We start from the raw sequence: 115,343 nt of genomic DNA, 5'->3' as shown, positions 1-115,343 counted from the left end.
CGCAAGAATCCAATCTTTCCCTGATGATTATTTCTTTGAATCTAACAGAACCGCTGCATTTAAACAAATCGGGAATGCTGTACCCGTTTTGATGGCAGAAGGAATTGCTAAGAAAATTAAAGAAATGATATAAAAAGTACTATGCCCCAATACAAACAATACAAAGCCGAAAACGCCAAGCCAAATCCAAAATCAACAATAAATTCATATCGTAGTTTTGGTTATAACCTTTCAACTGCAATAGCGGATATCATTGACAATAGTATTTCTGCTAATGCTGATAATATAGAAATTGATTTTTTGTGGAAAGGTAACGATTCTGTTATTTCAATTCTCGATAATGGTAAAGGGATGAATTTACCGGAGTTAATTATTGCTATGACTCCTGGCAGTAAAGATCCAGAAGACACTAGAGATGAAAAAGATTTGGGAAGATTTGGTATGGGGCTAAAAACAGCTTCATTCTCACAATGTAAAAGGCTTACAGTTATTACAAAAAAAGAAGGTTTTGCGACAATTAAACGTTGTTGGGACATTGATTTTATTAACAGCGAAGAAGAATGGACTTTATTAGATTATGTTTCTAATGAATCTTATTTAGATAAAGTTGATAAATTAAAAAGTGGAACTTTTATTGTTTGGGAATTATTAGATAGAATCGTAGGTAATTCTAAAGTTGAGAACGAGGCTGTTAAAAATGCTTTCTATCAAGAAATGACTACCGTAAATGATCATTTAAGTTTAGTTTTTCATCGTTTTATTGAAAGTAAAAAAATTAAACTTTTTACAAATACCCATGAAATAGAACCATGGAATCCTTTTCTGCTAAACCTTACTCCAAAGCCTGAAATGGGACAATTAGAAGTGTTAATCAACAATGTTGAAGTAACATATTTTATTTTGCCTCATATGTCAAAAATTAGTAATGAAGATTATAATAAATCAGGTGGACCATTAGGATGGTATCAACAACAAGGTTTTTATATATATCGAGGTGACAGATTACTTGTATCTGGAGATTGGTTAGGAATTGAAAAAAAGAGAGAGTATTCGAAACTAGCTAGGATTGCTATTAACTTCCCGAATGCAAATGATTTTGATTGGAACCTTGATATAAAGAAATCAACTGCAACACCGCCAATTGAAATACGAAAAGAATTAGCCAGAATTGCTAAAATGGCTGTAATGAAGTCTGCAAAAATATATAATTGGAGAGGTCCAAAAACAGGGACTTCAGAAAATAACAGTCAATCTTTTGAGAGTTTGTGGAAAGATGAAACAAACAGAGAAGGAATAAAGAAATACAAAATAAATAAAAAGCATCCCATCATAAAACAATTGCTTGATTCTGAAAAAGAAAACAAGCTTTTTTCAAAAGCTTTAAAGCTTATTGAAGAAAATGTTCCTTTAGAGTTAATTTTATATAATCAGAACGAAGACCCTTCTTTTCATGAGTTAGAAAGCATTCCTGAAATTCCTAGCGATGATTTAATCCATTTAGCAGTTGAATTATATAAAATTTATATAATTCAAGGAGTACCTGAAAATTTGGCTAAACAGCAAATAATGAATTCAACTCCTTTCAATTTATTTCCATTAATAAATGACTATTTAATATGAACAATATAAAAAACTCGGCTAGATTAATAGCGCATACACTTTTGTCCCATGCAAAACAAAAGGAAGAAATTACAGATGAAATAATTTTGAACATTATTGACAGAGTTGAAGCGACAATGTCATCGGTTGGGCAATCAATTGATAAAATAGAATTATTTGAAATATTAGTAGCAGATTTCAGCATAGGCAAAGGTTCAATTACAGAAATGAATGGTGATATAACACCTTGGCTTTATTCAAGAAAAGATGAAATTAATTGGGAATTGTGGAGTAGATATAAATCATACATGTATGAAAAAGATCCTTCTTTTCCTATTAATGATTTAGATGATTTTACAGATAAGATATTAGATAAGTGTTATAATCCAAAAGAAACAGGTTCTTGGGATAGACGAGGAATGGTTGTAGGTCATGTACAATCAGGCAAAACTTCAAATTATGTTGGTTTAATAAATAAAGCAACTGATGCAGGATATAAAGTTATTATAGTCATTGCAGGTACAATAAGCTCATTAAGAAGACAAACGCAAGAACGTATTGACGAGGGATTCATAGGCAGAAGTAGTTCAGCTTATATAAATAATAATGGTGAAAACAGAATCATTGGCGCAGGGAAGTACAAAGTTAATACAGATATCTATTCATTAACTTCCTCTTATTATCGAACTGGTGATGAAGGTGATTTTGACAGAAAAGTTGCTAATAGATTAAATATTCCGATTGGGAAAAATCCAATTGTTTTTGTAATTAAAAAAAATAAAAGCATTCTTGAAAATTTGATAGATTGGTTTTCTAAGGATTCTAATATTAGAATTGTGAATGGTCAACCAAAATTATTTGATGTTCCTGCATTGATTATTGATGATGAGGCTGATGCTGCTTCCGTTAATGCAACTAAAGACATAAATGACATCAAAGCCATAAATAAGTTAATTAGAACTTTATTAAATGTATTTGATCAAAACACATTTGTTGGATATACAGCAACTCCTTATGCTAACTTATTTATTCCACAAGATTTTAATGATGAATTAACTACAGTTGTAAAGGGTAAAACCTACTTTATAGGCGAAGATTTATTTCCTAAAGATTTTATTATAAATATTATAGCACCAAAAAATTATATTGGTGCAGCTAAAATATTTGGTTTAGAAAATCCGATAACTGGAGAAAGTCATGAACCGCTAAATGTATTCAGAGTTATTGACGATTATGATCCTCCATTTTTTAAGACAATAAATAAAAATAATAAGGATGATTTACCAGAATATTTACCTGAAAGTCTTGAAACAGCTTTAAAATCATTTATTCTTACTTGTGCTATTAGAAGATTAAGAGGACATAAAAAAAAACATAATTCTATGTTAGTTCATGTTGCTCTTTATGTTAAATGGATTGACAGAGTAGCATCTTTGGTCAATAAAAGAATGAAAGTTTTTAAAAATTACATAAGCGCTAATGATTCTCAATTTTTAAAGGAATTGGAAGAATTATTTTTAAATGATTTTTTACCAACAACCGAAAATGTAATTGAAAATATAGATTACAAAGACAGTAGAATTGAACTGCATGATTGGGAAGGTGTAAAAGCTGAATTAAAGAAAGCAGCTTCAAAAATTGATGTTCGAGCAGTTCATGGAACTCGTTCTACGACTAATTTAGAATACCATAATATTGATGAGATTGATTACTCTAGGTATGAAGAGGGTTTGTCTGTAATAGCTGTTGGAGGTGGCAGATTGGCTAGAGGAATAACTTTAGAAGGTTTATCAACTAGTTATTATTTGAGAACAACAAGAATGTATGATTCTTTGATGCAAATGGGTAGATGGTTTGGTTATAGACCTGGTTATGTTGATTTGTGTAGATTATACACAACAGAAACCATTTATGAATGGTTTAACCATATCACTATGGCAACTGAAGAAATGAGATATGATTTTGATGAAATGACTACTCGTAATTTAAAACCTAAAGATTTTACATTAAAAGTTAGAAATCATCATGGATTATTAGCTATAACAAGTGTTGCTAAACTTTTTTGGGCGCAAAATATTAAGATTTCGTTTTCTGGTCATAATCCACAAACATATTTGTTGTTTAAAGACCAAAAATCGATTCAAAACAATTTTAATAATCTCAAAAATTTATTTGAAAGATTAGGTTTCCCAAAAGATGAAAATATAATTACAAAAAGAAAAAAAGTTAGATACCTATTGTATAGAAATATTCAAATAGATGCGTTAACTGATTTTATTGAGAATTATAAAATAAATATTCCTTCAATAAATAATCAAATAATATCAGATTATATTAAAAATCAGAATACATGTAATAATATTAGAGAGTGGAATATTTGTATTGTATCTAATACAGGTGAAAAGGCATTATTATATGATGAAGGAGTAATTAAAAACCCTGAAAATAGAACAGAGTATGACACTCAAAAATATAAATTATCAGCTAATGGAAAAGAAATTGAATTAGTTTGTAGTGTCAGAAATCAAACTGAGCCGGGTGATTTATATAAAATAACAAAAAATCAAATTGATGATATTGTAGATCGTCAGGTAGATTTATTAGAAAATGGCACAGGAAGCATTAAAGAGAGAAGAGCCAATGAAAGCAAAGGTTTACTTCTAATTTATGCTTTAGACGAAAGAGGTACTACAAATGTTGAGAACGGAATTCCAATCATAGGTTATAGTTTGCATTTTCCTAAAATTGAAAATGAAGTTCAAGTTTCTTATTCTGCAACAATAAAAGAAGAACTAGACTTAGAGCCAATGGAAGATGATGATAATTCTGAAAACGAATAATTATGGTAAGTATTAAATCTATTTGGGAAAGTCATGTTCCAACTGATGAAATTATTATAAAAACACAACTTGAACATGTAAAACCGTTCAAATGTTTTGCGGCAACAAATCATATAACTGGTAATCATTTATACATATTTGAAACTTCAAAAAATGCTAAATTTCCTGAATTTAAAAATTTTAAGTTCAAGGGTTTATTCATTGAAATATTTGAATTTGAAGATGCAAAAGAGTTACATATTTATCTTTTAGACAACCAATTGAAAGACATCTTTAGTTTGTTTATTGAAAATATTGTAGAAGAAATTTCAAAAAGTGTTACTGAAAATGAAGCATTAGTTGATACATCAAATGTTGTTTTAAAATGGAAGAAATTATTTGACAAAATAAATTTTCAAGGGCTAACAATTGAAAAACAAAAAGGATTAATCGGAGAACTTTTATTGTTCAATTCATTATTAGATGAAGAATATTCAATTGATGCTTTATTAGAAAGTTGGACTGGTCCAGATTTTAATGATAAAGACTTCTGTTTTGGTTCATTTGGTATTGAAGTAAAGTTAACTTCATCAAAAGTTCCAAAAGTTAAGATTTCAAGTGAAAGACAGTTAGACAATGAAAATCTAACAAAATTATATTTAGTGTTATACGTGGTCGAAGAAGTTAAGGATAAAGGATTTTCATTAAATACTATTATCGAGCAAATCAGAACTAAAATTAACAATAATCAGAATGCTTTAAAATTTTTCAATGAAAGACTTTTATTAGTTGGCTATTTTGATGAAGATTTTGAAAATTACAACCGTCAATATGCTTTTAGAAAAAGAAATTTTTATAACGTTAGTAGTGATTTTCCAAGATTGGTAACTTCAGATTTACCTGTTGGTCTGTTTGACACAAAATACAACATTGAATTATCAGCAATAGAACAATTTTTAGTAAGTAATGAATCAATTCTTGAATTAATAAAATAATGGAGAGAGGATTAAAAAATTATATTGAAGCCATTCAGTCTGATATAGCTGCATTAGTATATTCAGATGGTGAAGGAGCAAGTTTTGAAGATAAATTTACGGAACATTGCATTGAAATATTGGACAATATTGGTAAATCAGAAGGCGCCAGAGTATTATCTTATATAAATCCTGATTCTCAAGGAAGAATTGATTGGAAAATAAATGGATATTGTCTAAAAGATGAATTCAAAGATGATTCTAACAAGGTTTACTTTGAAACATTAGATTTATTTATAACCTATTTCGATAAAACTTCCTACGATTATAACATTACTAAAGATGACTTTAATAAAAGTATAAATCAAATAAAGAAGTTTTTAAATGCTGCGCTAAAAGGGCATATTGATTATATTGATCCTGCTCAAACTGAGTTGAATCAGTTATTAAAAATCATTTTAAAGCAGAAAGCAAATTTTGACAGAATAAATATTTATTTTTTAATCAACGGTAATTCTAATCACGATTTAGAGAAAATCACCATAAAAGGATTTGATGATTTAGATATTTTTGTTCATGTTTGGGATATTCCTAGATTTTATAAGTTAAGTGAATCGTCAAGCAATAGAGAGCCGATTGAGATTGATTTTAAAGAGTTAATTTCAAATAATCAATATGGTATTCAATGTTTAAAAATGCCAAATATTAATGAGCTGTATGAATGTTATTTAGCAATTTTACCAGGTGAAGTATTATCAAAACTTTACAAAGAATATTCAAATGAATTATTAGAAAGTAATGTTAGGGCTTTTTTAGGTCAAACAGGTAAATTTAATAAAGGTATAAGAGATACGATAAGAGAAAAACCGCAAATGTTTCTACCGTATAATAATGGTATTACTGCAACCGCAGAAAACGTAGAAACTATTATTAATGATAATCAATTGTACTTAACAAAACTATTAGATTTTCAGATTGTAAATGGGGGGCAAACTACCGCCTCACTATTTCATACACAGAAAAAGTTTAAAGATGCAGATTTGAGCAATGTTTTTGTTCAGATGAAATTAACGGTAATTAAAGATGTTGAACAAAAAAACATTGAAGTTCCTAATATTGCTAGATATGCCAATAGTCAAAACAAAGTTTCTGAATTAGATTTATCTTCTAATAACCCATATTTCGTTCAAATTGAATCATTATCAAGAAAAAAATATGTTATTGATCCAGAAAATAGAAACATGTCTACCTTATGGTATTTTGAACGTGTTAATGGTCAATACAAAGAATCTTTAAATAAATTAACTACTCCAGCTCAACAAAGAAAATTCAAGGAACAAAATCCTACCAATCAGAAATTTGTTAAATCTGACGTTGCTAAGTACATAAATATTTGGGAATTAGAGCCCCACTATGTTTCACAAGGTGCTCAGAAGAATTTTATTCATTACACCAAAAAGATTAATGAATTAGTTAAGAAAAATAAATTTCCTGGCGAAAATTTTTATAAAAAATTAATCGCAAATGCTATTCTCTTTAAAGTAGTAGACAAACTTTTTGGTAGAAAAAACATTGATGCCATTGGTGACACAAATTTAAAATCATTTACGGTTGCTTATACACTTTCCTATTTTCATCATTTAACTGATAACAAAATTGATTTATGGAAAATTTATGAAGAACAACGTGTTGATGCAGTAATTGTAAACGAATTGCAAAAATTAATAGTTTTCGTTTACCATCAATTGGTTAAATCTTCAAATAATTCACTGATTTCAGAATATGCAAAAAGAGAATCAAGTTGGAAGTTATTAAAAGATGAAAATTATAAATTCAATTTCGATCAATATTCTGATTTCTTTATAACAAAAGAACAAGTCTTAGCTAGAGAGATAGAAACAGAAGAAATTGATAACAAATCAGAAAATAATTTGATGAGTATCAATAAAATTTTAGGTTTCGGAAATAAATTTTGGGATGGTGTTTCTAAATGGTCTATAGAGACTGAAGAATTAAAAGAGTTCTCCACTGATATTTGGGAAATTTCAAATAAAATAAAAAGAGCCAAAAATCTTAATAGTAGAGATATTGCCATTGGAAATAAATTACTTTCATATATCGAACAGAATAATTTAGATGCAAATAGTATTAAATCATTATCAAATGAAATCGAGGTGGAAGTTATTGATGTTAAAGCTATATATGACAGATTAAAGCTAATCTCTAAAAATGATTGGTCTAAAATATTTGATTTAGGGGAGCAAACTAAAATATTTGATAATCTTGAACTATCTAATTTAAAATCTGTTCAAAAGTCTATTTCAAAAAATGAGATAGTTAAAGAAGTAAATATAGAAAGAGCCTTGAAATCTATTAACAAATTGTCAAGATTCGGGATTAATCATTAGACTATTCAATGCTCAAACAAACCCATCCAAAACTGCCCATGCGCAACAAAGCCATAACTAGAGAATTCTATTGTAATCAAATGGGATTTGAAGTTTTTGGAGCCGACTTTGAGGGCTATTTGATGGTACAAAAAGACCAAATCCAATTGCATTTTTTTGAATTTTCAAACCTTAACCCGCTTGAAAATTACGGTCAAGTCTATATCAGAACCCAAGGAATAGAAGGTGTTTATAATGAGCTTTTAAAAAATAAAGTAGCCATTCACCCAGCTGGACATCTACAAACAAAACCCTGGGGACAAAAAGAATTTTCCATACTCGACCCAGATCATAATCTATTGATTTTTGGAGAAAGTGTTTTTTAGACTGAAGTGCATACCTACTCGTATGTTCTTCGATTGAGCGAGAAGTGACTTATTGTTGGAACTTATAAGACTTATATGTTTAAGAAAAAGACGAGTATAAACTTTGAAACTTTTTCCAAAAAATCCCAATTATTTATAAGAACTTTGCAGTCTTATTTTTCTAAAAGAAAGTAATCCAATAATGAAAAAGAAAATCGAAATACTAGCGCCTGCCAAAGATTTATTACACGGTATGGCTGCTATCAATAGTGGTGCCGATGCAGTGTATATTGGTGCTCCACAATTTGGCGCACGTTCCAATGCTCACAACTCTATGGAAGATGTGGCGGCTTTGGTACAATATGCACATTTGTATCACGCCCAAGTATTTGTAGTAATCAACACTATTTTATACGACAACGAACTCGAAACTTGTCGTCAAATGATTTGGGAATTGTACCATATTGGCGTTGATGCCTTGATTATTCAGGACATGGCGATTATGGAAATGGAGTTACCGCCTATCGTTTTGCACGCCAGTACACAAGCCAATAATCGTGATCCAAAAAATATTAAATTCCTTGCCGACGCAGGAATCAAGCGTGTGGTTTTAGCCCGCGAATTGAACTTACACCAAATCAATGAAATCAGAGAAGCGACCGATGTAGAATTGGAATTTTTTGTTACCGGTGCATTGTGCGTGGCTTTCAGCGGGAATTGTTATATGAGTGTGGCCAATGGCGAACGCTCAGCAAATCGTGGTTCTTGCGCTCAAAACTGTCGTTTACCGTACAATTTAATTGATGGTCATGGCGATACTTTAATCAAAAATAGTCACTTGCTTTCCATCAAAGATTTTGATGTAACGGATCAAATTCCAAACTTGATTGAAGCCGGAATTGTTTCTTTTAAAATCGAAGGTCGTTTAAAAGACATGGTGTATGTTAAAAATAATGTTTCGTTTCTTCGTAAAAAGTTAGATACCTTTTTAGAACAAAACCCCAATTACACCAAAGCATCTTCTGGAAAATGTACGTTTACTTTCGATTCGGAATTGAACCGCACTTTCAACCGAGGCTATACTGATTATTTCGTCAACGAAAGGCATCAAAGCATTGGTTCATGGGAAAGCCCAAAGTCCAAAGGACAATACATTGGTAAACTGATTAAAACCATTGGCAATTCATACCAAATTGAAAATGGCGAATTACTCAATAATGGTGACGGTTTGTGTTTCATTAACGAAAACAACGAAGCCGACGGAATTTATGTCAATCGTGCCGAAAACGGAATCATTTACCCAAATGTTCTCAAAGAAATCAAAGATGGCACTTTCATTTATCGCAACAACGATGCAGCTTTCATCAAAATTGTAGAACGCGAAGACAGTGCGGTTCGAAAAATCAGCACCACTTTGGTTTTAACCGAAAATGAAACTGGTTTTGAATTAATCGCCACTGACGAAGATGGTTATGTGAGTAAAGTTCATTTGGAACACGCCAAAGAGCCAACCAAAAACAATCTATCTATTGAAGACAACATCAAAACCCAATTAGCTAAAACCGGTTTTACACCTTATACGGCTGATGAAATTACAATTCAGTTTTCAGACAATTGGTTTTTACCAATTTCAAAAATTAACGAAATGCGTCGAACGGTTTACGAACAATTGACTGAAATTCGTTTGGCAAATTACAAGCGAGAGGAACATCAAATTGTTAAAACCGACCATCCATTTCCTGTAGATCAATTGGATTTTACCTACAATGTTGCTAATAAATTGGCACGAAAATTCTACGAGCGTCACGGCGTTACTGAAATTGAAAAAGCCTTCGAATTGCAATGGGATCCAGGAAAATCCCGAGTGATGACTACCAAATATTGCATCAAATACGAACTTGAAAAATGTCCAAAATACCACAAAGACACTTTAGGCGTTAAAGTCAAGGAACCATTGGTATTAAAACAAGGCGAATTGGAATACAAACTGAAATTCAATTGCAAGCCCTGCGAAATGGAAATCTGGGAAAAAGATGCCGAATTTGAAATTGAAGAGGAAGATTAATTTATTGTTTAAGTACTTATTTACGTTATTTTTTTATAATTTTGTATTCTAAATTTATGAAAAATGAAAGTCATCAATTACACTGATTTACGATTAAATCTAAAAAAATGGATGGATTCTGTCACAGATGATATGGAAGAAATAATTGTAAAGCGAAAAGATAACAAAGATCTTGTTTTGATTTCGCTAGAAGAATACAATGCCTTAAACGAAACCAACTATTTATTGTCTGGAAAAAACAGAGACATCTTACTTCAATCTGTAAAAGACGTTCAGGAAAACCAATCAATTATTCAAAATCAATTAATTGAAGAATGATAGTTTCTTGGCAAATTCAAGCTTGGGAAGATTATTTATATTGGCAAAAAACCGATAAATCCAAACTCAAACGAATCAACGAATTAATCAAATCATGTCTTCGCACTCCTTTTGAAGGTATTGGAAATCCAGAAGGATTGAAACATGATTTACAAGGATTTTGGTCAAGAAGAATCGACACAGAACATCGATTGGTTTACACCTTTAGAGAATCAAATTTAATCATTGTTTCGTGCAGATATCATTATTAAAATCACACTAATTCCATGAAAAAAATACTAACTTTTTTATTTGTTTTAAGTAGCGCCGTGATATTGGCACAAGCCAAAAAAGAAAATTCAAAAATTCAAATAGTAGAAGCTTCTTGTGGCCAATGCCAATTTAAAATGGAAGGTAAAAGTTGCGACTTGGCTGTTCGAATTGATGGGAAACCCTATTTTGCAGAAGGTACTTCTATTGATGCTCATGGCGATGCCCATGCCAAAGATGGTTTTTGCGCAAGTATTCGAAAAGCAGAAGTGATTGGGACCATCAAAAACAATAAATTTTTTGTAACTTACTTTAAATTACTTCCGCTTACTCAAAATTAAATCCAACTTACTATGAAAAATACCGTTTTACACAAAGCCAATTCAAGAGGTCATGCCGATCACGGTTGGTTGAATGCTTACCACAGTTTTAGTTTTGCTAGTTGGTACAATCCAGAACGCATTCAGTTTGGAATGTTACGTGTTTTGAATGATGATACTATTGCGGCTGGAATGGGTTTTGGAACGCATCCACACGACAATATGGAAATTATCACGATTCCACTAGAAGGAGATTTAGCCCACAAAGATAGCATGGGAAATTCTTCTACTATCAAACAAGGTGATGTACAAGTAATGAGTGCAGGAACTGGAATTCAACACAGCGAATTCAATCCGAATCCCGACCAAAGAACTAAACTATTCCAGATTTGGGTTTTCCCAAAATTTCGAAATGTCGAACCCCGTTACCAACAAATTTCATTACAGCCCGAAGACCGGATCAATACTTTACAACAAATTCTATCTCCTAATCCAGAAGATGAAGGAGTGTGGATTTATCAAGATGCTTGGTTTCATATTGGAAAATTTGAGCAATCAATGAACATAGAATATCCCATCAAGAAAGAAGGAAATGGAGTATACACTATGATAATTTCAGGAACTGCAACCATTAATGGGACAGCATTAGAAACACGAGATGCAATAGGAATTTGGGATGTAGAAAAATTAGATATTCAAGTCCACGAAGGAACTGAATTATTACTGATAGAAGTTCCAATGGAACAATAAAGAAAGCGCTATTTAGCGCTTTTTTTTATCAAATCAATTACTCCTTCAGGATAAACAATGAATTTCACCATATAAATTGGGGCATCAAATGTGGAGGTAAGCAACGATTGTTTATTAAATAAACTTCTATACCCTATACCTGCACCAACTCCAAAAACGGGACTAATTTTATAATTAACTTGTGTTGAAAGTTCGTTGATATAAAGATCTACATTTGTACTACTCAGCACCTCATCTCCTAATTCTCTGACGTAACGGGGTTTTCCAAAACCAACTTGTTCTGTAACAAAAACTTCAAAATGGTGGCGGTGATACAAAATCCAATCATTATAAATACTAAAATACCAAAAATCGACTTTATTAGTTACCACACGAGAAGTCTTTTTACTGATGTATTCAAACTCAACAGGCTTCAACATAAATGACGCTCCTATTCCTATTCGAGTCAATTTTTTATATTGGTATCCATACTTTGCCCCAATTAAGACGATTGAATTGTCTCTAATTGATGAGATTCGATTATCAAATTGAAAATTCAATTTCCATTTCGGAATACTATCCTGCGCTGATAATTGAAACGAAACAAGAAGAACAAATAGTAATGGACTTATTTTAAACATATCTTAGTTTGATTGCTCTCTTTTAGAATGCAAAAATGCAAAAAGGTTTAATAACAAATGTCCTTTATATAAAAAAGTTTATTTTTGCATCAAATTTACAAGATATGAAAGCATACGTATTTCCAGGCCAAGGAGCACAATTTACCGGAATGGGTAAAGAACTTTATGAGAATTCGCCTTTGGCAAAAGAACTTTTCGAAAAAGCGAATGCCATTTTGGGATTCCGCATTACAGATATTATGTTTGAAGGAACGGCCGAAGAATTAAAAGAAACTAAAGTAACGCAACCCGCAGTTTTTTTACATTCTGTTATTTTAGCAAAAACGCTTGCCGACTTTAAACCAGAAATGGTTGCTGGTCACTCTTTAGGAGAATTTTCTGCTTTAGTTGCCAATGGAGCGTTATCTTTTGAAGACGGATTAAAATTAGTTTCACAACGTGCATTAGCGATGCAAAAAGCCTGTGAGATTACTCCTTCAACCATGGCGGCAGTATTGAATTTAGAAGACAAAATTGTAGAAGATATTTGCGCATCAATTGATGGTGTCGTAGTAGCTGCTAATTACAATTGTCCTGGGCAATTAGTAATTTCTGGCGAATACAAAGCGGTAGAATTGGCTTGCGAAAAAATGAAAGAAGCAGGTGCAAAACGCGCATTAATCTTACCTGTTGGGGGTGCATTTCACTCGCCAATGATGGAACCTGCAAGAGAAGAACTAGCAGCAGCAATTGAGGCTACTACTTTCTCTACTCCAATATGTCCAGTATATCAAAATGTAACGGCAAGTGCTGTTTCTGATCCTGCTGAGATTAAGAAAAACCTAATCATTCAGTTGACAGCTCCTGTAAAATGGACACAATCCGTTCAACAAATGATTCAAGATGGAGCAACTAGCTTTACAGAGGTTGGACCTGGAAAAGTTTTAGCTGGTCTAATTGGTAAAATTGACAAAGAAGCAGTTACTGCTAATGCTTAATTAACAATTATAGATACAATTAATCCTCATAGAATATATTTTTATGAGGATTTTTTATTTTTGAAAATACGATAAAAGATATGACTGCACTAATCGAATTACTTACCCTTTGCAAAGCCTCAAAAGTGATAGCACCTAGTATCTCATATTCAGAATACATCCCTCTTGATTTATCTATTTCCAACCAAGAAATTAATCAACTAGAAACTGCAAAGGATTATGGGGCTTTCATTCAAAAGCATTTGGATAACAGCAAAGGAAAAATAGCTTTTGGAGGCTACCAAGAAATTCGAAATCTATACAAAAGAAGTACAGTTTTTAATGCTAAAAATTCCGAAGAACGTAACATTCATATTGGTTTGGATCTATGGATTAATGAATCGGCTAGCGTTCATGCAGCACTAGATGGCAGAATTCATAGTTTGCAAAACAACACAGCTTTGGGTGATTATGGTCCAACGATAATTATTGAACATACCATTCAAAACCAAACATTCCACACACTTTACGGTCATTTAAGCGAAGAAAGTTTAACCGGCAAACAAATTGGTGATACAGTATCTCAGGGTGAGCAAATTGGAAATTTGGGTTTACCACCAATCAATGGAGATTATGCTCCACATTTGCATTTTCAGATTATCATTGATATGGAAAATAAGTTTGGGGATTATCTAGGTGTTTGCAGTACAAAAACTCTTGATTATTACAGTAAAAATTGTCCCGATCCGAATATTATTTTAAAAATATCTAATTCACATTTTACAAATATCTAATTTTTTCAGAGTAATTATTTAAAATTCCTGTTATTAAATAAGTAGTATCTTTTTTCTCAAAGAATATATACCAAGTGGTTCTCTTATTTTGATTAAAAAAAATATAATTACTCCCTAAATAAAGTAATTTTTCTGGAGTTGGTTTATTGTTTAAATGAATATTGGAATTAATTACGTTATATATTGATATAACATATTCTTCCGCAGATGCAATAAAACCAAAATATTCTTTTTTATATAATTGATACACTAAAGTATCTAAATAATCAACAACGGCAGGACTTACAAATACTTTTATTTCTCCCACCATCCTCTAATCCTCTTGACAGACTCTTGTTTTGCAGTTTCAATAGATAATCCAGATTGAATTTCTTTTTCAAAATCAAAAGTTTTTGTACCAATTCCTTTTTGAGTTAAAGGCGAGATAGGATAAGAAACACTTGGTTCCTCTACTTTATTAATTTTAGACTTAGGCTGTTTGGAATCCATGGGTATATTTTTTTAGCTAATGTACAAAAAATCCCAAACTGCTCGTTTGGGATTTTTTATTTTAATTGAACTTGAAAATTAAAAGCCTATCTTCTAATTTTTTGTTCCCATTTCCAGGCGCTAGCCATCGCTTCTTCCAGAGTCGATTGGGCTTTCCATCCTAGAACATTATTCGCTTTATCTGTGTTGGCATAGGCTTCTGTAATATCTCCTTCTCTACGCGCTACAATTTTATAAGGTAATTTTTGTCCGCTTACTTTTTCAAAAGCTCGGATTACTTCTAAAACAGAGCTTCCTGTACCAGTCCCTAAATTAAAGGTTTCAACTTTAGCTTGATTTTTCTTATTCAACAAACGTTGCATCGCAATAACGTGAGCTTTTGCCAAATCAACCACATGAATATAATCGCGAATCGCAGTTCCATCTGGAGTAGGATAATCATCTCCATAGACCGATAATTCTTGACGTAAACCAATACCAGTTTGAGTGATAAAAGGAACCAAATTCTGCGGAACCCCTAACGGCAATTCACCTATTTCAGCTGAAGGATGCGATCCGATTGGGTTAAAATAACGCAACAAAATTGCGTTGATATTAGTTACTTTAGTCGTATCTGTTATAATTTCTTCTCCAATTTGTTTGGTATTACCATACGGCGACATGGCTGTTTGTACTGATGAATCTTCGGTAATTGGCATCTTTTCAGCCTGACCATATACGGTACAAGAAGAGCTGAAAATAAAATTGGCAGCAGGTTTTTGTTGCAGTTCTTGTAAAATATACACCAATGCATTGATGTTATTTTCATAATACAATAACGGATTCTCTACACTTTCACCTACCGCTTTTGAAGCCGCAAAATGAATTACTCCATCAATATCTTGATGTCTTCTAAAAAAGTCTTGTACTTTTTCTTTGTCACGTAAATCCAATTTTTCAAAAGCAGGAACTTTCCCTGTTATTGCTTGGATTCCATCCAAAACCGCTAATGAAGTATTGGATAAATTATCAATCACAACAACTTCAAAACCTTCGTTTTGTAGCTCTACAACTGTATGCGAACCTATAAAACCTAAACCTCCTGTTACTAATACTTTCATTTGATTCCCGTTTGTTAATTTAGAAATAACTATTTGTTTAAAAATTCTAAAACACTATCCGTGATGAATTTAATTTGCTCGTCATCTAATTCCGTATGCATAGGTAACGAAATCACTTCTTTCACCAATTGATTGGTTACAGGAAAATCTTCTTCTTTATATCGCACATCCGCATACGCTTTTTGACTGTGCAACGGAATTGGATAGTAAATTGCACAAGGAATTCCTTTATCCAATAAATGCTGCATTAATCCATTCCTGTCGGCATCAATAATTCGCAACGTATATTGGTGAAAAACATGACAATCGCATATATCGCAAATACTTGGTGCAATAATATTTTTATGCCCTTCAAGCGCTGCCGTATATTTTCTAGCTGCGTTTTGTCTGGCTGTATTGTATTGATCTAACAATGGTAATTTAGCATTCAGCACAGCGGCTTGAATACTGTCCAAACGAGAATTGACCCCTACGACATCATGGTGGTATCTTTCGTACATTCCATGATTGACAATACCACGAAGCGTATGTGCTAAGGCGTCATCATTGGTAAAAATTGCTCCTCCATCTCCATAACAACCTAAATTTTTAGAAGGAAAGAAAGAAGTCGCTCCCACATGACCTATTGTTCCTGCTTTCTTTTTGGTTCCATCCGAAAATTTACAATTAGCCCCAATAGCCTGAGCATTATCTTCAATTACATACAAATTATGTTCTTTGGCCAATGCCATAATCGCTTCCATATTAGCCGCACGCCCAAACAAATGTACGGGTACAATGGCTTTAGTTTTTGGAGTAATTGCTTTTTTGATTTTATCAATACTGATATTCATATTATGCATATCAACATCCACCAAAACAGGTGTCAATTGCAATAATGCAATGACCTCAACAGTAGCCGCAAAAGTAAAATCAGCAGTAATTACCTCATCACCTGGTTGCAAACCTAATCCCATCATCGCAATTTGCAATGCATCAGTACCATTAGCACATGGGATAACGTGTTTCACTCCTAAATAATCTTCCAACGATTTTTGAAACGAATGAACTTGAGGTCCGTTGATGTAAGCATTTGTATCTAATACTTCTTGGATAGAGGCATTAACCGTCTCTTTTATTGCATCGTATTGACCCTTCAAGTCAACCATTTGTATTTTTTTCATTTACTTTTTGTTTAATAATTGGAAGATTTTCAATTTAAAATTCCAATATAAAGTGAGTCCATTCGTAAAACGAAAAACAAAAATAGGTATTTAATGAGTTCTAACCAATCAAAATAATATAAAGAAACTGTATTTTAGCACCAAAATATCCAGTATGCTTTTTATTTATAGTATAATCGTTTCAATAGCAGGGCTGTTATTACAAATCATCGCTTTTTTTGTGCCAAAAATCAATCTTTTTGTTGCAGGAAGAAAAGAGGTGTTTCCAACATTAAAAACCAAAATCAAATCTACCGACAAAACGTTTTGGTTTCACGCAGCGTCTTTAGGAGAATACGAACAAGGATTACCTGTTATCGAAAGAATTAAAGAAAAATACCCCACCCACAAAATCATCGTTAGCTTTTTCTCTCCTTCTGGCTATGAAGTGCGTAAAAACAATACAATAGCAGACGCTACGGTTTATTTACCTTTAGACACTTTAAAAAACGCTAAAAAATTCATTCAACTAACTCATCCAGATGCTGTTTTCTTTATAAAATATGAATTTTGGCCCAATTATTTGAACGAACTTAAACGACAAAACATTCCTACCTATTTGATTTCAGGAATTTTCAGAGAAAACCAAGCCTTTTTTAAATGGTACGGAGGATTTTACAAAAAAGCGTTAGATGCATTCACTTATTTCTTTGTTCAAAACGAAAATGCACTCCATTTGCTTCATCAATTAGGGAAAGAAAATGCAATTGTCTCTGGAGATACCCGATTTGACAGAGTGGCAAGTATTTTAGAAAAAGACAATACTCTAGATTTTATTGAGACATTTAAGAACGGGAAAACAACTATCGTAGCCGGAAGTTCATGGCCTAAAGACGAAGAATTATTGGTCGATTTCATTAACGATACTACTACCGATACTAAATACATTATTGCGCCTCATAACATCAAACCTGATCAAATACAACAACTAAAAAATAGTTGTGCCAAAAAAGTGCTTCTCTATTCAGAAAAAGAGAACAAAGACCTGAAAGATTTTGATGTATTTATTATTGATACTATTGGGATACTAACCAAAATATACAGCTATGCTGATATTGCTTATGTAGGCGGAGGTTTTGGACATCCAGGGGTACATAACATTTTAGAACCCGCAACATTCGGCATTCCAATACTAATTGGCCCTCATTTTTCTCATTTTGCCGAAGCTACTGATTTAGTAGCCCTAAAAGGTTGTATTACAATACAAAACAAAGAAGAATTAAGTCGTAATTTCCTTGACTTAATTACCAATACAGAAAGCCGTATTGAAAAAGGAACCATCTGCCGTGATTTTGTTCAGAAAAACAAAGGAGCTGTAGACCGTATCATGGAAAAAGTCTAAAACTATAATGATTCCTTTTTTATTCATAAAAGGCGACTTATCTTGATGATTTTATGCTCTAAATTGGTTTTAGGGCAAAAAAATGAGTAATACGACGAATATTATTAAAAAAAAAAAATGAAAAAATATTTTACATATTAAAAAATTTATATCTTTGCCACGAATTAATAATTAACCTTTTATAATAAAGTAAGATGAAAAAAGTATTTTTAAGTTTAGCTGTTGTTGCTGTATTAACTGTTGTATCTTGTAAAAAAGCTGAAGCTCCTGCTGAAGAAGTAGCTGCTGATACTACTGCTGTAGCTGTTGATTCTGCTGCTGCTCCTGCTGATACTGCTGCTGTAGCTGTTGATTCTGCTGCTGCTCCTGCTGCTGAAGCTCCTGCTGCAAAGTAATTAGCTTACAACGCAAAAAAAATTAAGCCGTACACATAGTGTAACGGCTTTTTTATTTTATACCTATTTAAGTAATTGTTATCTTCTAATCTGAGAAAATAACATCGTTAGTAGAAAAATCCAATACATCTGATTGTACAGCATACTTTACAATCTCATCAATTCCTTTCTGAAGTCGTAATTCAGTATTGTACTTTCTACTAGTTGCAAAATGAACCCCATCTAATAGCAACTTAAAATAGAACTTCCCTTTAGTTGATTTGAATTTTAAAAAAGTAGCCAAATCAATATTGGCCTTAAATTTCTCAATATCTTCTTCTCCTTCAAATTTAAGTTCATAGCTCAAACTAGTAAAAATAGTTTTCCCTTTTCTAGAAGCAAATACAAACTTGTATTCGTCATTGAATCGTTTTGTAATTACAAAAGTTCCCATACTTTATCCTGATACTAAAAAAGTCTATTCATTATATATTCTATAAAACAAAAAAAAGCCTCTTCAATTGAAGAGGCTTTAGTACTCAGAGCGGGACTTGAACCCGCACGAACATTGCTGTTCACTGGATTTTAAGTCCAGCGTGTCTACCAATTTCACCATCCGAGCATTATGTGGTCTTGTTGGAGCGAAAAACGGGGCTCGAACCCGCGACCTCGACCTTGGCAAGGTCGCGCTCTACCAACTGAGCTATTTTCGCATTTTCAATTCTTATGAAAGAATCGCGATACTTGTTCTGTATTGCGGATGCAAATTTAATACATTAATTCAATTACACAAGCCTTTTCTGGAAAAAAATAGTCCTAAAATGGTAATCTTCTGATAACGTAAACTTTAAAATCAAAACTATTTTTTTGTCAGCATTCTTTTTATTTCATTCAGCTTCATCAAAGCTTCCATTGGGGTAATCGTATTAATATCTAAATTCAGGATTTCATCTTTAATTTCTTCTAATAGCGGATCGTCTAAATTGAAAAAACTCATTTGCATTTCTTCTTTAGCGTCTTTGATTCCGTTGAGCGCTTCGTTCGAATGATTCTTTTCTAATTTCTTCAACAGCTTTTGCGCTTTCAAAATTACAATCTGAGGCATTCCAGCCATTTTAGCAACATGGATACCAAAACTATGAGCACTACCTCCTTTAACCAATTTTCTAACGAAAAGAACCGTGTCTTTCAATTCTTTGACAGCCACATTATAATTCTGAATCCTTGGTAATGATTCACTCATCTCATTCAATTCGTGATAATGTGTGGCAAATAACGTTTTTGGCTGCGTTGGATGTTCGTGCAAAAACTCGGCAATAGCCCAAGCTATCGAAATCCCATCATACGTACTTGTTCCTCTTCCAATTTCATCCAAAAGCACCAAACTTCGGTCTGAAATATTATTCAAAATAGAAGCCGTTTCGTTCATTTCGACCATAAAAGTGGATTCTCCCATCGAAATATTGTCACTTGCTCCTACTCTAGTAAAAATTTTATCTACAATTCCCATTCTTACGCTTTCTGCGGGTACAAAACTTCCCATTTGAGCCAAGAGTACTATTAAAGCCGTTTGACGTAAAATAGCTGATTTTCCAGACATATTGGGTCCCGTAATCATAATCAGCTGTTGGGTTGTTCTATCTAAGAACACATCATTTGAAATATAAGGGGTGCCAACAGGCAATTGCTTTTCGATAACAGGGTGCCTGCCTTCTTTGATTTCTAATTCGAAACTATCATCAATTTCAGGGCAAACGTATTTATTTTCAATAGCTAATTGGGTAAACGAACACAAACAATCCAATTGTGCTATCAAATTAGCATTCATCTGAACGGGTTTGATGTACGTAGCAATCCAATGCACTAATTGCTCAAATAATTCAGATTCTATTTTATGTATTTTCTCTTCAGCACCTAAAATCTTAGTTTCGTATTCCTTTAACTCCTCAGTAATATAACGCTCTGCATTCACCAAAGTTTGTTTACGAATCCATTCTTCAGGGACTTTATCTTTGTGCGTATTCCTTACTTCGATATAATATCCAAAAACATTATTAAACGAAATTTTCAATGATGAAATTCCCGTTCTTTCTGATTCCCTTCTTTCAATTCCTTCCAAAAACTCTTTCCCTGAAGTAGAAATCGCGCGTAATTCATCTAACTCAGCATTCACACCTGTAGCAATCGCATTTCCTTTGGCAATTGCCACAGGCGCTTCTTGATTTAAGGTAGTTTTAATTTTTTCGCGCAATAAATCACAGCTATGCAAACTATCGCCAATCACTTTCATTGCTTCTTGTGGACTTTGTAAAGCCAACGATTTAATTGGCAATATGGCATCTAAAGACTCTTTTAAATAGACTACTTCGCGTGGAGATACTTTTCCGGTCGCAATTTTCGAAATCAAACGTTCCAAATCGGAAATCTGCTTGATTTGATGTTGTGTATTTTTTAAAATTTCTTGGTTTTCTTTCAAATAGGCCACCACCTGATGACGACTTTGTATTTTAGTAGCATCTTTTAAGGGCAAAGCCAACCAACGCTTAAGCAAGCGTCCTCCCATTGGAGACAACGTTCTATCAATAACATCTAAAAGGGTAACCGCATTAGGATTATAGCTATGATACAATTCTAGATTGCGAATAGTAAATCGGTCCATCCAAACGTAAGCATCTTCAGCAATACGCTGAATAGAGGTAATATGCTGCACTTTATTGTGTTGCGTCTCGGATAAATAATACAAAATGGCTCCAGCAGCGATAACCCCTTCTTTCAATTCTTCAATTCCAAAACCTTTCAAGGAAACCGTCTGAAAATGCTTCGTTAAAGTTTCAAAGGCATAATCTTCTTTGTACAACCAATCTTCCAAATAAAAGCTGTGATAATCTTCTCCAAAAGCAGCCTTAAAATCGTTTTTACTGTTCTTTGGAACCAAAACCTCACTCGGATTAAAATTCTGAAGCAGTTTGTCAATGTATTCTGCATTACCTTGAGCGGTTAAAAACTCACCCGTTGACACATCTAAAAACGAGATTCCTATATTTTTATTGGCAAAATAAATCGAGGCTAAAAAATTATTGACTTTAGATTGTAAAACTTCATCATTCATTGAGACCCCAGGTGTAACCAATTCCGTTACGCCACGTTTCACAATAGTCTTAGTCATTTTTGGATCTTCCAATTGATCACAAATAGCAACACGCAAACCTGCTTTAACTAGTTTAGGCAAATAGGTATTTAATGAATGGTGCGGAAAACCAGCCAAAGCTGTTTCTGTTTCAGATCCTGCACCTCTTTTAGTCAATACAATTCCTAAAATTTTAGAAGCTCTAATTGCGTCTTCTCCAAATGTTTCGTAAAAATCCCCTACACGAAACAACAAACAAGCATCAGGATATTTTGCCTTAATTTCGTTGTATTGTTTCATCAAAGGAGTTTCCTTTACTACTTTCTCTTTAGCTGCCAATTTGTTTTTTTTAATCGATTAAAATATGTGAGCGAATTTATAGATTTTATAGCGAATAAAGAACTGTTTTAAAATTTTATCTATTTTTAAGGGAAATTTAAGATTTAGTTTCTGTTTTTTTATATAGATTTGTGTTTCAAATTTTAATTTAAGTAAATCATGAAAAAAATAATTGTTTTAGCTTTATTAGTTTTAGGATCTGTAGCTTCTAACGCACAAGAAACTAAAAAAGCGACTTCAAAAGCTGCTAAAGTAGAAGGTGCAGGGATGGTATTTGTAACTGAAACTATCGATTACGGAACTATTGCGCACAATGCTGACGGAAAACGTGAATTTGTTTTTACTAATAATGGGAACGCACCATTAATCATCACTAACACACAAGGATCTTGTGGATGTACAGTGCCTACCACTCCAAAAGAGCCAATCGCTCCAGGTGCTAAAGGAATTATTGGTGTAAAATATGCTACTGACAGAGTAGGTCCTTTTACAAAAACTGTTACTGTTAGTTCAAATGCAGCAGGACAACCAACAAAAGTGTTGACTATCAAAGGAACTGTATTGGCTGATGCTCCTGCAAAAAGCTAATTATATTTCCAAATATATCATAAAAGCTTCCTAATAGTTACGGAAGCTTTTTTTTTACCTATTTACTTCAAACTAAAAAATGAGAAAACTCGAAAATAGCGAACTCGATAGAAAATCAATCGAAGATTTCAAACAATCTGAAAAAACACCTTTGATTTTGATTTTGGATGATATTCGTAGTTTACACAACATTGGATCTGTATTTAGAACGGCAGATGCGTTTTTAATTGAAAAAATCTATTTGTGTGGTATCACTGCCACACCTCCCAATAAAGAAATTCACAAAACAGCCCTAGGCGCTACTGAAACTGTAACTTGGGAACATGCAGAAAATGTTCTAGAAGTTATCAAAAAACTAAAAACCGAAAACATCCAAACTTTTGCCATCGAACAAGTGGAGAGTGCTATTTTTCTTCAAGATTTTGAAGTAGAAAATAATCAAAAATATGCACTAGTTTTTGGCAATGAAGTTTTTGGTGTAGCCCAAGAAGCCGTAGCGCTTTGTGATGGCGCTATTGAGATACCGCAATTAGGCACTAAACACTCTCTCAATATTTCTGTGAGTGCTGGTATCGTAGTTTGGGATTTGTTTAAAAAATTACATTTTGCAAAATAAATTCGGCTATTCAGCTGAAAAAACTATATTTATAGCATGAAGAAAAAATGTACCCCACTCTTCTTAATGCTTATCCTTTTATTTGGAACCCAATTGGGATTTTCAAAGCATATTCCTATTGATCCACCTACCCAAAAATCGATAGTTACTACAGCACCCTCAATTACAGCAACTGGAAATTTTTCGTATTGTCCGCTTTCACAAACCAAAATCGTTTCAACTGTAACTATTTCGCACGATCCTTCTGAATTAACTACTGATGCCGTTTATATTCAAATTGCTTCAGGATATGTTATTGGAGAAGACCAATTGCTATTATCTAATGTGACTTCCCATCCAACTTTAACTTCATCTTGGAACGCTGTAGAAGGAAAATTAACTCTTTCAAGTCCTACAGTGGGAGTTCAAGTCAATTATTCCGAATTTGAAGCAGCAATTAAAGATGTTGTTTTTTATAGTTCAAATCCCAACCCATCGGGTACACGAAATTTTTCCATTTCATTGGGTAATGGTCTTGCCAATTATCTGCCAAGCAATGGCCACTATTATGAATATGTTCCCAATTTAGGAATTACATGGACAAATGCGAAAGCGGCTGCAGCTTTAAAGACATTTTATGGTCTACAAGGGTATTTAGCCACCTTAACCGCATTAGATGAAGCGCAATTAGCGGGTAAACAAGCTCCCGGAACTGGATGGATTGGAGGGACAGATGAAGGAGTTGAAGGAGTATGGAAATGGGCAACTGGACCTGAAGCAGGGACAGTTTTTTGGAGAGGAACAGCAAATGGTTCTAGCCCTAATTTTGCGTTTTGGAATACAGGAGAACCGAATCAATCTGGAGATGAGGACTATGCACATATTACAGCCCCTGGAGTTGGGACTCCTGGATCTTGGAATGACTTATCCAACACAGGTGCTTCTAGTGGTTCCTACCAACCTAAGGGCTATATAGTAGAATATGGAGGCATGCCCGGAGACCCAACATTACAGCTTTCTGCGAGTACAACAATTTCAATTGGTGGACAAATAACAACGACTAATCCTGGTTCAAATTGCGGAGCAGGGTCTGTCACTCTGGGTGCTACAGCTTCATACGGCGCAATAGAATGGTATACTACTGCTACAGGAGGCACACCATTAGCAACGGGTAACAGCTTTACTACACCCAATCTGACTACAACTACCAATTATTATGTTAGTACAGGCTGCCCAACTAATAGAACCTTAGTTACAGCAACAATAAATCCATTACCTATAGTTCAGAACACATCAATTACACAATGTGATACTGATTTAATTTCTGATGGTAAAACTGTTTTTAATTTAACCGTGAACAATGATTTAATTTCGTCAAATTATGCAAACGAATCTTTTGCCTATTATACTACATTGGCTGGTGCAATTAATAACAATTCAGTAGCTGATGTAATTCCAAATCAATTTGCGTTTGAAAACACCACACCTACCTCAATGCCTATCGGGGTAAGAGTTTTTAATTCGGTTACAGGATGTAGTGCTGTTGCCCAAATAACATTAATTGTACCTACTACTAATTTTCATCCATCTTCAAACTTCGAATTTACAATTTGTGATGATTTTTTAGATACTAATGGCAATAGCACCGCCAATAACAACAATAGAGACGGTATTGCCACATTTGATTTTTCTTCCACTAGAGGAGTAATTTTAGCGCAATTACCAACAAATCAAACCTATACTATTAATTATTATAAAAACCAAACGGATGCATTATCGCAACTCAATCCCATAGCAGATAGTGCTAACTATAGAAATATTGGTTATCCTAATGCACAAGATATCTGGGTCCGTATAGAAACTAATATAGCAAATTCTTGTGTTGGCATTGGCCCTTACATCCGTCTAAATGTTGAAGCACTTCCTATTGCAAATCATGTAATTATACCAAGAGCATGCGACACTAATTACAATGGAATAGTAGCGTTTAACACCACAATACTAGAATCTACTCTTTTAAACGGGCAATCTAATGTTAGTGTGCGTTATGTAGATCAAAATAATAACCCCTTAAAAGACGCTAATGGAATATTAATTTCAAGCCCTTTCCCGGCCACTTTTTCTAGTACCGCACAAACCATAAAAGCAATTGTTACCAATACTTCTCCGCAACATTGTTTTGACGAAACTAGTATTTCATTTTATGTAGATGCCATCCCAACCGCAACTACAATTTCTACCAATCTAACCACTGTATGTGATGATGAAGTTGACCCCGCTAATCAAGATGGGAAATATGGATTTGATACCTCTGCATTTGAAACCACAATTCTTGCCGGACAAACTGGAATGGCTGTTAAATACTACGATCAAAATAATATTCTTTTACCAAGTCCGCTACCCAATCCATTTATAACAGCAACACAAAATGTAACTGTAGTAGTAGAAAACCCAATTAATACCAATTGTTCAGCAACTACAACAATCCCTTTTATTGTTCATCGAATTCCAAATATTGAGTTGAACTCAACCCAATTAATTTGTTCCAATATTCCTACTTTTTTTGTAACATTAGATGCAGGTTTTCTTGACAACTCTTCAGCGGCTAATTTCAATTACAACTGGAAGAAAGACGGAGCTATTCTAAATATAACAACTCCGACTTTAGGTGTCAATTCGGAAGGGAACTATACTGTGGGAGTAACCAATCAATCTGGGTGTAGTAGAACTCGTTCCATACAAGTTACTGCTTCCAATATTACTACTATTACTTCAATAGACATTGTAGATTTAGTGGATAGTAATACCGTTACAATCAATACCGCAGGACCCGGTGATTATGAATATAGCATGGACTATTTAAACGGACTTTGGCAAGATTCTAATTTCTTTTCTAATGTTCCAGGAGGAATTCACGAAATTTTTGTCAATGATAAAAATGGATGTGGTGTGGTTTCAAAAGAAATTACCGTCTTAAGTATTCCGAAATTTTTCACCCCAAATAACGATAGTTATAATGACTTCTGGACTGTAAAAGGGATGATTTCCTATCCTAATGCTGAACTGCGAATTTTTGATAGATACGGAAAATTACTAAAGGAATTAAGACCCACGAGTTTAGGTTGGGACGGTACTTTTAACGGACAAGAATTACCCGCTTCCGACTATTGGTATGTCTTTAAAATGGATGCCACTGCTCCCGAAAAAAGAGGACATTTCAGTTTAAAAAGATAATATTTAACTACTTTTATTTAAATTTAGATTGCAAAGTGTTTTATTGATATGAAAATCACCACTTTTACATTATGAAAAATGTAGTTTTTATAAAAATAACACTAATCGTCTTATTATTAAGCACTCACATTACATACGCAATAATTTCCTTATCACATCATAGAACATTGTTTTTTACAACAATAAATGATACAATTTTAGCCCCTTATACTTCCTTATTCAAAAAAAATACAATATCAACAACCGAAACACTTCCAACGATTAAAGCAACTGGAAGTCAAGTATATTGCACACATGCTTCTTTGCCTATTGTAACCGATATTACAATTACAGACCCATCAAAAACCGTTACAGATGCGATCTATATTCAAATTTCAACAGGATATGTTGACTCACAAGATATTTTAACTTTGAATGGTTCTCACCCTAAAATTAATTCGAATTGGGATAAAATTACTGGACGACTAACACTTACAAGTAAAAATGAAGGAGAACTCATTCCTTATACTGATTTCATAACTGCAATTAAATCTGTTTTTTACACCAATTCATCTAACAAACCAACGGGGAATAGAACTTTTTCAATTAGTACAGATAAATTAAGTTTTTTACCTTCCAACCAACATTTTTATGAATTTGTACCAACAATTGGAAAAGCACCTGATTTAGGTATCGATTGGGGAAAAGCAAATGACTTAGCAGACAAACGAACCTACCATGGTTTAAAGGGATATTTAGCCACCATATTAACAGCAGATGAAAATCAATTAGCCGCTACACAACAAACAGTAAAGGGTGGAGGATGGATTGGAGGATCTGATATTGGAGAAGAAGGTATTTGGAAATGGATGACGGGGCCAGAAAAAGGAACTATGTTTTTTTATAATTTACAGTCAACACCAGTCATGGGACTTTATATTTCAAATCCTAGAGCTATAGGACATTCAGACAATTATGCCAATTGGAACCGAAGTAGTTATAATTGGTACAATGGAATTCCCTTTTACGAACCCGACAATATCTATAATTTATTCAAGGAAGATGAAGATTACGCAATCATTATAGAAAATGATGGAAAAGGCACAATAGGTTCTTGGAATGATTTGAATTATAATGGCGAATCCATTAATGGCTCACAACAAGCCAATGGGTATATTGTAGAATATGGAGGTATGCCAGGAGACCCTGAAATTAACATTGCAACTAGCACGTCGATAATCATTCCTCAAATTACTACAATAACCGAATCAAATCGATGTGGCAGTGGAAACCTAATATTGCAAGCTACATCAAACTTAGGAACAATTAATTGGTTCGAAAACGAAACTGGAGGTAGTCCTATTGGAATGGGTACTTCCTTTACAACACCAACTATTAACAAAAGCACAACATACTATATAGACACTGAATACTCTTCTTGCCACGATTATTCTACTAGAACACCAATCAACGCTACCATTTATACTATTCCTGAAATAACAACTAACTATTCTCGATTCACCATGTGTGGAGCTGGATATGTATTTCTTGAAGCGAATACTTCTGAAGGTACAATATACTGGTATGACGATCCTGATGGGAATAATCTCGTTTCAATTGGAACATCTATTTATCGAGTAATTTCAGCTAATACAACTTATTATATAGAAGCGGTCAATCATAATTGTACCACCGGTTCAAAAGAACCCGTCGAAATAGTAGTCTATTCACCCCCGATTATACCTGATGAAAAAGTAGTAATCTGCACCTCAAAAAAATTAACTATTGATGCTAAAATTTCAGAAATTGGCATGAGTTATCTATGGTCAACTGGGGAAAGAAAACAAACCATTGAAATCAGCAAACCTGGAGTATACACAGTAGATATTACACGTGCTGCTCCCGAAAGTTGTACCGTCAGAAAAACGATAACAGTAGTTGAAAACCCCGCTCCAAAAATAGAATCAATCACAACAGACGATACAGCAGTAACTATTCGATTAGGAAATCCCTCCGCTTTGTATGAATATTCAATTGATAACATAAACTATCAATCATCGAATGTATTTGCAGACTCTCCTGCTGGAATACAAACTGCGTACGTAAGAGAAATAGGGAATTGCAATACCGTATCTGAAAATTATGTAGTAATCAAAACTCCTAAATTTTTTACGCCTAATAATGACAACTTTAATGACTTTTGGAATATAGAAGGGGTAGTAAACTATCCAGATGCAACAATTAGCATTTATGATCGATATGGCAAACTAGTCAAAGAATTAAGTCCAAACAGCATTGGTTGGGACGGTACTTTTAACGGACAAGAATTACCCGCTTCCGACTATTGGTATGTCTTTAAAATGGATGCCACTGCTCCCGAAAAAAGAGGACATTTTAGTTTGAAAAGATAAGTTATTACGAATTTATCTTATTTTGGATTTCACCTAAAATAAACAAATAATCTTCATGGTTTTTTACAAAATCGCGATCAGAAACATCAATAATTAAAATATTCAAATCCGTTTGTGATTTGATATAATCCAAGTAACCCGTATTGATTTTGTCTAAATATTCGGCTGGGATTTCTTGTTCGTAGCTTCTGCCACGTTTTTTAATATTGTGCAACAAACGCTCAGAATTTTGGTACAAATACACATACAAATCAGGCTTAGGCATTTCCTTGTAAATAATATGAAACAGATTGCTATACAAGCGGTATTCATCATCTGCCAAAGTAATTTTAGCAAAAATCAAGGATTTGAAAATATGATAATCGGCAACAATAAAGTCTTTAAACAAATCAAATTGAGACAAATCATCTGACAATTGTTTGTACCTATCGGCTAAAAATGACATTTCTAAAGGGAAAGCATACCGATTTTGATCTTTATAAAATTTAGGTAAAAATGGGTTGTCAGCAAAGCGTTCCAAAACAGATTTGGCATTAAAATCTTCGGCTATTTTAGTAGCCAAAGTAGTTTTTCCCGCCCCAATATTGCCTTCAAAAGCCACATAATTAAACTGTTCCAAAGCAATTTTACGCAACGGACTTTCTAAATTTTGAACTGCTACGCAATCACTTTCATCCTGACACGATTCGAGTAATTCCAGAACCGATTGGTTTAAAACAGGATGAATCCATTCCAAATTCAAATCCATCATTGGTTTTAAAACAAAAATCCGTTCTTGCATCAATGGATGAGGAATCTCCAATTGATCTGAGCTTATGATTTCAGTATCAAAAGTAATCACATCAATATCAATGCTACGCGATTGATACCCCAAGCCTTCGCTTCTTACACGACCCATCTGCTTTTCAATTCGCAATGCTTTTTCTAAAATAACATCAGCCGAATCAAAAGTATGTATCAAAATAGCCGCATTATAAAAAGCATCACTATCAAATCCCCAAGAAGGGGCCTCATACACTTTAGAAACTTTGATAACCGTAGCCACCTCTTGATGAATCAATTGCAAACATCTTTCGATATTTTCCAAACGATTCCCTTGATTAGTTCCTATAGATAAAACGACCTGATGTTGTGATTTCATATTAGCTGCAAATTAACTAAAAGAATGTTATATTTGTGTGAGGTGTTAATAACTAAATTTCAATTCAAATGAAATACGATGTAACATTTTAACACCACAAACTACTTATTTAGAAAAATAGATTATTATGAAATTTTTAGGAAATGTTTTGGCAACCATCGTGGGTATTTTTGTTTTCACTATGTTATTCTTTTTTGGAATAATTATCATCGGAGCTATTTTTGGTGGCGAAGAAGAAAGTATTGATGTGAAAGAAAATTCAATTATCGAATTGAATCTAGAAGAAATTCAAAACGATTACGCAGGTAAATATTCCGACCCATGGGTAACGGCTTTTTCAGATAAAAAACACATCGGCTTGACAGATGTCATTAGTGCGATTGAAGCCGCTAAAACTGACACCAACATCAAAGGAATTTCAATTTTAAACAATCATTCTTCTCTTGGAATGGCACAAAGCAAAGCAGTTAGAGATGCATTAGAAGATTTTAAATCATCTGGGAAATTTGTTTTGGCATACGCCAATACCTATTCGCAAAAAGAATACTACTTAAATTCGGTTGCCAATACCATTTATCTGAACCCAGTGGGAGATTTAGATTTCAAAGGATTGTCTTCAGACTTGCTTTTCTTCAAAGATTTTCAGGACAAAACAGGCATTAAAATGGAAGTCATTCGTCACGGAAAATACAAAAGTGCCGTAGAACCTTTCCTTGAAAATAAAATGAGTGATGCCAATAGAGAACAAACAACAGCTTTACTCAATTCGATTTGGAATTCAGTCGTTACTGACATTGCCAAAAGTAGAAATATATCCGTTCAAAAATTAAATGAAATTGCCAACGGTCTTTTGGCACGAACTCCAGAAATGGCTAAATCGCAAAAATTAGTAGATATAGTTGCCTATGAAGATGTGTACCACAACGCCATCAAAAAAATGCTAAAAGTCGATGCTAAAGACGATTATGAAAGCGTTTCTATTGCAGATTATGCTCGAAAAATCGCTACCACATCGATTCCTTCTGATACTAAAAACGAAATCGCCATCATTTATGCTCAAGGCGAAATCCAGAGCGGAGAAGGCGATGTCAATATCATCGGAGAAGGTGCAATGCGCCGTTCTATCAACGAAGCTAGAAATAACGATGATGTGAAAGCAATTGTACTTCGCATTGACAGTCCAGGGGGAAATGCCTTAACATCTGATTTAATTTGGAGAGAAATTGAACTGACTAAAAAAGTAAAACCTGTTGTAGTCTCTATGGGGAATTATGCCGCTTCAGGAGGATACTATATTGCTTGTAATGCGAGTAAAATTTTTGCAGAAAACAACACTATTACCGGATCTATAGGTGTTTTTGGTATACTGCCTAATTTTAGTGGATTGACTACTAAAATGGGTATTCACTCTGAACAAGTAAAAACACACGAAAACTCAGAAAATTACAATCCGTTTGCGCCAATAGACGAAAAATTCAAAGCGGTAACAACCGAAGGGGTAGAACAAATTTACAGGACATTTGTTGCTCATGTAGCTCAAGGACGAAAAATGACTTTTACCCAAGTCGATGCTATTGCGCAGGGTCGCGTTTGGACAGGTTCTGATGCTATCAAAATTGGATTGGTAGACAAAATTGGAGGATTAGATGACGCCATTAAAGAAGCAGCACGCTTGGCGAAAATTACAGCCTATAACACTCAAAACTATCCAGAATACAAGAAAAATTTTGATGATTTCTTAGAAAATTTGCCTTTTGCAAAAAGCAAAGAACGCCTAATCAAAGAAGAAATTGGAGAAGAAAACTATAGAGTGATGGAACAAATCAAACGAATTCAAAATTACAAAGGAATTCAGGCTAGAATGCCATTTGAGATTAGTATTCAATAAATAAAAAGCTTCCAATGGAAGCTTTTTTTTATATCTCAATTTTCACAACATAGCCTTCTGAACCTCGAATATTAAAAACTATCCCTCCTTCAAAAAGCAGGTATTGCCCTTTGATTCCTATAAGTTTCCCTTGAAAATTAGGGGTTTTGTCTAGGCTCAAACTAGATACCTTAGTTGGATAGTCTAAAACAGGATAGTGCATTTCGTATAAATCAATTTTCTGATTGTAAAAATACTCCTGAACCTCAGTTGGAATTAAATGTTCTACTTTCAATCGCTCTGCAATCAAATCAATAGGTTCAAAAGTATTGGTCAACATTTTTCGCCAATTCGTTTTATCAGCATAATGATTTTTCAAAGCGACCTCTGTAATCCCCGCCAAATAACGATTGGGTACCTCAACAATCGAAATTGCCTGACTCGCACCTTGATCAATCCATCGGGTTGGCATTTGTGTTTTTCGGGTAACCCCCACTTTTACTTCGCTTGACAAAGCCAAATACACAATATGTGGTTGTAATTGTACTTTTTCTTCGTAGGCCAAATCACGATCTGCAATTCCTAAATGGGCTGTACTCAACTCGGGTTTCATAATCCAATCCCCAACAGCAGGACTCGAATAAAAACAATCGTAACAAAAACCTTGTCGAAAAATTTTTTTCTTCTTCCCACAATTCAAACATTGAAAACCTACAAATTTGATTTCCATTGGTTTCCCCAATAATTGGTTTACATTCAAAAAACTATCCTCAAAAACAAGATAATACTGAATTGGATCTCCAAATTCAGTTTGCATTTTGGTTAATACCCCTTCGTATGTCATTTGGTTAAAAGTTTCAGGTTTGAAATTGAACAAAAATTGTTATTTTTGGTAAAGTTATCATTCACAATCCTAAATTCATAATTCGTAACTCACAAATATGCCCATACCCATCATTAATTCCATTGCTTCTTGGGTTTTAAAGCAACGGATTCATCAAATCGAATTGTTCTTAAAGTACCCCAACGAGGTACAAGAAGAGTTATTGATGAATTTGATTCGGCGAGCGGAAAATACGGTAGTGGGTACTCAATACGATTTTGCTTCTATCACTTCTTATGCTGCATTTTCTGAAAGAGTTCCGGTTTCTAGTTACGAAGATTTACAACCTTTAATTGAACGTACTCGTCAAGGAGAGCAGAACGTTTTTTGGGACACTCCTATCAAATGGTTTGCTAAATCCAGCGGGACTACCAATGCCAAAAGTAAATTCATACCTGTGAGTAATGATGCTTTAGAAGACTGTCATTACAAAGGAAGTAAGGATTTATTATGTTTGTATTTGAACAACAACGAAGCATCTGAAATGTTCTTGGGCAAAAGTCTTCGTTTGGGCGGAAGTTCCCAAATCTATGAAGATAAGGATACTTTTTTTGGCGATTTATCAGCCATCTTGATTGAAAATATGCCTATTTGGGCAGAATTCAGCAGTACGCCAAGTAGTAAAATTTCGTTGATGAGCGAATGGGAAACCAAGTTAACCGCTATAATAAACGAAACCAAAAATGAAAACGTAACCAGTTTTGCTGGAGTTCCTTCCTGGTTATTAGTGTTAATGAATCGATTATTAGAAGAGACGGGGAAAGGAAATTTATTAGAAATTTGGCCTAATTTAGAAGTGTATTTTCACGGTGGAGTCAGTTTTGAACCCTACCGAGAACAATACCAAAAGTTACTCCCAAAATCGGATTTTAAATACTACGAAATATACAATGCCTCTGAAGGATTCTTTGCCATCCAAGACCTAAATAATTCTAGCGATTTGTTACTAATGCTAGACTATGGCATTTTTTACGAATTCATTCCAATGGATACTTTTGGCACAACCGACCAAAAAGTAATTCGACTAGCTGATGTAGAATTATTTAAAAACTATGCCGTTGTCATCACTACAAATTCAGGATTATGGCGCTATCTTATTGGCGATACCGTTCGTTTTACGTCATTGAATCCGTATAGAATTCGCGTTTCGGGTAGAACCAAACACCATATCAATGTTTTTGGAGAAGAACTGATGGTTGAAAATACCGATCAGGCTATCGCCAAAGCCTGCCAATTGACCCAAACAGAAATCATTGATTATACGGTTGCTCCTATTTTTATGGACGGACAAGAAAAAGGCGCTCACGAATGGATGATTGAATTCAAACAAAATCCAACTGATCTAGTTCATTTCCAAAAAATATTAGATGACACCATTCAAAGCCTAAACTCTGATTATGAAGCAAAACGCTACAACAATATGACCCTAAATCCTTTGGTGATCAATTTGGCACGAAAAAATTTATTTTATGATTGGCTAAAAGAACGAAATAAACTGGGCGGCCAACACAAAATACCAAGATTGTCCAACCAAAGAGAGTATTTAGAGCAATTGAAAAATTTACAATAAAAAATGCGCAACAAATAATTTTGATGCGCATTTTAATTTTATATAAAATATAGCTTATTCCTCCATCATATCGATATGTCTGTCGTGGTAGCCTAACAGGTATAAAACGCCATCCAAACCTAAACTAGAAATAGACGTAGCAGCATTTTCTTTTACTGTTGGTTTGGCGTGGAAAGCAATTCCTAAACCAGCTAAGTTCAACATCGGTAAATCGTTTGCTCCGTCACCTACCGCAATAGTTTGATTAATGTGTATGCCTTCTTTTTCGGCTATGGCTTGCAGGTATTCGGCTTTCTTTTGACCATCCACAATTTCGCCAATATAGTTACCCGTTAATTTCCCGTCTTTGATTTCCAATTGGTTGGCATGAACATAATCAATACCCAACTCTTTTTGTAAATAATCCCCAAAATAGGTAAACCCTCCCGATAAAATAGCGGTTTTGTAACCGTAATATTTCAAAGCTCTCATCAAACGATGCGCTCCTTTGGTTATCGGTAAATTGATGGCTACATTGTGTAGGACTTCTTCGCTCAAGCCTTCTAACAAAGCCATGCGTTTTTTGAAACTTTCTTTAAAGTCAATTTCGCCATTCATCGCTGATTCGGTAATTGCCCGTACTTGCTCCCCTACTCCAGCTAAATCAGCCAATTCATCAATTACCTCTGTTTGAATTAAAGTCGAATCCATATCAAAACACACCAAACGGCGGTTTCTTCTGTACATATTGTCTTCTTGGAACGAAATATCAACATCTAAGGTTCTCGAAATTTCCATGAAACTAGCTGTCATTGACGTTTTATCTTCGATAGTTCCCGTTACGGATAATTGCACACATGAACGTGGATATTCTTCTTGTTCCACTACCGATGTTCTACCCGTCAAACGAATTATGGAATCAATGTTCAAATGTTGGTCTGACATGATTTTAGTTACCGCAGCGAGTTGAGTTGCAGTTAACACTTCCCCTAAAATATTGATAATGTAGCGTTGTTTACTTTGTGCTTTTACCCAATTTTCATAATCGGGAATAGAAATCGGAATAAACTTCACTTTAATTCCCAATTCATATCCTTTAAATAGTAAATCTTTTAGCACAGGTCCTGAAGAGGACCCTGCTTTAATTTGGAATAAAATCCCTAACGAAAGCGTATCGTGAATATCGGCTTGACCAATATCTAAAATAACGGCATCATAATTAGCTAATATAGACGTTAAACCTGCTGTTACCCCCGGTTTATCTTGACCAGAAACTTTTAATAAAATAATCTCTTTATCTGCTATTGCCATTTGTAATGCTATTTATTTGAACGACAAAAATCGGCAATCTATCGCTGATAAAAAAGAATAATGGATGTTTTTTTAATTACTATTCTTAACAACAAACCATAAAAAAAACCCACTCTGATAAAAGAGCAGGTTAATTCCAATTGTTATAAATTATTCAAACCAAAATTAATTGGGTAATTTGCTATAATCCATAAACAAAACATTCCAGCGATGTCCGTCTAAATCAGAAAAGCCACAACCATACATCCAACCTTGATTTTCAGCTGGTTTTGCAAATAGCACACCTCCAGCTTCCTCGACTTTTTGAGCCAATTCTTCTACTTCATTTCTACTTTCAGCATCAATGGAAATCAACATTTCTGAATGTGTTTGAGTATCTGCAATTGTATTCTGAACAAAATTACCAAATAGCGACTCTTCAAAAAGCATCACCACAAAATTTTGGTCTCCTACTAGCATACAAGCTGAATTTTCATTGCTGTATTCTTCATTGAATGAGAATCCAATTTTTGAAAAGAATTGTTTGGACTTTTCGATGTTTTTTACCGGAAGATTAAGCCAATTTTTTTTTGTCATGTGATCTATTTAAGACGCTATTTCTAAACGCTTTAATAAATTTTTATTCAAAGTTTCTTGAGCATACTCTAGATCAATCGCTAATTTTTTATCCTCAGAACTTGGCAATTCATACATAGCATCGGTCAATATCGCCTCGCATAACGAACGCAATCCACGAGCACCTACTTTGTATTCCAAAGCCTTTTCCACAATAAAATCTAAAGCATCATCTGTAATGGTAAATTCGACCTCATCCATCAAAAACAATTTAGCATATTGCTTAATCAAGGCGTTTTTCGGTTGGGTCAAAATGGCACGTAACGTAGCTTTATCCAAAGGATCCATGTGCGTTAATACTGGTAAACGACCAATAATCTCTGGAATCAAACCAAAATCTTTAATGTCTTTTGGAATGACGTATTGCAACAAATTGTCTTTGTCAATATTGTCCACATTTTTAGAAGTACTATACCCAACCGCCTGACGATTCAAACGTTTCGAAATGATGCGTTCTACGCCATCAAAAGCACCTCCTGCAATGAACAGAATGTTTTGGGTATTCACCTCAACAAATTTTTGATCGGGGTGTTTGCGTCCTCCTTTTGGGGGTACGTTAACAACCGTTCCTTCTAATAATTTCAATAATGCTTGTTGTACCCCTTCTCCCGAAACATCACGAGTTATGGATGGATTATCACTTTTTCGCGCAATTTTATCAATCTCATCAATGAATACAATTCCTCTTTCGGCTTTCGCTACATCATAATCAGCTGCTTGAAGCAAACGCGTTAAAATACTTTCGACATCTTCTCCCACATAACCCGCTTCAGTAAGTACTGTTGCATCTACAATGGCTAAAGGAACATCTAACATTTTGGCAATCGTTTTGGCTACCAAAGTTTTTCCTGTTCCTGTTTGACCTACCATAATGATGTTACTTTTTTCAATCTCTACCTCATCGTCTAATTGCTGTTGCATCAAACGCTTATAGTGATTGTACACCGCCACCGACATGACTTTTTTGGTTTGGTCTTGACCAATAACGTATTGATCTAAAAAAGCCCTGATTTCTTTTGGTTTTTTAAGAATTAAATCCCCAATCAATTTCGAATTACCACTCGAATTCAATTCTTCTAAAACAATTCCGTGGGCTTGTTCGATACATTTATCGCAAATATGGGCATCAATACCTGCAATCAATAAATTGGTTTCCGGTTTTTTTCTACCACAAAAAGAACATTCTAATACTTGTTTTGCCATCTATTTTTTGAGCACCTCCCCAACCCTCCCAAAAAGGGAGGGAGAGAGAAACTATATTTTTTTTAAGTTAGTTATTTTATTCCCCCTTTGGGGGTTAGGGAGCTATCTTACTAAAACTTCATCAATCATTCCATAGACTTTTGCTTCTTCAGCAATCATCCAATAGTCACGTTCGCTATCTGCATGTACTTTGTCAAAAGTTTGACCAGAATGGTGCGAAATGATTTTATACAATTCATCTTTCAACTTCAACATTTCGCGTAAGTTGATTTCCATATCTGTTGCTACACCTTGGGCGCCTCCTGAAGGTTGGTGGATCATTACTCTTGAGTGTGGCAAAGCCGAACGCTTTCCGGCAGCACCTGCGCATAACAACACTGCTCCCATTGAAGCTGCCATCCCTGTACAAATAGTAGCTACGTCAGGTTTGATGTATTGCATTGTATCATAAATACCCAATCCAGCATACACGCTACCGCCTGGAGAATTCAAATAAATTTGAATATCTTTTGAAGCATCAGCACTTTCTAAGAACAACAATTGTGCTTGTACAATGTTAGCAATTTGGTCGTCAATTCCAGTTCCTAAGAAGATAATTCTATCCATCATCAATCGTGAAAACACATCCAATTGAGAAATATTCAATTGACGTTCTTCGATGATGTAAGGTGTCATATTTTTCGGTGTCATTGCTCCTACGATTTTATCGTAATACATAGCGTTCACCCCTTGGTGCTTTGTAGCAAATTTTCTAAATTCTTTACCGTAGTTCATTTTTTTAGTTTAAAAGTTTAAAGTTTAAAAGTTTAAAGTTGCTCAACAAGAACTTTAACTTAAAAAAAACAAAGAGCGTCAGAAGAAAATTCTTTTGACGCTCAAATATACTTATTTTTTTAGAAATTATTCTCCGTAAGAAGCAGCAATAAATTCTTCGTAAGTAACTTCTTTTGTAGTTGGATTTGCTTTTTCTTTGAATACTTCCAATAATTTAGCTGCAACTACTTGATCCGATAAACGTTTTACCTCTTCTTGGTTCGATAAAACTCGAGCTACAATTCCTTGAACTTCTTCGTCAGAAGGATTTGTTTGTCCGAATTGCGCCATTTGTTGTCTGATCGCATTAGATGTAAATGATTTCAAGTCTTCAAAAGTGATTTGGATATTACTTTGTGCCAAAGCTCTTCCTTCAATCAATTGGAAACGCAATCCTTTCTCAGAACGAGCATATTCTACTTCTGCTTCTTCAGCAGATAATTTTTTCTCACCTACTGTTTGCAACCATTTTTTCAAGAATTCAGCTGGCAAATCAAATTTGGTGTTTTCAATTAAAAACTCCGTTACATCGCCTAATAATTTTTGGTCTGCTTGTTGCGCAAATTGACTTTCAGCATCTTCTTTGATTTTTGCTTTCAATTCGTCTAAAGTTGCTACGCTTCCTTCTCCGAATAATTTATCGAACAATTCTTGGTTCAATTCAGCTAATTCAATTGAGTTGATAGATTCAATAGTAAAGTCTACGTCAACCGCTAAAGAGTGAACGTCATCATGTCCAACTTTAAGGTAGTCCATTAATTGGTGATCGTCTTCAAATAAACCTTTAGTATTTACAGTTACTACGTCACCTACTTGTTTTCCGATGAATTTTTTAGCTGTTTTTTTATCTTTAAAAACGTCTAAAGCCAAAACTGTTTTATTGTTGATTCCTTTTTCTTCATTAGAGAAAGTTCCTGTTACATCACAACCTTCAGCTACCACTTCTTGAGGAATCGCTTTTCCAAATTGTTTTTGGATACGCGCTACTTGACCGTCAATTAATTTATCATCCGCTTTAACTACGTATTTGATGATAGTATTTTTTGCTTCTAAGTCCAATTCAAAATTAGGCACTAAACCAATTTCGTATTCGAATACCAATTCCTCAGCATCCCAATCCAATTCTTCATTTTCTTTAGCCAATGGAGTTCCTAAAAGATTCAAACGTTCTGATTGAATAAAACGCTCTAATGCTAAATCAACTACTTTCTTAACTTCCTCTTTCTTAATCGCTTTTCCGTATTGTTTTTCAACAAGATCTTTAGGTACTTGTCCTTTTCTGAATCCTTTTACGGTAGCCAAAGGCATTTTTTCATTGATTCTTTTTGCTACTTGTCCTTTGTAATCCATGTGAACCACAGTCATGACAATCGTTTCATTTACAGCATCTATAGCTACTCTTTTGATATCCATCTTGTTCTTTAATTTACATAATAAAATTGGGTTGCAAAATTATAAAATTTTTGCAACCCAAACAAGTTTTTAATTCAATCTAAAAATAGACCCAACAACGGCTGTAAAAAAGCCTGTTTATTTAGAACCACCCGTGATTTTGTACATGATGGATTGAGAAATAGACAATATCACACTAAACAAAGTAGCCGTCCAAAACGAATCTACATGAAAGCCACCCACAATCTTAGTACATACCAAGATTAATATCCCATTAATTACGATTAAAAATAAACCTAAAGTAAAAATGGTAAACGGCAGTGTAAAAAACACTAAAACAGGTTTAATAAACGCATTCAACAACCCTAAAACTACCGCTACAATTAATGCCGTAACCACACCATCTACACGAACACCTTTCATAAAATAAGACAAAACCAATACTAAAAGGGCGGTAACTAAAACTCTGATTAATAATTTCATAACTATATTAATTTAAATAAGACAAACTCAATTGATAAAATAAAGCAGGATTCTCGGCATGTAACCAATGTCCTGTATTAGGAATAGTTTCAATACTAGCCTTTGGAAATTGTTCTTTTATTGCTAGTATATCTCCATCCAAAATATAATCAGAATTACCCCCACGAATAAAAAGTGTTGGTTTTTCAAAACACAACTCTGCGGGTAGAGCAACGCCAATTTCGGTAATTTTTGTATTAAAAACTGCTAGATTAAATCGGAACGCCAATTGACCTGGCTCTTGCCAATATAAATTTTTCAATAAAAATTGACGCGTTCCAAAATCAGAAATGTAGTGTGAAAGAATTTCTTCCACCTCTTTTCTACTGGGTTTCAAAGTAAAATCAACCGCGTTCAATCCCGCTAGAATATCTTGATGATGTGGCGCATAATATTTAGGACCAATATCGGCCACTATCAATTTATCGACCAATTCCGGATAACGCGCCGCGAGAAGCATGGCTGTTTTTCCACCCATAGAATGACCAATCACGTTAATTTTTTCCAAATGGTGTTCTTGGCAATACTGAACAATGTCTTGCACCATTAGTTCGTAACTGAATTCTTCCGACTGAAAACTGCGGCCGTGGTTGCGCAAATCCAAAATATGGACTTCAAAACCTTCGGAAGCAAATTGGACTCCTAATGTTTTCCAATTGTCAGACATGCCTAAAAATCCGTGAAGAATTAAAAGTGGCTTGCCTGAACCTTCTATTTTTGAATATAACATTTTTGATATTTTAATAATTATTCCACAAAGATTCACAAAGCAATCTCAAAGTCACACAAAGAATTCTAAAACTAAAACTTTGAGTTTCTCTTTAAAATCTTAGCGGATCTTTGTGTTACAAATCTATGTCATTAAGATTATTTCAGTTTGTTCAAATACATATTAACCACATTGTCCAAGCCTAAATACAACGCTTCGGAAATCAATGCGTGACCAATAGAAACTTCTAATAAACCTGGGATATTTTGTTTGAAAAAGTGAATATTGTCCAAACTCAAATCATGACCTGCGTTGATTCCTAAATCCAATTCGTTAGCTAAAACAGCCGCCGTTACATACGGTTCAATGCCTTTTTCGTTTCCTAAATCGTATTGATGTGCAAAAGCTTCGGTGTACAGTTCGATGCGGTCGGTTCCCGTTTTTTTAGCCCCTTCAATCATTTCAAGAACAGGGTCCACAAAAATTGAGGTTCGAATGCCGTTACGTTGAAATTCCTGAATCATTTCGGTTAAATAGGCTTGATTTTTTACCGTATCCCATCCTGCCGAAGACGTAATCGCTCCAATGGCGTCAGGCACCAAAGTCACTTGGTCTGGCTTACATTCCAAAACCAAATCAATAAAATTATGTTGTGGATTTCCTTCTATATTATATTCCGTGTAAACGATAGATTTCAAATCGCGTGCATCTTGATAGCGTATGTGACGTTCGTCTGGACGCGGGTGAATGGTGATGCCTTGGGCTCCAAATTTTTGAATATCAGTAGCTACTTTTAATAAGTCCGGTACATTTCCGCCACGAGCATTTCGTAAAGTTGCTATTTTGTTGATATTTACACTTAACTTTGTCATAAAACTAGGATTGGTTTTAAAAAACTATTTTGCGGATACAAAAATACAAAGTAAAAGGTAGGAGTTTTTGCCTTTTTTTGATTATTTTGCATAAATATTGAGGATTGATTTTATGACAGCGATTACAGACTACATCAATAACGACTTCAGAGCCATTGACAGTCAAGAAACTATTCTTGCTGCACAAGACTTTTTTATGGACTCATCTTTTTCTCATTTTCCTGTTTTGGAAGATGGAATTTATATTGGAAGTATCGTCGCTGATGACCTAGAGACTTTTGATACCGATAAAAAAGTAGGCGATTACAAATACACTTTGGAGCCTTTTTTTGTTAGAACCAATATGATTTGGTTAGATGTTTTGGAGGTTTTTGGTAAAAATCACGCTGATGTGGTTCCTGTTTTAGATGAAAACAACCATTATGTGGGCTATTATGAACTCACCGACATAATGAAATTTTTTCACGAAACACCTTTTATCAAAGAAGCTGGAGGTATTATCATAGTCAAAAAAGCATTAGTAGATTATTCAATGAGTCAAATCACTCAAATTGTTGAAAGCAACAACGGAAAATTATTAGGCCTTTTTGTTTCTGATTCAGACAACGAGAGTATTGAAATTACTATCAAAGTGACTCTAGGTGTTATGAATGACATTATTCAAACCTTCAGACGTTACAATTATGAAATTATATCAGAGCATAATGAAGATAATTACATCAACAATTTAAAGGAACGTTCTGATTATTTAGACAAATACCTAAACATTTAACTTAGCGTTAGACCGAAAGAAAATGAAAATAGCTATCTACGGACAATATTACCTCAACAGCACAGAACCTATAATCAAAGACATATTTCTTTTTTTTAAAAAGAACACCATTGAATTGGTTATCGAATCGGCATTTTTAGAAATGTTGTACGAGAAAAATATCATTCACGAAACCTACACTACTTTCTCTTCTCACACCGAATTAGACTCTAGTTTTGATATGCTCATCAGTATTGGTGGTGATGGAACTATTTTGAGAGCTGCTACTTTAGTTCGTAACTCAGGAGTACCCATTTTAGGAATTAACGCAGGACGATTGGGATTTTTAGCTACTGTTCAAAAAGAAAATATTGATTCCTTTTTGCAATTTGTCATCGACAAAAAATACAGTATTTCTAAAAGAACTCTCCTAGGTTTAGATTGTTCTCCAGAAAACGAAGCGATCAAAGAAATTAATTTCGCTATGAATGAAATCACTGTGAGTAGAAAAGATACTACTTCGATGATTACCATTGAAACGTATTTGAACAATGAGTTTTTAAATTCGTATTGGGCAGACGGCTTAATCATTTCGACTCCAACAGGGTCTACAGGATATTCCATGAGTTGTGGTGGTCCTATTTTAACTCCAGAAGTAAAAAGTTTAGTTATCACTCCCATAGCACCTCATAATTTAAACGCCCGACCACTTGTTATTCCAGATAATACCGAAATAAAACTTCGCGTAACAGGGCGTGAAGATCAATATTTAGTTTCACTTGACTCACGGGTTACCACCGTTAAAAACGAATCTATTTTGATTATCAAAAAAAATCCTTTCGAAATTAATATGATTGAAATTCCTGAGGAAACCTTCTTAAAAACCTTGCGCAACAAATTACTTTGGGGAGAAGACAAAAGAAATTAATCGCTTCGTATACGATTTTACCCGTTTTCCTCGTTTTAACTACTCTTACTTTGAATCAGAAATTAAGGTCCTGATTTTCAAAAAAGAGAAAAACACATTTAACGCAACACGTATTGATTCGGATGCATAATTATTATATTTGCACGCAATTTTTTATTTCGATGAATAAAGTCATTCTTTTACTATTACTTTTCTTTTGCTTTACAACATCTCAAGCTCAAATTAACGAGTTGGGTATTTTTGTAGGTGGAAGTAATTTTATCGGAGATGTTGGATCAACTACCTATGTTAATCCCAATAGCACCGCATTAGGATTACTATATAAATGGAATAAAACACCTAGACACACTTGGCGATTTTCTTATATTCAATCGAAAATAGAAGCAAAAGATACTGATTCAGATGAAATTAGACGAAAAACAAGAGGTCTTACCTTTCAAAACAATATCAAAGAATTGTCAGCGGGTATTGAGTTTAATTTTTTTGATTTTAACATCTACAATCCACTAGAACGAAAAATTACTCCCTATGTTTTTACAGGGCTGAGCTTAAGCTTTTATGACAGCTTATTTTACAAGTACGGACAAGCCGAATTTGACTCAAAACAAAAAACTCTTGCATTACCAATAATTTTAGGTGTAAAATCCAATTTAACTTCTAATTTTGTGCTAGGTTTGGAAATTGGCGCGCGATATACATTTGTAGATGATATTGACGGAAGTTCTCCTATCAATCAAAACTGGCAACCCATCCAATTTGGAAATAAAAACAATAACGATTGGTACGTGTTTTCGGGCTTAACCCTAACCTATACATTTGGTAATAAACCCTGTTTTTGTGCAGAATAAAATGGATTTAATTAATAGTATTGACAAAAATAAACTTCCCAAACACCTCGCCATTATTATGGATGGGAATGGTCGTTGGGCTAAACAAAGAGGCTTTTTAAGAGCTTTTGGTCACGAAAGTGGCACTAAATCTGTAAAAAAAATTATTGAAGCCTGCGCAAAATTAGGTATAGAGAACCTAACTCTGTACGCCTTTTCTACTGAAAACTGGAACCGACCTAAATTAGAAGTAGAAGCTTTGATGCGTGTGCTTGTTAATTCTCTAAAAAAAGAATTACCTACTCTGGAACGCAACAATATCAAAATGAATGCTATAGGCAATCTCGATCTTTTACCTCCTACTGCCCAGAAAGAACTTAAAGAAGTAATTGCAAAAACAAAAGACAATACCCATTTGACATTAACACTTGCTTTAAGCTACGGCTCAAGAGAAGAAATTGTAAGTGCTGTCAAAAAAATTAGTGATAAAGTTAAAAATAATATAATTTCAATCGACAGTATTGACGATTCCATTATAAATGAGCATCTTTACACGCAAAATTTACCAGAGGTAGATTTATTAATACGAACTAGTGGAGAACATAGAATAAGTAATTTTCTGCTTTGGCAAATAGCCTATGCTGAATTATATTTTACCGATATCTTGTGGCCTGACTTTAAAGAAGAAGATTTATATGAGGCTATCCTTAGTTATCAAAAAAGAGAACGTAGATTTGGAAAAACAAGCGAACAAATTAAATAATTTTTTAGTGTTACAAAAAAGCATAAAAATAGCCCTTTGCCTACTAATTTTTGGAACTTTTTTCCAAGCAAAAGCACAAGATAGAGTCCCTTTTGATCAAGGGAAAAAATATATTTTAGCCAACGTAAATGTGGTGGGTAAAATAACATTCAACTCTCAAACTGTAGTTACTTTTTCTGGACTTGAAAAAGGAAAAGAAATCAGCATTCCTGGCGAAGAAATTAGTACTGCCATCAAAAAATTAGGTAAACTAGGTCTTTTCAATGAAATTTCATTTTACGTAAATAAAATTCAAAACGACAGTATTTATCTTGACTTAAATCTAGAGGAGCTTCCTAAATTAAATAAAGTTCGCTTTGTGGGTGTTAAGAAAAACAAAACGGAAGGCTTAATCAAAGATAATGGGCTGACTGAAAACAAAGTGGTTAACGAAAACTTGATTACGACTACCAAAAATTATATCGAAAACAAATATAAAAAAGATGGTTATTTTAACACTAAAGTAAACATCAATACAGTTGTAGATACTACCACAATCAACCAAGTAAATATGGTGGTAAGTATCGACAAAGGCACTAAAGTAAAAATCAGCGAGATTGACTTTGTTGGAAACACAAAATTATCGGATAAAGCATTACGAAAAGCAATGAAAGATACCAAGCAAAGAAATGTATTGCGTGTTTTCAAAGCTTCTAAATTTATTAAAGACAAATACAAAAAAGACTTAGAAAAAGTCATTGACGCATACAAAGCAAAAGGATTTAGAGATGCGAGAATCATTTCAGACACTGTATCGTATAGCAAAGAAAAAAATGCTTTAGCTGTAAAAGTGAAAGTGGAAGAAGGAAACAAATACTATTTTGGTAATATCAAATTTTTAGGAAATACGGTATATTCTGATCAAGGTTTAAGCAGAATTCTAGGACTTAAAAAAGGAGATGTTTACAATGGCGTTTTATTAGAGAAACGAATTGCCGATAAATCAAAACCTGATGGAGAAGATATCACTAATTTATACCAAAATAACGGTTACTTGTTCTCTAGCATTAATGCAGTTGAAGTTAAAACTGCGAATGATTCTATTGATTTTGAAATTAGAGTTACTGAAGGACCTATCGCCTATTTTAATAAAATTTCGGTTGTAGGAAATGATAAAACAAATGACCACGTAATTTACCGTGAATTGAGAACAAAACCTGGTGAAAAATACAGCAAAGAAGAACTAGTAAGAACCATTCGTGAAATTGGACAACTAGGATTTTTTGACCCAGAAACTATTGATCCAAAATTCAAAAATGTAGATTCAGGAGCAGGAACTGTCGATATTGAATACCATTTAGCAGAAAAAGGGGCTAGCCAAATCGAACTTCAAGGAGGTTATGGTGGAGGTGGTTTCATTGGAACTTTAGGACTTTCATTCAATAATTTCTCTGCTAGAAATTTATTAAAGAAAGAGGCTTACAAACCTCTTCCTATGGGAGATGGACAGAAAGTCTCTTTGAGATTACAAGCAAGTACGTATTTCCGAACTTATAGTGCCTCTTTTTCAGAGCCTTGGTTTGGAGGGAAGAAACCGGTACAGTTTAGCACTTCGTTGTCTTACAGCCAACAATACTTAAATAATTACATCACTTACCAAGTAGATAAAACGAAGAGTTTTAACATCTTAACATTATCTGTTGGTATTGCAAAAAGATTGACCGTGCCAGATGATTTCTTTGTGTTATCACAAGCAATAAGTTACCAACATTATGATTTACATAACTATAACACTGGATTATTTACCTTTGGAGATGGTACTTCAAGAAACCTTGCTTACACGATTGGTTTAACAAGAAACAACAAAGGGGTTAATCCTATATTCCCAACCTATGGTTCTGAATTTAGTATTACTGCTAAATTGACACCTCCTTATTCATTGTTTAACGGAACTAATTATGCAACATTAGGAGACCAAGAAGAAAACAAATATAAATATTCAGGTACAACTGCTTATACAGGAGCAAACGGAATTCAAGTCAATCCAGGCGATTATGTAGAAGCAGTCCCAAGCAGTACAAATCCATACCCTAATAGTGTAGCAAATTACAAAGATGCTGCGGCGGATCCAGCTAAAGTAGACCAGAAAAAATTCAACTGGTTAGAATACTATAAAATAAAATTCAAAGCGGATTGGTATACTAAAATATACGGTAAATTTGTATTAAGAACGCTATCTGAATTTGGATTCTTAGGAAACTACAATAGCAATAGAGGAAACATTCCTTTTGAAAGATACTATTTAGGAGGAGATGGAATGATGATGTACTCAATGGATGGTAGAGAAACCATTCAGTTAAGAGGTTATCCAAACAACTCATTGACACCAATCAATAGTAGAGGAGAACAAATTGGAGCAACTGTATATAATAAATTCTCAATGGAGATGCGTTATCCAATCACATTAAAATCATCTGCATCTATTTATGCATTAGCCTTTTTAGAAGCTGGTTCGTCTTATGATTCGTTTAAAAATTACAACCCATTCATGTTGAATCGTTCCGCTGGATTTGGTTTAAGAGTATTTATGCCTGCGTTTGGTTTATTAGGAATTGACTTTGGTAAAGGATTTGATGCATTACCAGGGCAAACAACACCTCATGGTTGGGAAACACATTTCATCATTGGGCAACAGTTTTAAAAAATTGATTTAATTTTCTAAAACAATAAAGTTATGAGAAAACAATTTTTATTTCTATTTTTAACCCTAATTGTAGCGGGTACAATTCAGTCGCAAACGAAAAGCACTAAAATTGGCTATATTGACATGGAGTACATTCTACAAAATGTCTCAAATTATAAGGAAGCCCAAAACCAATTAGAGCAAAAAGCTCAAAAATGGAAACAAGAAATTGAAACCAAAAAAAATGAAATAAAAAAACTCACTGAAGCGTTAAAAACAGAGAAACCTTTATTAACAAAGGAGCTTATTGAGGAAAGAGAAAATGAAATCAAGTTCTTAGAAAAAGAGGTTTTAGATTATCAGCAGAAAAGATTTGGAGCAAATGGGGATTTAATGCAACAAAAATTAGTTTTAGCAAAACCTATTCAAGACCAAGTTTTTACAACGGTACAAGATATTGCAGAGGCAAAACAATATGATTTTATATTTGATAAATCATCGGATTTAACCATGTTGTTTGCAGCCAAAAGATTTGATATAAGTGATCAAGTATTGCGAGTTTTAAATCGAACTGAAAAAAGAGAACAACTGACTAAAAAACAACAAAAAGAGTTAGAAGAGAAAGAGAAAAAAGAAGATGCTCTAGCTGAAAATCCAGGTTTGAAGGACAGACAAAAAGCATTAGACGAGAAAAAAGAAGCTCGTGAAAAAATAATAGCAGAGCGAAAACTGCAACAAGAGACAAAGAAGAAAGAGTTTGAAGAGCGAAGAAAAAAACTAGCTGAAGAAAAAGAAGCTAAAAAAAGCAATGGAACTAGTTCTACAACTGATGATGCGAAGGCTGAAGCTATAAAATTAGCGCAAGAAAAAAATGAAGCAGCTGAATTAGTTAGAAAAAAACAAGCCGAAGAAAAACTAAAAATTCTTGAAGAACGCAAAAAAACAATTGAAGACAATAGAAAAGCGTTAGAAGAAAAAAGAAAAAAAGCTATTGAAGAACGTGAAGCTAAAAAAAATGGCACGGTTTCTGAAAAAGCTAAAACAGAGATCAATCAAGCGGAAATAAAAGCTATTGATTCAACAAAAATTAAAATAGAAGAAGCTAAACAACAACAGATCTTAGCTAGACAAAAAGCATTAGAAGAACGTAAAAAAATTATTGAAGAAAATAAAAAAGCGTTAGAAGAAAAAAGAAAAAAAATAATCGAAGAAAGAGCTGCTGCTAAAAAAGCAGCTGAAGAAAAATTAAATACAAATACAAACAAAAATTAATATTAAATACCTTAAAACAATGAAACAAATCAAGACTTTATTAATCGCTGCAATACTAATCTTAGGAGCAAACCAAACCATTTCAGCACAAGCAAAAACAGCACATGTAGATGTAAATGACGTAATGGCTAAAATGCCTGCTATGTTAGATGCTCAAAAACAATTAGAAAAATTAAGCACTACGTATGACGCTGATTACAAAAAAATGGTTGAAGAATACCAAGGAAAATTAAAAAAATACGAGGCTGAAGCTGCTACTGTAACTGAAGCTGTTAATGGTGAACGTTCTAAAGAAGTGCAAGACATGCAAAAAAGAATTGTTGACTTTAGAGATAATGCTCAAAAAGAATTACAACAAAAAGAATCAGATATTGTTAAACCTTTAATGGAAAAAGTGAGAGCTTCAATCCAAAAAGTAGGAAAAGCAAAAGGGTTCCAATATGTATTAGATGGTTCTACACTTTTATTAGCTGATGGTCCAAACTTGACTGCTGATGTAAAAAAAGACTTAGGTTTCTAATAACACCTTTATAGATTTTAAAAACTGCTCTCCTCAATTCAGGAATGAGCAGTTTTTTTTTACCTATTATAAAAGTATAGGAAATTTAAAATGTAGCTCGTAACTTTGTTTCTATGGAGAATAACCAACCTATCGGAATTTTTGACTCTGGCATTGGAGGAACCTCAATTTGGCAAGAAATACACCAATTACTTCCCAACGAAAAAACCATCTACCTCGCCGATAGCAAAAATGCACCTTACGGTCAAAAATCCAAACAAGAGATAATTAATCTGAGTATGAAAAACACTGATTTTCTACTTCAGATGAACTGCAAATTAATCGTTGTTGCTTGCAATACCGCAACTACAAATGCTATCCAAGAATTAAGGGCTAAATACAATGTGCCTTTCATTGGTATTGAACCTGCCATAAAACCTGCTGCTACCAATTCGAAAACTCAAACTATTGGAATATTAGCCACTAAAGGAACGCTAAATAGCGAGTTGTTTCACAAAGCAACCGAAATGTATCAGGATACTACAATCATTGAACAGGTGGGACATGGTTTAGTTCAACTTATAGAAAGTGGACAAATCAATTCAGCAGAAATGCACGCATTACTTCAATCCTACTTACAGCCGATGATTGATGCCAATATTGATTATTTAGTGTTGGGTTGCAGTCATTACCCTTATTTAATCCCACAAATTAAAAAAATTCTACCAGATCATATCCAAATAATAGATTCAGGTCAAGCTGTAGCAAGACAAACACAAAAAGTATTAGAGGAAAAGGTTGGTATTTCAAATTTAAAACAACCTGAACCCGTTTTTTATACCAATACGAATCCGAAAGTAGTGTCTGAAATTTTAGGTGGAAAGTACCACGTAGAGGAAATTGATTTCTAATACAATTATTCTTCTTTAAACCAATTCGAATACATGACATAATTATTCGAAATTCGTTCAATTTCTCCTGCAAAATCAGATTGATTAATGTCTTTTACTTTCTTAGCAGGGACTCCCGCCCAAATCGTACCTGACTCCACTACTGTGTTTTGAGTAATAACAGATCCCGCAGCCACAATAGCATTACTTTCTATTACGCAATTATCCATTACTATAGCTCCCATTCCTATTAAGACATTGTCTTTAATTGTGCAACCATGCACAATAGCATTATGACCAATGGAAACATTATTTCCTATAACAGTGGGATGCTTTTGATAGGTACAGTGTATCACTGCTCCATCTTGAATATTTACTTTGTTACCTATTGAAATGAAATTTACATCTCCACGAATCACTGCATTAAACCAAACACTACAAGAATGTCCAAAAGTAACTTCTCCAACTATAGTTGCATTTTCAGCAACATAACAATCTTCTGGAATAACAGGTGATTTCCCATTAACGGATTTGATCAACATAAAAAATAAAATTAATTAATAGCTGGACAATGGCAATCGTATCGCTCTGCTTTACAGAACAAGTTCATTCCTAAAGTAATTTGGTGGTATCCACCTGCATCAAACAATACGGGGCCAGAGACTTTGGAATAGGTATAAGCTACCATTACATTTTTATAATTAAACCCCAAAAATGGAGTAATATATTCTAGTTTTTGACTAGCCACTCCTGTTGAAGTAATATACTGAGCACCTTCAAAACTTCTTCTATACGATAAACCTCCCCAAATAGTCCCTACAGGAAGTTCTTTGTGGACTTTAATATTAAAATCGACTAACTTTTCTTTCGTCTTATCTATTAACTGAAATAAAATTGAAGGCTCCCAAAGAAAGGTCTCTTTGTTTCCAAAAACATATCCTGTACTCAACAAGTACTTTCTCAAATTATTACTTTCAAAATCACTATACAAGGCTCTTCGAGTTTCAACAAGACCTTGAACAGTTGCATGTGCATAAAAATTTAAAAAATTATACGACATCCCAATATCAACATTGAAATAAGAACTCTTTTGAACTTGTCCGAAAACAATAGGATCATAATCTGTAAAAGTGGTTTCATCCAATTGACTCTGAATAAAACCCGCACTCATCCCAAAAGACAGCTGATTCAAATCAATTTCATCACGAGAAAACAACAAATGATGTGCGTAGGTAAGCTTCACTCCCTTTTGAGAATGGTATCCATTTTTGTCATTAAATAATATAATTCCTGCTCCAGATCTCTCTCCTACACGACTATTAAAACTTACTGTTTGTAACTCTGGTGCATCTTCTTGGCCAAACCATTGCTTACGACCAGTCAATCTTAATTTATCACAATTAGCCGCACCTGCCATTGAGGGATGTATCAAATAGTAATTATCGGTCAAATAATCAGAATATACAGGGATTCCTTCTTGTGCAGTGGAAGTCAATTGAATAAATAAGACAAGAAGTAAAAATTTTAATTTAGTATACACCCTTTTTGTGGTATTAGATTTCTTAAACTAACGTTAATACTATAATAGTATTGTATTTAATTATCAAATATAGCGAATCAAAGAAAATAACTTTAGTAAATTTGCAAAAAAATAAAACTCATGACAAAAGTTAGCATCAAAGAGACACAAAATCCCACTATATTAAAATTTGAATTTCCTGATTTTATTACTCAAAATGAGAATTATGAATTCAAAAATATTGACGAAGCAGGAGCTTCTCCATTAGCCCAACAACTTTTTTACTTACCTTTTGTAAAAACAGTTTACATCTCGGGTAATTTTATTGCTATTGAACGTTTTAGCATTGTCGAATGGGAAGATGTGAAAGAAGCCGTTGCAGAACAAATCGAAAAATTTGTCAATGACGGGGGAATTATCATCCAACAAGATGAAAATAAAGCCAAAAAACAACCCATCACCGTTTACGGCGAAACCACTCCAAATCCATCTGCTTTAAAATTTGTAGTAAGTCGAATGCTAACAAGAACGGCGGTTGAATTTAAAAATATTGACCAAACAGCCTCATCTCCATTAGCTAAAGAATTATTCAAATTCCCTTATGTTAAGGAGATTTTTATTGACGAAAACTATATCTCTGTTACCAAATATGATATCAATAATTGGGATGAAATTACGTTAGAACTTCGCAGTTTTATCAAGCAATTCATTGAAAATGGAGGGACAGTTTTGGAAGAAAATTTCGTTCAAGAAACACTTGTAGAAGAAACTAAAAAAACAGAAGACTTTGACAATTTGGATATTACTTCCCAAAAAATAATCAACATATTAGAAGAATATGTAAAACCAGCTGTAGCTGCAGATGGTGGGAATATTGCTTTTGATTCTTTTGACGAAGAAAACAAAGTAGTTAAAGTAATTTTGCAAGGCGCTTGTAGTGGATGTCCTTCCTCAACATTCACACTAAAAAGCGGTATTGAAAGTTTATTGAAAACGATGCTCAACGATGACACATTAATTGTGGAAGCGGCAAACGCTTAATCAAAACATCCAAAAGCGTTTCATCACCGAAACGCTTTTTTTATACCTCACCAAATGAACGAGCTACATTTAGAAACGAGTCCCTATTTATTGCAACATGCTAACAATCCTGTACATTGGAAAGCTTGGAACGCTACTTCTTTGGCAAAAGCCAAAGAACAAAACCAACTTATCATTATCAGTATTGGCTACTCCGCTTGTCATTGGTGCCACGTAATGGAGCATGAAAGTTTTGAAAATAAAGCGGTTGCAGCAGTAATGAACTCCCATTTTATCAACATTAAAGTGGATAGAGAAGAACGACCTGATGTAGATGCCGTTTATATGAAAGCGGTACAAATTATGACAGGTCACGGTGGTTGGCCTTTAAATATTGTTGCATTGCCTGATGGCAGACCTGTATGGGGTGGTACTTATTTTAGAAAAGACGAGTGGATTGATACACTAGAGCAATTACAAAAAATGTATCAAGTAGCTCCTGAAAAAATGATTGACTATGCCGAAAAACTACATCAAGGTATTCAGGCAATTGCTATAGTACAAAATGACGGAACCGTAACTACAAATCAAAAACTACAATTAGAAAATTTGGTTACTCAATGGAAAAAGAGTTTTGATTGGGAATTTGGTGGATTAGCAAGAGCTCCAAAATTTATGATGCCAAACAATTATCAATTTCTACTCAGATACGCCCATCAAAATCAAGATACCGAACTACTTGAATTTGTAAACCTCACCTTAACAAAAATAGCGTATGGAGGTGTTTTTGACACTGTTGATGGCGGATTTTCTCGCTACTCCGTCGATTTGAAATGGCATGTCCCTCATTTTGAAAAAATGGTATACGATAACGGTCAATTGATTTCATTGTATAGCGATGCCTATAAATTAACACAAAATCCGCTCTATAAGAATACTATTGAAAAGACCTTACAATTTGTCACTAAGGAATGGAAAACTATTGAAGGAGGATTCTATTCCGCATTAGACGCCGATAGCTTAAATAACGAACAACATTTAGAAGAAGGAGCATTTTATGTTTGGACAATTCTACAACTAAAAGCAATTATCAAAGATGATTTTGAAATATTCAGTCAAGTATTTAACATCAATTCTTTTGGATTATGGGAAGATGAAAATTATGTTTTAATTCAAAACCAAAGTTTAGATACCATTGCTGAAACAAATCATATTTCAGTTGATAACTTAGAAAAGAAAAAGAAAAACTGGGAACAACTCCTGTATACCGAAAGAGAAAAAAGAGCCAAACCACGATTAGATGATAAATGCCTAACGTCTTGGAACGCCATTATGTTGAAAGGATATGTGGATGCATATAAAGCTTTGGGCAACCAAGACTATCTCAATACAGCACTTGAAAATGCCAACTTCATCATTAAAAATCTTTGGTCAACCGAAGGTCATTTATTTCATAATTATAAAAATGGTAAAAGCACGATTAATGGCTATTTAGAAGACTATTGTTTTGTCATTGCAGCTTTCATTTCAATCTATGAGGTTACTTGGGATGAAAAATGGTTACACGACGCCAAACAATTAGTAGATTACAGTTTGGAACATTTTTATGATGAACAACATTCGTTTTTTAGATTTACCTCTGATAAAGACGAGGCATTAATTAGTGTGCATTTTGAAACCGAAGATAATGTAATCCCTGCTTCTAATTCGGTTATGGCAAAAAACTTATACCAACTCAGCATCTATTTCAATAATTCGTATTACGAAAAAGTTGCAAAGCAAATGTTGTCTATACTTTTGCCAAATATTGATTATCCTTCGGCTTATTCTAACTGGTTGGATTTGGCTTTGACTATTTCTGAACAAAACAAGGAATTGGCTATTTGCGGCCCAAAAGCCAAAAATCATAACGGTTTTATTAATGGTCTCTATATTCCGAATGTGATTGTTGCTGGCTCTGAAAAAACATCTTCGCTACCTTTCTTGAACGATTGTTTTGTTGAAAATAAGACTCTTTTTTATGTTTGCCAAAACAAAACTTGTCAATTGCCTACCGAAGATTTTCAAGAGGTGATTAGCCAACTTTCTTTGAAGTCGTAATCATAAAATCTTTCAAATAATAAGGTTCAAAATAAGCCACATCTTCGAAATCGCTATTTTGAAATTTAGAAAAACTTAAAGCACTCATCTCTTTTGCCGATGGGTATTTAACCTCTTCTAAAAACACAAAATTAGGCTGGGTTAAAACGGCTTTACATTTTTCAGCACAATCTCCTAAAAAATAGATAGTTTCTGAAGAATTTTCAAATGAATTTTCAGTAATGATTTCCGCTTGAACATCACGTTGCTTTTCTAATTTAGCATTAAAAATAGCGCTATAGACTTCCATTCGTCTTGCATCAAGCATTGGAACAATCAATCCTTCAGCAACCTTAGCTTGCAATGCTAAAACCTGTAATGTATCAACTGCAATTAAGGGGATATTCAGCGCATAACACAATCCTTTTGCTGCCGAAACACCAATACGAAGCCCAGTATAAGAGCCAGGACCTTGACTTACTGCAATTGCGTTAATATCTTGAAAACAGATTCCAGCTTCTTGAATAATTTCTTCAATAAAAACATGTAAACGCTCGGCGTGTGAGTAGCCTTCTTCAGCAATTTCCTTACAAAGAATAGTTTGACCGTCTTTTGCCAATGCTACCGAACAATTTTTGGTAGCCGTTTCAATATTTAAAATGTAACTCAATTGTCGGTTTTATTTTTTGTCTTTTTTGATTTTTACTTTATCTCCAGAATTTAATTCTTTTGAAACTGTAGTATAAGGACCTGTAATTACAACATCTCCTTTTTTAAGCCCAGTCAAAACTTCAATATTAGAATCGTCTTGAATTCCTGTTTTAATTACTCTTATTTTAGCTTTATCACCCACTTTAACAAAAACACACTCGAATTTTTTATCGCTTTTAGGTGCTGATTTTTTTTCTTCAGGATCTTCTACTTTGATTTCTTTCACTGCTGTAGTATCTGATTTCACTACAACAGAACTAATTGGTACCGCTACAACATTCTTCTTTGTTTTAGTGATGATATCCACTGTAGCTGTCATTCCTGGTCTAAATGGAGAATATGTAGCTGGTTTTCCTTCCAATAAATCTTGATACGACTCTTTCAAAATTCGTACTTTCACTTTAAAATTAGTTACCTGATCTGCGGTTAAAGCAGAACTTGCCGAATTAGCAATACTAGTTACCACTCCCCTGAATTCTTTTTTCAAATAAGCATCCACTTCAACTTTAGCTTCATCACCCACCTTGATTTTAACAATGTCATTTTCGTTAACATCTACTTCTACCTCCATATTGTGTAAGTTAGCTACTCGCAAAATCTCAGTACCCGCCATTTGTTGTGTTCCTAAAACGCGCTCACCTAGCTCTACGTTAAGTACAGAAACTGTTCCGTCTGCCGGAGCATAAATAATGGTTCTTCCCAAGTTATCTTTAGCCTCGTTAACGGTAGCTGAAGCACTTTTCACATTAAAAAATGCCGTTTGCTTGTTTGATTTTGCTACCTCAAAAGTTGCAGTAGATTTGTCCCAATCAGCTTTAGAAATGATTCCTTTTTGGAATAATATTTTATTTCTTTCGTAACTTGCTTTCGCCTCATTAAAATTGGCTTCTGCTTGTTGTAAATTTGATTTACTTCCCGATAAATTAGCTGAGGCTCTATTCAAACCCGAAGTATATAAATCTGGATTTATCTTGACTAACAAATCCCCTTTTTTAACCGATTGTCCTTCCTTAATAGGTAATTCAATAATTTCACCAGAAACCATTGACGCTATTTTCACTTCAATTTCTGGTTGAATTTTACCCGTTGCAGAAACAGTCTCAACAATGGTAGTAGCTGCTACATTTGCAGTTTCAACTTCTTTTCCTTCATCTTTGTTTCCTATTACTCCCGTTTTTGACAAAACGACTAACAATGTAATTAAAGCAACTGCCGCACCAATTAAGATGTATAAGGTTTTTTTTGACATAATAAATTAGTTTTTAATGATTGGAATTCCGAAATAGAATTCAAGTATTTTAATTTTAAAAATGTAATCGTATTTGGTTCTCAGAACTTCAGATTGTGCATTAACAAATAAGGTTTGCGCTTGATTAAAATCAAAAGAATTCATCAAGCCAACGGCAAATTTCTCTTTGGCGTAATTATAGGCTTCTTGTCTAGACTCTAGTGATGCAATTGCTGATTCACTAGCATTCAAAGCACCTTTAGCATCTGTGAACGCTAAATACACACTTCGTTGTAAATCCAATTCCTGTTGTGCTAATGTATTTTTTGATTTTTCCAGAGTCACTTTAGAACGTTCCACATTATTTCTAACTGTAAATCCGTTAAAAACAGGAATAGATAACTGTGCTCCAAAAGATTGCCCCTTGTTAGTGTCAAACTGTGTCCAAAATGGATTTGCAGGCACCGCTACTAAAACACCTCCTGAAATAGAAGCAACATCAGCATAAGAAACTCTTGAATTAAACCCATAAAATCCTTGTAGCGTTGGCTGAAAAGCACCTTTTGCAATGGCTAGATTTTTTTGCGCTATTTCTAAATTAGTTCTTGCGATTTTTAAATCTGTTTTGCTTTCTATTGCTTTTTCAAAAATAGCTGCCGGGGTTTGAGACATGATGTTGTTTTCGTCCTTAGCAACTGTACCATCAATTAAATCAAACCCTTCAAATTCTTTCAATTGTAGTAACTGAGATAAACTAAGTTTAGAAATCAACAAAGTATTCTCAGCCGTAACCACATTTTGACGATTTAACGCCAAATTTGCTTTTATGTCCAATAAATCGCCTCGTGGAATCGATCCTGCATTTACTAATTCTGTAGAACGAGCTAATTGCTTTTCATTAATAGCTAATTGTTCCTGCTTTACTTTAAGATTTTCTTTATTGAAAAGCACTTGTAAAAAAGCATTTGCCACATTCAATGCAATATCTTCTTGCATTTTTACCAATTGATATTTTGAAGCCACAATCGCTAAATTTGCCTTACGCAAATTATTTTGATTTTGTAAGCCTTTGTAAATATCTATTCCAACATTGGCTCCTGCCGAAGTAAATTGAGTAGTTTGATTTCTCAAAAGACCCGTTGTTATATCTTGATTCAAACCAATATTCCAAGAATGTGAAGCGCTTGTATTTAAAGATGGTAAAAATTTGCCCAAAGCACCTCTTTTATCAATTTCTGCCGTTTGAGTATCTAATTCTGATTGTTTAATCGAAATGTTATTTTCCAAAGCGTATTTTACACACTCTTCTAACGTCCATTTTTTGGATTGCGCCTGAGAAACCAACCCAACAAAAAGGATTAGGACTAAACTGAAACAACTATTTTTTTTCATATACTTTGAATGAATGGTCTGTAAAGATACTACACAAATTTAAGTTTTCTATTTAAGAATTGAAGACGAAGCTGCAATTATTTTAGAAACTAAAAACAATTAGACATCATAACTTCGCATTTGTTACAATTACACCTAAAAATATAATTCTTTTAGTAATTTTGCTAAACAAATTTATATTCAATGCAACGCATCCGAATTCATATCCTCTTATTCAGTTTTATTCTTTTAACAGTCAATTGTTCAGCACCTTCGAAAATAAAAAACCTCAAGCCCGAGCCTGATGATGCAATTCCATTAGTTTACGAAAACACTCCCTCGTTCATCAATTTACCCATTACCATAAAATTAAAAGACATTGAAAATAAAACCAATAGTCTCTTAAATGGCGTGATCTATGAAGATAATACTATTGAAGATGATAATATTGAAATAAAAATATGGAAGCTCGCACCAATAATCATTGAAAATAGCAACAAAGATGCTAATGGAAAAATAAAAACAATTCTTCCTCTTAAAGCTATTATTAAGTACCGAATTGGAACGAAAAAACTAGGAGTTGACTTGTATTCTACAAAAGAATTTAATCTAAACGGGGTGGTCACTTTAGTAAGCGAGGTGAATTTAGTCAACTGGAAATTAAATACTAAAACTAAATTAGAATCTTTAGATTGGAACGAAAGTCCCACTATGGTAGTTTTTGGAAAAAATATGCCCGTAACTTATCTAATCAATTCAAGTATCGCTCTATTCAAATCAAAAATTGAGCAAAAAATAGACGAGTCAATAGATAAATCAATGGACTTTAAACCCAATGTTTTAAACGCTCTAGAAAAAATTAGCAGCCCTTTTGAATTGAGCAAACAATTTGAGAGCTGGCTCCGCATTACACCTCTTGAAATATATGCCACGAATGCTTTATTAAAAGACCAATCTATACTTATAGACATGGGCTTAAAATGTAATATGGAAACCTTAATTGGACAAAAACCCGAACCGAAATTTAATGCTAGCAACATTATTTTGAAACCCGTAACCAAAATTCAAAATCAAATTTCAGCTAACATCGCTGCCGTTTCTAATTATACTGAAGCCTCAAAAATAATATCGAAGAATTTTGCCGGACAAGAATTTGGTTCGGGGAAAAAGAAAATCAAAGTTCAAAATGTTACTATTTGGCATAAAAATGGCAAACTAGTTATTGACTTAAATGTATTAGGAAGCATCAACGGTTCCATATACCTAACTGGTGTACCGAAATACAATGAAGCAACCAAAGAAATTTATTTTGATCAAATGGATTATGCTTTGGACACCAAAAACAAATTAATAAATACGGCTAACTGGCTAGCTCAAGGCTATATTTTGAATAAAATTCAAGCGAATTGCAAATACTCTATCCAACCCAATTTAGAAGAAGGTAAGAAAAATATGATGGCTTATTTGAAAAATTATTCGCCAATGCCAGGTGTTTTTGTCAATGGAAAAATTGAAGACATTCAATTCAAAAAAATACAATTAAACAATCAAGCGATGATTGCTTTCTTAAAAATTAACGGAATAGTTGCTATTACAGTAGATGGATTGAAATAAAAACTATTTCTTTTTCATTCTGTATATAGCATAGCCAATACCTCCTACTAACACATAAGGAATAACCATCAAATACACAATTCCGTCATTTACAGCTTCTGCTTTAGTCTTGTTTCCTTCACTAGTTAATGCCGCACGACACATTGCACATTGCGCATTTGCAGTTAGAGAGAAAACAGAAAAGAGTACAGTAAAAAGCAACGCTTTGACAAATCTCTCTTTTGTAGCAGAATTTATTTTGTTATTGAACATAATAAGGAGCAATCATCAAATAAACAATTACACCCGTTACAGCAACATACAACCAAATAGGAAAGGTAATTTTAGCTATTTTTTTGTGTTGATCAAATTTAGCTGCTAAAGCACGAACATAGGTAATTAGAACTAATGGAATCACCGCAATAGACAAAAGAATATGGGAGATCAATAGAAAGAAATAAACCAATCGGATGAAACCTTCTCCGCCAAATTTAGTAGAGTCAGCCGTCATGTGATACGCCACATACATTACTAGGAAAGCCAATGACAAGACAATAGCCAAGGTCATTAAACGTTGATGCATATCTTTATTCCCTTTTTTAATAGCCACAACCGCACTTACCAAAACTACAGCCGTAATTCCGTTAATAGTAGCGTAAATAGGTGGTAAAAAAGATAAAGGTTCAACATCATAACCCAAATCTTTTAATTTAACTCCAAATAAAATTGCCACCACCACTGGTATTAAAATGGATACCAATACAATTAACTTACTGTATTTTTGATCTACTGTTGAATTCTCTTTCATTTTTATTCTTTTAATAATAGTTTAATGTCTTCTTGAATGTCTTTTACTCCTTCAGGATCAAGTCCGTCATAATATAAAATAGGATTTCCAAACTTATCTTTACGACAACGTATGTTTCCGTTTTTGTCAATCAAAGCAAACAAACCTGAATGCTCAAATCCACCATTTACTTTTTCATTTTCTCCTGCATACAAATTAAAACCTTTGTTTGCTAAATCAAAAATATATTTTTTGTCACCAGTTAGAAAATGCCAATTAGATGAAGTAGCTCCTAATAATTTAGCATGCTCTTTCAATACTTTTGGTGAATCTTTTTCGGGATCAATGCTAATAGAAGCAATACCAAAATTAGGATTCCCAAAAAACTGTTTTTCTATAGCCAACATGCTTTGATTCATCTTTGGGCAAATAGTTGGACAACTTGTAAAGAAAAATTCGATTACAAATACTTTACCTAAATAAGTAGCATTAGTCACCTTATTCCCTTCTTGATTAGTCAAATCAAATTGGGGAGCTGGCCCAATTTTAACTAAACTTTCCTCTTCGGTAGTTCCTGATTCAACTTTGTCTAAACGATCTCCTTTTACTACATTTCCGTTTTGAACGCGATCAATAATTGTTGGCACAACTAAAATTCCAAAAACTAATATAATAAAAGAAATCCCTATGTATGATTTATTTTTCATTTACTCAAAATTAAATTTGTCTTGAAGCATTATGGTTCTTCTTTAGTGCTGCACGGTATTCATACAAAATCACTTTAAAATCATCTAACATTTCATTACTCAAATCTGCTGGATGAAAGGTGTCATACCCCTCTTTATATTCCTTTTTCTGTTTTCTACCGCGAAGATTTCTTTCTTTATCCAAAATATAAACATACGAAGTACCAAAGGTCTTGTCTAATTTCCCTACTAAATGCAATTGTTCGTAGTAAGCGGTTATTTCATTTGTAGGAGCAAATATAAAATGCCATTGCGAAACATCAGTAAAAGCAGTAAAAGCATCAAGCACTTTTTTCGCTTCAACCTCTGTACCAATAGGACAAACTATCACAAACTGCAAATCCTTAAAATCATGGTATCTTTGATAAATTTTTTGATTTAAATTAAAGAGATTCCCTCTGTTTTTCAACAAGTCAGTACCGCTAAATCCTAATATAGTTACTTTGCCATTCAAACTAACCTTCTCTCCATTCAATGACTTCCAATTACCAAAGTCGGCAGTTTTAGGCGTTATAATTGGAAGCTTAGTATATCCATTCACTCCCGAGGCAAAAAAAAGATACGCTACAATTGGCAAAACAAAAAGACTAAAAAGGACTATGTTTTTTTTCATCGGTAGAATTACTATTTATAAAGTACAAAAATAAAAAAAGGCACGCAATGCGTACCTTTTTTTTGAATTAATATCGTGTTAAAAATTCCATTTAATAGTAGAATTTTTGAAAACCTCGTAAATATAATTTCCTTCAGTCAAAAGAATAAAAAGAAGATATAATACTAAAAATACAACTGGAAATACTACTGAATTTCTCAATGAAGTTTTTTCTCCTTCAATGTGCATAAATGCCCATACAATATAATATGCTTTAAAAATTGTTAATGCATAAAATATCCAGTTTAATAAATTCAAACCTAAGATATTGGTCATATGAAGCGATTCTGGTTTAACAATACCCAAAATAACTTCTATAATTGTTACTGCAGATAATATTCCGAAAACTTTCCAGATTCTGCTAGTATTTGATACGTGTTCGTGTGACATGATAATTACTTTTTTTGAAAATTAAACAAGATAGAATACTGTAAATACGAATACCCAAACTAAATCTACAAAGTGCCAGTACAATCCCACTTTCTCTACCATCTCATAACTTTTTCTTTTTTCGTAAGTTCCCAAAAGAACATTGAAAAAGATAATGATATTAATAATAACTCCAGAGAAAACGTGAAAACCGTGGAAACCTGTAATGAAGAAGAAGAAATCAGCGAATAATTTATTCCCATATTCATTTCTAATTAAATTAGCTCCTTCTACAACTATTTTACCTTCTTTTAATCTTGCAACAGATTCTTCTCTTGACAAGATTGTTTTTTTCTTTTCTTTAGTGATTGTTTCTGTTCTAATCAACAAATCAGGATGTGCTTCAAAACCTGCTTGAACTTCAGCAACAGAATAAGTTGGCAAAGTCGACTCTTCCATGAACCATCTACCCTTATTTCTTGTCAATTGCTCTCTTTCTTCCGGCAAAGTTGCAGCAAAATCAGCCAAAGCTACTCTATGCCCTTCTTTGTCAACAAACTGAAGTAAACTACCTCCTTTTGTTTCAATTGCACCATATTCTCCTTTAATGAAGTTTTTCCATTCCCAAGCTTGAGAACCAACGAAAATTAAACCTCCAATAATAGTAAGAAACATATAAATGGTTACTTTCTTTTTGTTTAAATGATGACCTGCATCAACAGCTAAAACCATTGTTACAGATGAGAAAATCAAAATAAATGTCATCAAAGCCACATAATACATAGGAGCAGATACTCCGTGCATAAATGGAAAGTGTGTAAACACCTCATCGGCCAATGGCCATGTTTCAATAAATTTAAATCTAGAAAAACCATAAGCAGCCAAAAATCCAGAGAATGTTAAGGCATCTGACACGATAAAAAACCACATCATTAATTTACCATAACTTGCTCCCATTGGCTCATTTCCGCCTCCCCAAGTTTTTTCTTCACTATTTGCAGTAGTAACTGTAGCTCCCATAAAAAGTTATTCGTTAAAAAGTTCCCAAATTTACGTTTTTTTCTTATTTAAATAAAAATAAAAATAAAAATAAATAAACCCATAGAATATCTAGAAAGTGCCAATACATCGCACCTAGTTCAATTCCAAGAGTTTGTGTTGAATTGTATTTTTGTTTAAAATGATTATAAATTATAATTAAAAGCGAAATTATCCCTCCAGCTAAGTGCAACAAGTGCATTACAGTAACAATATAAAGGAAGGTAGTAGTGATTGAACTCGCTTGTCCTGTAAAGTAATATCCCTCAGAAACAATTTGACCAAATCCTACAAATTGTAAAATCACAAATGCAATTCCTAATCCTAAAGTAGTTAAAAGAAATGCCGTTGTTTTTGATTGCTCGTCTTTTTGAATTGCTTTTTTAGCCAAATGAAAAGTCAAACTACAACCTATAATTGCAATCGTACTCAAATAAAAAGCAGATGGCAATTGAAAATCTTTCAACCAATCCGCTCTGGATTTACTTACCACAAACGCACTGGTAAGACCCGCAAACATCATAGTCATACTTACCATAGCAAACAACAAAATCAATTTCGCCGATCTTGACTTTCTAGCTTTTTCTTCGTCTTGTACCATTGTTATTCCCATTTCTATCTTAAAAATTTGTCAAATATATAAACTAATTGTAATAACGTAATATACGAAACGCTCACTAACATTAATGTTCTTGCAGCTTTAGCGGTTCGCAATTGATACAATCTCACCGCAAAGAATAACATCCACATGCCAAGCAAAAATACAATAATTGCGGTAATTGGTGTAATATATAGTTGTCCCGTATACCCTAAAACCGGTAAAAGCGAAGCAATTATCAACCAAACTGTGTATAATATAATTTGCAAAGCAGTTCCTTTATCTTTTTTGCCTGTGGGCAACATAAAAAATCCAGCCTTTTCGTAATCTTCGTATAAAAACCAACCAATTGCCCAAAAATGAGGAAATTGCCAAAAAAACTGAATTAAAAACAAGGTACCCGCTTCAATACCAAAATTACCCGTTGCCGCAACCCAACCCAACATAAAAGGAATTGCACCTGGAAAAGCACCAACGAATACAGATAATGAGGTAACCGTTTTTAATGGCGTATAAACACTCGTATATAAAAAAATAGAAATTGCCCCAAACATCGCCGTTTTAGGATTGATGGTATAAAGCAATAAAATTCCTATTATCGTAAGCAAACTCGCAATCCACAAGGCAACATTAGACTGCATTCTTCCAGAGGGTATAGGACGATTTTTGGTTCGATCCATCAAAGCATCTAAATCTTTTTCAATTACTTGATTAAAAGCATTAGAAGCACCCACCATACAATATCCACCAATAGCTAATTTCAATAATATAATCCAATTAAAAGCAGCAAAATTGGCTTCGCCAAGAACAAAACCGGCAACAGAAGAAAACACAACACTTACGGCTAAACCAGCTTTAGTAATTGCTTTAAAATCGACATAAATGGATTTAAGAGAAAAAGTACTCAATGTATATGGTATAAAACTGGCGCGAAGATACAAATAAGATTACAGAATGAAGAAAGAGAAAAATGATTTTTTAATAAATTAAAAAAGACGCTTTTACCTATTGTTTGGTCTGTCAAAAGTGATGTACAAATACCCGCTTAACAATAAAATTAAAACTTCAAAAACCACCAAAGAATTAATAATCCCAATAGAATCAGCCAAAAACCCTAAAACTACTGCTGGAATTCCAAAACCAACGTAACCAAAAAACATATAGCCCGAAACCGCTCTTGCTTTTTGACTTCCGCCCAAATCAGCTATAATAGCTAGTCCTCCTTGATAACTAAATCCATACGCAGCCAATCCAATGAAAGCTGTTCCTAATAGCACAACAGGTAAAAAGCCAAAATAAGATCCAACTATAACCAACCCGAATCCAAAAGGAATAATAGCAAATCCTAACTTAAGACTTGTTTTAGGATGAAATCTTTTTCGAATAAACGGCTGCATAAAACCACCTGTCCAATTAATTAAAACCAAACAAAATCCCGCATAAGCTGTTAAATGGAAAGTCGCTAATTGAGTTGGGATAATAGCAATCACTACACCTGTTGTGGCCCAACAAATTGCAATGGATAGATTAACTGGGAAATACCCTTCTGGAAAATAGGGTAACCGAACCAAATTACCTCCAATAGGTGGCAATTTAGGTAGTAAAAAAGCCAAAATAATTCCAATTACTGTGATGCCAATAGCTATGAAATAAGTAAATGGTAAATACGAAAAATGAATCAATAAAGCGATACTTGTCATAAATGCACCTCCGCTAAACCCAATTGCCGTTGCCATAGAAGTTGCATTAGCTGCTCTAACTGAGGCATCTGCATTTGGATGAACAATTTCTGAAATATAAGCAGTACCTGTTCCCATACTCAAAGCGAGCGCAACCCCTTGAAAGAATCGAGCAAAAATCAAAGCATAAACTGTAGGAAAAAGGGTGATTGTAAGATTAGAAGCTAAAGCCAAAAACAAACTAAAAAGCAAGACTGGTTTTCTACCAATCCTATCTGAAATACCTCCCAAAAACACATAACAAGGCAGCATTCCTAAAATATAAGTTGCCAATACCAAAGCTGTCTGACCATTATTAAAACCAGCTAATTCAGCATAAGGTCTAAAAAGAGGCATTGATATATTGACTGCCAAAGTAATCAAAAACAAAGCAAACGATATGACAGAGGTAGGTTGTAATTTCATCAATCGGTATATGAAAAATCCCACCGAAGCGGGATTATATTAGTATTCTTTAAATAGATCGGTTTTTTATTTTTTTGGCAAAAAGCACAAAACTAAAGGCAATAACTGCACCCGTGAAATTAGCCAAAACATCAAAAAAATCACCATTTCTTGAAATTGTAAATTGATCTTGCAAGATCTCTATTCCTATTCCAAATAGTACAGAAAAAACAACAGCAACTACAAGTAACTTTAATTGGTTCTTTTTTTTGACTTGTTTTTTGAAAAACAAAAACCAAAGTATGGTAAATACAAAATGAAAAAAAGCGTGAACTAATTTATCTAAATTGGGGATATTAATCGCTGGAATATCATTAGATGGTGCCAAACAAAAAAAGAGCACTACTCCTGTCCAACATAATGCTATCCAAAAAAACAGATTTTTAAGCACCAATCAATTCTTTGTAAGATTCACTTGAAAGCAATGAATCTATTTCTCCTAAATCAGATACTTTAACTTTGATCATCCAACCTGCACCATACGGATCCGAGTTTACACTTTCAGGAGTACTTTCTAATTCTTCATTGAACTCAATAATTTCTCCAGATAAAGGCAAAAACAAATCAGAAACTGTTTTAACTGCTTCTACTGTTCCAAAAACCTCATCTTTTGCTAAAGTTTGGTCTAACGTTTCTACCTCAACATAAACGATATCTCCCAATTCTTTTTGAGCGAAATCAGTAATTCCAACGGTAGCTACATCTCCATCAATGCTAACCCATTCGTGATCTTTAGTGTACTTTAAATTTGCAGGTATATTCATAATATGCGTATATAAAATTAATTATTGAATTTTAGACGACAAAGGTAACATCTTCGCTCGAAATTTGAATTAGAATTGAAAATTAATTTCCAAAATTATAACGAATTGTAAATCCAGATCGGATATTAGTCAATGGAAAAGTAGTAGAAACAACTGCCTTAGAAAAAGAATGATCGTAATAGAAAATAGCGGTTAGATTTTTACTTAACGAATAATCTGCAGTAATTTTTAAAGACCATAAATCCTGCCCAGCAGCTAATTTATTGTTGTTGTAATCTAAATAACGAACAATCGTTTTATTGTTTCGATACGATAAATCTGCTTTCAAATTAATATCACTTTTAATAATTCCCGTAGGAGTATCTGCTAATCTTGAAGAAAAAATAACATCTTTAAATCGATATCCTAAGCCTACAACATATTCCATTCCTTTTACCTCAGTCAACAAATTATTATCAAAACTCATTGATAATGCGCGATCTTTCTTGATTTCAGTTAACACCTTTAGCGAACTTTTTAATTCTATATCCAAACGAATCAGCGGACTAAATTGCTCCACTAAATTGATATTAGACATAATCGTTGGATTATAAAAATTTCCATTTTTATCCAATCCATTAGGGTTTTTATCGTACTCAAAATTAGATCTAAATGCATTAATCGTATACGAAGCTCTATAATTATGCTGTAATGAGATTCGTTTGAAATTCTTTTTAAAGAACTCATAGCGCATAAATCCATTGTACTTTAAAGACCAGTTTGGCAATGGTAAATTTCTAAAAATTCCTAATGAAGCCCCAGAAACATCACTTCCTGAATAAGCCGCCAAGAAAGCTGGCAACAATACCGCTTGATTATTCTTTCCAAATCCTAATGGGAACCCATCCGTTCCAATATTAGCAGGATTTGAAATATCGATTCCCTTTTGTGTAGCCAATCTATTAGCAACAATTAATCGATTGTTTCTAAAATCGTCAAAAGCTGCAGAACCAGTTTCATCACTGGTAGAAAAAGAAGTTTTTATTAAAACTGTTGAGATAGAAAAAATACCAGAATTATATGGCGATCTTGCATTATAAACCCCATTATTTACATCATATTGCTCCGAAAAATTTTGTGAAAATGATCTATCCAACGTCAAATCAATTTTTAAATCAGGCAACAGATCTACATTAGCCGAAGCCTTGAAAATATTGTTTTTAACCTGAGTGAAATTTTGATTAAAATTTGGATAATTGGTTAACCACCCATTTTTAGCAGCTTCATAACGTACGTCGTCTTGACTTCCAAAAATAAATCCTAATGTAGGTTTTGAAGTCCCTAGAAAACCTATACTAGGAGTATAACCAGGCAATACAGTTCCACTATTGGAAGTATAAGTCATTTGAATATTCTTAACACTAGTCAATACTCCTATTAATCCATCAACAAAAGGATTAGAATTTACTTTTTGCTGCGAATTGGACTTCACTATTTTTTCTCCTGGTTTAGGCGGCGCAATTGGTTTTGGTCTTGTATTGAGATTTGATTTAGTCAATCCTAAATATTTATAAAAACTCTCCATATTGAATGTCCCATTCAGATTATTTGAACTGGCATTCTGAATAGTGTTCCCTAAATTATATGCAGTCCCTCCTATTTCTATTTTTGACAACGCTTCTGAAGTTCTTTGCCAACTATAATCAGCAGTATACGAATAGGTTGCTTTGACGAAACTAAAAAGTGGAATTTTATTAATAGGAAGTTCATAGTTCATGACCACCTGTTGTTGGTGTTGGTTTGGATCTCCAATATTCCAATAATCATCCCAGACTGTCAATCCTTCTTTAGAAGTGTTATCCTTATTCAAATAACTTTTAATAATGTTGCCCGAAGACGCCGTATAATTAATCTTCAAAGATTTAGTTAGATTATAATTAAATCCATATTGATAATTAAAGGCATAATTACGTCGGTACATGGCGTCTAATCCAATTCCTTCCACACCTTCTACTTGTCTGAATTGTTGACGATTGTACTGTCTAATAATATCTGTATTAAAAGTAATATTAGACGGTAAAAAATTAAAATTAAAATCCTGAAGCAACTTCCAATAGCCACTTTTTTTCATAAAATTTGCCTTTTTAAAAGGCTCAACCGCTAAGGGTTTAAAAGTATATGCATAATCCAACGAAGTGCTGACTTTTTGATCTACATAATCTACAATTTCAAAATCATGTCGTTGTACTTCGTTTATAGACTGAGAAAAAGTAAGATTTTCAGGATCATAAATATGTGATTTTTGATTTGCCCCTCTGTCTTTTCTAACCCCTATAAAATTAATACTGGTACGCTTTGTATAATCAATAGCTCTATTTCTAATATTAGCGCGTTTTGAAGCGTCGGCTGTGTTATCCAACAATTGACTTAGTTTAATATCTTGATTAAACGGGTCATATTCAGGAGTAATCACTTCCTCTCCCACTCCATAATTGAATGGCAAATTAACTCCCCATTTTTTAGGTAATAACTTCCCTAAACTCCAATTAGTCACAATATTATATTGCTGAATATCTTCTCGGCTTCTTTCATTTGGACCTTGTTCTAAAGTTCCAAACCCAATAGTACTTTTCTTTCCGGTTGCAGAAACTGTAGCAAAATCAGCCATATTAGAATCAATATTCAAAATAGCCGCCATACCGCCTTTATTATCCATATCGGCCAAACGTAGCTCATTAAACCAAGCCTCACCTTTAATACGTCGTGTAGCCTCATTACTTTTTACACCCACCATAAGAGTTCGTACCAAACCAAAATTTGGATTCCCTTTTATACCTAAACGTAGTTTGTTGGGTTTATTAGACAATCCAGAATCCAATTCATCTTCATTTTTATAATAAATCCCATCCAAAGGCAAACTAGTTGGATCAATCCCCATAGCCAATACTTTCAACTTTGTCAATAAGTCCAAAGACAAATCTATTTGATTGTCTTCTGGCCAAACCACCTCGGCACTCAAAGGAGAACAGTTTGAAGTGGATGAAGATGATGGTAAGGTTACTTTCAACGGAATTTCAATTTGATAGAAATTTTGTGTAAAATCATTACCAAAACGAATGAAACCTATCATTTGATTGTCTCTAATTGCGATTTCATTAGGTAATGATTCTGCGTGTAAAAACATTTTCAATTTTTTAAACTGACGCATATCTACACTTACATTTTTGAAAACAGCTCTTGAATCGCCCGACTCTAAACCATCTCCACCAACACGCAATGAAAGGGATTGTTCATCCTGATTAATTATTGTGTTATTATTGTACAATTGTTCTCTAACCACACCTGGAGGTGTCACATAATTGATAGGGCATCTTTCATTATTCTGTTGTAAGTTAACTGCCAAAACATCCAAATCGGTTCTATCATCATCTACATTAGTATCTCTAGCGTCAAGAGTATTGGCATATCTTCTCCATTCTCCTCGCACTAAATCTAGAGCTCCAAAACGAACCGTAACTTGATTTCTGAATCCAGTCATGAACATTCTCATAAAACGAATCGAACGAAAATCTGAAATACTTCCAATAGTATTTTGGGGTTGCGAAACAGGAATTTTAAATTGAATCCAGCGGGCCTCAGTAGTAGCTCCGTTAGGCAATTCAACTTGTGTGTTTCTAACATCCGTGACAAAATTTTGTCCCACATGCATATTAGGCATCATGTCAACACTGTACTCGTAATACGCATTGATGGTATTCATAGTATTATCCCTATTGATATCTTCTACATCAGGAGAAGTTGTCGAACCTCTATTGGGTGTATTAATATCAACTGCAGAGTTACCATCGACCCCATTATAGTCTTTATATCGTTTCAAGACATCTCCCGAGGTATTTAGATAATAGGTATAATCATCCCCAGCCGGATCTGTTTCTGAAGAATAATTAGTATAAACAGCTGCTTCATCATCATTTTTCAATCCGTCCAAACCTATATCTTGGTTCGTTCTATTGGCCGAATTAGTATCAAAAGCATAAATCAAAGATTGAGACGCAGGCACATTTCCCCAAATCGGTCTTGGATTCGTCATAATTTGATCTGGTCCTAATCCATTTTCATATTGTTTACGGCCGTCTTTTAAAACATCTTCTGAAATTTCACCTAAATTGAAATAGATTTTACCCGTGTTGGCTGTCGAAGTCGCTCCTTGACCCACATAAGGATCCAACACCCAAAATTGGATATATTCCACATTTCCTTGTTCAAAATTGGTCGAATTAATCGCTCGCGTTATTCCTCCAAAATTATCTCTTGGATTTAAAGCAATATTTGGATTGTTATTATATGGCCCTCTTTCAGAAGGATAATAACTCAAATCTAATGTATTCACTACTTGAGATTGTCCTTGAGCTATATCCGTCAAAGGATACAATTCCTTACTAAAAATTCTTCTTGTTGAATTTAACGACAAGTCATCATTGGTTATACCAGAAGGTTTTTGAGTATAAAAAACAGGATCGACAGAATACCACGCTAATTTTGCTCTTTTAAAACCGTAACTTAAATTATTCGAACTTTCGTTAAAATTATACGTACTTTCCGAATCATTTACCGGAGTCGAAGATAAACTCCATGCTAAAGGGGAACGCATATCAATTGTAGATTGAGAACCTTCAAAATCATCTACATAAACAGTAGATTCTCCTTGAAATTGGTCTGCTTTTGGCGTATCTGGTTTTAAAAATGCAATTTCTCCTCTTACCGAAAGATTAGAAGGAGCATCAGTATCAATATTAGGTAATTTATTTGCTAACCGAGTTAAGAAAGGAACTTCAGTTGAAAAATTAGTATTGAATCCAAAAATAGTATTGTTCACTGATTCTTGACCATAACTTGATTTTTGAGTAAATGGTTTTTCTGTTAGTTTTAAGAACGTAGCACCCACCAAAAACTTATCTGAGAATTTATGTTCCACATTCACTCCCATAAAACGTCTGGTTTGTTGACCAAAAACAGAATTGTTTTCTAACGAAACTTGTATTGGAGTATTAGAAGCCTGTAGAGAAGGATCTAAGATTTGTACTCTCCCCAATTGATAATTGACACTATAATCTATCCCTTCTAATAAAACTCTACCGCCTGCGGTAACCTTCACCGATCCTTGAGGCACATTAAGTGCTCCAATTGGAATTCCATCACCCGAAGACGACTTAAATTTACCTCTCAATAAAAATTTATTTTTTTCACTATCCTGTAATGCTCCTGATTGTGTATTTCGGTACATACTTCGAAATACGTATTTTTTCTGATTGGGGTTATACGTTCCTATATCACTGTATTGTTCGCCAGAACCTGGGTTGGATAATTTAGAAAAAAGCAACTCCCCAAAAGGCTCCTTTACTGTAAAAATAACCCTTCCGTTTTGAGCATCGATGGTAAGACCTGGCATAAAATCAAAAAAACCATCTCCTCCAGCCTGAGGGTCATTATTGTAATTCAATTTGTCCAAATTAAAAACCTTCAACAAAGGAGTTTCGGCAACCTTATTCCCTAAAGTTGGATTAGCAGGAAAAGTACTTCCCGGAACCGGAGTAATATAATTTAGCGGAGACGGATCTGTATATAAAATATTAAATCTAAAATCTTCTTGTTTTAATTGGTACCCCATTGGAATTTGATAGATATTTTTCATCATCAAGTTCCAAACAGGATTTTTGACATTTGTCAAATTACTTTTCAGCATCTTCAAAATCAAACTTTGAGTGATTACCGCCTTGGTAGAGGGTGTATTTCCGGTAACTACAGTTGCATCTACTCCATCACTACCAAATTCACCTACTTGATACACCTTGTCTCCTACCGTGTACTGATAAGCTACTGCCAAGATCTCGTCATTGGCTAATTTTTGTTGTAACGAAATGTATCCTAATTGAGGATGAAAGGTATATTCATTGGGATTCAACTTTCTTGCATTTTCCAATTTTGAATAATCTTGCCCTTCGCTAACTGAGGTATTAAATCCTGAATTGGCAGTTACAATCTCTCGAATGTTACTATTCAATAATCCCGTTCCTGTTTTGATTTGATCCGGGTCATAATCGTTATTAGAGTTGTCTGAAGGAGAATCAATAGGTTTATTAAATATGCCTGTTGGAGAATTGGCAACCACCACCTCATTGTCAGACAAACCAGAAAGTTGTGCTTCTCCTAAATCCTGAAGCGCAATGATATTCCTGATGTTATTATTGGTAGTTGTAATTCTATTTTGCTTATTGGTTACCCAAATTTCCAAACGAGTAATTTGAACCCTACTATCAATAAAAGGATAATTTTTTAAAGCAATATCGTACCTATTTCTGAAGTACTGTGACAAGAAAAAGTGCCTGTCACTATCATAATCAAGTGCATAAATGTCAAAATTTTGAACAGTACCTCCACCTTGAGCTACTATACTTTTTGTTTTTGATTTTTGTTCTGAAAAAACTCCAGTTACCGTAGTTTTACCAAACTGTAATTTGGTTTTTACACCAAATAAACTCTGCGCTCCTCGAATCAAAGTACTGTTAAGAGGCATGCTCACATTCCCTACTTCAATATCCTGTATAATAGCATCTTCACTTGCACTGTATTTTGGATCGTAAGCAATCTTGATTAAATTTTGAAAGGCAAAAGTAGATTGGGTATCGTAATTAGCATTTACTGACAAAAGCTTTCCAACTTTTCCCGTCAAACCTAAGCTGATTCGTTGGTTAAAATCAAAAGTGGTGGTAGAACGATTCCTTGGGGAAAAAGAAGGATTATCTTGTTTAGTATAGCGCATTCCCAGATCCATTTCGACTGATCCCGTAGGTTTTACATCTATCGAATTGCCTCCAAAAATAGTTTCAAACAAACCTGATTTAATGTAATACTTGGGTAATAAATCTTTTTTAGCGGCATCAGCACCTTGTTTTTTACCGTCAACTGCATCTGATTTTTTTCTGAAATAATTGCGCATCGATTCTTTCAAAACCAAGTTTTCATATTCCTTAGGAGTCAAAATTATCGGATAATCAATGGTAAACCCGTCAACAGTATTGGTATAAATATAGCGATCTGTAACAGGGTCATAAGTGTATCCTGAAAGAACACTTTTTGGATTTTTAATGTTAATCTTTCCAACGAAAAAACCTTTTGGAATAGTGTCTTGAGCGGCAGATACACCCTGAGCTTGAACTACATAAGTAGAAAATAAAATTAGCAATAGCTGACAAATTTTATTCATAAAATTCAACGTTTCTTTATGCAATTACAAACTCTTTAATGCTTTTTTGATAATCGATTCCACAGAGGCATCTGGTTCTTCTTTGATTATTTTTTCGACTACTTTTTCTGAAGCTTTGCGAACAAAACCTAATACCTCCAAAGCAGATAACGCTTCATCTCGATTTGTATTGTTCTGTACCATCGAAACTTCATCTAAATCATACAATTTGATGACTTTGTCTTTTAAATCTAGTATGACTCTCTGAGCGGTTTTATTTCCGATTCCTTTAATTGACTGAACCGTTCCTACATCGCCTGAAGCAATCGCCTGAATAATTTGTTTCGGTTCTAAAGAGGACAACATGGTTCTAGCAATACTTGCTCCAATTCCTGAAACAGACAAAAGCATTTTAAAAATTTCTCTTTCTGATTTTTCAAAAAAGCCAAACAAAGAATGGGAATCTTCTTTAACTTGAAGATATGTAAATAATTTAATTTGGTCTGAATTGGGAAGTAATGAATAGGTATGTAATGAAATATTAATATGGTACCCAACACCACCGCAATCAATTACAACTTCGGTGGGTGTCTTCTCTACTAATTTTCCTTGAATATGTGCTATCATAATTATGTGGGGGATAAACTATTATCGTATATTTAATTGTTTTTTTCTTTTTCTTGAGCATCAATTACTGCAATCGCAGCCATATTGACCATCTCTTCTACGCTTGCTCCCAATTGAAAAATATGAACTGGTTTTCCCATTCCTAACATGATAGGTCCAATAGATTCCACATTATTCAATTCTTTCAATAATTTATAGGTAATATTTGCAGACTCTAAGTTGGGAAAAATTAGGGTGTTCACTTTTTTACCCGCTAATTTAGAAAACGGAAATTTTTTCTCTAGCATGTCTTGATTTAAAGCAAAATCAGCTTGAATTTCTCCATCTACAATCAATTCAGGATGATTTTTATGCAAATAAGCCACCGCTTCTCTCACTTTGGCAGCGCCTTCATTCGTTGAAGAACCAAAATTAGAAAATGAAACCATCGCAATTACAGGTTCAATACCAAACATTCTTGCTGTATTAGCCGTCATAATAGCAATTTTTGCTAAATCATCAGCAGAAGGATTAATATTGATAGCAGTATCTGATAAGAACATTGGCCCACGAGCCGTCATCATCATATTTGTTGTAGCTACTATAGAAACTCCTGGTGCTTTATCAATCAGTTGCAACATAGGCTTTACCACTGAAGGATAACTTCTTGAATGCCCAGAAACCAAAGCATCGGCTTCTCCCTCATTGACCATCATTGCTGCGAAATAATTTCTTTCTCGCATCAATTTTTGAGCATCTAGCAACGAAATTCCTCTTCTTTGTCTTGTTTTCCAATAGGCATTTGCAAATCGGTTTCTTCTGTCTTCTTCCTCTGCAATTTTAGTATCAATAATGGTAACATCAGCAACAAAACCTATTTCTTCTTTTAACTCTAAAATTACTTCTTTGTCTCCTAGGAGGATTGGAAAACCAATTCCTTCTTCAAATACAATTTGAGCTGCCTTCAAAACATCTAAATGATCTGCTTCAGCAAAAACAATTCGTTTCGGGTCTCTTTTAGCTCTATTGGTAATCAAACGAACCATTTTATTGTCATTTCCTAAACGTTCAAGAAGTGCTTCTTCGTATTCGTTCCAATCCGTAATTGGATTTAATGCCACTCCCGAATCCATGGCTGCTTTAGCCACAGCAGGTGCCACTACAGTAATCAATCTTGGGTCAAACGGAGAAGGAATAATATACTCTCTACCAAAAGTTAATTTGGTCACCCCATAAGCAATGTTTACTTGCTCTGGAACATTTTCTTTTGCTAATGCTGCCAAAGCTCTTACCGCTGCCATTTTCATCGCCTCGTTAATTTTGGTAGCACGAACGTCTAATGCACCTCTAAAAATGTATGGGAATCCAAGTACATTATTCACTTGATTAGGAAAATCAGATCTTCCCGTAGCCATAATAACATCTTTTCGAGTAGCAACCGCTAAGTTGTAATCAATTTCAGGTATCGGATTGGCCATGGCAAACACAATAGGATTGTCGGCCATTGTCAATAACATCTCTGGCGACATAATATCTCCAGAAGATAAGCCTAAGAAAATATCCGCACCAACTAAGGCTTCCGCCAAAGTCATTTGTGGCATATCCTTAGCATATTTTTGTTGTAATGGCGATAGCGATGGATTGTCTTTAGTTAACAATCCTTTACTATTAAACATTACTATGTTTTCTAATTTAACTCCCAATAAAATATATAAATCGGCACAAGCCAAAGCGGCAGAACCAGCTCCAGAGACAACCATCTTCATGTCCTCGGCTTTTTTACCCGCTAATTCCAACGCATTTAAAAGTGCCGCCGAAGAAATAATGGCAGTCCCGTGTTGGTCATCATGCATTACCGGAATATTCAATTCATCTACCAAGCGACGCTCGATTTCAAACGACTCAGGAGCTTTGATATCTTCTAGATTGATTCCTCCAAAAGTTGGCGCGATATTTTTAACCGTTTGAATAAATTCTTCGACATTTTTGGTATCTACCTCAATGTCAAAAACATCAATTCCTGCGAAAATTTTGAACAACAATCCTTTTCCTTCCATTACTGGTTTGGATGCTTCTGGTCCAATATCACCTAATCCTAAAACGGCAGTACCATTAGAGATTACGGCAACTAAATTTCCTTTTGTAGTATATTTATAAACGTCATTAACGTCTTTTGCAATTTCTAAACAAGGCTCAGCAACTCCAGGAGAATAAGCTAAAGACAAATCTCTTTGTGTAGCATATTTTTTAGTTGGAAGTACTTGAATTTTACCTGGCTGGGGTTTTGAATGATATAATAAAGCCTCACTTTTTTTATTATTTTTATCCATTTTTGTTATATTTTTTCTGACTGACAAAGATAGGACTATTGAATTAAAAAGGAGTATTTAAGTCAATTCTTTTACAGAAAAGAGTCCTGTTTTTGAATAATAGTTAAAAAAAACAGCCGCAATAAATTGCAGCTGTCCGACTAATTATTCTAATTTTTTACTGTGTGATATACGAATTCAAATGATTGATTGTGTCTTTCTGAATTTCAATAATAGCCTTAACTACATCACTAATGGATATAATACCTACTACTATATTATTTTCTACAACGGGAAGGTGACGAATTTTTTTAGTGTTCATCAATTCCATACAATAGTCTAAATTATCTGATGGTTTAATACAAATCACTTCGCTAACCATAATCTCTTTGACCAAAGCATCCTTTGATGATTTATCTTTCAACACAATTTTACGAGCATAATCTCTTTCTGAAAGAATTCCCTTTAAAACAGTGTCTTCAATTACAAGTATTGCCCCAATGTTTTTTTCACTCATTACAGTCAAAGCTTCATAAACTGTATTGGTAGATAGCACAGAATATACTTCTTTGCCTTTTGTACTTAAGATTTGGTTTACAGTCATAACAAATTATTTTAGTGAACTATAAAGTTAAAAAAATATTTGTTCAAATTACAAATCAGTTTATTTCTTTCTAGAAAATAATTTTTCAGGGTGAACCAATTGATTCAATTGTAACTTTAAATCCACTCGCAACAACTGCATTCCTAGCTGAAATGAAGCATTCATCCAACCAAAACCTTCTCTTGTGATGTACTCAAAATCGGTTCCTTGATTACCATATTCAGCAAATACTTTGTGAGAAGCAATTTCGACATCGTATTTTTCTGGTACTGTTCCATTATAATCACAGGCATTTTTGGTAATCATCCACAACCAACGATAAACTAATTCCTGTGCCAAATCATGGTACCCATAATTCTCTAGACCTTGCCAAATAATCATTTGGTGAGGAGCCCAGCCATTTGGAAAATCCCATTGACGTTTCATTTGATCACCCCCTATTTGCGCCAAGGCTTCGGGAGCACAACCCGCAATACCTCCATCAAAAATTAATTTTGGAAGTTCGTGTTGCACCATTTTTTGCGCTTGTTCTGGCGAAGCAATTTTTGCCCAAAGCGGAAAAAAGCTAGTGGCTGACAAAAATAAATGTTGCGATTTTGTTTCAATATTATAATCAAAATAACAATGATGTTCCTCGTTCCAAAGCAACTGATTTATCAATTCTTTGCGAGTAGCCGCTTTTTCTATCCAATATTCTTGGTTGTATTTTTTTTGATTGTATTCAAACTCATTATTAAAATGAGTAATGATAATCTGGGCAAAATCGGTTTCATATTTGTACAACATCGCATTCAATTCTACGACATTGAGAGAAGCACAGATGCCTTCTAAACGGTAACTGGTGTCATGACCACTTTCTCTCACGCTTCGATCATGAACAAAATAAGCGTCTAATTCTGGGTTTTGTATTTTTCTTTGGTAATACCCTCTTTCGTAGTCGGAAATGGTCATTTGTAAAGCATCTGCATAGGGTTTCAGAATATCATCATAATGACCTTCTTCAGTTTCAGGAGGCAATCCTATCCCTTCTGCAAAATAGCGATTAAGTCCATTTGAAGTCAACCGTTTATTGGTTTGCATCCATACCGTTTCGTATTCTTTAATAGCAATACTTATATTTTCTTTAAGCCAATCCAACTCTTTAACTGGCATGGCATTAAATACTTCTAGCACCATACTAGAGAAAAAAGGAGGTTGGGTGCGAGTTAAATAATACGATCTATTGGCATTTAAAATTTTACCATAATGTTGGATTTGGTAAGCGAAATTTTCGACCATGCTTTTGGCTAATTCTATTTTGCCATCAATTAACAGTCCGATATTTTCAAAATAACTATCCCAGCCGTACATTTCGTTGAATCTTCCTCCTGGTACTACAAATGGTTTTCCTACTAGTTTGCCTGATTTTTCTACTAATTTTAATGAGAGAACCCCTCCTTGATCATTGATTCCACTTACATATTCTGGCGTGATTTTTTCAGGAAGTTGTACTACTTTAAATTGGTATTTTTGAGCCAATTGAGTGTAAAAATCAAAAGCAACTGGATCTGTAAACGGGACATAAATAATAGGATCTCCTGATTTAGATTTTACATCAGTCAAGACATTTTTTAGTCCGTCTTCGTCCATAGTCCTCGTCAATCCTTCCCAAAAATAATCTTTAATTACTCTTGACAATCTATTGGCTGGTAACTCAAAAATTTTATCCGTCTCAATAAAATCAACGCCACTCTCTTTAGCTAAAATTAGTTCTTGCAAAAGATTAGACAACGCATACGTCCCTTCAACAACAACATTTTTACCATCAATAACAAATACTTTAGAGCCTTTATCTTCAATGGTAATTCGTTTGTCTTGATCCGTATCTTCTTGTAAAAGAAGTTGATTTAAGGTTTGATTAATATCAAGATGTAACTTCATTTTTGGTGGTTAATTTTTTCAATATAAAAAAGGAAACTAATAATAATGCCATCGGAATTAACGTGTAATAAAATGCGTTTTCAGGGCCTTCGTTTTTAAATAAATAACCAATTATTCGAGAACCTAAAGTACCTCCTAAAGCAGAGAAAACAACAATCAATCCGGTCATTGCACTATGTAACTTTTTAGGCAAAGCACTCAAAACTACCGAATTTAACAACGGGTATATAGGCGCTATAAAAAGCCCTACTAATGGAAAGGCAAATCCTATCAAAGGAATGTCAGTTAATGTATTAATTTCTTGCACTTGCAATCCGACTGTTTTTGGCAGTACAAAAACCACTACTAGCATTGCCAAGATGATACAAAAACTAAGTACCCAAATCCAATTGATTTTTTTGGTAATAATTCCCGCTAGTATTCGACCCACAGCCAAGCTAATCGCTAAAATACTTGCCATCATAATACTAATGTTCTCAGGGAGATGGAGCACTTTACTATTAAAAGTAGGTAGCCAAGACATGATTCCTTGTTCTATCATGACAAATAAAAAGGCGCTAATTACAAATACAATGGTTAACAATTTAGCAAACAAAGCAAACATTTGAGCAAAGTCATCGGCTAGATTTACTCCAGCAATTTCTTTTGATTCTTCAAATGGAGTAAAAAACAAAAAGCTAAAGGATACTAAAGTTAATCCCGCTAACAACCAATATACATTTAACCAAGAATCGGGGTTACTATCTGAATTAAAAGCAGGGAATAAAAAATAAGCCAAAGCAATGCCTATCATAAAAACTCCTTCAATGCTACTCATTAAACTATTATGTTCTTGTTGACTTTCAGTAACCGTTCCAATAAGCGAGTAAACCGAAACTTTGATTAAGGCAAACGAAACCCCTACCGTAGCAAATAAAATCTTAGCTGCATTAAACGAATTGCCAAAATACATACTTAAACAAGCTATAGCAACTAAGCCTAAACCGATAAGCATGGCTTTTTTATACCCAATTCGGGGCAAAAAAGAAGCTACTAAAAAAGAAACAATCGCAATAGGCAAATCTTTAAAAGCTTCTAGAATACTTGCTTGCAACTCATCTACACCGTAATTCGCCTGTGATTTAAGAATCACAATTCCTACACTGTTGAGCAAAATGGCAAAAACAAAGTAGTTCAAATACATCGCAATTTTGACCGCTCCTTTTTTCATACTTATTAAATTTAAGATTGATCAAAATCAATCGGATTAAACATTAATTCTCTGCCCCTAAATATTCCTGAATATTAATTCCTTCAGGCAATCTCCCTACATTTTGTAATTTTAAAACAGCTAATTTTTGAGCAATCGTAATTGTTTGTTCAAAATCTTTTCCTAACAAACGGGCATATAAAAATCCTGTCCAAAAAGCATCTCCGGCTCCTGTTGTATCTTTTATATCATCAATTCGAGTGGCTTGTTGATGAAACATTCCATATTCTTTATCAGATAAAACGACTCCATCTTTTCCTTTGGTCAAACAAATGGTTGAAGCACCTAGTTCATGGAAGTAGTCAAATATATAATCTTCTGTTTTAGAAGCTGCAAAAAGTCGGTAACAATCGTCTTCACTTAATTTCACTAAAGGATTAGTTGATAAATACTCTCTCAGTACTTGCTTAGCCTCTTCTCTGTCAGGCCAAATGCGTTCTGAAAAGTTGATATCAATACTCGTTTGTAATCCTAAGGCTTTCGCTTTTTTAGCACTTTCTACAATGGTAGTTCGCGCTGGATTTTTACTCAATGCAAAACAAGTGGTGTGAAAAATTTTAGCGCTTTCTAATAATTCATCCGGAATTTGAGAAGGTAAAATTTGATAATCCGCTTCTCTATATGGAATAAAATCAGGTGTCCCTGTTGATTTAGAAACAAAAATTACCGAAGTTGGTTCTGTTTCAGACTTTCTAACTTGAGAGGTAATTACGTGATTGTCTTTTAACTTTCTTACGATATATTCGCCCAAACCATCTTCTCCACAAGTGGCCACAATTACCGATTTCAATCCTAAACGAGTGGCATTTACAGCTATATTTGTTGGAGATCCACCTAGAAAACGGTGGTAATCTTTGGTTCTATTAATTGATGTATTTACTTCATGGCCTATAAAATCGATAAGCACTTCTCCTGCACATATAAGGTCTACTGTTTTTTCCAATTGAGACTAAAAATTTAAAATTTGTATTGTATTTTGTTTTGGTTTAATGAGATACTTTCTTTGTCTTAATCAATAGCGTACAAAAAGTACCTATTAATAATAATGCACCTGCAAAAGTGATGGCTAATCGTGGATCATTATTTAAGAAATTTTTCAAGATATAACCAAATGTCAAGTTTTGAATAATCATAGGAATTACAATCATCATATTAATAATTCCCATATAAACACCATAACGTTCTTTTGGAATATCAGCTACTACCATTAAATACGGGATACCCATCATACTGGCCCAACCGATTCCAAAACCAGTAATAGCAACAAATAACAGGTATTTATTGGCTATGTGTGGAAATGCTAAAAAGCCTAAAGCAGCTAATAACAAACAAAAAGCATGTACATTTTTAGGGCTAAATTTCTTAGCAAAACCAACTAAAGCGAAAGCGATTAAGAACGTTACAATATTATACCAACCATTAACCAATCCTGTCCAACCCACAGCTGTTTCATAAGCAGCCGGATTACTATCTGGTGTAGCATTCCAAACAGACAGCGCAATACTTTTTGATGAATTTTGCCAATAACAAAAAAGCGCATACCATTGAAATAAATACACCAATGCCAGTTGCCACATCACTTTTGGCATTTCGCCAATAGCACCAAAAATCTCAACTATCGGTTCGATAATCCCACCTTTTTTAGCTCTCATAACTGCTAATTCTTCTTCTGTTGGCGGAATTTCGGGTGTTGTTTTCATACTCCACCAAATGGTTCCAATAGAACAAACCGACCCTAAAAAGAATGAGGCATAAATCCAAGTAGGCAACGAACCTGTTTTACCAATAAAAATTAATGGAAATATAAACAAAGATAAATTAGCCAGTGTTTGTCCAAACCCCGTAAAGAAACTCTGCATTTGAAAACCTACAGGTTGCTGATCAGCATCTAATTTATCAGCAACAAAGGCTCTATAAGGCTCCATAGCGGTATTATTCCCTGCATCTAAAATCCAAAGTAAACCAGCTGCCATCCATAATGAACTACTAAATGGGAACAACAACAATGCAATACTACACAACAAAGCTCCTACAAAAAAATAGGGCTTACGTCTTCCCCAACGAGGATGCCAAGTGTTATCACTCATAGCTCCAATAAGGGGTTGTATCAAAAGACCCGTTACAGGTCCTGCTAAATTTAGTAATGGAATTTGATCTGGACTAGCGTGTAAAAAATCATAAATGGGATTTACAGCACTTTGCTGCAAACCGAAACTGTATTGGATACCAAAAAATCCAACATTCATGTTCCAGATTTGCCAAAAATTTAATTTTAATTTCGCACTCATTGGGTTTAGTTTATTTGGTTAGCACATAAAAGTAGTCGTAAAATAACAATCTAAAACCCTATTCAACCAAAAAACGTTTTCGTATGAGGCGAAAACGTTTTCGGGTTGTGTACTTTATCTAAGAAAAAACAATGTTTATTTTGAAGCGAAAGGGATGATGATTTTAGTTTCCCATTCTAATTCGTTTCCTCCATTGAAAGGATTAGCTAGAAAATTTTCAAGCACTTTATTTTCTAGCTCAATATCATTTCTTTTAGCATAATCCAATAACGCAAACCAAGCACGATCAGAGGTCCTGAAATTTCCGTAATACGTTGCTTTCAATCCTTTCATTGCGGGAATTACTTTGAATTTCACATTAGGATCAGCCACTTGAGTTGCATTTTTAGAAACGGGAAAACAATAGTTGAATGTTAATGTTTCTTTATCTCTATCCCAATTGGTAATTTCAACATAAGGATGTCCAATAATTTTAATGCTGTTTTTTTGTAAATAACCCGTAATAATGTTATCACTAGCAATCATTTTTTGTGCTTTTTCAGACATAATACTTGTTAAAGTTATATAAGCTACAAATTCTGATTTGGAAGCTCCTTCTCCTTCAATCTTAACCTTAAACGCTTTCAAATGTTGATCAAGACCATTTTTAAAATCGGTTACTTTAGCAATCTGTTCTTTTTTAAAAGGAGTGTCAATAAAAGGAGCTGTTATACGATTATACAGGCTATGACCTAATTCCTTAACACCAATATTTACTTGGGAAATCGAATCATTTAAAGAAATAATTTCGCAATTGTAGTCTATTTTATGATTCCCTCTAGACAACTCCAATTGTAAAAATTCATATCCTTTTTTTTCTAAAACAGTTGCTAGTTCCTTACCCGCTTTATTCTGATTAGTTGCCCATTCTTGAATACCTTGCGATATAGTACCTGTAGCAGCTTTAGCCTTAAACGAAATTATATAATCCGATTGTTTAATTAAAAAATACCAGCCAAAGAAAGCGATTAAAATTGCACTAATTGACCATTTAATTTTAGTATTCATTGTATAGATTTGATTTATTTAGATTTAAAAAAATTAATTTTACCGTTAATATAATTCCCAAGATTAGTTCCTTGAACTACGCCGTTTTCTATAGCAGCTCTATAATGAATTCCGCCATACAATCTACTGATTGAAGCTTCTGAAGCTGCTTGTTTGAATGATTTGAAATTTCTTTTTGGCAACCCAAACGGGATTTCAGAATCATCTGTATAGCTAAAATTATCTCCAAAAATAGAAGTTAGGATAACCGACGAACAAGAGGAAGCAACAGAGTGACCACTTGTGTACTCTGGAAAAGGAGGTGTTTGTAATTGTGGTTTCCAATTTTCATCGATGTACAAATTAATATAGGTTTCAGGACGAATCACGTTCGTTCTGTACTTTTCATGCCAACAACTGATAAAACTTTCAAATATACCGATTGATGTTTTGGTAAAAGCAAAAACCGTTGTTTCAAAATCTGATTTCGTTTTTTTCAGAGCAATCTTAGTAATATTAATCCAATGCGCATCGGGTGAATTTTTCTTTTTGGCAAACATCATGTGACCTTGTGTTACTGTTGCATAGGGATTACAATCCCAAAAAGTGGCAATGGCTGATTCTTCTGGAATTACAGTTGTTTTAGTATTTTCCATCTCAATCAATTTTTTAGAAATCATATTACCAACATCATACGTTTCTTTAGCTTCTTTATAAAATAAAGAGTTTTTATCTGTTGAAAACGGATGCGGTGCTTTGGGTTTAAACTGTGAGGCCGAGTCCATCACTAAAGTTCTGATTTCCCCCCAATGTGGTTCTACCCCGTCCATATAAGCTGGAGGTGTTGGTTGCCATCTTCCAGGTTGATCGGTATGAACAGAAAACTTAGGATAAGTTCGAGTTTGTTTGTAATTATCTTTACCCATCCACGCTTTTATTCTATCTACAACTTTTAATGCATATTCTTTAGAAACATCAAATTCCTTTTGGTTTTCGTTACTCCATTTTTTATACAAACTATCTCTATATTTTTCCAAAGCTTCTTCTGAAAAAACCAATTGTTTACTTACTTCCATTTGAGCAATCAATGCTGCTAATTTTTGATTAACACCACTTTTAGCATCTAAAACCGGGATAGAATCTAAACCTTTCAATTGTCCTTGCAGGCTTTTGTATTTAGGACTATTTTGAGCTATAATTTCATAAGCCGCAATATTTGGATACGCATAAATTCTACTCGCTACTGGAGGCGAAAAAATATCATGCACCATAATTCCTGTTACAGTGTCGACTGCCGCACAATAATCATCAGTAGTTACCACAATAGGTTGGTCTTTTTTACATGAAGAAAAAAGAACTACCATCAATCCTAAAAGATAAATTTTAGTTTTCATTTTAATTATTTGATTTTTAATTTTTAGACATTGGAAGTTCATACACTTCCGCTTTTTTATTATTGATAGTAACCAAAAGATATTTTTTACTATTCAAAATAATAATATCTAAATGTCTTACCGCTTTTTGTGTCAAATCAATTCCAATTTGATTTCCTAAATAAATTGTTTTTTGGTCTTTAATCAAAGCTCCTGAAAAACCATCAAATCGACTATGGTACGGGCTTACTCCAAAATAATTTCCTGCTGCAAAAACTTCTTCTTTTCCATCACCATCAAAATCGTTTTTTACAAAACTAGTAATTGGGCTCACTTGCATTTTATTAGAAAATGGAACAAACGTAAATTTCCCTTTATCGTTTCTTAAATAACCCGATTTCAAATTATGCACTTCAAATAAAGCTGCTTTTTCTAACATTTTTGGATCAAAAATTTCTTCTAATGTTTTTCCTGCAAATGATTTATAAGAATTGAATTTTTTCTTCAACATTCCACTAAATTCTTCCGCTAATTCATCTAATCCCATTGTGGGATAATAGTCCCCGTTTTTTTCGATAGCAACTATCGTTTCAAATGTTCCATTAGTATCAAAATCATCATAATACATTTTCATAGGAAATTCTTGGGACGATTTGAATTTTGAATTCAATCCCCAATTACCAACTAAGTAATCTTGATCACCGTCATGGTCAATATCAAAAGAGGTAATAGCTTGCCATAATCCATTTTGATTTCCTGGCAACACGCTTTCTGTAACTTCTTTGAAATTTCCTTTACTATTGGCAAAAAATCTAGGTTTCATCCATTCTCCAACTACAATCAAATCTTGACTACCATCTTTATTAAAATCGGTTACCACTGCATCGGTCACCATACCTATTGCAGCAAAAGTTTTTGTTTGAACCAAGCTAAAAACTCCATTATTGTTGTTCAACAAATAACAATCTGGCATTCTTCCAAAACTATTTGATTTAGAATTATTACCAATAAATAAATCTAAATCGCCATCATTATCATAATCAATTGTTTTAATAACCGAAGCATTCATTGCATTCGTATTTGGGAAAACACTTTTAGTTAGCCCATTTCCTAAATACAATCTATGAACCAAATCAGCTGCATATTGTCCGCTTCCAGAAGCTACAACTAAATCATTCTGGTGATCACCATTGAAATCGGCTATCACTGCAGAAGCGTCTTCGTATATAGAATCCGAAACTATCGAAGGGAAAACCTTTTTTGAAAATCCATTCCCATTTTGAAGGTAAATTGCGGCTTGTTTTCCTTGTGCTCCACCAAAGAAAATATCACTTTTCCCATCATTGTTCAAATCTCCAACAACTGTAGCTGGTCCTCTATCGGAACGCTGGTACGGAATTAATTTTTGAGCGGTAAAATCAACAAAGTCATTTTCTTGATGTATAAAATCAATCCCTAAATTAGTCCCGGATTTTTTAAAAATCGGTACTACCCCAGGATGCAATTTTGCATAATTAAATGATCTACGATTCTTAGCCGACTGAATTGTAAGTGTTTGATTCGTTTTTACATTTTTAATTGTCTGATACGTTTTATCTGGCCAAATAATTTGAACCGAATCTACTTGACTCGTTTTTCCATACCCAAAATGAATAATCGGTTCTGAACTGGATTGAAAGCCACGAGTAGTTTGAATTTCTTTGTATTGTTTTTTCCCTTTTACATACGAAATCACTTTACTGCCTATTCCGAAAGTATTTTTACCCCCAAAGCGTAATTTTAATTTTAAATAATTGGCTTTTTCATTTGTTTTATTGATATAAATAGAGGCAACACTATTTAAATTATTAGTTACTACGTCTAAATCACCATCATTGTCCAAATCTGCATAAGCCCCACCATTAGAAATAATAGAATCATTTTCTATCCAATCATTCGATCTGTTTTTAAATTTCAAATCCTTACCTCCTTGAAATACATAGTTGGAAACATTCCCTTTTGGCATCTTTTTCAAAGCCTGTTTGTCTAATAATTTCGTAGTGGTAATTTTAGTTTTAATATTTTCATTAGAATAGTATTTCACATAATCCAAATCATTAGGACGTTTTGGAATTCCATTACATACAAAAATATCTTGTTCTCCATCTTGGTCATAATCGGCAAACAAAGTGCTCCAACTCCAGTCTGTAGCAGCCACTCCGCTTAACAAAGCTACTTCAGTAAAATGCTTTCCATCTTGATTAATTTGCAGCATGTTTCGTGTATATTGATAATGGTACCCTAATTTTTCTGTTCGGTATTTTAACATTTGAGGGTTGTCATCACCTGCAGAAGATTTTAAAACAGTTTCATTTTCAGGAAGCATATCTAGCGTCATTAAATCAGGAAAACCATCATGATTAATATCCGCGGCATCAACTCCCATTGAGAATCTGCTAGTGTGACCGAAATAATTTCTCATACTCTCTGTAAAAGTGCCATCTCCGTTATTCAAATAATAATAATCATCTTCATGAAAATCATTACACACATAAATATCCGGATTCCCATCTAGATTAAAATCAGAAACTGCTATTCCTAAACCGTATCCATTGGCTCCACCAAAAATTCCTGCCTTTTCACTAACGTCAACAAAATGTCCGTTATTATTTTGGAATAATTTGTCCCCACATTCATAGCTTCTTTTATTTCGAATATCTGCTTTACCAAAAGATGACTCTGAATGCACCGCATGATTTAATAAGTACATATCCAAATCACCATCATTATCATAATCTAAGAATGCTGCTGATGTACTGTAGTTATCAATATCCAAACCATATTCTGAAGCACTCTCTGTAAACGTATTGTTTTTATTATTAATATATAACTCATTGTGGCCTTCGAAACCATTAATACCTACCACAGCGCAAACATAGATATCAAGGTATCCATCTCCATTTACATCAGCCATAATCGAACCGGTTTGCCAATCACTTTCGCCTTCTACTCCAGCCTTAACAGAAATATCTTCAAATTTGTTTCCTCCCTTGTTAAGATATAATTTGTTTTTTCCTTGATTGGATGTAAAATAAATATCGACTAATCCGTCATTATTAATATCTCCCAAAGCAACTCCTCCACCATTATAATAATAGAGATAATCCAAAATAGAAATGTTTTTTGACTCGTCTAGTTGATTCGAAAACTTCACATTACTAGCATCTGGCGATAGCTTTTCAAACAATTGATTCTCTTTCTTAGTACAACTAACAAAAAGCAATGATACTAAACCTATTTTAATAAAATTATTCATTGCTTGTAAATAGTTTTGGAGTATTATTATTGAGCACCGCTAAAATAGCTGTTGCATTATTTTTGTTCTTAATTATTCTCATCTTTTGCACTTCACCTGTAATAAAGAAACCAGAATTAGCATACGGTAACCAAGAATACTCTCCTTTTTTGTTTCCTAACAAAACACTTCCATGATTAGCATCTAATCGCCCAAACTGCGACTTAAATTCATATTGATTTCCACCAAGAATAATGTCTAAGATGCCATCTTTATTTACATCCATAACACAACTCGTATTTACAGTTGAAAACTGAACTTGATTTGGTAATGCCTTTATTTCAAACTGTCCATTCCCCTTATTAATAGCAACAATACTTTCTTGGATCACCGCTGTTTTTTGCAATGAATTAGTGATTATATCTTGAGCAAAAATCTCCTGTACTGATTTTTTTGCATAATCGCCATAACTCAAATTTTTCTTTTTAATAGATGGAATCTGTTTTGCCAATTCTTGCTTTAAATTAATTGGCATATCTCTTCCTTCGATAGAACGAGTTGAAATTTGTTCAATCGTTCCATTGCTATCAAAATCATTTACAAACAATTTCATAGGATTTTTAGCCGAAGCCTTATAGGACGTATTTGTACCTTTATTTCCTATAATAAAATCTTTTTTACCATCATTATTCAAATCGACACATTGTACGGAATTCCAAAATCCTGAAGAATTACTCAAATTCGATTTGAAAGCAGCCAAACGTCTTCCTGTATTTTTGAAAATTTGCGGTGCTATCCAATCACCTACAATAATTAAGTCTTTCTTATTGTCATTATCTATATCTTCCCAAACCGCATCGGTAATCATTCCTGTTGCATTCAATTTAAAAGCCTTTTTATCAATAACGTTGGTAAAATTACCTTTGCCGTCATTCTCTAATAACAAATGTTTTGGATCAATTCCATATATACCAGGAACACTTCTACTTCCAACAAATACATCAACATCTCCATCATTATCAAAATCATACGGTGCAATTACCGAAACATTAGTGTTTGCAGAAGGGATAACAGTAGTTGATTTTACAAATATTCCTTTACCGTTATTCAAATACAAACGATTCAAATAATTATCAGGGCTTGTTCTTTCATTGCCTCCTGAACCTACTAACAAATCCAAATCACCATCACTATCAGCATCAAAAAAACTAGCCGCAGTATCTTCAAAATTAGCATCGGTATCCAAGGCTTTTTGTGCCGTAACCGCAAAGTTATTATTGCCTTTATTTAGATAAATTTTACCTGATTGTCCTTTGGCTCCGCCAATAAAGACATCCTCGTTTCCGTCACCATTAATATCGCCAACTGCTAATGATGGGCCTTCTTGAGAAAGCATTTTAGAAATCAAACCTTCGTAATCAAAATCAATATAATCATTCTCTTTATGAGCTGCAAAATTTGATTTTACTTCTTTGAACAATGCTTTTGGCTGAGTTGTTTTAAAAACATAATCTGATGTTGCATCAGCAATCGATAAATTAATCGTGGTGTTTAAAGCTACTTTTTTAATTGTTTTTGATTTACCATTTGGCCAAATGACTTGTAAAGAATCTATTTTTTTATTCCCCAATCCAAAAGTCATCACATAATCAATAGAAGACTGAAAACCTCTTGACGGGATTAATTCTTGACGTATGGTCTCTTTACCAGAGTACAATTCTACTACACTACCCACAGCAAATTTATTTTGAGCAGTACCTTTCAATTTAACTTTAACAAAATGATTCGCTTTGTTTTTCTCCGAATTATTTCGATACACAAACGATTCCATGTTCACATTATTGACTACTAAATCCAAGTCACCATCATTATCCAAATCGCCGTAAGCCGCACCATTTGAAAAACTTGGGGTATCTAATCCCCAATTAGTAGCATTGTTTGTAAAAGTTAGATTATGATTATTTTTATAAGCATAATTAGGAATAGGCGTACTAGGCATCTTAGCAATAATCGTTTCTATTTCTTCTTTTTTTCCAGTAACAATCATTTTTTGCATTAATTCATTGGCAAAGAAGTCCATAAAATCTTGATTCGTTAAATCATGATAGATTCCGTTACACACGTAAATATCTTTATAGCCGTCATTATCCATGTCGAATAAAAGTGCACCCCAACTCCAATCGGTTTTGGCTACACCTGCATAATTAGCAATTTCAGTAAATCTAGTCCCATCGTTGATATGCAACGCATTAGCCATGTATTGATTAAAGAAATCCATATGTAATTTACGAGTCAATAGATCGTAATTATCAAAACTTGTGGTGGTTTTTAAACGTTCGTCACCTTCTGGTAACATGTCTGTTGTAAACACATCGGCTTTACCATCATTATTAATATCAGCCATATCAGCACCCATAGAAGATTGGCTAATATGTGTTGCCCATGTTTGAATTTGTTCTGAAAAAGTTCCGTTTTTATTATTGATATACAAATAATCTCTTTCGTAAAAATCATTTGAAATATAAATATCTGGATATAAATCTCCGTTCACATCTCCAACAGTAACCCCTAGACCAAAACCTATCAAACTTCCATAAATCCCTGCAGACTCACTAACATCAACAAATTTTCCATTGTCATTGCGCATCAGTTTATCTCCGCCTCCTTTTAAGATATCAGCGACATCCCAATCTTTATCTCTAAGTTCTCTTTTATTAGAATAGTTTAACGAACTCACAGGTATAAAACTATTATTCAAAATATAACAATCTAAATCACCATCTTTATCATAATCAAAAAAGGCAGCATGTGTAGTGATTCCAGTATCTGCTAAATTATATTCTGCTGCTTTCTCAGTAAAAGTGCTATTTCCATTATTAATATACAATTGACTTTTTCTAATCGCATCAATATTATTTCCAGCATCACAAACATAGATGTCTAAAAATCCATCTCCATTAATATCGACCATTACAACACCAGTTGACCAAGCCTTTTTGCCATTGACGCCTGATTTAGAAGTAATATCTTCAAATTTAAAATTTCCTTTATTCAAGTACAATTTATTCTCTCCAAGATTAGACGTAAAAAAAACATCGGCTAAGCCATCATTGTTAATATCGCCAATCGCTACCCCTCCACCATTGTAAAAATTACGGTATTTAAAAATATTCATATTCTTACCATTGGTAACCTCATTTTGGAAATCAATACCCGTTTGAGACGACTCTAATTTGGTAAATAAAGAATCTGAATTCCCTTTTGAACAACTTGCCAAGGCAACAGAAAGGAAGAAAAATAGAATACGTTTTAACATCATTACTAATGAATTAATTATAATAAATATATAGCGAGCAATTTATGGAATTTTCAGTATATAAAAAAATTAAAAACATCCTAAAATAGTGATATATAAACTAAAAAAAGAGCCTCAATAAGGCTCTTTATATATAAAAAATAAGGAGGGTAAAAATACCCTCCTTATAACTATTTAATCAAAAATCAAGAATAATTAGTATCCAGGATTTTGTTTCAAATTAGAGTTAAATAATGCATCCGCAGGAATTGGATACAATAAGTATTTAGCATCTGAAGCGTATGGTTTCAAAGCTCTAGCAGCTAAGAATTTTCCGTAACGAATTGCATCGTTTCTTCTCCATCCTTCCCACCATAACTCTCTACCTCTTTCAGCATAAATACCATCTAAAGTTGCAGCAGCAGCAGAAACTCCAGCTCTTGTAGCAAGGTTAGATAAAATAGTAGCTACTCCAGTACCTGTACCACCTCTAGTGATTGCTTCCGCTTTCATTAATAAAGCATCTGACAAACGCATCAAGATCAAATCATTATCTGGATTACTAAGGTTAGCCGCATCCGGAACATATTTAATACCACGTACCCCTGCTGTTTCAAGTGTAGCACCTGAAGTAATCAAAGTAATAGCAGAAGTAAAATTCAACGGATTATTGTTTCTGTCTTTCAATGCATTAGCAGGACTTACAGTTCCTAGTTTATACATTTGACCTTCTAAGAAACCAACACCTCTACCATTTGCATCAACAGTATAAGTATATCCAGGAACAGCAAAGTGTGCACGTTTATCTGCAGCATTGAAATTACTATAGTAATCAGCTACAGTAGCAAATCCATTCCATCCGTCTGGAGTTTGGTTGTAGTGATTACACATTCTCCATTTAGACTGCATTCCACCACCTGCTCCACCTTGAATATTTTTTGAAGACCAGATAATTTCGTTAGATGTATTGTTGTTTGGTTGGAAGTTATTCCAGTATCCCGTTCCAACAGTAGTATCTAAAGTATTAGTTAAAGCATCAACGTGTTGTACCACTTTAGTCATATCAGCAGCGTCAAAAGTGTAAGGTCCTGCAGGCGCAGTAGCTTTAAACACACCTTTGTTTAAGTATACTTTAGCTAACAAAAAGTGAGCCGCATCTTTATTAGCAATACTAGCATCATTAGCTGTTCTTGCAGGTAAAGAATTCACAATAGCTTCTAATTCAGTTATGATGAAATCAGTAGCCTCAGAACGAGACCATACTTTTGGATCATCTAATGAACTTGAACCAGCTGGTCTGTATGGTACTTGACCAAACAAATCGACTACATTATAGTAATACCAAGCACGTAAGAAACGAGCCTCTGCTACTTGAGCAGCAGTTCCTCCATTTTCAATTACCAAATTACATTTGTATACATTTGATAACAAAGAGTTCCATGCATTTTTAACCTCACCATGATCTGGAGCCCAAGTTTGTGTATGGATTTGTCTCCAAACTCCATTATCATCCCAGTCACCTCCACGAGTTGGTCCTACCATAGCGTCAGTAGACATTTCATTCAAAGCGTATACACCACCTTGACCATTAAAATCTCTTAACCCTTCATAAGCCGAAACTAAAGTTGCAGCAGTATTAATGGTACCTCCTCCAGAAGTATCATTGGAAACACCATCTAAGATTTTTTCATCTAAGTTAGTACATCCGATGCTAAAAGAAACTACACCTAAGTATAATAATCCTTTAATTATATTATTTCTTTTCATTGATATTAGTATTAAAAAGTTACATTAAGACCTAAAGCAAATGCTTTTGAACGTGGGTAAGATAAATAATCGATACCTGCAGATGGCACACCGTTAAGTGATTTATCTGTGTTCACCTCAGGATCAAAACCAGAATAGTTAGTAAATAACAATAAGTTTTGACCATTCACAAAGAAACGAGCTGATTTGATTTTCAATTTCTCTAAAGCAGTTCCAGAGAAAGTATAACCAACAGTTAAGTTACCCATTCTTAAGAAATCTCCTTTTTCTAAGTATTTAGTAGAAGGTGAGTTTGGATCTCCTTGAGCTTGAGCTGAAGTAGCAACACTAGCAGGAACGTTTCTTCCTCCTAGGAAAGCACCTTTGAAGAAATAAGCATTAGCTGTATTGTTATACAAATAATGACCAAAAGCTCCGTAGAATGAAACTGCAGCGTCAAAGTTTTTGTAAGTTACGTTAGTAGAGAAACCTAAGTTCATTTTTGGCAAACCAGTTTTTCCAACTAATTTTTTAGCAGCTAAACCTAAAGAAGCATCAGCTCCAGAAGCATCAGCATAGATAGAAGCACCGTTAGCATCATATCCTCTCCACTCATACATATAGTAGCTGTAGATTGGCTCGTTGTTTGTAACTACTTGAGCATATGCTCCAGATAAACCTTGTCCATGTAAAGCCCCTGCTTGGATAAATCCAGCGAAGTTTTCCATTTTGTTACTCAAGAATGAAGCGTTTGCAGAAACATCCCAAGTCAATTTATCAGAGTTGATGATTTTGTAGTTTGCACTTACCTCATACCCTTTGTTGATTAAGTTTCCTGGCAAGTTCACAAAACGAGGAGATGGTGGTCCTGGTTGAGTAGCTGCAGATGGTACTGGGAAAATTAAATCCTTAGTATTTCTTTGGAAATAATCAACAGTACCTGTTAATCTATTATTGAACAATCCGAAATCAACACCTACACCAGATGAAGTTGTAGTTTCCCATTTCAAATCTGCATTTGCGTTAGTATCCACATTTAATGAACCATTCAATCCATAAGATGCACGAGCAACAGCTGAGTTTACAGCAAATTCTTGGTTACCAGTAACACCATAGTTAGTTCTAACTTTTAAACTGTTAAGAATACCAGCTTTATCTTCAAAAACTTTATACCCAAGACCTACAGAAGGGAAAGAACCATATTTATTATTTTTTCCTAATTTAGTAGAACCGTCAGCACGTAAAGTAGCTGTTACTAATAATTTTTTGTATAAAGTAGCATTTACTCTTCCAAAGAATGATTGTAATTCTACTTGGTTTTTCCAAGAAGAAGCACGGTATTCGTTTTGCAAACCACCTTCGATATTATCGATTAAGTTCATTTGATTAGCATCAAATCCTTTTGCAGAAACATCGTTACCATTAGCGTTGTATTGGTAGTAAGAATAACCTGCTAAAGCATCGAATACGAAATTATCATTGAACGTTTTGTTGTAGTTCAAAGTATGTTCGAATGTTTTATTGAATTTTTCAATACCAGATATACCAGCTTGTCCAAATTTAGGAGTAGAAGATCCTGGAGGAGTAGCTTGAGCTACGTTTTGGATATCAATAGTTGGATCCAATTGGAACTTTCTAGTAGAAGTAGAAGTTTCAATACCAAATAAGAACTGGTAGTTCAAATTGTCATTGATTTTCAATGTAGATTTTACACTAGCTAATAATTTACTAGTATTTGCATAATCAGTATAAGCATTTGCTAACTGTACTGGGTTAATAAATGTATTACTAACTACATTGTAAGTACCATTAGTATTGTACAATTTATTTGTTGGATTCCAGTATAAAGCAGAACCAATTAAGTTACCAATATAACCTGCACTGTTAGAAATCAAAGCAGATTGATCTTTTAAACTTGAATAGTTTACTTTAGTATCAATTTTCAAAGCACCTCCAAAGAAATCATTTGAATTATTGAAAGAGAAAGTATATTTATCTAAACCAGTGTTTTTAACGACACCTTCTGTATTAGAAGCTCCGATAGACAAACGAGTAGATGAATTCTCAGTAGATTTAGTAAAAGCTACATCATGGTTAGTTGAGAATGCATTTCTTAAAATTGCATTTTCCCAGTTGTACCCTGATCCACCATTGTTAGCTCCTCCATTTGCAACAAATTCAGAAGAATTCATCATTTTCAAGTTACTAGCTAAAGAACTGAAAGTAAATGAATTTGAATAAGTTAATTGTGGTTCTTTTGATTTCGATTTTTTAGTAGTAATAACTACAACACCATTAGCTCCACGAGAACCATAGATTGCAGTAGAAGACGCATCTTTAAGAATTGTCATACTTTCGATATCGTTTTGGTTGATAAAGTTCAATGGATTTCTTGCAGAAGAACCTCCCAAACCAATATCACTTCCACCAGCAGTTACATCACCACCATCCAAAGGCACACCATCAACAACGATAAGTGGTCCATTTCCTGAACGAATAGATGAGTTACCACGGATTCTAATACTAGAACCTGCTCCTGGCTCACCACTTTGAGAAGTTACCTGTACACCAGATACTTTACCTCTTAGCAAGTCAGCTGGAGACGGAGCACCAACATTATCAAAGCTTTTAGAGCTTAATTGATCAACCGCACCAGTTGCATCTTTTTTCTTCACAGAACCGTAACCGATAACGACTACTTCTTTTAATTCTGCTGAATCTTCTTTTAAAGTAACTTTAATGTTACTTCTTCCTGCTACATTTACTTCTTGAGATTTAAGACCAATGTAACTAAAAACTAAAACTGCGTTTGAGCCAACATTCTTGATAGTAAATTTACCATCAAAATCTGTTTGCGCTCCTTTTGTCGTTCCTTTAACTAATACAGAAGCCCCTGGAAGAGGTCCGCTAGCATCGGATACGGTACCTGACACATCCTGTGAATATGTCAAACTTGTACATAGCATGGTTAAGAAAACCATCAAGCCTTTTAGTAGACTATTTTTCATACGTAATAAATAAGTTGGTTAATAAATGGTTTGTTTTAAATATTGCTCCAAACATAATACTAATTTTATGAAAAAATTAAGAAAAAGTGAACTATATCGTTTTCGGGGCATCGAAAACGTTTTCGATTTAAAAATTAATACCATAAAAAAACAAATGAAAAAATAGCTTATTTGTAAAAAAAACGAACTAAAAAAACACATTTTATACAATTAAATCAAATACGTTGAAAAAACGATGAATTATATCTAATAAAAAGCCTCAAAATTAAATTTTATTACGAATTCTTTAAAAACAATAAAAGCTTCCAATCTATATGAAGACTGAAAGCTTTTATTATGAAAAAATTAAGAGGTATTATTTAACCTCGTTAATTTCTAGAATAACACTGGTTCTTTTTAGATTCACATCAGGATTATAACCCGCTTTCATCAAAAAATCGCCTGAAAAAACAGCCCTCGGTTTTAAAGTTGATTCTATACCAGGATATACATTAATTTCCTTAACCATATATTTTTTCTTTGCATCTAACCCATTGAAAACTACAGGTCTTTTGGTCGCTGTGATATTAAATCTGTTGTTGACTAAATAATTAAAAACTACTGCTTTAGTTTTATCTTTATCGACATACATTACAGAAGCAATGTCATTTTGATATGGGTTTACCAAACGTTATTGATCCCCATGCCAAACCACTTCTTTAAAGGAATGATAGTTTGAAATCGCTTGTTTGCAAAACTGCTTATCCTTTTCACTCAAATGATCCGTTACGATATCAAAGCCCAATTTTCCCATACTAGCCACATCTACTCTAAACTTCAAAGGCTGTTTCCCCCAATCAGTCACATGGTTGTCTGTAGTTATAGAAGGAAAAAAATACGAATAATTCCACTGAAGAAAAATACGCTCTAAAGGTTCAGTATCATCACTTGGCCAAAACTCTGTAAAATATTTTAAAAATTCATATTCACCTCTACCACCTCCGCCAGAACACAACATCATAGGGACCTTAGGGTATTTAGCACGAATACGCCCTAACACCTTATACAACCCTTTGATGTAATCAACATACAAATTAGATTGAGGTAATCCCTTTTTGTTCAAATAAGCAGAATAGGCATTATAGATTACAGCATTACAATCCCATTTAATAAAAGCCAATTCTGGATTTTTGACAAATAGATTGTCTACGATTCCAAAAACGAAATTTTGAACCTCTGGATTGGACAAATCCAAAACCAATTGATTTCTATAATAAATTTCAGGACGTTCTGGTTGACGAATTACCCAATCTTGATGTTTTTCGTACAACTCACTTTTCGGATTTACCATTTCTGGCTCAATCCAGATTCCAAATTTCACTCCCTCTTTTTTAGCTTCTTTTACCAAATAACCTAAACCATGAGGCAATTTCTTTTTATTTTCTTGCCAATCTCCCAAACCAGCATCGTCATTGTTACGTGGATATTTATTTCCAAACCAACCATCGTCTAAAAGAAATAAATCAACTCCAATCTCTTTTGCTCCTTTGAACAAGCCAGAAATTTTATTTTCATCAAAATCAAAATAAGTCGCCTCCCAATTGTTTAATAACGTCAATCGTTCTCCTTCTCCATCTAATACACGATATTTTCTAGCCCAATTTTGTAAATTCCTACTAGCCTCACCCATTCCATTATCAGATAAAGCGTAAATTAAAGAAGGCGTTTTAAACGTTTCGTTGGGCACTAAAGCATATTCTGAAGCAAAGGGGTTGATTCCAGTAATCAAACGCAAATTTTTGTGCGAATCAATTTCAAAGTCCAATTTAAAATTACCACTCCAAGCCAATTGTCCTAATAAGACAGTTCCTTCATTTTCAGAAGCAGGTTTGCCAAAAGAAACGATAAAGTTTGGTGTTTGGAGCAACATGGCTCTTGTTCCTAATTTAGAATCAAGAGTTCTGATTCCTTGTTCTAGTTTGGTTTCAATAGGTTGCATTTCTTTCAAGTATTCACCTTGAAAACTAGTCAGGTAAAAATCTTTATTTGAAAAATACAAATTTGCTGAAGCATATTTTTGTAATACGACTGCTTTTTTCTCGTTATGTCTAATTTCTGTCCATTGCTCAATGACATTTTCTTTTGACCAAATTTTATAAAACAAAACTACTTCAAAAGGATAAGCTGGGTCTTTTAAGACAATACTAGTTATGGAAGTATTGGCATCAATTTGTTCTTTTTTGTGACTGCTATATTTCAATTCTAATGATGGATTACCATCAGCATGCTTAACTTGAATAGCTGGTTCCGACAAATTCCAAGTTCCCGTTGGCGTATAAGACGAATTATAAATTCCCGAGTTGTTTTCGTCATAACTATAATTAAATCCAACCGCTTCGAATTCACTTTGATTTTGTAAAGGTTTACCAAAATATATGGTTCTCAATCGATTCAAATTATCCGTCTGCATCAAAATCATGTGATTATCAGTAGCAATAGGAATAGTCACTTTTTGAGCACTCAACTGTATAGTCATAAAAAGTAAATTTACAATCAAATAGCACTTTTTAATACAACTCTTTTCGAAATTTAAATTCATGGTTTAATATAATAGGGTTTAAAGAACAGACAATTACGTCTTTCAAACATAATACATTAATCTTAACGCAATTTTAGATACCTATTAAAACTATGAATTTAAATACCGACAACGTTTTCGGAATAAATCTATAGACTTATCAATACGACAAAGTTCACTATTCATAAAAAGAATACTATTTTTAGCAATTCAAAAAAAACAAGATGAAGTACCAATGGAATAAAATAATTGTATTTAGCTTATTTATAAGCTTACTATACTCTTTTAATTGCCAAGCGCAAAAAAACAAATCTATTATAATTTCATCGAAAGAATCAATACATATTGATTCAACCCAATATTACCAAGAATCTTACCGACCGCAATTTCATTTTACTCCTGAAAAAAAATGGATGAACGACCCTAACGGCATGTTATTTTACAAAGGAACCTATCATTTGTTTTACCAATATTACCCTGAAGACATTGTCTGGGGACCTATGCACTGGGGACACGCAACAAGTACAGATTTAATTCATTGGAAACACCAAAAAATTGCCTTATTCCCAGACGAATTAGGATTGATTTTTTCAGGAAGTGCTGTAATGGATGTGAATAACACTTCAGGACTTGGCACCAAAGAAAATCCACCTATGATTGCTATTTTCACTTACCACAATATGGAATTTGAAAAGGCAGGAAAAATCAATATGCAATCTCAGGGCTTAGCCTATAGTTTAGACGAAGGAATGACTTGGAAAAAATACGAAGGCAATCCAATCATTGGCAATGCTACTATGCGCGATTTTAGAGACCCTAAAGTCTTCTGGAACGAAGAAGCAAAAAATTGGAATCTCGTTTTAGTTGCCGGTGATCGTGCTCAATTTTATACTTCAAACAACTTAATCAATTGGAATTTAGAAAGTGAATTTGGACAAAATAGAGGCGCTCACGGAGGTGTTTGGGAATGTCCTGATCTATTTAAAATCAAAGTAGAAGGAAGCCAAGAAGAAAAATGGGTACTTTCAGTAAGTATCAATCCAGGCGCACCCAATGGTGGTTCGGCTACTCAATATTTTGTAGGCGATTTTGACGGAAAAGCGTTTAGCACTTCTCAAAAAGAAACAAAATGGATAGATTACGGCACCGATAATTATGCCGGAGTCACTTACAATGACGCTCCAAACGAAGATCGTATTTTTATAGGTTGGATGAGTAATTGGAATTATGCTAGAAATACCCCAACAACAAATTGGCGAAGTGCAATGACATTGCCAAGAACGCTTTCACTTGCAAAAATTAAGGAAGATTATGTATTACAAAGCCAACCGTTAGAACAATTCGAAAAACTTTTAACTACAGACTTTTCAAAAGAAAAAATTGAAATTAAAAAAGGCGAGAAAAAGACTTTTGTGTACTCTAATTTGAATCAATCTCAAATTAAATTCCAATCTCAAAATAAAGACTTGAAATTAGTTTTTTCTAATGAAGCAAATGACTCGCTAGTATTACATTACAATGCTAAAAAACAACTATTTTCAATCGACAGACGACATTCTGGAAAAGTGAATTTCGAAAAAAGTTTTGGAGAAAAAATCCATACTACACCTACCACTAATTTGATTTCGAAATCAATCGATTTTCAAGTTATTCTAGACTGGTCTTCTATTGAGGTTTTCTTAAATGGCGGGGTTTACGCTTTTACTGAACAAATTTTTCCAAACCAACCTTATACTAAACTATCTATTCAGTCAATTAATAATCAAGAAATTAAAAAATTAACCATCGACTCTGTTAAAAGAATTTGGTAATAGAGTCCCTTACCAACTTAATATTAACTCAACCACAAAAACTAAAAAAAAATGAACAACAAAAAAATTCTATACTGGTCCATTGTAGTAGCATTGGCAGGATTTTTATTCGGTTTTGACACTGTAGTAATCTCAGGAGCCGACAAACAATTACAGCAATTATGGGGTTCTTCTGATTTATACCACGGATTAGTCGTAATGTCATCTGCACTTTGGGGAACGGTAATTGGAGCTATATTTGGTTCCTACCCCACCAATATTTTAGGAAGAAAAAAGACGCTGATTTTGATTGGACTTTTGTTCTTTATTTCAGCAATAGGAACTGCTTTTGCAACCGATTCTATTATCTTTTCAATATTCAGATTCCTTGGCGGAATTGGGATTGGAGCCTCTACCATTGCCGCACCTACTTATGTTTCAGAAATTGCTCCAGCCAAAGACCGTGGAAAATTGGTAGCCTTATATCAATTCAATATTGTTTTTGGAATTCTAATTGCTTTCACTTCTAATTTTTATTTGCAAGATATTGGAGAGAATTCATGGCGTTGGATGCTTGGAATTCAAGCTTTTCCAGCTTTTGTATATACTTTATTGGTTTTTGGAATTCCAGAAAGTCCGCGTTGGATTTTTGAATACAAAAAAGATAGAGCGCAAGCTATTTCGATTCTAAAACAAATCAATACTGATGCGCAAGCCGAAGAAGAAATGGCAGCTATTGAAAAAGAAACCGCTCAAGAGGTCAAAAATGAATCTATTTTTATGAAAAAATACAGAACGCCTTTGTTGTTGGCTTTTTTTATTGCTTTTTTCAATCAGCTTTCTGGAATTAACGCCTTTTTATATTATGCACCCCGTATTTTTGAATTAGCAGGATTAGAAAAATCAGCTTCTTTTTTAAGTAGTATTGGAATAGGTGTCATCAACTTATTATTTACCATGATTGGTATTTCATTAATTGACAAATACGGTCGCAAAACCTTGATGTATCTAGGATCTGTAGGCTATATTATTTCTTTAGGATTAGTAACTACAGCCTTTTATTACGAATGGAAAGGAATGGCGGTGCCGCTATTTTTCTTTTTGTTCATTGCTTCACACGCTATTGGTCAAGGAGCTGTAATTTGGGTATTCATTTCTGAATTATTTCCAAACAAATTAAGAGCAGCTGGAACTTCTTTTGGAACATCAGTTCACTGGGTTTTGGCAGCTTTAATACCATCATTTATTCCGTTTTTATTTAAAGAAATTGGAACCACCACTGTATTTGCTATTTTCTGTATCATGATGGTATTCCAATTGCTATGGGTGTTCTTCAAAATGCCTGAAACAAAAGGAAGAACATTAGAAGAATTATCTGAAAGTTTATCTAAAAAATAACAAATATGTCTACAAAAATAGTTTGTTTTGGTGAAGTCTTATTTGACGTTTTTCCAACGCACAGAAAAATCGGAGGAGCCCCATTAAACGTAGGCCTAAGAATGGCATCTTTAGGTATTGACACCCAAATCATCAGCCGCATTGGACAAGATGAAATAGGAAACGAATTACTTGATTTTGTGAAAGAAAATGGGGTCAGTACAGATGCTATTCAGGTTGACACTACCTTTGCAACGGGTGAAGTATTAGTACAATTAGATGAAAAAGGTTCAGCTTCTTACACGATTAATTATCCTGTAGCTTGGGACAAAATTGAAGCTACTCCCGAAGCACAAAAAGTAGTAACCAATGCCGATGCACTCGTGTTTGGAAGTTTGGCATGCCGGGACAACACTTCGTACAAAAGCTTATTAACTCTTTTAAATTCAGCTAAATATAAAATTTTTGATGTGAATTTAAGAACCCCTTTTTATACTAAAGAATTACTTTTAGACTTAATGAACAAAGCTGATTTTATCAAATTTAATGATGATGAATTGTATGAAATCAGCGAGTATTTAGGTTCTCCTTTTCATTCTTTGGAACAAAATATTCAGTTTATTGCTGAGAAAACCAACACCAACCATATTTGTGTAACCAAAGGCAGTCATGGTGCCGTTTTACTGTATGACAATCAATTGTTTTACAATAGTGGCTATAAAATTAAAGTTGCTGATACCGTAGGTGCTGGAGATTCATTTTTGGCTGGTTTGTTAACCCAATTATTGACGGGAGTTACACCCCAAAACGCTATTAATTTCGCTTGCGCTTTAGGCGCCTTAGTAGCTCAAAATGAAGGTGCTAATCCGAAAATTTCACCTGAAACTATTAGTGAATTTATGCAAATTTAAAATTCATGAATTTAAAAATAAATCACATACAACACATTGGTATTCCTGTTTCTAACATGGATAAATCAATTGCTTTTTACGAACGATTAGGTTTTAAAAATGTGATGCCTTCTACTTTCGAAATTGAAGGAGAAAAAGGAGGCATTGTAGCCATGATGGAACGCAATACCATGATACTCGAATTATACCAATTGCCTGCTTCTCATTTGCCTGAAATCAAAAACAGAAAAGACGGTCATATTGACCACATTGCTTTTGATGTTGATGATGCCGATTTGACATTCAAAACCCTGAAAGAAAACAATTTTATCGTTCTCGAAAATGAACCTGTGTTTCTTAATTTTTGGAACAAAGGGTGTAAATATTTCAATATTTTAGGCCCCGATGGAGAACGTTTGGAATTCAACGAAATAATTAAATAACTTTATATACTACTTAAATTTACCCGCATGAAAAAGAATCAAATGCTGTTAATTGCCTTACTATTCTCTTCTTTGATGAATATTATGGCACAAGACAACAAAACAACTATCGTTAAAAATGGCGACGCCAAATGGTGGAAAGAAGCCGTAATTTACCAAATTTATCCTCGTAGTTTTAAGGATAGTGATGGAGATGGAGTTGGTGATATTAAAGGAATTATTTCGAAATTAGACTACCTAAAAAGTTTAGGAATCGACGCGGTTTGGTTAAGTCCGATTTACGATTCTCCAAATGATGATAATGGCTATGATATCAGCAATTATAGAGAAATTTTAAAAGATTTTGGAACCATGGCTGATTTTGACCTTTTGTTGAAAGAAATGCACAAAAGAAACATCAAATTAATCATGGATATGGTGGTAAATCACAGTAGTGATGAACATGAATGGTTCAAACAATCCAGAAGTTCTAGAGACAATAAATACCGTAATTATTACTATTGGTGGCCTGCAGAAAAAGGCACTCCTCCCTACCGATGGAGCTTTTTTGACGTAAACAGCAATGCTTGGAAATATGACGCGACAACTAATTCATATTACCTACACTATTTCTCCAAAAAACAACCTGATTTAAACTGGAACAACCCTACACTTCGCAAAGAAATTTATGATATTATGACATTTTGGTTGAACAAAGGAATTGATGGTTTTAGAATGGATGCATTTCAATTTATTTCAAAAGACGATACGTTCCCTGAACTACCTAAAGAAATTGTAAACAACTCTTTGGAAATCATTAAATTTTACGGAAACGGACCAAAATTACATGAACATATTCAGGAAATGAATCGTGAAGTATTGAGTAAATTCCCTGAAGCTATGACAGTATCTGAAGGGGCTGGAGATTCTCCAGAAGCTGCGATGAAATTTGTGGATCCAGCTCGTAAAGAATTGAATTTGGCGTATCACTTTGAAAGCGTGGATATTGGAAACCATATCAGTGAATTTGGATTAGTGAAATACAAAAATATTTTCTCAAGATACGATGAAGCATTCAAGGATAAAGGTTGGCTATCGATATTCGTTGCCAATCATGACCAGCCAAGAATGGTGAGTAAATTTGGAAATGACACCCCTCAATTTAGAGCGGTTTCTTCTAAAATGCTGTCTACTTTTGTTATGACGATGAGAGGAACTCCATACAACTTCAATGGAGATGAAATTGGGATGGTTAATATTCGCTTTGACAACATTGCCGACTACAATGATGTAGACACCCGAAACAAATACGAACAAATCAAAAATGCCGGTGGCGATTTAAAAGCGTTTTTAGAAAACAAAAAACAAACTTCTAGAGAAAATGGAAGAACTCCTTTTCAATGGAATGCAAGTCCAAATGGAGGATTTACTACTGGGAAACCTTGGCTTAAAGTAAATCCAAACTTTACTACTATCAATGCAGAAGCACAAGAAAAAGATCCAAATTCTGTTTTGAATTATTACAGAAAATTGGTGAAAATTCGTAAAACAAGTCCCGTGCTTCAATACGGAAAATACACCCTTTTAGATAAAGAAAATCCAAATGTATTTTCTTATACGAGGGAACTTAACGGGGGAAAAGTATTGGTTTTATTGAACTTTACAGAAAAAGAATCTACTTATAATTTAGGGTTTTCAATAGCAAAATCTAAAATTATTTTAGGAAATTACCCTAAGTCAAAATCAATGAAAGCGAATACTTTACGACCGTATGAAGCAGTAATTTTAGAACTAAAATAATCAACTCATGTATATCTGAAAGCGGTTTTGAAATATTTCAAAACCGCTTTTTTTTATTTATAAAAACTAGGCATACCTATCAATGTTTGAAATATAACGTTAACTTTATAATTTGTAAATATTCATTTAATTAAAGAATTATTTCATAAAAATGAATATCTTGTGGGTGAATTTACAACCTATAAAATTGTTGAAAATTTAACTCTAAATGATATGGGATACCTATTTCATATCATTATTAAATTAAATGTTTCCAAATACTAAGGTCATGAAAGACATTACTCTTAAAGAAATTGCAACTACGTTAGGAATCTCAATCACGACGGTTTCTAAAGCACTAAAAAACTATCCTGATGTTAGTGAAAAAACGAAGAATGCAGTCAAAGAGTTGGCTCAAAACTTAAATTATACCCCTAATAGTTTTGCGGTTAATTTAAGAACCAAGGAATCCAAAACTATTGGACTAATTATTCCTGAGGTAACCCATCATTTTTTCTCTAATATCATTAACGCTATCATAGACGAAGCTGAAAAAAATGGGTATTTAGTAATTATTTTACAATCTAATGAAAAATTAGAATTAGAAAAAAAACAAGCTGAACTCCTCATTAACAAAAGAGTAGACGGAATTTTGATGTCACTATCTAACGAATCCAATAACGATACTCATATTCAGGAAATAATCAAAAGAAAAATTCCTTTAGTAATGTTTGACAAAATTGCCAAATTGGCCAAATGTTCTAAAGTAGTTATTGATGATCAAAAAGCAGGATTTGATGCAACGCAACACTTAATCGATAATGGTTGCCGAAAAATTGCTCATATTCGTGGACCTCTGAATCCACAAAATTCGATTGACCGCTATCTTGGCTATAAAAAAGCTCTAGAAAAAAACAATATTCCTTTCGACTCAAAATTGGTATATGTGTGTGAAAAAGTGAGCTTCGAAGAAGGGTATGAATTTACCAAACAACTATTTGAAGAGCATCCTGATGTCGATGGTATTTTTGCTATAACTGATTTAGTGGCTGTTGGTTCACTCGCCTACTGTAACGAACAAAAAATTAATGTTCCAAAAGAGGTGAAAGTAATTGGATTTAGTAACTGGTTTATGTCTCAGGTAATTACACCCAAATTGAGCACTATTGAACAGCCTAGCCATGAAATGGGAATTACTGCGTTCAATTTATTATTAGAAGAAATGGCAGCCAGAAAAGAAGAGGTAGAATTTACACCAAAAACCATTGAATTGACCACTCAAATTATTAAAAGAGAATCAAGCTTGAATTAATTATTTCAAGAATTGAATATTCCTCAGAAGTCCCTCAAATTTTGTTCTTTTTAACGGCGAATCTTTAAATACTTTTTGAAAAGTTTCAGCCGTAATTTCTTCCCAATCTTTTTTAGAAAAAGAAAGTATTTCCGAATTTGGATTGAATAAAGGTTCGTTATGTGCTTTTGAAAATCGATTCCAAGGACAAACATCTTGACATACATCACAACCAAATGCCCAATCTTGAAATTTACCTTTCATTTCTTCAGGAAGATTATCCTTTAATTCAATGGTATAATACGAAATGCATTTACTCCCATCTACTTGATAAGGTGCAATAATAGCTTGTGTAGGACAAGCATCTAAACAAGCGGTACAAGTTCCACAGTGATCGGTAGTTGGCGCATCATATTCTAATTCCAAATCAACAATTAGTTCGGCAATAAAATAAAAAGAACCTACTTTTTGAGTAATTAAATTGCTGTTCTTACCTATCCAGCCTAAACCGCTTTTAGCTGCCCAAGCCTTATCTAATACAGGAGCTGAATCTACAAAAGCGCGACCTGAAACAGCGCCTATTTGTTCTTCGATAGAAAATAATAATGCTTTCAGTTTTTCCTTGATTACGAAATGATAATCTTGACCGTAAGCGTATTTTGAAATTTTATAGGATTCCTCTTTTTGAAATTCTGACGGATAATAATTTAGTAATAATGAAATAACGCTTTTAGCGCCATCAACCAACAAAGCAGGGTTCAATCTTTTGTCAAAATGGTTTTCCATATAAGACATTTGTCCGTGACTATTGTTTTTAAGCCAGTTTTCGAGTCTAGGAGCTTCTTTTTCTAAAAATTGAACCTTGGATATACCACAAGATAAAAAACCAAGGCGTTGGGCCTCAGATTTAATCAACTGCGAATATTTTGATCGATTAATAATAGAATTAGAGTTAAAACAATCCGCCTTGAATATTGGTGTTCAATTTGCCTAAATGTTTATAGGCTTTATCTGTTACTTCACGACCACGAGGAGTACGCATGATAAAACCTTCTTGGATTAAAAATGGCTCATATACTTCTTCGATGGTTTCGCTACTCTCAGAAACGGCTGTTGCCAATGTAGTTAAACCCACTGGACCTCCTTTGAATTTATCAATAATGGTATTTAAAATTTTATTATCCATTTCGTCTAAACCATGAGCGTCCACATTAAGCGCTTTTAAGGCATATCTTGCAATTTCGATATCAATTGTACCATTCCCTTTAATTTGAGCAAAATCGCGCACTCTACGCAACAATGCATTAGCTATACGAGGTGTTCCTCTACTTCTCCGTGCGATTTCGATAGCAGCTTCAAGATCAATAGGCATTTTTAAAATACTAGCGCTACGCTCTATAATGGTAGTTAAAAGTTCTGTGGTATAATATTGTAAACGGGAAGCAATTCCAAAACGCGCGCGCATGGGTGCGGTCAGCAATCCCGAACGAGTCGTTGCGCCAATAAGGGTAAATGGATTCAAGTTGATTTGAACCGTTCTTGCATTGGGTCCTGACTCAATCATAATATCAATCTTGAAATCTTCCATAGCAGAATACAAATATTCCTCTACGATAGGACTTAAACGATGAATTTCGTCTATGAATAAAACATCTCTTTCTTCAAGATTAGTCAGCAAACCTGCTAAATCACCCGGTTTATCTAAAACAGGTCCAGAGGTAATTTTAATTCCTACCTGCAGTTCATTTGCAAGTATATTGGCTAACGTAGTTTTACCCAATCCAGGAGGACCATGAAACAATGTATGATCCAATGCTTCATTACGCTGATTAGCAGCTTCAACAAAAACTTTAAGATTTTCAAGAATTTGGTCTTGACCTGCAAAATCATCAAAAGAAAGTGGCCTCAATCTTTTTTCAAGATCAAGTTCTTCCGGATTATATCCTTTCGTAGTTGGGTCTAAATTTTCATTCATAAAACAAAGATAGAGAAAGATTTTGGAGGATTAAATAGAAATTAGTACTGTCACTAAAAACAAATAAAAAAGCCTCTAAAAAAGAGGCTTTATATATTAATGATGCAAAACTGCTTCACCTGGTTTCATTGGCACATTTTGAGGGACAAAATCCTCTTCGTGTTCTGGATTACTATAATCGTAAGGCCATCTGTGTACTTCTGGAATTTCACCTGGCCAGTTACCGTGAATATGTTCTACTGGCGCTGTCCATTCTAAAGTATTTGATTTCCATGGATTTTGTTCTGCTTTCTTACCGTAGAAAATACTAACAAAGAAATTGTACAAGAACACTAATTGGAAAGCTCCACCGATCAAAGCAAAAGTTGTAATTAAAACGTTTACATTTTGCAAATCGTCAAATAAAGGGAAGTTAGTGTTTGTATAATAACGTCTTGGTAAACCAGCTAAACCGATAAAGTGCATTGGGAAGAATACTCCGTAAGCACAAACTGCTGTTACCCAAAAGTGAATATATCCTAAGTTTTTATTCAACATTCTTCCGAACATTTTTGGGAACCAATGGTAGATTCCAGCAAACATTCCGTAAAGAGCAGAAATACCCATTACTAAGTGGAAGTGAGCTACTACGAAATAAGTATCATGAACATTGATATCCAAAGTACTATCTCCAAGAATAATTCCTGTCAAACCACCTGTGATAAAAGTTGAAACTAATCCAATAGAAAATAACATAGCAGGATTGAACTGCAAATTACCTCTCCATAAAGTAGTAATGTAATTAAAAGCTTTTACAGCTGATGGTATTGCAATCAACAAAGTTGTAAAAGTAAAGACCGATCCTAAAAATGGATTCATTCCAGAAACGAACATATGGTGACCCCAAACAATTGTAGATAAAAATGCAATCGCTAAAATTGACATAATCATCGCTCTGTAACCAAAAATTGGTTTACGAGAGTTGGTAGCAATAATTTCAGATGTAATACCTAAAGCAGGCAATAATACAATATATACCTCAGGGTGACCTAAAAACCAGAATAAGTGTTCAAACAATACTGGCGAACCACCTTGATAATGTAGCACTTCTCCAGCAATATAAATATCAGACAAGAAGAATGAAGTACCAAAACTTCTATCAAAAATCAATAACAAAGCAGCAGATAATAAAACCGGAAAAGATACAATCCCGATAACTGCAGTAATAAAGAATGCCCAAATAGTAAGAGGCAATCTAGTCATTGTCATTCCTTTAGTTCTTAAATTGATAACAGTTACAACATAGTTCAAAGATCCCATTAAAGAAGATGCAATGAAAATAGCCATAGCTACTAACCAAAGTGTCATACCCATTCCAGAACCAGGAATTGCTTGAGGTAATGCACTTAATGGAGGATAAATTGTCCATCCTGAAGATGCAGGACCTGCTTCTACAAATAGAGAGCAAACCATAATTACACTTGATAAGAAGAACAACCAGTATGAAATCATATTCATAAATCCAGAAGCCATATCTCTCGCACCAATTTGAAGCGGAATCAATAAGTTACTGAAAGTACCACTAAGCCCTGCTGTTAATACAAAGAAAACCATAATTGTTCCGTGTATTGTAACTAATGCAAGATAAATATCATTAGCCATAACCCCATCAGGAGCAAATTTATCACCTAATAAAATATTAAAGATTTTAAAAGATTCTTCTGGCCAAGCCAATTGCATTCTAAAAAGCATTGACATACCTACACCAATGATTCCCATAATTATACCAGTAATTAGGTATTGTTTTGCAATCATTTTATGATCAATACTAAATATATACTTAGTAATGAAAGTTTCTTTATGATGATGATCGTGTTCGTGACCGTGTCCTTCTGCTGACATATTTGTATACTTTATATATTCTTAAATAAATTATTTCATTGCTGTTTTAGCAGCCGATGTATCACTTATAACAGATGTTGAATCTGAACTAGTTCCTTCTGCAGGTGCAGGCTCATTTGCTGCTTTAACTTCTTTTACTAAAGCTACTTTATCTGATAACCATTTTTTGTACTCTTCTGGCGTATCAACAACAATTTTCATTTGCATATTGTAGTGTGATGCACCACAAATCTTATTACAAAGCAATAAGTAATCAAATGTATAAGGGTCAAGAGCTGTTTTACCTTCAGCAACTAACTTAAGACTTTGTTTTGCTCTCAATTCATTAATTCTAGCAACTTTTTCAACCATAAATGGCAACTCTCTATACTCTGATGAAGTATAAATTGGAGTAAAAGCAAATTCTGTAACCATTCCAGGAACACAATTCATTTGAGCTCTAAAAAAGGGCATATATGCAGAGTGTAGCACATCTTGTGAACGGAATTTAAAGTGTATTTTTTTTCCTTTAGGGATATGTAATTCAGAAACCACAAAATCATCTTGAGCATTTGGGTCAGCCAAATCAACTCCTAAAGTATTAACACCTTCAATTAATCTAACATTAGCTTTTCCTAATACATTATCAGCGCCAGCATAACGAGCAGACCACTTAAATTGTTGAGCATATAACTCAATTACAACTGTATCTTCATCTTGATCAACAAACATAATATTGTTCCAAGCATACAATCCGTATAAAATTAAACCAGCCAAAACAACAGCAGGAATAATACTCCAAATTGCTTCTAATTTATTATTATCTGCGAAAAACAACGCTTTATGATCTTTTTTACCTCTGTATTTAAAAGCAAAATAGTGCAATAAAACTTGTGTAATTGCTTGAACTGTAAATATTAAAACCCAAGTTATATTCATTAAATTGTCTACATCAGCACCATGCTCAGAAGCTGGAGTATGTAAAGGAAGATCCCCCCATTTTAATAAACCATAAATAGTAAAAATATAAATGAAAGCTAAAAAGCCAAACATTAAATACCCTTGAACATTATTGTCATTATCAGTTGCTATTTGAGAGTCATCTGAACTTGAAATATCTACTTGTGTAAGTTCAAATATTTTAGTCAATTGCCAAATTGCAACAGCTAATAGAACTAAAACTATAATTACCAACAAACTTGTCATCTGTTTTCTTCTTTAAATATTAATAATGAAAATGTTTACTTTCTTCGATAAATGGATTTCTTTTTGCCAACAATGGAGCTTTAGCTAATGTTGTAAATACAACAAAAATAAATAATCCAAGGAAGAAAAGAATAGATGCAATTTCTGAAACTCCAATAAACCATTGGTCACCTACAGTTCCTGGCATAATCATATTAAAGAAATCAACATAATGACCTAATAAAATCACTACTCCTGCCATAACCAGTACCCAAGAAATTCTCTTGAAATCTGTATTGATCAATATCAAAACTGGAAAAAGGAAATTCATAGCAACCGCACCAAAGAATGGAAGGTTGTAAACTTGTATTCTTGTTACAAAATAAGTAATCTCTTCAGGGATATCAGCATACCAAATCAACATGAATTGAGAGAACCATAAATACGTCCAGAATACACTGATACCAAACATAAATTTAGCTAAATCATGAATATGACTTGTATTTACGTGCTCCAAATATCCTTTAGATTTTAAATACAAAGTTACCATAGCTATCATTGTAATTCCACTTACAAAGAAACTTGCAAAAACGTACCATCCAAATAATGTACTGAACCAGTGAGGATCAATAGACATAATCCAGTCCCAAGACATAATTGATTCTGATACTATGAAGAAAACTAGGAACCCAGCAGACATTTTAAAATTCTTTTTGTAGTTCAAGTTATCATCAGCCTCGTCTTGTGCTAAACAATTTTTTCTTGAATAATAACGGTATAAATTCCATCCTAGCAAGAAAACAGCTGCTCTAACAATCCAAAATGGAAAATTTAAATATCCCGCTTTACCTGCGATAATTTCATCGTAATTCAAACTTTTAGGATCAGTAACTCCTTCTGTCAACCATACAAATAAATGATTAAAATTAATACCAGATAATACTAAAAATATAAAGAATATAACAGACCCTACAGGTAAGTAAGATGTAATTCCTTGCATTACTCTAAACAATACTGGAGACCATCCTGCCTGTGCAACTTGTTGAATAGCATAAAACGCTAATGTTCCCATAGAAATCAACAAAAAGAAAATACAAGCAACATACAATGCAGCCCATGGCTTATTTTGTAATTGGTGTAAAACATGATTTAAATGCTCACTATGTTCTGCTTCTTCATTTAATTCTGAAGTCGCAGCGTGTTCAGCAACTGCTTTTGTTTCATGAGAAACAGCAGCTTCATGCTTAACAGCACCATGACCACCATGATTTTCTGAAGCAAGAAGTTCTTCAACCTCTTTAATATCTTTTGGTGCAGTATAAAAACCATATCCAATACCTAAAAGACCTACAGCCATTAAGATAAAAGAAAAAGTTTTTAATTTACTTGAAAATGTATACATATCTATAACGATCAGTTAATTCAACAATTATAATTGACTTTTTAATTTTAGAACATAGTCAGCAACTAACCAACGTTCGTGTGGATTCAATTGATTAGCATGAGAACCCATTGCATTTAAACCATAAGTTATTACGTGAAATACACTACCTTCAGTAATTGGTCTATCTGCATAATTAGGAACACCAAGAAATTTTTCTCTTTCTACTAATTTTCCTTTACCATTTCCAGCAGCACCATGACAACTGATACAGTAAATTTCAAAAAGTTCTTTTCCTTTTTCAGAACTTCTTTCAATAGAGTCTAAAGGAGATTTAAGATTAGCTTTCGCTAACTCATATCCTGCAGGAGTAATTTCATATTCGTAAGGCTCAAAACCTCTATTGATTGTTCCTGCTACAGGAAGTTGTCCTTCCTTACCATCTTTAAACGCAGCAGATTCAGAATAAGTTTCATAACCTGCAGATTCATACATGTTTGGAAAATACTGGTAGTTTGGCGCAGATTTATCATGGCAAGACGACACCAAAGCAGTCATACCAAATAAAAATGCTATTTTAAATATACTTTTCATAACTATGATTAATGCTTTTCTATTACTTTAACTTCAACAGCACCAGTAGTCTCAAAGAATGAAACTAATTCAGCCTCATTATCATTGACAGCAACTTCCATTAAAAAGTGGTCGTCTGTTGTTCTTACATCTGGATTTTCAGCTGCTTTAAATGGCCACAATTTACTTCTCATGTAAAAAGTTATTACCATTAAGTGTGCTGCAAAAAATACAGTTTCTTCAAACATAATTGGAACGAAAGAAGGCATATTTTGAATATAACTGAAACTTGGTTTCCCTCCAATGTCTTGAGGCCAATCTTGAATCATGACAAAATTCATCATCCATGTTCCAAAAGACAAACCACATAAACCATAAATGAATGCACAAATGGCTAATCGTGTTGGGGCAAGTCCCATCGCTTTATCCAACCCGTGAACAGGGAATGGACTAAAAACTTCTTCGATATGATAATGAGCAGCACGTGTTTTCTTTACGGCATCCATTAATATATCATCGTCATTATAAATGGCGTATATTACTTTATTACTCATGGTGTGAATCTTTATTTGCTCTTTCTCTAATATAATTATCTCCTGTTCCTTTTAAGATTGTTTTAACCTCTGCCTGTGCAATTACAGGGAAAGTTCTAGAATACAATAAAAACAATACAAAGAAGAAACCAATTGTTCCAATGAAAATACCAATATCAACAAATGTTGGTGAGAACATTGTCCATGAAGATGGTAAGTAATCTCTGTGTAATGAAGTTACGATGATTACGAAACGTTCGAACCACATACCAATATTTACAACAATAGAGATGATAAAAGAGAACATAATACTTGTTCTTAATTTTTTGAACCACATAAATTGTGGAGAAAACACATTACAAGTCATCATTGACCAGTAAGCCCACCAGTAAGGACCCGTTGCTCTGTTTAAGAAAGCGTATTGTTCATATTCAACTCCTGAATACCAAGCAACAAATAACTCAGTGATATAAGCTACACCAACAATAGAACCTGTAATCATAATTACAATATTCATTAATTCAATATGTTGAATAGTAATGTAAGCTTCTAAGTTAGATACTTTTCTCATAATAATAAGCAAAGTATTTACCATTGCAAATCCAGAGAAAACCGCTCCAGCAACGAAGTAAGGAGGAAAAATAGTAGTATGCCATCCTGGAATTACTGAAGTAGCAAAGTCCATAG

At 33.8% G+C, this 115,343-nt stretch carries 95 protein-coding genes and 2 tRNA genes (2 of these 97 running past the window's edge); 38 read left to right on the top strand and 59 right to left on the bottom strand.

The genetic code is table 11. The features are described 5' to 3' along the window. The 11 genes from RMR09_RS08540 to RMR09_RS08490 all read left to right on the top strand — a co-directional run. Positions 1–133, top strand: the end of a protein-coding gene (locus RMR09_RS08540; RefSeq protein WP_310595376.1) for a DNA cytosine methyltransferase. 1,085 nt of this gene lie to the left of the window's left edge; the window shows 133 of its 1,218 coding nt (coding positions 1,086–1,218); its start codon lies beyond the left edge, outside the window; it ends in the stop codon at positions 131–133. Between the two features lie 8 nt (positions 134–141). Next, positions 142–1,620, top strand: coding sequence for an ATP-binding protein (locus RMR09_RS08535; protein ID WP_310595375.1), 1,479 nt, complete (start codon positions 142–144; stop codon positions 1,618–1,620). Then, a complete protein-coding gene (locus RMR09_RS08530) occupies positions 1,617–4,439 on the top strand; it encodes a Z1 domain-containing protein (RefSeq protein WP_310595374.1) in 2,823 nt (940 codons plus the stop codon). The genes RMR09_RS08535 and RMR09_RS08530 overlap by 4 nt, the downstream gene beginning before the upstream one ends. A 2-nt stretch (positions 4,440–4,441) precedes the next feature. Then, positions 4,442–5,413, top strand: a complete 972-nt coding sequence (locus RMR09_RS08525) for a PD-(D/E)XK motif protein (protein ID WP_310595373.1) — start codon at positions 4,442–4,444, stop codon at positions 5,411–5,413. Then, positions 5,413–7,800 (top strand): AIPR family protein, encoded by a 2,388-nt coding sequence (locus RMR09_RS08520; protein ID WP_310595372.1) that lies wholly within the window; start codon positions 5,413–5,415, stop codon positions 7,798–7,800. Before RMR09_RS08525 ends, RMR09_RS08520 begins: the two co-directional genes overlap by 1 nt. A gap of 8 nt (positions 7,801–7,808) precedes the next feature. Next, the gene (locus RMR09_RS08515) at positions 7,809–8,165 is read left to right on the top strand and encodes a VOC family protein (RefSeq protein ID WP_310595371.1); all 357 of its coding nucleotides are present in this window, start codon (positions 7,809–7,811) and stop codon (positions 8,163–8,165) included. 181 nt (positions 8,166–8,346) lie between these two features. Continuing rightward, complete coding sequence (locus tag RMR09_RS08510; RefSeq protein WP_310595370.1) at positions 8,347–10,209, top strand: U32 family peptidase; 1,863 nt, start codon at positions 8,347–8,349, stop codon at positions 10,207–10,209. A gap of 63 nt (positions 10,210–10,272) precedes the next feature. Further along, positions 10,273–10,527: a type II toxin-antitoxin system prevent-host-death family antitoxin gene (locus RMR09_RS08505; RefSeq protein WP_310595369.1), complete on the top strand. Its 255-nt coding sequence runs from the start codon at positions 10,273–10,275 to the stop codon at positions 10,525–10,527. After that, a complete protein-coding gene (locus RMR09_RS08500) occupies positions 10,524–10,778 on the top strand; it encodes a Txe/YoeB family addiction module toxin (protein WP_310595368.1) in 255 nt (84 codons plus the stop codon). The genes RMR09_RS08505 and RMR09_RS08500 overlap by 4 nt, the downstream gene beginning before the upstream one ends. A gap of 15 nt (positions 10,779–10,793) precedes the next feature. Continuing rightward, a complete protein-coding gene (locus RMR09_RS08495; RefSeq protein ID WP_310595367.1) occupies positions 10,794–11,117 on the top strand; it encodes a DUF6370 family protein in 324 nt (107 codons plus the stop codon). 12 nt (positions 11,118–11,129) lie between these two features. Next, the gene (locus tag RMR09_RS08490; protein ID WP_310595366.1) at positions 11,130–11,846 is read left to right on the top strand and encodes a pirin family protein; all 717 of its coding nucleotides are present in this window, start codon (positions 11,130–11,132) and stop codon (positions 11,844–11,846) included. Between the two features lie 8 nt (positions 11,847–11,854). Here the strand turns inward: RMR09_RS08490 and RMR09_RS08485 are convergent, their stop codons facing one another. Continuing rightward, positions 11,855–12,466, bottom strand: a complete 612-nt coding sequence (locus RMR09_RS08485; RefSeq protein ID WP_310595365.1) for a hypothetical protein — start codon at positions 12,464–12,466, stop codon at positions 11,855–11,857. A 104-nt stretch (positions 12,467–12,570) separates the two neighbouring features. Between RMR09_RS08485 and fabD the strand changes: the two genes are divergently transcribed. Continuing rightward, positions 12,571–13,443: an ACP S-malonyltransferase gene (fabD, locus tag RMR09_RS08480; RefSeq protein WP_310595364.1), complete on the top strand. Its 873-nt coding sequence runs from the start codon at positions 12,571–12,573 to the stop codon at positions 13,441–13,443. Positions 13,444–13,523: 80 nt separating this feature from the next. Beyond that, positions 13,524–14,216 (top strand): peptidoglycan DD-metalloendopeptidase family protein, encoded by a 693-nt coding sequence (locus tag RMR09_RS08475; RefSeq protein ID WP_310595363.1) that lies wholly within the window; start codon positions 13,524–13,526, stop codon positions 14,214–14,216. On the opposite strand, the gene RMR09_RS08470 is transcribed toward RMR09_RS08475, so the two are convergent. The 4 genes from RMR09_RS08470 to RMR09_RS08455 all read right to left on the bottom strand — a co-directional run bounded on the left by RMR09_RS08470 (position 14,203) and on the right by RMR09_RS08455 (position 16,968). Beyond that, positions 14,203–14,526, bottom strand: coding sequence for a hypothetical protein (locus tag RMR09_RS08470; RefSeq protein WP_310595362.1), 324 nt, complete (start codon positions 14,524–14,526; stop codon positions 14,203–14,205). The genes RMR09_RS08475 and RMR09_RS08470 overlap by 14 nt on opposite strands. Next, on the bottom strand, positions 14,511–14,705 hold the full coding sequence (locus RMR09_RS08465) for a hypothetical protein (protein WP_310595361.1): 195 nt from the start codon (positions 14,703–14,705) through the stop codon (positions 14,511–14,513). The genes RMR09_RS08470 and RMR09_RS08465 overlap by 16 nt, the downstream gene beginning before the upstream one ends. Positions 14,706–14,791: 86 nt before the next feature. Then, a complete protein-coding gene (gene galE / locus RMR09_RS08460) occupies positions 14,792–15,805 on the bottom strand; it encodes a UDP-glucose 4-epimerase GalE (RefSeq protein ID WP_310595360.1) in 1,014 nt (337 codons plus the stop codon). A gap of 29 nt (positions 15,806–15,834) precedes the next feature. After that, positions 15,835–16,968: a DegT/DnrJ/EryC1/StrS family aminotransferase gene (locus RMR09_RS08455; protein ID WP_310595359.1), complete on the bottom strand. Its 1,134-nt coding sequence runs from the start codon at positions 16,966–16,968 to the stop codon at positions 15,835–15,837. 154 nt (positions 16,969–17,122) lie between these two features. Here RMR09_RS08455 and RMR09_RS08450 point away from each other — a divergent pair, with 154 nt between their 5' ends. Then, positions 17,123–18,349, top strand: a complete 1,227-nt coding sequence (locus tag RMR09_RS08450; RefSeq protein ID WP_310595358.1) for a glycosyltransferase N-terminal domain-containing protein — start codon at positions 17,123–17,125, stop codon at positions 18,347–18,349. A 194-nt stretch (positions 18,350–18,543) separates the two neighbouring features. Beyond that, entirely contained in the window at positions 18,544–18,744 is a 201-nt protein-coding gene (locus tag RMR09_RS08445; RefSeq protein ID WP_310595357.1) for a hypothetical protein, read from the top strand. 85 nt (positions 18,745–18,829) lie between these two features. On the opposite strand, the gene RMR09_RS08440 is transcribed toward RMR09_RS08445, so the two are convergent. The 4 genes from RMR09_RS08440 to mutS form a co-directional block, all read right to left on the bottom strand. Continuing rightward, positions 18,830–19,177, bottom strand: a complete 348-nt coding sequence (locus RMR09_RS08440; protein ID WP_310595356.1) for a DUF1508 domain-containing protein — start codon at positions 19,175–19,177, stop codon at positions 18,830–18,832. A gap of 82 nt (positions 19,178–19,259) precedes the next feature. After that, a tRNA-Leu gene (locus tag RMR09_RS08435) sits at positions 19,260–19,345 on the bottom strand. A gap of 15 nt (positions 19,346–19,360) precedes the next feature. Continuing rightward, positions 19,361–19,436, bottom strand: a tRNA-Gly gene (locus RMR09_RS08430). Positions 19,437–19,582: 146 nt separating this feature from the next. Beyond that, on the bottom strand, positions 19,583–22,189 hold the full coding sequence (mutS, locus tag RMR09_RS08425) for a DNA mismatch repair protein MutS (protein ID WP_310595355.1): 2,607 nt from the start codon (positions 22,187–22,189) through the stop codon (positions 19,583–19,585). Positions 22,190–22,348: 159 nt separating this feature from the next. Between mutS and RMR09_RS08420 the strand changes: the two genes are divergently transcribed. From RMR09_RS08420 to RMR09_RS08405, 4 genes are all read left to right on the top strand, one after another. Further along, positions 22,349–22,777, top strand: coding sequence for a DUF1573 domain-containing protein (locus RMR09_RS08420; protein WP_310595354.1), 429 nt, complete (start codon positions 22,349–22,351; stop codon positions 22,775–22,777). Between the two features lie 79 nt (positions 22,778–22,856). Next, positions 22,857–23,393 (top strand): RNA methyltransferase, encoded by a 537-nt coding sequence (locus RMR09_RS08415; RefSeq protein ID WP_310595353.1) that lies wholly within the window; start codon positions 22,857–22,859, stop codon positions 23,391–23,393. 36 nt (positions 23,394–23,429) lie between these two features. Further along, a complete protein-coding gene (locus RMR09_RS08410; RefSeq protein ID WP_310595352.1) occupies positions 23,430–26,606 on the top strand; it encodes a T9SS type B sorting domain-containing protein in 3,177 nt (1,058 codons plus the stop codon). A gap of 71 nt (positions 26,607–26,677) precedes the next feature. Further along, positions 26,678–28,996 (top strand): T9SS type B sorting domain-containing protein, encoded by a 2,319-nt coding sequence (locus RMR09_RS08405; protein ID WP_310595351.1) that lies wholly within the window; start codon positions 26,678–26,680, stop codon positions 28,994–28,996. 4 nt (positions 28,997–29,000) lie between these two features. Here the strand turns inward: RMR09_RS08405 and folK are convergent, their stop codons facing one another. Further along, positions 29,001–30,137 carry a 2-amino-4-hydroxy-6-hydroxymethyldihydropteridine diphosphokinase gene (gene folK / locus RMR09_RS08400; protein ID WP_310595350.1) on the bottom strand — a complete coding sequence of 379 codons (1,137 nt, stop codon included), beginning with the start codon at positions 30,135–30,137 and terminating at the stop codon, positions 29,001–29,003. A 127-nt stretch (positions 30,138–30,264) separates the two neighbouring features. Here folK and sppA point away from each other — a divergent pair, with 127 nt between their 5' ends. Beyond that, positions 30,265–32,025: a signal peptide peptidase SppA gene (gene sppA, locus RMR09_RS08395; RefSeq protein WP_310595349.1), complete on the top strand. Its 1,761-nt coding sequence runs from the start codon at positions 30,265–30,267 to the stop codon at positions 32,023–32,025. A 28-nt stretch (positions 32,026–32,053) separates the two neighbouring features. Here the strand turns inward: sppA and RMR09_RS08390 are convergent, their stop codons facing one another. Further along, positions 32,054–32,848 (bottom strand): DUF2797 domain-containing protein, encoded by a 795-nt coding sequence (locus RMR09_RS08390; protein WP_310595348.1) that lies wholly within the window; start codon positions 32,846–32,848, stop codon positions 32,054–32,056. Between the two features lie 97 nt (positions 32,849–32,945). Here RMR09_RS08390 and RMR09_RS08385 point away from each other — a divergent pair, with 97 nt between their 5' ends. Then, positions 32,946–34,457, top strand: a complete 1,512-nt coding sequence (locus RMR09_RS08385) for a GH3 auxin-responsive promoter family protein (protein ID WP_310595347.1) — start codon at positions 32,946–32,948, stop codon at positions 34,455–34,457. A 54-nt stretch (positions 34,458–34,511) separates the two neighbouring features. Here the strand turns inward: RMR09_RS08385 and serB are convergent, their stop codons facing one another. From serB to RMR09_RS08345, 8 genes are all read right to left on the bottom strand, one after another. Continuing rightward, positions 34,512–35,747 (bottom strand): phosphoserine phosphatase SerB, encoded by a 1,236-nt coding sequence (gene serB, locus RMR09_RS08380; protein WP_310595346.1) that lies wholly within the window; start codon positions 35,745–35,747, stop codon positions 34,512–34,514. A gap of 165 nt (positions 35,748–35,912) precedes the next feature. Continuing rightward, positions 35,913–36,323: a VOC family protein gene (locus RMR09_RS08375; protein WP_310595345.1), complete on the bottom strand. Its 411-nt coding sequence runs from the start codon at positions 36,321–36,323 to the stop codon at positions 35,913–35,915. 9 nt (positions 36,324–36,332) lie between these two features. Beyond that, on the bottom strand, positions 36,333–37,565 hold the full coding sequence (gene clpX, locus RMR09_RS08370) for an ATP-dependent Clp protease ATP-binding subunit ClpX (protein ID WP_310595344.1): 1,233 nt from the start codon (positions 37,563–37,565) through the stop codon (positions 36,333–36,335). Positions 37,566–37,667: 102 nt separating this feature from the next. Then, entirely contained in the window at positions 37,668–38,339 is a 672-nt protein-coding gene (clpP, locus tag RMR09_RS08365; RefSeq protein ID WP_310595343.1) for an ATP-dependent Clp endopeptidase proteolytic subunit ClpP, read from the bottom strand. Positions 38,340–38,465: 126 nt separating this feature from the next. Continuing rightward, positions 38,466–39,791: a trigger factor gene (locus tag RMR09_RS08360; RefSeq protein WP_310595342.1), complete on the bottom strand. Its 1,326-nt coding sequence runs from the start codon at positions 39,789–39,791 to the stop codon at positions 38,466–38,468. A gap of 117 nt (positions 39,792–39,908) precedes the next feature. Then, positions 39,909–40,253 carry a phage holin family protein gene (locus RMR09_RS08355; protein ID WP_310595341.1) on the bottom strand — a complete coding sequence of 115 codons (345 nt, stop codon included), beginning with the start codon at positions 40,251–40,253 and terminating at the stop codon, positions 39,909–39,911. Positions 40,254–40,260: 7 nt separating this feature from the next. Further along, the gene (locus RMR09_RS08350; protein WP_310595340.1) at positions 40,261–41,022 is read right to left on the bottom strand and encodes an alpha/beta fold hydrolase; all 762 of its coding nucleotides are present in this window, start codon (positions 41,020–41,022) and stop codon (positions 40,261–40,263) included. A 137-nt stretch (positions 41,023–41,159) separates the two neighbouring features. Next, positions 41,160–41,873: a pyridoxine 5'-phosphate synthase gene (locus tag RMR09_RS08345; RefSeq protein ID WP_310595339.1), complete on the bottom strand. Its 714-nt coding sequence runs from the start codon at positions 41,871–41,873 to the stop codon at positions 41,160–41,162. A gap of 112 nt (positions 41,874–41,985) precedes the next feature. Here RMR09_RS08345 and RMR09_RS08340 point away from each other — a divergent pair, with 112 nt between their 5' ends. From RMR09_RS08340 to murI, 8 genes are all read left to right on the top strand, one after another. Beyond that, entirely contained in the window at positions 41,986–42,645 is a 660-nt protein-coding gene (locus tag RMR09_RS08340; protein ID WP_310595338.1) for a CBS domain-containing protein, read from the top strand. 22 nt (positions 42,646–42,667) lie between these two features. Then, positions 42,668–43,552 (top strand): NAD kinase, encoded by an 885-nt coding sequence (locus tag RMR09_RS08335; RefSeq protein WP_310595337.1) that lies wholly within the window; start codon positions 42,668–42,670, stop codon positions 43,550–43,552. 161 nt (positions 43,553–43,713) lie between these two features. Beyond that, positions 43,714–44,400, top strand: coding sequence for a DUF6089 family protein (locus RMR09_RS08330; RefSeq protein ID WP_310595336.1), 687 nt, complete (start codon positions 43,714–43,716; stop codon positions 44,398–44,400). A gap of 1 nt (position 44,401) precedes the next feature. Next, positions 44,402–45,142: an isoprenyl transferase gene (locus RMR09_RS08325; RefSeq protein WP_310595335.1), complete on the top strand. Its 741-nt coding sequence runs from the start codon at positions 44,402–44,404 to the stop codon at positions 45,140–45,142. Then, the gene (locus RMR09_RS08320; protein ID WP_310595334.1) at positions 45,075–47,822 is read left to right on the top strand and encodes a POTRA domain-containing protein; all 2,748 of its coding nucleotides are present in this window, start codon (positions 45,075–45,077) and stop codon (positions 47,820–47,822) included. The genes RMR09_RS08325 and RMR09_RS08320 overlap by 68 nt, the downstream gene beginning before the upstream one ends. A 33-nt stretch (positions 47,823–47,855) precedes the next feature. After that, positions 47,856–49,076 (top strand): OmpH family outer membrane protein, encoded by a 1,221-nt coding sequence (locus RMR09_RS08315; RefSeq protein ID WP_310595333.1) that lies wholly within the window; start codon positions 47,856–47,858, stop codon positions 49,074–49,076. A 19-nt stretch (positions 49,077–49,095) separates the two neighbouring features. Further along, complete coding sequence (locus RMR09_RS08310; RefSeq protein WP_310595332.1) at positions 49,096–49,596, top strand: OmpH family outer membrane protein; 501 nt, start codon at positions 49,096–49,098, stop codon at positions 49,594–49,596. Positions 49,597–49,709: 113 nt separating this feature from the next. Further along, positions 49,710–50,486: a glutamate racemase gene (gene murI / locus RMR09_RS08305; RefSeq protein ID WP_310595331.1), complete on the top strand. Its 777-nt coding sequence runs from the start codon at positions 49,710–49,712 to the stop codon at positions 50,484–50,486. A gap of 5 nt (positions 50,487–50,491) precedes the next feature. On the opposite strand, the gene RMR09_RS08300 is transcribed toward murI, so the two are convergent. Further along, complete coding sequence (locus RMR09_RS08300) at positions 50,492–51,007, bottom strand: gamma carbonic anhydrase family protein (protein ID WP_310595330.1); 516 nt, start codon at positions 51,005–51,007, stop codon at positions 50,492–50,494. Positions 51,008–51,018: 11 nt separating this feature from the next. Next, entirely contained in the window at positions 51,019–52,005 is a 987-nt protein-coding gene (locus tag RMR09_RS08295) for a type IX secretion system membrane protein PorP/SprF (RefSeq protein ID WP_310595329.1), read from the bottom strand. A gap of 120 nt (positions 52,006–52,125) precedes the next feature. Here RMR09_RS08295 and RMR09_RS08290 point away from each other — a divergent pair, with 120 nt between their 5' ends. Together RMR09_RS08290 and RMR09_RS08285 are read left to right on the top strand one after the other, a co-directional pair. Next, positions 52,126–53,025, top strand: coding sequence for a NifU family protein (locus RMR09_RS08290; protein WP_310595328.1), 900 nt, complete (start codon positions 52,126–52,128; stop codon positions 53,023–53,025). A 54-nt stretch (positions 53,026–53,079) separates the two neighbouring features. Further along, positions 53,080–55,104, top strand: coding sequence for a thioredoxin domain-containing protein (locus RMR09_RS08285; protein WP_310595327.1), 2,025 nt, complete (start codon positions 53,080–53,082; stop codon positions 55,102–55,104). On the opposite strand, the gene tsaB is transcribed toward RMR09_RS08285, so the two are convergent. From tsaB to RMR09_RS08270, 3 genes are read right to left on the bottom strand one after another with little or no spacing between them, the layout of a single operon-like run. Then, on the bottom strand, positions 55,079–55,753 hold the full coding sequence (gene tsaB, locus RMR09_RS08280; RefSeq protein WP_310595326.1) for a tRNA (adenosine(37)-N6)-threonylcarbamoyltransferase complex dimerization subunit type 1 TsaB: 675 nt from the start codon (positions 55,751–55,753) through the stop codon (positions 55,079–55,081). The genes RMR09_RS08285 and tsaB overlap by 26 nt on opposite strands. Positions 55,754–55,762: 9 nt before the next feature. Then, positions 55,763–57,043, bottom strand: a complete 1,281-nt coding sequence (locus RMR09_RS08275; protein WP_310595325.1) for an efflux RND transporter periplasmic adaptor subunit — start codon at positions 57,041–57,043, stop codon at positions 55,763–55,765. Between the two features lie 6 nt (positions 57,044–57,049). Further along, positions 57,050–58,414 (bottom strand): TolC family protein, encoded by a 1,365-nt coding sequence (locus tag RMR09_RS08270; RefSeq protein ID WP_310595324.1) that lies wholly within the window; start codon positions 58,412–58,414, stop codon positions 57,050–57,052. Between the two features lie 183 nt (positions 58,415–58,597). On the opposite strand from RMR09_RS08270, the gene RMR09_RS08265 reads away from it, so the two are divergent. Next, positions 58,598–60,007, top strand: coding sequence for a DUF4403 family protein (locus tag RMR09_RS08265; protein WP_310595323.1), 1,410 nt, complete (start codon positions 58,598–58,600; stop codon positions 60,005–60,007). Positions 60,008–60,010: 3 nt separating this feature from the next. Here the strand turns inward: RMR09_RS08265 and RMR09_RS08260 are convergent, their stop codons facing one another. The 27 genes from RMR09_RS08260 to RMR09_RS08130 all read right to left on the bottom strand — a co-directional run bounded on the left by RMR09_RS08260 (position 60,011) and on the right by RMR09_RS08130 (position 99,621). Further along, complete coding sequence (locus RMR09_RS08260) at positions 60,011–60,259, bottom strand: hypothetical protein (protein WP_310595322.1); 249 nt, start codon at positions 60,257–60,259, stop codon at positions 60,011–60,013. Continuing rightward, the gene (locus RMR09_RS08255; protein ID WP_310595321.1) at positions 60,249–60,794 is read right to left on the bottom strand and encodes a DUF420 domain-containing protein; all 546 of its coding nucleotides are present in this window, start codon (positions 60,792–60,794) and stop codon (positions 60,249–60,251) included. Before RMR09_RS08255 ends, RMR09_RS08260 begins: the two co-directional genes overlap by 11 nt. 2 nt (positions 60,795–60,796) lie before the next feature. Next, on the bottom strand, positions 60,797–61,480 hold the full coding sequence (locus tag RMR09_RS08250; RefSeq protein WP_310595320.1) for an SCO family protein: 684 nt from the start codon (positions 61,478–61,480) through the stop codon (positions 60,797–60,799). Between the two features lie 10 nt (positions 61,481–61,490). Further along, the gene (locus RMR09_RS08245) at positions 61,491–62,132 is read right to left on the bottom strand and encodes a hypothetical protein (RefSeq protein ID WP_310595319.1); all 642 of its coding nucleotides are present in this window, start codon (positions 62,130–62,132) and stop codon (positions 61,491–61,493) included. Positions 62,133–62,210: 78 nt separating this feature from the next. Then, on the bottom strand, positions 62,211–62,561 hold the full coding sequence (locus RMR09_RS08240) for a cytochrome C oxidase subunit IV family protein (protein ID WP_310595318.1): 351 nt from the start codon (positions 62,559–62,561) through the stop codon (positions 62,211–62,213). A gap of 21 nt (positions 62,562–62,582) precedes the next feature. Continuing rightward, positions 62,583–63,560, bottom strand: a complete 978-nt coding sequence (locus RMR09_RS08235) for a cytochrome c oxidase subunit 3 (protein ID WP_310595317.1) — start codon at positions 63,558–63,560, stop codon at positions 62,583–62,585. 43 nt (positions 63,561–63,603) lie between these two features. Beyond that, positions 63,604–64,191, bottom strand: a complete 588-nt coding sequence (locus RMR09_RS08230) for a cytochrome c oxidase subunit 3 (protein ID WP_310595316.1) — start codon at positions 64,189–64,191, stop codon at positions 63,604–63,606. A gap of 2 nt (positions 64,192–64,193) precedes the next feature. Further along, entirely contained in the window at positions 64,194–65,096 is a 903-nt protein-coding gene (gene cyoE / locus RMR09_RS08225; protein ID WP_310595477.1) for a heme o synthase, read from the bottom strand. Positions 65,097–65,177: 81 nt separating this feature from the next. Further along, positions 65,178–66,320 carry an MFS transporter gene (locus tag RMR09_RS08220; protein WP_310595315.1) on the bottom strand — a complete coding sequence of 381 codons (1,143 nt, stop codon included), beginning with the start codon at positions 66,318–66,320 and terminating at the stop codon, positions 65,178–65,180. A 49-nt stretch (positions 66,321–66,369) separates the two neighbouring features. Next, positions 66,370–66,702 carry a VanZ family protein gene (locus RMR09_RS08215; protein ID WP_310595476.1) on the bottom strand — a complete coding sequence of 111 codons (333 nt, stop codon included), beginning with the start codon at positions 66,700–66,702 and terminating at the stop codon, positions 66,370–66,372. Between the two features lie 40 nt (positions 66,703–66,742). Continuing rightward, positions 66,743–67,123, bottom strand: a complete 381-nt coding sequence (gene gcvH / locus RMR09_RS08210; protein ID WP_310595314.1) for a glycine cleavage system protein GcvH — start codon at positions 67,121–67,123, stop codon at positions 66,743–66,745. An 82-nt stretch (positions 67,124–67,205) separates the two neighbouring features. Then, positions 67,206–74,366 (bottom strand): cell surface protein SprA, encoded by a 7,161-nt coding sequence (sprA, locus tag RMR09_RS08205; RefSeq protein ID WP_310595313.1) that lies wholly within the window; start codon positions 74,364–74,366, stop codon positions 67,206–67,208. 24 nt (positions 74,367–74,390) lie between these two features. Then, positions 74,391–74,972, bottom strand: a complete 582-nt coding sequence (ruvA, locus tag RMR09_RS08200) for a Holliday junction branch migration protein RuvA (protein WP_310595312.1) — start codon at positions 74,970–74,972, stop codon at positions 74,391–74,393. Between the two features lie 32 nt (positions 74,973–75,004). Continuing rightward, a complete protein-coding gene (locus RMR09_RS08195) occupies positions 75,005–77,281 on the bottom strand; it encodes an NADP-dependent malic enzyme (protein WP_310595311.1) in 2,277 nt (758 codons plus the stop codon). Positions 77,282–77,438: 157 nt separating this feature from the next. After that, positions 77,439–77,864, bottom strand: coding sequence for a CBS domain-containing protein (locus RMR09_RS08190; protein ID WP_310595310.1), 426 nt, complete (start codon positions 77,862–77,864; stop codon positions 77,439–77,441). A 60-nt stretch (positions 77,865–77,924) separates the two neighbouring features. Continuing rightward, a complete protein-coding gene (locus RMR09_RS08185; RefSeq protein WP_310595309.1) occupies positions 77,925–79,784 on the bottom strand; it encodes a trehalase family glycosidase in 1,860 nt (619 codons plus the stop codon). Continuing rightward, the gene (locus RMR09_RS08180; protein ID WP_310595308.1) at positions 79,768–80,994 is read right to left on the bottom strand and encodes an MFS transporter; all 1,227 of its coding nucleotides are present in this window, start codon (positions 80,992–80,994) and stop codon (positions 79,768–79,770) included. Before RMR09_RS08180 ends, RMR09_RS08185 begins: the two co-directional genes overlap by 17 nt. Positions 80,995–81,037: 43 nt before the next feature. Next, positions 81,038–81,976 (bottom strand): PfkB family carbohydrate kinase, encoded by a 939-nt coding sequence (locus RMR09_RS08175; RefSeq protein ID WP_310595307.1) that lies wholly within the window; start codon positions 81,974–81,976, stop codon positions 81,038–81,040. A gap of 43 nt (positions 81,977–82,019) precedes the next feature. Then, on the bottom strand, positions 82,020–83,321 hold the full coding sequence (locus RMR09_RS08170) for an MFS transporter (RefSeq protein ID WP_310595306.1): 1,302 nt from the start codon (positions 83,319–83,321) through the stop codon (positions 82,020–82,022). Between the two features lie 135 nt (positions 83,322–83,456). Further along, positions 83,457–84,368, bottom strand: coding sequence for a GyrI-like domain-containing protein (locus tag RMR09_RS08165; RefSeq protein ID WP_310595305.1), 912 nt, complete (start codon positions 84,366–84,368; stop codon positions 83,457–83,459). Positions 84,369–84,382: 14 nt separating this feature from the next. Beyond that, positions 84,383–85,741 carry a vanadium-dependent haloperoxidase gene (locus tag RMR09_RS08160; RefSeq protein WP_310595304.1) on the bottom strand — a complete coding sequence of 453 codons (1,359 nt, stop codon included), beginning with the start codon at positions 85,739–85,741 and terminating at the stop codon, positions 84,383–84,385. A 16-nt stretch (positions 85,742–85,757) separates the two neighbouring features. Next, complete coding sequence (locus RMR09_RS08155) at positions 85,758–89,015, bottom strand: VCBS repeat-containing protein (protein ID WP_310595303.1); 3,258 nt, start codon at positions 89,013–89,015, stop codon at positions 85,758–85,760. After that, on the bottom strand, positions 89,008–92,310 hold the full coding sequence (locus RMR09_RS08150) for a VCBS repeat-containing protein (RefSeq protein WP_409070961.1): 3,303 nt from the start codon (positions 92,308–92,310) through the stop codon (positions 89,008–89,010). The genes RMR09_RS08155 and RMR09_RS08150 overlap by 8 nt, the downstream gene beginning before the upstream one ends. A 195-nt stretch (positions 92,311–92,505) precedes the next feature. Further along, on the bottom strand, positions 92,506–94,056 hold the full coding sequence (locus tag RMR09_RS08145) for a RagB/SusD family nutrient uptake outer membrane protein (protein ID WP_310595301.1): 1,551 nt from the start codon (positions 94,054–94,056) through the stop codon (positions 92,506–92,508). 11 nt (positions 94,057–94,067) lie between these two features. Continuing rightward, positions 94,068–97,043, bottom strand: coding sequence for a SusC/RagA family TonB-linked outer membrane protein (locus tag RMR09_RS08140; RefSeq protein ID WP_310595300.1), 2,976 nt, complete (start codon positions 97,041–97,043; stop codon positions 94,068–94,070). Positions 97,044–97,398: 355 nt separating this feature from the next. Next, positions 97,399–97,710, bottom strand: a complete 312-nt coding sequence (locus RMR09_RS08135) for a GH36 C-terminal domain-containing protein (protein WP_310595299.1) — start codon at positions 97,708–97,710, stop codon at positions 97,399–97,401. Between the two features lie 3 nt (positions 97,711–97,713). Then, positions 97,714–99,621 carry an alpha-galactosidase gene (locus RMR09_RS08130; protein WP_310595298.1) on the bottom strand — a complete coding sequence of 636 codons (1,908 nt, stop codon included), beginning with the start codon at positions 99,619–99,621 and terminating at the stop codon, positions 97,714–97,716. Between the two features lie 203 nt (positions 99,622–99,824). Between RMR09_RS08130 and RMR09_RS08125 the strand changes: the two genes are divergently transcribed. The 6 genes from RMR09_RS08125 (at position 99,825) to RMR09_RS08100 (ending at position 107,170) form a co-directional block, all read left to right on the top strand. Beyond that, positions 99,825–101,411 (top strand): glycoside hydrolase family 32 protein, encoded by a 1,587-nt coding sequence (locus tag RMR09_RS08125; protein WP_310595297.1) that lies wholly within the window; start codon positions 99,825–99,827, stop codon positions 101,409–101,411. A gap of 51 nt (positions 101,412–101,462) precedes the next feature. Further along, positions 101,463–102,788, top strand: coding sequence for a sugar porter family MFS transporter (locus RMR09_RS08120; RefSeq protein WP_310595296.1), 1,326 nt, complete (start codon positions 101,463–101,465; stop codon positions 102,786–102,788). A 5-nt stretch (positions 102,789–102,793) separates the two neighbouring features. Continuing rightward, positions 102,794–103,678, top strand: coding sequence for a carbohydrate kinase (locus RMR09_RS08115; RefSeq protein ID WP_310595295.1), 885 nt, complete (start codon positions 102,794–102,796; stop codon positions 103,676–103,678). A 5-nt stretch (positions 103,679–103,683) separates the two neighbouring features. Further along, entirely contained in the window at positions 103,684–104,100 is a 417-nt protein-coding gene (locus RMR09_RS08110) for a VOC family protein (protein WP_310595294.1), read from the top strand. 27 nt (positions 104,101–104,127) lie between these two features. After that, positions 104,128–105,879, top strand: a complete 1,752-nt coding sequence (locus RMR09_RS08105) for an alpha-glucosidase (RefSeq protein ID WP_310595293.1) — start codon at positions 104,128–104,130, stop codon at positions 105,877–105,879. A 268-nt stretch (positions 105,880–106,147) separates the two neighbouring features. Continuing rightward, the gene (locus RMR09_RS08100) at positions 106,148–107,170 is read left to right on the top strand and encodes a LacI family DNA-binding transcriptional regulator (protein ID WP_310595292.1); all 1,023 of its coding nucleotides are present in this window, start codon (positions 106,148–106,150) and stop codon (positions 107,168–107,170) included. Here RMR09_RS08100 and queG read toward each other — a convergent pair whose 3' ends face one another. From queG to nrfD, 8 genes are all read right to left on the bottom strand, one after another. Continuing rightward, complete coding sequence (gene queG, locus RMR09_RS08095; RefSeq protein ID WP_310595475.1) at positions 107,171–108,091, bottom strand: tRNA epoxyqueuosine(34) reductase QueG; 921 nt, start codon at positions 108,089–108,091, stop codon at positions 107,171–107,173. It abuts the gene before it with no gap. A 10-nt stretch (positions 108,092–108,101) separates the two neighbouring features. Beyond that, entirely contained in the window at positions 108,102–109,124 is a 1,023-nt protein-coding gene (gene ruvB, locus RMR09_RS08090) for a Holliday junction branch migration DNA helicase RuvB (RefSeq protein ID WP_310595291.1), read from the bottom strand. Between the two features lie 96 nt (positions 109,125–109,220). Then, positions 109,221–111,005, bottom strand: coding sequence for a cbb3-type cytochrome c oxidase subunit I (locus RMR09_RS08085; protein WP_310595290.1), 1,785 nt, complete (start codon positions 111,003–111,005; stop codon positions 109,221–109,223). Positions 111,006–111,035: 30 nt separating this feature from the next. After that, positions 111,036–112,190 carry a cytochrome c oxidase subunit II gene (locus tag RMR09_RS08080; protein ID WP_310595289.1) on the bottom strand — a complete coding sequence of 385 codons (1,155 nt, stop codon included), beginning with the start codon at positions 112,188–112,190 and terminating at the stop codon, positions 111,036–111,038. A 19-nt stretch (positions 112,191–112,209) separates the two neighbouring features. After that, a complete protein-coding gene (locus tag RMR09_RS08075) occupies positions 112,210–113,571 on the bottom strand; it encodes a quinol:cytochrome C oxidoreductase (protein ID WP_310595288.1) in 1,362 nt (453 codons plus the stop codon). 27 nt (positions 113,572–113,598) lie between these two features. Continuing rightward, the gene (locus RMR09_RS08070) at positions 113,599–114,144 is read right to left on the bottom strand and encodes a cytochrome c (protein WP_310595287.1); all 546 of its coding nucleotides are present in this window, start codon (positions 114,142–114,144) and stop codon (positions 113,599–113,601) included. Positions 114,145–114,152: 8 nt separating this feature from the next. After that, the gene (locus RMR09_RS08065) at positions 114,153–114,677 is read right to left on the bottom strand and encodes a DUF3341 domain-containing protein (protein ID WP_310595286.1); all 525 of its coding nucleotides are present in this window, start codon (positions 114,675–114,677) and stop codon (positions 114,153–114,155) included. After that, a protein-coding gene (gene nrfD / locus RMR09_RS08060) for an NrfD/PsrC family molybdoenzyme membrane anchor subunit (RefSeq protein WP_310595285.1) crosses the window boundary here: on the bottom strand, positions 114,670–115,343 show its 3' portion. The gene runs 727 nt beyond the window's last position; only the last 674 of its 1,401 coding nucleotides appear in the window; the start codon falls outside the window, past its right edge; it ends in the stop codon at positions 114,670–114,672. Before nrfD ends, RMR09_RS08065 begins: the two co-directional genes overlap by 8 nt.

The sequence above is a fragment of the Flavobacterium sp. genome (assembly GCF_031537875.1).
Taxonomy (GTDB): domain Bacteria; phylum Bacteroidota; class Bacteroidia; order Flavobacteriales; family Flavobacteriaceae; genus Flavobacterium.
This window is presented reverse-complemented; position numbering and strand designations above follow the sequence as displayed.

What these genes read in the sequence shown, in the direction of transcription:
- RMR09_RS08160 (WP_310595304.1), bottom strand. Translation starts at nt 85,741, where the DNA reads ATGAAAACTAAAATTTATCTTTTAGGATTGATGGTAGTTCTTTTTTCT.
- RMR09_RS08350 (WP_310595340.1), bottom strand. Translation starts at nt 41,022, where the DNA reads ATGTTATATTCAAAAATAGAAGGTTCAGGCAAGCCACTTTTAATTCTT.
- RMR09_RS08440 (WP_310595356.1), bottom strand. Translation starts at nt 19,177, where the DNA reads ATGGGAACTTTTGTAATTACAAAACGATTCAATGACGAATACAAGTTT.
- RMR09_RS08405 (WP_310595351.1), top strand. Translation starts at nt 26,678, where the DNA reads ATGAAAAATGTAGTTTTTATAAAAATAACACTAATCGTCTTATTATTA.
- clpP (WP_310595343.1), bottom strand. Translation starts at nt 38,339, where the DNA reads ATGAACTACGGTAAAGAATTTAGAAAATTTGCTACAAAGCACCAAGGG.
- RMR09_RS08345 (WP_310595339.1), bottom strand. Translation starts at nt 41,873, where the DNA reads ATGACAAAGTTAAGTGTAAATATCAACAAAATAGCAACTTTACGAAAT.
- RMR09_RS08315 (WP_310595333.1), top strand. Translation starts at nt 47,856, where the DNA reads ATGAGAAAACAATTTTTATTTCTATTTTTAACCCTAATTGTAGCGGGT.
- RMR09_RS08185 (WP_310595309.1), bottom strand. Translation starts at nt 79,784, where the DNA reads ATGAAGTTACATCTTGATATTAATCAAACCTTAAATCAACTTCTTTTA.
- RMR09_RS08085 (WP_310595290.1), bottom strand. Translation starts at nt 111,005, where the DNA reads ATGTCAGCAGAAGGACACGGTCACGAACACGATCATCATCATAAAGAA.
- ruvB (WP_310595291.1), bottom strand. Translation starts at nt 109,124, where the DNA reads ATGAATGAAAATTTAGACCCAACTACGAAAGGATATAATCCGGAAGAA.
- RMR09_RS08105 (WP_310595293.1), top strand. Translation starts at nt 104,128, where the DNA reads ATGAAAAAGAATCAAATGCTGTTAATTGCCTTACTATTCTCTTCTTTG.
- RMR09_RS08140 (WP_310595300.1), bottom strand. Translation starts at nt 97,043, where the DNA reads ATGAAAAATAGTCTACTAAAAGGCTTGATGGTTTTCTTAACCATGCTA.
- RMR09_RS08110 (WP_310595294.1), top strand. Translation starts at nt 103,684, where the DNA reads ATGAATTTAAAAATAAATCACATACAACACATTGGTATTCCTGTTTCT.
- RMR09_RS08195 (WP_310595311.1), bottom strand. Translation starts at nt 77,281, where the DNA reads ATGGATAAAAATAATAAAAAAAGTGAGGCTTTATTATATCATTCAAAA.
- RMR09_RS08490 (WP_310595366.1), top strand. Translation starts at nt 11,130, where the DNA reads ATGAAAAATACCGTTTTACACAAAGCCAATTCAAGAGGTCATGCCGAT.
- RMR09_RS08495 (WP_310595367.1), top strand. Translation starts at nt 10,794, where the DNA reads ATGAAAAAAATACTAACTTTTTTATTTGTTTTAAGTAGCGCCGTGATA.
- RMR09_RS08250 (WP_310595320.1), bottom strand. Translation starts at nt 61,480, where the DNA reads ATGAAAAATAAATCATACATAGGGATTTCTTTTATTATATTAGTTTTT.
- RMR09_RS08360 (WP_310595342.1), bottom strand. Translation starts at nt 39,791, where the DNA reads ATGGATATCAAAAGAGTAGCTATAGATGCTGTAAATGAAACGATTGTC.
- RMR09_RS08390 (WP_310595348.1), bottom strand. Translation starts at nt 32,848, where the DNA reads ATGACATACGAAGGGGTATTAACCAAAATGCAAACTGAATTTGGAGAT.
- RMR09_RS08180 (WP_310595308.1), bottom strand. Translation starts at nt 80,994, where the DNA reads ATGAAAAAAGGAGCGGTCAAAATTGCGATGTATTTGAACTACTTTGTT.
- RMR09_RS08235 (WP_310595317.1), bottom strand. Translation starts at nt 63,560, where the DNA reads ATGGGAGCTACAGTTACTACTGCAAATAGTGAAGAAAAAACTTGGGGA.
- RMR09_RS08100 (WP_310595292.1), top strand. Translation starts at nt 106,148, where the DNA reads ATGAAAGACATTACTCTTAAAGAAATTGCAACTACGTTAGGAATCTCA.
- RMR09_RS08265 (WP_310595323.1), top strand. Translation starts at nt 58,598, where the DNA reads ATGCAACGCATCCGAATTCATATCCTCTTATTCAGTTTTATTCTTTTA.
- RMR09_RS08500 (WP_310595368.1), top strand. Translation starts at nt 10,524, where the DNA reads ATGATAGTTTCTTGGCAAATTCAAGCTTGGGAAGATTATTTATATTGG.
- RMR09_RS08165 (WP_310595305.1), bottom strand. Translation starts at nt 84,368, where the DNA reads ATGAATACTAAAATTAAATGGTCAATTAGTGCAATTTTAATCGCTTTC.
- RMR09_RS08375 (WP_310595345.1), bottom strand. Translation starts at nt 36,323, where the DNA reads ATGACAAAAAAAAATTGGCTTAATCTTCCGGTAAAAAACATCGAAAAG.
- RMR09_RS08530 (WP_310595374.1), top strand. Translation starts at nt 1,617, where the DNA reads ATGAACAATATAAAAAACTCGGCTAGATTAATAGCGCATACACTTTTG.
- RMR09_RS08410 (WP_310595352.1), top strand. Translation starts at nt 23,430, where the DNA reads ATGAAGAAAAAATGTACCCCACTCTTCTTAATGCTTATCCTTTTATTT.
- RMR09_RS08465 (WP_310595361.1), bottom strand. Translation starts at nt 14,705, where the DNA reads ATGGATTCCAAACAGCCTAAGTCTAAAATTAATAAAGTAGAGGAACCA.
- sppA (WP_310595349.1), top strand. Translation starts at nt 30,265, where the DNA reads ATGAAATTTTTAGGAAATGTTTTGGCAACCATCGTGGGTATTTTTGTT.
- RMR09_RS08310 (WP_310595332.1), top strand. Translation starts at nt 49,096, where the DNA reads ATGAAACAAATCAAGACTTTATTAATCGCTGCAATACTAATCTTAGGA.
- RMR09_RS08340 (WP_310595338.1), top strand. Translation starts at nt 41,986, where the DNA reads ATGACAGCGATTACAGACTACATCAATAACGACTTCAGAGCCATTGAC.
- RMR09_RS08170 (WP_310595306.1), bottom strand. Translation starts at nt 83,321, where the DNA reads ATGAGTGCGAAATTAAAATTAAATTTTTGGCAAATCTGGAACATGAAT.
- RMR09_RS08300 (WP_310595330.1), bottom strand. Translation starts at nt 51,007, where the DNA reads ATGTTGATCAAATCCGTTAATGGGAAATCACCTGTTATTCCAGAAGAT.
- RMR09_RS08415 (WP_310595353.1), top strand. Translation starts at nt 22,857, where the DNA reads ATGAGAAAACTCGAAAATAGCGAACTCGATAGAAAATCAATCGAAGAT.
- RMR09_RS08145 (WP_310595301.1), bottom strand. Translation starts at nt 94,056, where the DNA reads ATGAAAAGAAATAATATAATTAAAGGATTATTATACTTAGGTGTAGTT.
- RMR09_RS08485 (WP_310595365.1), bottom strand. Translation starts at nt 12,466, where the DNA reads ATGTTTAAAATAAGTCCATTACTATTTGTTCTTCTTGTTTCGTTTCAA.
- RMR09_RS08275 (WP_310595325.1), bottom strand. Translation starts at nt 57,043, where the DNA reads ATGTCAAAAAAAACCTTATACATCTTAATTGGTGCGGCAGTTGCTTTA.
- RMR09_RS08150 (WP_409070961.1), bottom strand. Translation starts at nt 92,310, where the DNA reads ATGTTAAAACGTATTCTATTTTTCTTCCTTTCTGTTGCCTTGGCAAGT.
- folK (WP_310595350.1), bottom strand. Translation starts at nt 30,137, where the DNA reads ATGAAATCACAACATCAGGTCGTTTTATCTATAGGAACTAATCAAGGG.
- gcvH (WP_310595314.1), bottom strand. Translation starts at nt 67,123, where the DNA reads ATGAATATACCTGCAAATTTAAAGTACACTAAAGATCACGAATGGGTT.
- clpX (WP_310595344.1), bottom strand. Translation starts at nt 37,565, where the DNA reads ATGGCAAAACAAGTATTAGAATGTTCTTTTTGTGGTAGAAAAAAACCG.
- ruvA (WP_310595312.1), bottom strand. Translation starts at nt 74,972, where the DNA reads ATGATAGCACATATTCAAGGAAAATTAGTAGAGAAGACACCCACCGAA.
- RMR09_RS08385 (WP_310595347.1), top strand. Translation starts at nt 32,946, where the DNA reads ATGCCCATACCCATCATTAATTCCATTGCTTCTTGGGTTTTAAAGCAA.
- galE (WP_310595360.1), bottom strand. Translation starts at nt 15,805, where the DNA reads ATGAAAGTATTAGTAACAGGAGGTTTAGGTTTTATAGGTTCGCATACA.
- RMR09_RS08290 (WP_310595328.1), top strand. Translation starts at nt 52,126, where the DNA reads ATGACAAAAGTTAGCATCAAAGAGACACAAAATCCCACTATATTAAAA.
- fabD (WP_310595364.1), top strand. Translation starts at nt 12,571, where the DNA reads ATGAAAGCATACGTATTTCCAGGCCAAGGAGCACAATTTACCGGAATG.
- RMR09_RS08285 (WP_310595327.1), top strand. Translation starts at nt 53,080, where the DNA reads ATGAACGAGCTACATTTAGAAACGAGTCCCTATTTATTGCAACATGCT.
- RMR09_RS08505 (WP_310595369.1), top strand. Translation starts at nt 10,273, where the DNA reads ATGAAAGTCATCAATTACACTGATTTACGATTAAATCTAAAAAAATGG.
- RMR09_RS08240 (WP_310595318.1), bottom strand. Translation starts at nt 62,561, where the DNA reads ATGTCACACGAACACGTATCAAATACTAGCAGAATCTGGAAAGTTTTC.
- RMR09_RS08515 (WP_310595371.1), top strand. Translation starts at nt 7,809, where the DNA reads ATGCTCAAACAAACCCATCCAAAACTGCCCATGCGCAACAAAGCCATA.
- RMR09_RS08115 (WP_310595295.1), top strand. Translation starts at nt 102,794, where the DNA reads ATGTCTACAAAAATAGTTTGTTTTGGTGAAGTCTTATTTGACGTTTTT.
- RMR09_RS08470 (WP_310595362.1), bottom strand. Translation starts at nt 14,526, where the DNA reads ATGGTGGGAGAAATAAAAGTATTTGTAAGTCCTGCCGTTGTTGATTAT.
- RMR09_RS08260 (WP_310595322.1), bottom strand. Translation starts at nt 60,259, where the DNA reads ATGTTCAATAACAAAATAAATTCTGCTACAAAAGAGAGATTTGTCAAA.
- RMR09_RS08230 (WP_310595316.1), bottom strand. Translation starts at nt 64,191, where the DNA reads ATGGGAATAACAATGGTACAAGACGAAGAAAAAGCTAGAAAGTCAAGA.
- RMR09_RS08155 (WP_310595303.1), bottom strand. Translation starts at nt 89,015, where the DNA reads ATGAATAATTTTATTAAAATAGGTTTAGTATCATTGCTTTTTGTTAGT.
- RMR09_RS08510 (WP_310595370.1), top strand. Translation starts at nt 8,347, where the DNA reads ATGAAAAAGAAAATCGAAATACTAGCGCCTGCCAAAGATTTATTACAC.
- RMR09_RS08455 (WP_310595359.1), bottom strand. Translation starts at nt 16,968, where the DNA reads ATGAAAAAAATACAAATGGTTGACTTGAAGGGTCAATACGATGCAATA.
- RMR09_RS08070 (WP_310595287.1), bottom strand. Translation starts at nt 114,144, where the DNA reads ATGAAAAGTATATTTAAAATAGCATTTTTATTTGGTATGACTGCTTTG.
- sprA (WP_310595313.1), bottom strand. Translation starts at nt 74,366, where the DNA reads ATGAATAAAATTTGTCAGCTATTGCTAATTTTATTTTCTACTTATGTA.
- murI (WP_310595331.1), top strand. Translation starts at nt 49,710, where the DNA reads ATGGAGAATAACCAACCTATCGGAATTTTTGACTCTGGCATTGGAGGA.
- RMR09_RS08130 (WP_310595298.1), bottom strand. Translation starts at nt 99,621, where the DNA reads ATGAATTTAAATTTCGAAAAGAGTTGTATTAAAAAGTGCTATTTGATT.
- RMR09_RS08525 (WP_310595373.1), top strand. Translation starts at nt 4,442, where the DNA reads ATGGTAAGTATTAAATCTATTTGGGAAAGTCATGTTCCAACTGATGAA.
- RMR09_RS08445 (WP_310595357.1), top strand. Translation starts at nt 18,544, where the DNA reads ATGAAAAAAGTATTTTTAAGTTTAGCTGTTGTTGCTGTATTAACTGTT.
- RMR09_RS08355 (WP_310595341.1), bottom strand. Translation starts at nt 40,253, where the DNA reads ATGAAATTATTAATCAGAGTTTTAGTTACCGCCCTTTTAGTATTGGTT.
- RMR09_RS08335 (WP_310595337.1), top strand. Translation starts at nt 42,668, where the DNA reads ATGAAAATAGCTATCTACGGACAATATTACCTCAACAGCACAGAACCT.
- RMR09_RS08190 (WP_310595310.1), bottom strand. Translation starts at nt 77,864, where the DNA reads ATGACTGTAAACCAAATCTTAAGTACAAAAGGCAAAGAAGTATATTCT.
- RMR09_RS08320 (WP_310595334.1), top strand. Translation starts at nt 45,075, where the DNA reads ATGAGGCTATCCTTAGTTATCAAAAAAGAGAACGTAGATTTGGAAAAA.
- RMR09_RS08535 (WP_310595375.1), top strand. Translation starts at nt 142, where the DNA reads ATGCCCCAATACAAACAATACAAAGCCGAAAACGCCAAGCCAAATCCA.
- RMR09_RS08245 (WP_310595319.1), bottom strand. Translation starts at nt 62,132, where the DNA reads ATGAAAAAAAACATAGTCCTTTTTAGTCTTTTTGTTTTGCCAATTGTA.
- RMR09_RS08120 (WP_310595296.1), top strand. Translation starts at nt 101,463, where the DNA reads ATGAACAACAAAAAAATTCTATACTGGTCCATTGTAGTAGCATTGGCA.
- RMR09_RS08270 (WP_310595324.1), bottom strand. Translation starts at nt 58,414, where the DNA reads ATGAAAAAAAATAGTTGTTTCAGTTTAGTCCTAATCCTTTTTGTTGGG.
- RMR09_RS08065 (WP_310595286.1), bottom strand. Translation starts at nt 114,677, where the DNA reads ATGAGTAATAAAGTAATATACGCCATTTATAATGACGATGATATATTA.
- RMR09_RS08075 (WP_310595288.1), bottom strand. Translation starts at nt 113,571, where the DNA reads ATGTATACATTTTCAAGTAAATTAAAAACTTTTTCTTTTATCTTAATG.
- RMR09_RS08520 (WP_310595372.1), top strand. Translation starts at nt 5,413, where the DNA reads ATGGAGAGAGGATTAAAAAATTATATTGAAGCCATTCAGTCTGATATA.
- RMR09_RS08475 (WP_310595363.1), top strand. Translation starts at nt 13,524, where the DNA reads ATGACTGCACTAATCGAATTACTTACCCTTTGCAAAGCCTCAAAAGTG.
- RMR09_RS08330 (WP_310595336.1), top strand. Translation starts at nt 43,714, where the DNA reads ATGAATAAAGTCATTCTTTTACTATTACTTTTCTTTTGCTTTACAACA.
- RMR09_RS08125 (WP_310595297.1), top strand. Translation starts at nt 99,825, where the DNA reads ATGAAGTACCAATGGAATAAAATAATTGTATTTAGCTTATTTATAAGC.
- RMR09_RS08080 (WP_310595289.1), bottom strand. Translation starts at nt 112,190, where the DNA reads ATGACAAGTTTGTTGGTAATTATAGTTTTAGTTCTATTAGCTGTTGCA.
- RMR09_RS08255 (WP_310595321.1), bottom strand. Translation starts at nt 60,794, where the DNA reads ATGAAAGAGAATTCAACAGTAGATCAAAAATACAGTAAGTTAATTGTA.
- RMR09_RS08420 (WP_310595354.1), top strand. Translation starts at nt 22,349, where the DNA reads ATGAAAAAAATAATTGTTTTAGCTTTATTAGTTTTAGGATCTGTAGCT.
- RMR09_RS08220 (WP_310595315.1), bottom strand. Translation starts at nt 66,320, where the DNA reads ATGAAATTACAACCTACCTCTGTCATATCGTTTGCTTTGTTTTTGATT.
- serB (WP_310595346.1), bottom strand. Translation starts at nt 35,747, where the DNA reads ATGGCAATAGCAGATAAAGAGATTATTTTATTAAAAGTTTCTGGTCAA.
- RMR09_RS08450 (WP_310595358.1), top strand. Translation starts at nt 17,123, where the DNA reads ATGCTTTTTATTTATAGTATAATCGTTTCAATAGCAGGGCTGTTATTA.
- RMR09_RS08325 (WP_310595335.1), top strand. Translation starts at nt 44,402, where the DNA reads ATGGATTTAATTAATAGTATTGACAAAAATAAACTTCCCAAACACCTC.